The 113,399-nt window shown below is 69.0% G+C and carries 103 protein-coding genes and 1 pseudogene (2 of these 104 cut by a window edge); 40 read left to right on the forward strand and 64 right to left on the reverse strand.

Going from position 1 to position 113,399, the window contains the following annotated elements; translation table 11 throughout:
- Positions 1-105, reverse strand: the 5' end (the start) of a protein-coding gene (gene serA, locus HLA95_RS12275) for a phosphoglycerate dehydrogenase (RefSeq protein WP_222183491.1). Its footprint begins 1,473 nt before the window's first position; 105 of the gene's 1,578 nt are visible here — the first part of the coding sequence; it begins with the start codon at positions 103-105; the stop codon falls past the left edge of the window.
- Between the two features lie 62 nt (positions 106-167).
- A complete protein-coding gene (locus tag HLA95_RS12280) occupies positions 168-1,334 on the reverse strand; it encodes a phosphoserine transaminase (RefSeq protein ID WP_191062066.1) in 1,167 nt (388 codons plus the stop codon).
- A gap of 244 nt (positions 1,335-1,578) precedes the next feature.
- Between HLA95_RS12280 and HLA95_RS12285 the strand changes: the two genes are divergently transcribed.
- The 8 genes from HLA95_RS12285 (at position 1,579) to HLA95_RS12320 (ending at position 10,321) form a co-directional block, all read left to right on the forward strand.
- A complete protein-coding gene (locus HLA95_RS12285) occupies positions 1,579-2,556 on the forward strand; it encodes a Bug family tripartite tricarboxylate transporter substrate binding protein (protein WP_222183562.1) in 978 nt (325 codons plus the stop codon).
- A gap of 15 nt (positions 2,557-2,571) precedes the next feature.
- Positions 2,572-3,048, forward strand: coding sequence for a tripartite tricarboxylate transporter TctB family protein (locus HLA95_RS12290; protein ID WP_191061136.1), 477 nt, complete (start codon positions 2,572-2,574; stop codon positions 3,046-3,048).
- Positions 3,048-4,532: a tripartite tricarboxylate transporter permease gene (locus HLA95_RS12295; RefSeq protein WP_191061137.1), complete on the forward strand. Its 1,485-nt coding sequence runs from the start codon at positions 3,048-3,050 to the stop codon at positions 4,530-4,532. The genes HLA95_RS12290 and HLA95_RS12295 overlap by 1 nt, the downstream gene beginning before the upstream one ends.
- An 831-nt stretch (positions 4,533-5,363) precedes the next feature.
- A complete protein-coding gene (locus HLA95_RS12300; RefSeq protein WP_191061138.1) occupies positions 5,364-5,885 on the forward strand; it encodes a tetratricopeptide repeat protein in 522 nt (173 codons plus the stop codon).
- A gap of 101 nt (positions 5,886-5,986) precedes the next feature.
- Complete coding sequence (locus HLA95_RS12305) at positions 5,987-6,940, forward strand: oxygenase MpaB family protein (RefSeq protein WP_222183493.1); 954 nt, start codon at positions 5,987-5,989, stop codon at positions 6,938-6,940.
- A gap of 163 nt (positions 6,941-7,103) precedes the next feature.
- Positions 7,104-8,483, forward strand: coding sequence for an ABC transporter substrate-binding protein (locus HLA95_RS12310; protein WP_191061145.1), 1,380 nt, complete (start codon positions 7,104-7,106; stop codon positions 8,481-8,483).
- Positions 8,484-8,672: 189 nt separating this feature from the next.
- On the forward strand, positions 8,673-9,458 hold the full coding sequence (locus tag HLA95_RS12315; protein ID WP_322100132.1) for a carbohydrate ABC transporter permease: 786 nt from the start codon (positions 8,673-8,675) through the stop codon (positions 9,456-9,458).
- Positions 9,455-10,321 carry a carbohydrate ABC transporter permease gene (locus HLA95_RS12320; RefSeq protein ID WP_191061143.1) on the forward strand — a complete coding sequence of 289 codons (867 nt, stop codon included), beginning with the start codon at positions 9,455-9,457 and terminating at the stop codon, positions 10,319-10,321. Before HLA95_RS12315 ends, HLA95_RS12320 begins: the two co-directional genes overlap by 4 nt.
- Positions 10,322-10,396: 75 nt before the next feature.
- On the opposite strand, the gene HLA95_RS12325 is transcribed toward HLA95_RS12320, so the two are convergent.
- The gene (locus HLA95_RS12325; protein WP_222183495.1) at positions 10,397-10,492 is read right to left on the reverse strand and encodes an SHOCT domain-containing protein; all 96 of its coding nucleotides are present in this window, start codon (positions 10,490-10,492) and stop codon (positions 10,397-10,399) included.
- 355 nt (positions 10,493-10,847) lie between these two features.
- Here HLA95_RS12325 and HLA95_RS12330 point away from each other — a divergent pair, with 355 nt between their 5' ends.
- Both HLA95_RS12330 and HLA95_RS12335 read left to right on the forward strand, forming a co-directional pair.
- Positions 10,848-11,135 carry a hypothetical protein gene (locus tag HLA95_RS12330; RefSeq protein ID WP_222183497.1) on the forward strand — a complete coding sequence of 96 codons (288 nt, stop codon included), beginning with the start codon at positions 10,848-10,850 and terminating at the stop codon, positions 11,133-11,135.
- A gap of 141 nt (positions 11,136-11,276) precedes the next feature.
- A complete protein-coding gene (locus HLA95_RS12335) occupies positions 11,277-12,563 on the forward strand; it encodes a hypothetical protein (RefSeq protein WP_222183499.1) in 1,287 nt (428 codons plus the stop codon).
- Positions 12,564-12,585: 22 nt separating this feature from the next.
- Here HLA95_RS12335 and HLA95_RS12340 read toward each other — a convergent pair whose 3' ends face one another.
- Entirely contained in the window at positions 12,586-13,647 is a 1,062-nt protein-coding gene (locus HLA95_RS12340) for an AI-2E family transporter (RefSeq protein WP_191057729.1), read from the reverse strand.
- Positions 13,648-13,717: 70 nt separating this feature from the next.
- Entirely contained in the window at positions 13,718-14,929 is a 1,212-nt protein-coding gene (hmpA, locus tag HLA95_RS12345) for an NO-inducible flavohemoprotein (protein ID WP_191057730.1), read from the reverse strand.
- Between the two features lie 261 nt (positions 14,930-15,190).
- Here hmpA and HLA95_RS12350 point away from each other — a divergent pair.
- Together HLA95_RS12350 and HLA95_RS12355 are read left to right on the forward strand one after the other, a co-directional pair.
- A pseudogene (locus HLA95_RS12350) lies at positions 15,191-15,616 on the forward strand (Rrf2 family transcriptional regulator); the annotation flags it as partial.
- Positions 15,617-15,882: 266 nt separating this feature from the next.
- Complete coding sequence (locus HLA95_RS12355; protein ID WP_191057732.1) at positions 15,883-17,187, forward strand: adenylosuccinate synthase; 1,305 nt, start codon at positions 15,883-15,885, stop codon at positions 17,185-17,187.
- 9 nt (positions 17,188-17,196) lie between these two features.
- Here HLA95_RS12355 and HLA95_RS12360 read toward each other — a convergent pair whose 3' ends face one another.
- The 14 genes from HLA95_RS12360 to HLA95_RS12420 all read right to left on the reverse strand — a co-directional run bounded on the left by HLA95_RS12360 (position 17,197) and on the right by HLA95_RS12420 (position 30,581).
- A complete protein-coding gene (locus HLA95_RS12360) occupies positions 17,197-18,414 on the reverse strand; it encodes an MFS transporter (RefSeq protein ID WP_191057733.1) in 1,218 nt (405 codons plus the stop codon).
- Between the two features lie 2 nt (positions 18,415-18,416).
- Positions 18,417-19,682, reverse strand: coding sequence for a M16 family metallopeptidase (locus tag HLA95_RS12365; protein ID WP_191057734.1), 1,266 nt, complete (start codon positions 19,680-19,682; stop codon positions 18,417-18,419).
- Positions 19,679-21,067 (reverse strand): threonine synthase, encoded by a 1,389-nt coding sequence (gene thrC, locus HLA95_RS12370; RefSeq protein WP_191057735.1) that lies wholly within the window; start codon positions 21,065-21,067, stop codon positions 19,679-19,681. The genes HLA95_RS12365 and thrC overlap by 4 nt, the downstream gene beginning before the upstream one ends.
- Before the next feature lie 23 nt (positions 21,068-21,090).
- Positions 21,091-22,578: a carboxypeptidase M32 gene (locus tag HLA95_RS12375; protein ID WP_191057736.1), complete on the reverse strand. Its 1,488-nt coding sequence runs from the start codon at positions 22,576-22,578 to the stop codon at positions 21,091-21,093.
- A complete protein-coding gene (locus tag HLA95_RS12380) occupies positions 22,559-23,524 on the reverse strand; it encodes a COX15/CtaA family protein (RefSeq protein ID WP_191057737.1) in 966 nt (321 codons plus the stop codon). Before HLA95_RS12380 ends, HLA95_RS12375 begins: the two co-directional genes overlap by 20 nt.
- On the reverse strand, positions 23,521-24,225 hold the full coding sequence (locus HLA95_RS12385) for an SURF1 family protein (RefSeq protein ID WP_191057738.1): 705 nt from the start codon (positions 24,223-24,225) through the stop codon (positions 23,521-23,523). The genes HLA95_RS12380 and HLA95_RS12385 overlap by 4 nt, the downstream gene beginning before the upstream one ends.
- 13 nt (positions 24,226-24,238) lie before the next feature.
- Positions 24,239-24,601, reverse strand: coding sequence for a DUF983 domain-containing protein (locus HLA95_RS12390; protein WP_191057739.1), 363 nt, complete (start codon positions 24,599-24,601; stop codon positions 24,239-24,241).
- Positions 24,598-25,458, reverse strand: coding sequence for a cytochrome c oxidase subunit 3 (locus HLA95_RS12395; protein ID WP_191057740.1), 861 nt, complete (start codon positions 25,456-25,458; stop codon positions 24,598-24,600). Before HLA95_RS12395 ends, HLA95_RS12390 begins: the two co-directional genes overlap by 4 nt.
- Positions 25,459-25,497: 39 nt before the next feature.
- Complete coding sequence (locus HLA95_RS12400) at positions 25,498-26,091, reverse strand: cytochrome c oxidase assembly protein (protein WP_191057741.1); 594 nt, start codon at positions 26,089-26,091, stop codon at positions 25,498-25,500.
- A complete protein-coding gene (locus HLA95_RS28220) occupies positions 26,088-26,219 on the reverse strand; it encodes a cytochrome c oxidase system small membrane protein (protein ID WP_255513104.1) in 132 nt (43 codons plus the stop codon). Before HLA95_RS28220 ends, HLA95_RS12400 begins: the two co-directional genes overlap by 4 nt.
- A 14-nt stretch (positions 26,220-26,233) precedes the next feature.
- Complete coding sequence (locus HLA95_RS12405; RefSeq protein ID WP_191057742.1) at positions 26,234-27,151, reverse strand: heme o synthase; 918 nt, start codon at positions 27,149-27,151, stop codon at positions 26,234-26,236.
- Between the two features lie 26 nt (positions 27,152-27,177).
- A complete protein-coding gene (gene ctaD / locus HLA95_RS12410; RefSeq protein ID WP_191057743.1) occupies positions 27,178-28,770 on the reverse strand; it encodes a cytochrome c oxidase subunit I in 1,593 nt (530 codons plus the stop codon).
- 19 nt (positions 28,771-28,789) lie between these two features.
- Positions 28,790-29,668, reverse strand: coding sequence for a cytochrome c oxidase subunit II (gene coxB, locus HLA95_RS12415; protein ID WP_223861348.1), 879 nt, complete (start codon positions 29,666-29,668; stop codon positions 28,790-28,792).
- Positions 29,669-29,825: 157 nt separating this feature from the next.
- The gene (locus HLA95_RS12420; RefSeq protein ID WP_191057744.1) at positions 29,826-30,581 is read right to left on the reverse strand and encodes an RsmE family RNA methyltransferase; all 756 of its coding nucleotides are present in this window, start codon (positions 30,579-30,581) and stop codon (positions 29,826-29,828) included.
- 96 nt (positions 30,582-30,677) lie between these two features.
- Here HLA95_RS12420 and ubiA point away from each other — a divergent pair, with 96 nt between their 5' ends.
- From ubiA to HLA95_RS12435, 3 genes are read left to right on the forward strand one after another with little or no spacing between them, the layout of a single operon-like run.
- Entirely contained in the window at positions 30,678-31,592 is a 915-nt protein-coding gene (gene ubiA, locus HLA95_RS12425; protein ID WP_222183504.1) for a 4-hydroxybenzoate octaprenyltransferase, read from the forward strand.
- Positions 31,589-33,004 (forward strand): YcjX family protein, encoded by a 1,416-nt coding sequence (locus HLA95_RS12430; RefSeq protein WP_191062261.1) that lies wholly within the window; start codon positions 31,589-31,591, stop codon positions 33,002-33,004. Before ubiA ends, HLA95_RS12430 begins: the two co-directional genes overlap by 4 nt.
- Positions 33,001-34,068, forward strand: coding sequence for a TIGR01620 family protein (locus HLA95_RS12435; protein ID WP_191059218.1), 1,068 nt, complete (start codon positions 33,001-33,003; stop codon positions 34,066-34,068). The genes HLA95_RS12430 and HLA95_RS12435 overlap by 4 nt, the downstream gene beginning before the upstream one ends.
- On the opposite strand, the gene HLA95_RS12440 is transcribed toward HLA95_RS12435, so the two are convergent.
- Entirely contained in the window at positions 34,050-34,346 is a 297-nt protein-coding gene (locus HLA95_RS12440) for a hypothetical protein (protein ID WP_191059217.1), read from the reverse strand. The two genes, HLA95_RS12435 and HLA95_RS12440, sit on opposite strands and share 19 nt — an antisense overlap.
- Positions 34,347-34,539: 193 nt before the next feature.
- Between HLA95_RS12440 and HLA95_RS12445 the strand changes: the two genes are divergently transcribed.
- The 7 genes from HLA95_RS12445 (at position 34,540) to HLA95_RS12475 (ending at position 44,873) form a co-directional block, all read left to right on the forward strand.
- Complete coding sequence (locus tag HLA95_RS12445) at positions 34,540-35,349, forward strand: undecaprenyl-diphosphate phosphatase (protein ID WP_222183564.1); 810 nt, start codon at positions 34,540-34,542, stop codon at positions 35,347-35,349.
- Positions 35,350-35,594: 245 nt separating this feature from the next.
- On the forward strand, positions 35,595-36,920 hold the full coding sequence (locus HLA95_RS12450; protein WP_191059215.1) for an ammonium transporter: 1,326 nt from the start codon (positions 35,595-35,597) through the stop codon (positions 36,918-36,920).
- 147 nt (positions 36,921-37,067) lie between these two features.
- Positions 37,068-38,876: a class I poly(R)-hydroxyalkanoic acid synthase gene (gene phaC, locus HLA95_RS12455; protein ID WP_222183506.1), complete on the forward strand. Its 1,809-nt coding sequence runs from the start codon at positions 37,068-37,070 to the stop codon at positions 38,874-38,876.
- Positions 38,877-39,054: 178 nt separating this feature from the next.
- Complete coding sequence (locus HLA95_RS12460) at positions 39,055-40,230, forward strand: MotA/TolQ/ExbB proton channel family protein (RefSeq protein WP_191059214.1); 1,176 nt, start codon at positions 39,055-39,057, stop codon at positions 40,228-40,230.
- Between the two features lie 6 nt (positions 40,231-40,236).
- The gene (locus tag HLA95_RS12465; protein ID WP_223861469.1) at positions 40,237-41,472 is read left to right on the forward strand and encodes a peptidoglycan -binding protein; all 1,236 of its coding nucleotides are present in this window, start codon (positions 40,237-40,239) and stop codon (positions 41,470-41,472) included.
- A gap of 126 nt (positions 41,473-41,598) precedes the next feature.
- Positions 41,599-41,964, forward strand: coding sequence for a hypothetical protein (locus HLA95_RS12470; RefSeq protein ID WP_191059213.1), 366 nt, complete (start codon positions 41,599-41,601; stop codon positions 41,962-41,964).
- A 35-nt stretch (positions 41,965-41,999) separates the two neighbouring features.
- Complete coding sequence (locus HLA95_RS12475; RefSeq protein WP_222183508.1) at positions 42,000-44,873, forward strand: OmpA family protein; 2,874 nt, start codon at positions 42,000-42,002, stop codon at positions 44,871-44,873.
- Positions 44,874-45,473: 600 nt separating this feature from the next.
- Here HLA95_RS12475 and HLA95_RS12480 read toward each other — a convergent pair.
- A complete protein-coding gene (locus HLA95_RS12480; protein ID WP_222183510.1) occupies positions 45,474-47,285 on the reverse strand; it encodes an ABC transporter transmembrane domain-containing protein in 1,812 nt (603 codons plus the stop codon).
- A gap of 169 nt (positions 47,286-47,454) precedes the next feature.
- Here HLA95_RS12480 and rpmE point away from each other — a divergent pair, with 169 nt between their 5' ends.
- Together rpmE and ykgO are read left to right on the forward strand one after the other, a co-directional pair.
- Complete coding sequence (rpmE, locus tag HLA95_RS12485) at positions 47,455-47,685, forward strand: 50S ribosomal protein L31 (protein ID WP_159713979.1); 231 nt, start codon at positions 47,455-47,457, stop codon at positions 47,683-47,685.
- A gap of 21 nt (positions 47,686-47,706) precedes the next feature.
- On the forward strand, positions 47,707-47,832 hold the full coding sequence (gene ykgO / locus HLA95_RS12490; RefSeq protein ID WP_027133106.1) for a type B 50S ribosomal protein L36: 126 nt from the start codon (positions 47,707-47,709) through the stop codon (positions 47,830-47,832).
- 102 nt (positions 47,833-47,934) lie between these two features.
- Here ykgO and ade read toward each other — a convergent pair whose 3' ends face one another.
- The 7 genes from ade to HLA95_RS12525 all read right to left on the reverse strand — a co-directional run bounded on the left by ade (position 47,935) and on the right by HLA95_RS12525 (position 56,583).
- Entirely contained in the window at positions 47,935-49,650 is a 1,716-nt protein-coding gene (gene ade, locus HLA95_RS12495) for an adenine deaminase (protein ID WP_191058132.1), read from the reverse strand.
- A gap of 35 nt (positions 49,651-49,685) precedes the next feature.
- A complete protein-coding gene (locus tag HLA95_RS12500) occupies positions 49,686-50,903 on the reverse strand; it encodes an NAD(P)/FAD-dependent oxidoreductase (protein WP_369076372.1) in 1,218 nt (405 codons plus the stop codon).
- Positions 50,858-51,583 (reverse strand): methyltransferase domain-containing protein, encoded by a 726-nt coding sequence (locus HLA95_RS12505; RefSeq protein WP_191058133.1) that lies wholly within the window; start codon positions 51,581-51,583, stop codon positions 50,858-50,860. The genes HLA95_RS12500 and HLA95_RS12505 overlap by 46 nt, the downstream gene beginning before the upstream one ends.
- Positions 51,583-52,653, reverse strand: coding sequence for a type III polyketide synthase (locus tag HLA95_RS12510; protein ID WP_191058134.1), 1,071 nt, complete (start codon positions 52,651-52,653; stop codon positions 51,583-51,585). The genes HLA95_RS12505 and HLA95_RS12510 overlap by 1 nt, the downstream gene beginning before the upstream one ends.
- A gap of 80 nt (positions 52,654-52,733) precedes the next feature.
- Positions 52,734-55,034 carry a xanthine dehydrogenase family protein molybdopterin-binding subunit gene (locus HLA95_RS12515; protein WP_191058135.1) on the reverse strand — a complete coding sequence of 767 codons (2,301 nt, stop codon included), beginning with the start codon at positions 55,032-55,034 and terminating at the stop codon, positions 52,734-52,736.
- A gap of 11 nt (positions 55,035-55,045) precedes the next feature.
- Positions 55,046-56,059 carry an FAD binding domain-containing protein gene (locus HLA95_RS12520; protein WP_191058136.1) on the reverse strand — a complete coding sequence of 338 codons (1,014 nt, stop codon included), beginning with the start codon at positions 56,057-56,059 and terminating at the stop codon, positions 55,046-55,048.
- A complete protein-coding gene (locus tag HLA95_RS12525) occupies positions 56,056-56,583 on the reverse strand; it encodes a (2Fe-2S)-binding protein (RefSeq protein ID WP_191058137.1) in 528 nt (175 codons plus the stop codon). Before HLA95_RS12525 ends, HLA95_RS12520 begins: the two co-directional genes overlap by 4 nt.
- A 198-nt stretch (positions 56,584-56,781) precedes the next feature.
- On the opposite strand from HLA95_RS12525, the gene HLA95_RS12530 reads away from it, so the two are divergent.
- Genes HLA95_RS12530 through HLA95_RS12540 form a run of 3 tightly spaced genes read left to right on the forward strand, consistent with a single transcriptional unit; the run spans position 56,782 to position 59,751 of the window.
- Positions 56,782-57,759, forward strand: a complete 978-nt coding sequence (locus tag HLA95_RS12530) for a tripartite tricarboxylate transporter substrate-binding protein (protein ID WP_191058138.1) — start codon at positions 56,782-56,784, stop codon at positions 57,757-57,759.
- A gap of 11 nt (positions 57,760-57,770) precedes the next feature.
- Positions 57,771-58,238, forward strand: a complete 468-nt coding sequence (locus tag HLA95_RS12535) for a tripartite tricarboxylate transporter TctB family protein (protein WP_191058139.1) — start codon at positions 57,771-57,773, stop codon at positions 58,236-58,238.
- A gap of 7 nt (positions 58,239-58,245) precedes the next feature.
- Complete coding sequence (locus HLA95_RS12540) at positions 58,246-59,751, forward strand: tripartite tricarboxylate transporter permease (RefSeq protein WP_191058140.1); 1,506 nt, start codon at positions 58,246-58,248, stop codon at positions 59,749-59,751.
- A gap of 30 nt (positions 59,752-59,781) precedes the next feature.
- Here the strand turns inward: HLA95_RS12540 and HLA95_RS12545 are convergent, their stop codons facing one another.
- Both HLA95_RS12545 and HLA95_RS12550 read right to left on the reverse strand, forming a co-directional pair.
- A complete protein-coding gene (locus HLA95_RS12545) occupies positions 59,782-60,174 on the reverse strand; it encodes a response regulator (RefSeq protein ID WP_191058141.1) in 393 nt (130 codons plus the stop codon).
- 78 nt (positions 60,175-60,252) lie between these two features.
- Positions 60,253-60,705, reverse strand: coding sequence for a response regulator transcription factor (locus HLA95_RS12550; RefSeq protein ID WP_191058142.1), 453 nt, complete (start codon positions 60,703-60,705; stop codon positions 60,253-60,255).
- Positions 60,706-61,036: 331 nt separating this feature from the next.
- On the opposite strand from HLA95_RS12550, the gene HLA95_RS28930 reads away from it, so the two are divergent.
- Together HLA95_RS28930 and HLA95_RS12560 are read left to right on the forward strand one after the other, a co-directional pair.
- Complete coding sequence (locus HLA95_RS28930; protein WP_222183514.1) at positions 61,037-62,944, forward strand: WecB/TagA/CpsF family glycosyltransferase; 1,908 nt, start codon at positions 61,037-61,039, stop codon at positions 62,942-62,944.
- Between the two features lie 17 nt (positions 62,945-62,961).
- The gene (locus HLA95_RS12560) at positions 62,962-64,398 is read left to right on the forward strand and encodes an exopolysaccharide biosynthesis polyprenyl glycosylphosphotransferase (RefSeq protein ID WP_191061841.1); all 1,437 of its coding nucleotides are present in this window, start codon (positions 62,962-62,964) and stop codon (positions 64,396-64,398) included.
- 3 nt (positions 64,399-64,401) lie between these two features.
- On the opposite strand, the gene HLA95_RS12565 is transcribed toward HLA95_RS12560, so the two are convergent.
- The 6 genes from HLA95_RS12565 to HLA95_RS12590 all read right to left on the reverse strand — a co-directional run bounded on the left by HLA95_RS12565 (position 64,402) and on the right by HLA95_RS12590 (position 72,393).
- Positions 64,402-66,672 (reverse strand): GumC family protein, encoded by a 2,271-nt coding sequence (locus HLA95_RS12565; RefSeq protein ID WP_222183516.1) that lies wholly within the window; start codon positions 66,670-66,672, stop codon positions 64,402-64,404.
- A complete protein-coding gene (locus HLA95_RS12570) occupies positions 66,663-67,952 on the reverse strand; it encodes a lipopolysaccharide biosynthesis protein (protein WP_191061600.1) in 1,290 nt (429 codons plus the stop codon). The genes HLA95_RS12565 and HLA95_RS12570 overlap by 10 nt, the downstream gene beginning before the upstream one ends.
- Positions 67,949-69,139, reverse strand: a complete 1,191-nt coding sequence (locus HLA95_RS12575) for a glycosyltransferase (protein WP_222183518.1) — start codon at positions 69,137-69,139, stop codon at positions 67,949-67,951. The genes HLA95_RS12570 and HLA95_RS12575 overlap by 4 nt, the downstream gene beginning before the upstream one ends.
- A gap of 16 nt (positions 69,140-69,155) precedes the next feature.
- On the reverse strand, positions 69,156-70,043 hold the full coding sequence (locus HLA95_RS12580; RefSeq protein ID WP_191059654.1) for a class I SAM-dependent methyltransferase: 888 nt from the start codon (positions 70,041-70,043) through the stop codon (positions 69,156-69,158).
- Between the two features lie 165 nt (positions 70,044-70,208).
- On the reverse strand, positions 70,209-71,546 hold the full coding sequence (locus HLA95_RS12585) for an O-antigen ligase family protein (protein WP_191059653.1): 1,338 nt from the start codon (positions 71,544-71,546) through the stop codon (positions 70,209-70,211).
- A complete protein-coding gene (locus HLA95_RS12590) occupies positions 71,530-72,393 on the reverse strand; it encodes a glycosyltransferase (RefSeq protein ID WP_222183520.1) in 864 nt (287 codons plus the stop codon). The genes HLA95_RS12585 and HLA95_RS12590 overlap by 17 nt, the downstream gene beginning before the upstream one ends.
- 487 nt (positions 72,394-72,880) lie before the next feature.
- On the opposite strand from HLA95_RS12590, the gene HLA95_RS12595 reads away from it, so the two are divergent.
- Complete coding sequence (locus HLA95_RS12595) at positions 72,881-74,014, forward strand: glycoside hydrolase family 5 protein (protein WP_191059651.1); 1,134 nt, start codon at positions 72,881-72,883, stop codon at positions 74,012-74,014.
- Between the two features lie 96 nt (positions 74,015-74,110).
- Here HLA95_RS12595 and HLA95_RS12600 read toward each other — a convergent pair whose 3' ends face one another.
- The 3 genes from HLA95_RS12600 to HLA95_RS12610 all read right to left on the reverse strand — a co-directional run bounded on the left by HLA95_RS12600 (position 74,111) and on the right by HLA95_RS12610 (position 76,794).
- Positions 74,111-74,875, reverse strand: coding sequence for an SDR family NAD(P)-dependent oxidoreductase (locus HLA95_RS12600; protein WP_191059650.1), 765 nt, complete (start codon positions 74,873-74,875; stop codon positions 74,111-74,113).
- A complete protein-coding gene (locus tag HLA95_RS12605) occupies positions 74,872-75,822 on the reverse strand; it encodes a 3-hydroxyacyl-CoA dehydrogenase family protein (protein ID WP_191059649.1) in 951 nt (316 codons plus the stop codon). Before HLA95_RS12605 ends, HLA95_RS12600 begins: the two co-directional genes overlap by 4 nt.
- A gap of 336 nt (positions 75,823-76,158) precedes the next feature.
- Entirely contained in the window at positions 76,159-76,794 is a 636-nt protein-coding gene (locus HLA95_RS12610; RefSeq protein WP_222183521.1) for a hypothetical protein, read from the reverse strand.
- Between the two features lie 652 nt (positions 76,795-77,446).
- Here HLA95_RS12610 and HLA95_RS12615 point away from each other — a divergent pair.
- Positions 77,447-78,334, forward strand: coding sequence for an NAD-dependent epimerase/dehydratase family protein (locus tag HLA95_RS12615; RefSeq protein ID WP_191060456.1), 888 nt, complete (start codon positions 77,447-77,449; stop codon positions 78,332-78,334).
- Positions 78,335-78,432: 98 nt separating this feature from the next.
- Here the strand turns inward: HLA95_RS12615 and HLA95_RS12620 are convergent, their stop codons facing one another.
- From HLA95_RS12620 to HLA95_RS12630, 3 genes are all read right to left on the reverse strand, one after another.
- A complete protein-coding gene (locus tag HLA95_RS12620) occupies positions 78,433-79,098 on the reverse strand; it encodes a hypothetical protein (protein ID WP_191060455.1) in 666 nt (221 codons plus the stop codon).
- A gap of 467 nt (positions 79,099-79,565) precedes the next feature.
- Entirely contained in the window at positions 79,566-80,480 is a 915-nt protein-coding gene (locus HLA95_RS12625; RefSeq protein WP_191060454.1) for a LysR family transcriptional regulator, read from the reverse strand.
- Between the two features lie 68 nt (positions 80,481-80,548).
- Positions 80,549-80,986, reverse strand: coding sequence for a DoxX family protein (locus HLA95_RS12630; protein ID WP_191060453.1), 438 nt, complete (start codon positions 80,984-80,986; stop codon positions 80,549-80,551).
- A 181-nt stretch (positions 80,987-81,167) separates the two neighbouring features.
- Here HLA95_RS12630 and HLA95_RS12635 point away from each other — a divergent pair, with 181 nt between their 5' ends.
- Together HLA95_RS12635 and HLA95_RS12640 are read left to right on the forward strand one after the other, a co-directional pair.
- Positions 81,168-82,100 (forward strand): ring-cleaving dioxygenase, encoded by a 933-nt coding sequence (locus tag HLA95_RS12635; RefSeq protein ID WP_191060452.1) that lies wholly within the window; start codon positions 81,168-81,170, stop codon positions 82,098-82,100.
- A gap of 14 nt (positions 82,101-82,114) precedes the next feature.
- Positions 82,115-82,726, forward strand: a complete 612-nt coding sequence (locus HLA95_RS12640; protein ID WP_222183523.1) for an alpha/beta hydrolase — start codon at positions 82,115-82,117, stop codon at positions 82,724-82,726.
- 45 nt (positions 82,727-82,771) lie between these two features.
- Here the strand turns inward: HLA95_RS12640 and HLA95_RS12645 are convergent, their stop codons facing one another.
- The 10 genes from HLA95_RS12645 to HLA95_RS12690 form a co-directional block, all read right to left on the reverse strand.
- Entirely contained in the window at positions 82,772-83,389 is a 618-nt protein-coding gene (locus HLA95_RS12645) for a vWA domain-containing protein (RefSeq protein ID WP_191058422.1), read from the reverse strand.
- A gap of 192 nt (positions 83,390-83,581) precedes the next feature.
- Positions 83,582-84,655 (reverse strand): ABC transporter ATP-binding protein, encoded by a 1,074-nt coding sequence (locus HLA95_RS12650; protein ID WP_191058423.1) that lies wholly within the window; start codon positions 84,653-84,655, stop codon positions 83,582-83,584.
- A gap of 4 nt (positions 84,656-84,659) precedes the next feature.
- Positions 84,660-85,769, reverse strand: a complete 1,110-nt coding sequence (locus tag HLA95_RS12655; RefSeq protein ID WP_191058424.1) for an ABC transporter ATP-binding protein — start codon at positions 85,767-85,769, stop codon at positions 84,660-84,662.
- Positions 85,769-85,960 carry a hypothetical protein gene (locus HLA95_RS12660; RefSeq protein WP_191058425.1) on the reverse strand — a complete coding sequence of 64 codons (192 nt, stop codon included), beginning with the start codon at positions 85,958-85,960 and terminating at the stop codon, positions 85,769-85,771. The genes HLA95_RS12655 and HLA95_RS12660 overlap by 1 nt, the downstream gene beginning before the upstream one ends.
- Before the next feature lie 4 nt (positions 85,961-85,964).
- Entirely contained in the window at positions 85,965-86,777 is an 813-nt protein-coding gene (locus HLA95_RS12665) for a carbohydrate ABC transporter permease (protein ID WP_191058426.1), read from the reverse strand.
- Between the two features lies 1 nt (position 86,778).
- The gene (locus HLA95_RS12670; RefSeq protein ID WP_222183525.1) at positions 86,779-87,735 is read right to left on the reverse strand and encodes a carbohydrate ABC transporter permease; all 957 of its coding nucleotides are present in this window, start codon (positions 87,733-87,735) and stop codon (positions 86,779-86,781) included.
- Positions 87,736-87,807: 72 nt separating this feature from the next.
- Positions 87,808-89,343 (reverse strand): ABC transporter substrate-binding protein, encoded by a 1,536-nt coding sequence (locus HLA95_RS12675; protein WP_191058428.1) that lies wholly within the window; start codon positions 89,341-89,343, stop codon positions 87,808-87,810.
- A 90-nt stretch (positions 89,344-89,433) separates the two neighbouring features.
- Positions 89,434-89,844, reverse strand: coding sequence for a lactoylglutathione lyase (gene gloA, locus HLA95_RS12680; protein WP_191058429.1), 411 nt, complete (start codon positions 89,842-89,844; stop codon positions 89,434-89,436).
- Positions 89,837-90,607: an iron-sulfur cluster assembly protein gene (locus HLA95_RS12685; protein ID WP_191058430.1), complete on the reverse strand. Its 771-nt coding sequence runs from the start codon at positions 90,605-90,607 to the stop codon at positions 89,837-89,839. The genes gloA and HLA95_RS12685 overlap by 8 nt, the downstream gene beginning before the upstream one ends.
- On the reverse strand, positions 90,594-91,655 hold the full coding sequence (locus tag HLA95_RS12690) for an amidohydrolase family protein (protein ID WP_191058431.1): 1,062 nt from the start codon (positions 91,653-91,655) through the stop codon (positions 90,594-90,596). Before HLA95_RS12690 ends, HLA95_RS12685 begins: the two co-directional genes overlap by 14 nt.
- Before the next feature lie 176 nt (positions 91,656-91,831).
- Here HLA95_RS12690 and HLA95_RS12695 point away from each other — a divergent pair, with 176 nt between their 5' ends.
- Genes HLA95_RS12695 through HLA95_RS12705 form a run of 3 tightly spaced genes read left to right on the forward strand, consistent with a single transcriptional unit; the run spans position 91,832 to position 94,721 of the window.
- On the forward strand, positions 91,832-93,271 hold the full coding sequence (locus HLA95_RS12695; RefSeq protein ID WP_191058432.1) for an FAD-binding oxidoreductase: 1,440 nt from the start codon (positions 91,832-91,834) through the stop codon (positions 93,269-93,271).
- The gene (locus tag HLA95_RS12700) at positions 93,268-93,990 is read left to right on the forward strand and encodes a FadR/GntR family transcriptional regulator (RefSeq protein ID WP_191058433.1); all 723 of its coding nucleotides are present in this window, start codon (positions 93,268-93,270) and stop codon (positions 93,988-93,990) included. The genes HLA95_RS12695 and HLA95_RS12700 overlap by 4 nt, the downstream gene beginning before the upstream one ends.
- Before the next feature lie 29 nt (positions 93,991-94,019).
- Positions 94,020-94,721, forward strand: coding sequence for an SDR family NAD(P)-dependent oxidoreductase (locus HLA95_RS12705; protein WP_191058434.1), 702 nt, complete (start codon positions 94,020-94,022; stop codon positions 94,719-94,721).
- Positions 94,722-94,727: 6 nt separating this feature from the next.
- On the opposite strand, the gene hemN is transcribed toward HLA95_RS12705, so the two are convergent.
- A complete protein-coding gene (hemN, locus tag HLA95_RS12710) occupies positions 94,728-96,107 on the reverse strand; it encodes an oxygen-independent coproporphyrinogen III oxidase (RefSeq protein WP_222183527.1) in 1,380 nt (459 codons plus the stop codon).
- Positions 96,065-96,184 carry a cytochrome bd-I oxidase subunit CydX gene (cydX, locus tag HLA95_RS12715; protein ID WP_222183529.1) on the reverse strand — a complete coding sequence of 40 codons (120 nt, stop codon included), beginning with the start codon at positions 96,182-96,184 and terminating at the stop codon, positions 96,065-96,067. Before cydX ends, hemN begins: the two co-directional genes overlap by 43 nt.
- Before the next feature lie 206 nt (positions 96,185-96,390).
- Between cydX and HLA95_RS12720 the strand changes: the two genes are divergently transcribed.
- Positions 96,391-96,933, forward strand: coding sequence for a hypothetical protein (locus tag HLA95_RS12720; protein WP_222183531.1), 543 nt, complete (start codon positions 96,391-96,393; stop codon positions 96,931-96,933).
- A gap of 15 nt (positions 96,934-96,948) precedes the next feature.
- Here the strand turns inward: HLA95_RS12720 and HLA95_RS12725 are convergent, their stop codons facing one another.
- Positions 96,949-97,689 carry a helix-turn-helix domain-containing protein gene (locus HLA95_RS12725; RefSeq protein ID WP_191061572.1) on the reverse strand — a complete coding sequence of 247 codons (741 nt, stop codon included), beginning with the start codon at positions 97,687-97,689 and terminating at the stop codon, positions 96,949-96,951.
- Positions 97,690-97,898: 209 nt separating this feature from the next.
- On the opposite strand from HLA95_RS12725, the gene HLA95_RS12730 reads away from it, so the two are divergent.
- A complete protein-coding gene (locus tag HLA95_RS12730) occupies positions 97,899-98,150 on the forward strand; it encodes a helix-turn-helix domain-containing protein (protein WP_159714085.1) in 252 nt (83 codons plus the stop codon).
- Between the two features lie 93 nt (positions 98,151-98,243).
- Positions 98,244-99,980 (forward strand): SulP family inorganic anion transporter, encoded by a 1,737-nt coding sequence (locus HLA95_RS12735; RefSeq protein ID WP_222183533.1) that lies wholly within the window; start codon positions 98,244-98,246, stop codon positions 99,978-99,980.
- Positions 99,981-100,006: 26 nt separating this feature from the next.
- Here the strand turns inward: HLA95_RS12735 and HLA95_RS12740 are convergent, their stop codons facing one another.
- The 9 genes from HLA95_RS12740 to HLA95_RS12780 form a co-directional block, all read right to left on the reverse strand.
- The gene (locus tag HLA95_RS12740) at positions 100,007-101,818 is read right to left on the reverse strand and encodes a glycoside hydrolase family 15 protein (RefSeq protein WP_222183535.1); all 1,812 of its coding nucleotides are present in this window, start codon (positions 101,816-101,818) and stop codon (positions 100,007-100,009) included.
- A 97-nt stretch (positions 101,819-101,915) separates the two neighbouring features.
- The gene (locus HLA95_RS12745; RefSeq protein WP_222183537.1) at positions 101,916-104,489 is read right to left on the reverse strand and encodes a response regulator; all 2,574 of its coding nucleotides are present in this window, start codon (positions 104,487-104,489) and stop codon (positions 101,916-101,918) included.
- Positions 104,486-105,553 carry a chemotaxis-specific protein-glutamate methyltransferase CheB gene (gene cheB / locus HLA95_RS12750; RefSeq protein ID WP_255591896.1) on the reverse strand — a complete coding sequence of 356 codons (1,068 nt, stop codon included), beginning with the start codon at positions 105,551-105,553 and terminating at the stop codon, positions 104,486-104,488. Before cheB ends, HLA95_RS12745 begins: the two co-directional genes overlap by 4 nt.
- A gap of 7 nt (positions 105,554-105,560) precedes the next feature.
- Positions 105,561-107,834 (reverse strand): response regulator, encoded by a 2,274-nt coding sequence (locus HLA95_RS12755; RefSeq protein ID WP_222183539.1) that lies wholly within the window; start codon positions 107,832-107,834, stop codon positions 105,561-105,563.
- Positions 107,834-109,510: a methyl-accepting chemotaxis protein gene (locus tag HLA95_RS12760; protein WP_191061982.1), complete on the reverse strand. Its 1,677-nt coding sequence runs from the start codon at positions 109,508-109,510 to the stop codon at positions 107,834-107,836. Before HLA95_RS12760 ends, HLA95_RS12755 begins: the two co-directional genes overlap by 1 nt.
- Complete coding sequence (locus HLA95_RS12765) at positions 109,500-110,018, reverse strand: chemotaxis protein CheW (protein ID WP_222183541.1); 519 nt, start codon at positions 110,016-110,018, stop codon at positions 109,500-109,502. Before HLA95_RS12765 ends, HLA95_RS12760 begins: the two co-directional genes overlap by 11 nt.
- Positions 110,019-110,068: 50 nt before the next feature.
- Positions 110,069-111,355 carry a CheR family methyltransferase gene (locus tag HLA95_RS12770; RefSeq protein ID WP_222183543.1) on the reverse strand — a complete coding sequence of 429 codons (1,287 nt, stop codon included), beginning with the start codon at positions 111,353-111,355 and terminating at the stop codon, positions 110,069-110,071.
- Positions 111,352-111,825: a chemotaxis protein CheW gene (locus HLA95_RS12775; protein ID WP_191062588.1), complete on the reverse strand. Its 474-nt coding sequence runs from the start codon at positions 111,823-111,825 to the stop codon at positions 111,352-111,354. The genes HLA95_RS12770 and HLA95_RS12775 overlap by 4 nt, the downstream gene beginning before the upstream one ends.
- A 236-nt stretch (positions 111,826-112,061) precedes the next feature.
- Positions 112,062-112,835 (reverse strand): FCD domain-containing protein, encoded by a 774-nt coding sequence (locus HLA95_RS12780; protein ID WP_222183545.1) that lies wholly within the window; start codon positions 112,833-112,835, stop codon positions 112,062-112,064.
- A 205-nt stretch (positions 112,836-113,040) separates the two neighbouring features.
- On the opposite strand from HLA95_RS12780, the gene HLA95_RS12785 reads away from it, so the two are divergent.
- On the forward strand, positions 113,041-113,399 hold the beginning of the coding sequence (locus tag HLA95_RS12785) for an ABC transporter substrate-binding protein (protein ID WP_191061913.1). It continues 619 nt past the right edge of the window; 359 of the gene's 978 nt are visible here — the first part of the coding sequence; it begins with the start codon at positions 113,041-113,043; its stop codon lies off the right edge, out of view.

The raw sequence follows: 113,399 nt of genomic DNA on the forward strand, positions 1-113,399 counted from the left end.
CTGGTCCTTGCTGAGGCCGACCTTGATGTCGGTTTCCACGCCGCGGCGCTGGAAGATCTCGACGGCGGCGGGGCTGAGTTTGTCGGCGATCAGAACTTTGGGCATGCCGATGCCTTTCCCGGCACGAGGATGACGTCAGGGGCAGAAAGGGGCGCTGCGGGCCGCCGTCAGGAGGCCTCGGCGTCCAGGCGGGAAGCGACCTCGCCGAACGCCCAGCCGAGCCAGGGCAGCAGGGCCTTCGTGTCGGCCACGTCGACCGTGGCCCCGCCCCAGATCCGCAGGCCGGGCGGTGCGTCGCGGTAGCCGGCGATGTCGTAGGCGACCTGCTCCTTCGCGAGCAGGCCCGCCAGCTCCTTGACCACCTTCTGCTGGTCGGATTCGGCCAGCGAGGCGACCCGAGGGTCGGCGATCTTCAGGCAGATCGAGGTGCAGGAGCGGGTAGCGGGCTCCGCCGCCAGGAAGTCCACCCAGGCCGTGTCCGCCACCCAGGCGGAGATCGCGGCGAGATTGGCCTCCGAGCGGGCGATCAGGCCCTTCAGCCCGCCCACCTCTTCGGCCCAGCGCAGCCCGTCCAGCGCGTCCTCGACCGCCAGCATGGACGGCGTGTTGATCGTCTCGCCCTTGAAGATGCCCTCGATCAGCTTGCCGCCCTTGGTCAGGCGGAAGAGCTTGGGCAGCGGCCAGGCCGGCTTGTAGCTCTCGAGGCGCTCGACCGCGCGCGGCGAGAGCGCCAGCATGCCGTGCTGCGCTTCCCCACCCAGCACCTTCTGCCAGGACCAGGTGGTCACATCGAGCTTGGACCAGGGCAGGTCCATGGCGAACGCCGCCGAGGTCGCGTCGCAGAACGTCAGGCCTTCCCGATCATCCGCGATCCAGTCGCCATTCGGCACGCGCACGCCCGAGGTCGTGCCGTTCCAGGTGAACACCACGTCCCGGGCGAAATCGACCTGGCCCAGGTCCGGCAGGTCGCCATAGCCGGCGGAAAGGGTGCGCACGTCCGAAAGCTCGAGCTGCTTGGTCGCGTCCGTGACCCAGCCCTCGCCGAAGCTCTCCCAGGCCAAGAGGTCGACCCCGCGCGCGCCCAGCATCGACCACATCGCCGCCTCGAAGGCGCCGGTGTCCGAGCCGGGCAGGATCCCCAGCCGGTAGTCGGCCGGGATGCCCAGCACCTGGCGAGAGCGCTCGATCACCTCGTTGATACGCGCCTTGGCCACGGCATCGCGATGGGACCGGCCGAGCATCGCCCCTTCCAGGCCGGACAGCAACCAGCCGGGCCGCTTGGCGGTCGGGCCGGAGCCGAAGAACGGGCGGTCGGGGCGGGTGGTCGGCTTCATCAGCGAAGCGTCCTCTGTCGTCGGATGAGGTCGGCGCGGAACCTAGGCCTGCCGATCCCGCACCGCAACATTGGCGCGGTCCCTGTCCAGCCCCGCGGCGACAAGGAATTCTTCAGCCACGCCATCACCGCCGCTGAACCCGGCACCGCCTTTCAAGCCGCTTGCTCCGATCCCAGCGCGCGAACATGCTGTGTATCGAGACAATTCGACAACGGGCTCAGGGAGGCTCGCCATGACCGTGCGGATGCGGCGCCGGACCACGCTGGCAGGGATGCTGCTGGCGGCATGCGGCACGATCGCCATGCCCCTGGCCGGTGCCGGCGCCCAGGAGCCGATCGGCGCGCTGACCCTGATCGCCCCGGCCGGCCCGGGCGGCGGTTGGGACCAGACCGCGCGGGCCCTGCAGGCGGCGATGCAGCAGGAAGGCCTGGCTGGTGCGGTCACCGTCGAGAACATCCCGGGTGCCGGCGGCACGATCGGCCTTGCCCAGTTCGTCGAGCGGGAGCGCGGCCAGGGCGACGCGCTCCTGGTCGGCGGCCTCGTGATGCTGGGCGCCATCATCACCAACGGCGCCCCGGTCACGCTCGACCAGGTCACCCCGATCGCCCGGCTGACCGGCGAGTACGAGGTCGTGGTGGTGCCGGCTTCGTCCGAGCTGCAGTCCATGCAGGACCTGGTGGCGGCGCTCAGGAACGACCCGGGCTCGGTCGCCTGGGGCGGCGGCTCGGCCGGCGGCACCGACCATATCCTGGCCGGGCTGATCGCGCAGGAAGCCGGGGTCGACCCGTCCAAGGTCAACTACGTGCCGTTCTCCGGCGGCGGCGAGGCGCTGGCAGCCGTGATGGGCGGGCATGTCGCCGCCGGGATCTCGGGCTTGAGCGAATGGGTCGGGCAGATCCAGGCCGGCACGCTGCGCGCCCTCGCCATCTCCTCGCCGGAGCGGCTGGAAGGGCTGGACGCGCCGACCCTGCGCGAGACCGGCCTCGATCTCGACCTGGTCAACTGGCGCAGCGTCATGGCACCGCCGGATCTCGACGAGGCCGAGCGCGCCGCCCTGGTCGATCTGGTCGACCGGACGGCCAAGAGCGCTGCCTGGCAGGAGACGCTCAAGAGCAAGGGCTGGGACGACGCCTATCTGCCGGCGGACGAGTTCGCGAGCTTCCTCCAGGAGGAGGACGCCCGGGTGACCGGCCTGCTGCAGACGATCGGCCTGGCCAAGTAGCGGGCGGAACCTGCCATGGACGGCGAATCTGCCGCGGGCGGCCCTGCCCTCCTGGCGCTGGGGGTCGCCACCTTCCTGGGCGGCCTGGTCCTGGCCGTGGCGACCCTGAACCTCGCCACCCCGTCGAGCTATGCCGGGGTGGGCGCCCGCCTGTTCCCCGCCGTGGCCTCGGCCGGGCTGATCCTGGTCGGCCTGTGGCTGGCCTTCCAGGGCTGGCGGACGCGGCACGTGCGCGGCAGCGGCGAGCCTGTCGATGCCGGCGCCATGGCGGTGATGGTGGGTGGCCTCGTCGCCCACATGCTGCTCCTGGAGCGGGCCGGCTTCGTGATCGCCTCGACCGTCCTGTTCTTCGCCGTCACGCTCGCCTTCCGTGACCGGCGCTGGTGGCTGAACCTCGCCATCGCCCTGGTGCTGGCGCTGCTCACCCGGGTCATCCTGGGCTACGGGCTGGGCCTGTCCCTGCCGACCCTCCTGCCGGGCTGGGTGATCTGATGGGCACGCTCAGCCAGCTCATGGGCGGCTTCACCCAGGCGCTGACCTTCGCCAATATCGGCTGGTGCCTGCTCGGCACCGTGCTCGGCACGGCGGTGGGCATCCTGCCGGGCATCGGCCCTGCCCTGACCATTGCCCTGCTCCTGCCGGTCACCGCGTACCTGGACGCCACCGGCGCCTTCATCATGTTCGCCGGCCTTTATTACGGCGCCATGTACGGCTCCTCGACCACCTCGATCCTGCTGAACACGCCGGGCGAGAGCGGCTCGATCGTGACCGCGGTGGAAGGCCACAAGATGGCCAAGGCCGGGCGGGGTGCCGCGGCCCTGGCCACCGCCGCCATCGGCAGCTTCGTCGCCGGCACGATCGGCACGGCCCTGCTCACCTTCCTGGCCCCGCTGATCGCAAGCCTCGCCATCGCGTTCGGCCCCTCGGAATATTTCGCGATCGCCGTCTTCGCCTTCGCCGCGGTGTCCTCCATGCTCGGCACCTCGCCCTCGCGCGGCCTGTTCTCCCTGTTCCTCGGCATCACCGCGGGCGTGGTCGGGATCGACAGCCTGACCGGCCAGTCGCGCTTCACCATGGGCTTTCCCAGCCTGCTGGACGGCATCTCGATCGTGGTGGTGGCGGTGGGACTGTTCGCGGTGGGCGAGGCGCTCTGGGTGGCCTCGCAGCCATCCCTGCGCGTCCAGGAGATCGAGCCAGTGAAGGGCTCGCTCTGGATGACCCGCGGCGAGTGGCGGCGCTCCTGGAAGCCCTGGCTGCGTGGCACCTTCATTGGCTTCCCGTTCGGGGCGCTGCCGGCGGGCGGCACCGAGATCCCGACCTTCGTGTCCTACACGCTGGAAAGGAAGCTGAGCAGCAAGCCCGAGGAGTTCGGCCGGGGCGCCATCGAAGGCGTCGCCGGCCCGGAGGCCGCCAACAACGCCGCCGTGGCCGGCGTCCTGGTCCCGCTCCTCACCTTAGGGCTGCCGACGTCTGCCACCGCCGCGATCCTGCTGGCGGCCTTCCAGGAATACGGCCTGCAGCCCGGCCCGCTCCTGTTCCTCACCAGCGGCGACCTGGTCTGGGGCCTGATCGCCAGCCTCTATATCGGCAACCTGGCGCTGCTGGTCCTCAACCTGCCCCTGGTGGGCCTGTGGGTGCGCCTGCTCGCGATCCCCCAGCACCTGCTCTATGGCGGGATCCTCGTGTTCAGCACGCTGGGCGTCTACAGCCTGAACCGCTCGATCACCGACCTCGTCCTCCTGCTCCTGTTCGGCCTGGTCGGCTGGGTGATGCGCCGGGTCGACATCCCGGTCGCCCCCTGCATCATCGGCCTGATCCTGGGCCCGATGGCCGAGGAACAACTGCGCCGCGCCCTGTCCATCTCCCAGGGCGACCTGGTGGCGGTGCTGACCCGGCCGCTCACGCTCACCATCCTGATCCTGGCGGCGCTGGTGGTGGCCGTGCCCCCACTCCTGGCCCGGCGCAGACGGGCCTGAAATGGCCTCGAGTCCGGCGGACAGGATAGCTTAGTTCGCCCTTTGGCTAGCCTGCTACTATCGCTACTTAGCCCTATTCATGTTGCTTACCGCCAACGCGAAGCAGGCACATCCTCCTATTTACATAGGATTACAAATTTCCGACAATTGCGCCAAGAAGCATCCGCAATATTGGAAATAGATGTGGCTTCTCTAAGAGACGTAGAATCCGCTTTAAATAATTGGAAAAATTGGCAAGATGTCTTCGAACATCAAGGTCCAATACAGGATAGTCCAATATTATCGAATCCGCAACGCTTCTACAACTTTCTAACAGAGTATAGCGTAGGAAGAACTATCCGCGCCGGTACCCGAGATGACTTGCGAATAACATTGCGATCTGACGAGTTCGCCATTCAGGATCTAGCGGCGGATACGACAAACAAGCTTCTCGATATAAAACAGAACAAGCTTCGCCCTCAATTTGCTACGCACGATGGCAGGCGTCAGCTTATTTCTGCCCTGTCAAAAATTATGGCTCTTATAGCTCCTGGAACATTTAATGCTTGGGATCGATTCGCTCGTATTGGCCTTCATAAGGAACATGGTGGTTTCAGATATCATGCCAGCAATGACTATAGCACTTATATTACCGCCATCAACGAGTTGCTCTCTCAGCCTCTAGGCGCCAAGATTCGCACAGTGTGCGCTGGTCTCTACCCTTCCACATTCGCTGCCACGTCAGACCGGTTCCACCGACGGGTCTTGGATACGTACCTGATGCGGGTCGGCGGACGCAATTTTTGAACACTCTCGCGTGGCGCTTGCGACCGTGTATGCTGACGCGGCGACTTGGCCCATGCCGAGGCGGAGTTCGACAAGGCGCTTCGCCTGAGCCCCAACTCCGCCGATCTCCTTTCCATCTACGCCGCCTGGGCAAGCAGCTATGGCAAGCCGGAGAAGGGCGTAGAGGCAGCGCTTCGGGCCATACGCCTCAACCCGCAACCGCCTGCCTATGCCTTCCGCACCTACCGCTACACTTTCTTCATGGCAGGCCGGTACGACGATGCCCTGCACTTCGCGAACCGGGTGCCGCGCGAAGCCTGTAGTTCGTTCGACCACGTGCTCCGGGCTGCGGCACTGGCGGCCCTGGGCCGTGGCGAGGAGGCGCGTGCAGCGGTAGCCGAGACGATCGCGCAGTTCCCGGACATCAGTGCCGAAGGATTTGCCATCCTCGATCCCGTATGGAACGAGTCTGAACGACAGCGCCTCGTCGAGACCATGCGCAAGGCCGGCTTCCCCTTGTGCGCGAGCGCCGACGACTTCAGGAACAGCCCAGACCTCCAGCGCCTTCCAGAGTGCGTCGGGTCCTAGCCAGATGGCTGGCAGCACAGCGCCTCCCTGAAGCAGAGCTTGCCGCAGCCTGCCCCCCGCCTAACTCCATGATCAGAAGTCGGAGCGAGGAACGCCCTTACATGCCGCCGTCCTTTCTGCCGGACAGGCTCGTCCAGCCGCTCCGCACTGCGATCACCGAGGGCGTTGCCGCCTATTTCAACGACCGCTCGCAGGGCGAGAAGCCGGTCGGGCGCCATCCCGACGGGCTGTTCGGTCCGGCCTCGGTGACCTGGCGGGTCCATGGCGACCTGGCGTCGATGATGGTGGGCGGCATCGCGGCCCTCCTGCTCCAGATGCTGCATCCCGCCGTGCTCGCCGGCGTGCGCGACCATTCCAACTTCCGGGCCGACATGCATGGCCGGCTGCGGCGGACCGCGCGGTTCGTCTCGGTCACCACCTATGGCGAGCGCTCCCTGGCCCTGGCCGCGATCGAGCGGGTGCGCCGCATCCATGGCGGGGTCCGGGGCACGCTGCCGGATGGCACGCCTTATACCGCCAGCGACCCGGACCTCCTGGCCTGGGTGCATGTGGCGGAGGCGAGCTGCTTTCTCCGCTCCTGGATCCGCTATGGGGAGCCTGGGATGCTCATGGCCGACCAGGACCGCTACTTCGCCGAGATGGCCGAGGTCGGCCAAGCACTCGGGGCCGATCCGGTGCCGCGCAACCGTGCCGAGGCCAGGGCACTGATCCAGGCGATGCGGCCCCGGCTGCGCAGCGATCAATACACGGCGGAAGTGGCGCGGCTCGTCCTCGCCAGGCCGGCATCGACCTCCGCGGCCGCACCGCTGCAGGCACTCGCCATGGACGCCGCCGTCGACCTGCTGCCGGGCTGGGCGGCCCGGATGCACGGCCTGTCCGTGCCGCCGTTTCGCACCCCGCTCGTCCGCCTGGGCACGCTGGGCGTGGCCCGCACCCTGCGCTGGGCGTTCGCCGGCAGGCGGGCGCCGGCACGCCCGCTGCCGGCCCGCCCCGTGCCTGCGCGGAGCCGGGCGCGCCACCCTCCCGCCGGGGCCGATCGCGCCGAACGCTATTGACCCGGCCCCGGCCTGCTGCATTTTCACGCTCCACAAGGCCAGGAGGGCCAAAGGGCCGCCGGGTGGTTCTGCCGTTGCGCTCAGGGTGCGCCTGTGGCTTCCTGGCTGATATATCATTGCCGGTAGCGGGTCGTTCCCTCTGCCGGCGGGGGAGGCAAGGAAGATGAGACGAGACCTGCTCAAGCGCGGACTGCTGCTGGGTGCCGCCGCGATGTTCGTTGCGACCAGCGTGCCCGCCTCGGCAGAGACGCTGACGGTCTGGTGGGTGAAGGGCTTCTACCGCGCCGAGGACGAGGCGCTGTTCAGGGCGATCGAGGCGTTCGAGAAGAAGACCGGCGTCGACATCGAGCTCTCCCAGTACGCCATCCAGGACATGATCCCCAAGACGGTGGCGGCGCTCGACAGCGGTACGCCGCCGGACATCGCCTATGCCGACAGCTACGACTTCCAGGTCGGTGCGAAGTGGGCGTTCGAGAACCGGCTGGAGGACCTGACCAGCGTCCTGGAGCCGATGAAGGACCAGTTCGACGAGAACACGCTCTCGACGACCTACCTCTACAACGACACCACCAAGCAGCGCGCCTACTACTCCTTCCCGCTCAAGCGGCAGACCATGCATATCGAGTACTGGATCGATATGCTGCAGGAGGCCGGCTTCCAGGAAAGCGACGTTCCCGAGGATTGGGAGGGCTTCTGGAGTTTCTGGTGCAACGATGCCCAGAAGGGCTATCGCGGTGCCACCGGCCAGCGCGCCTACGGCATCGGCCAGCCGATGGGCGTGGATTCGACCGACAGCTTCTTCTCGTTCCTGACCTTCATGGACGCCTACAACGTCAAGCTGGTCGATGACGAGGGCAACCTGCTGGTCGACGACCCGAGCGTGAAGGAAGGCCTGATCGGCGCGCTCACCGACTATACCACGCCCTATACCGAAGGCTGCGTGCCGCCGTCGGCGACCTCGTGGAAGGACCCGGACAACAACGTCGCCTACCACAACAAGACGACGATGATGACCCACAACGCCACGATCTCGCTGGCGGGCAAGTGGTACGACGACATGACCAACCCGGCGCTCACCGACGCCGAGCGCGAGACCGCCAAGAAGAACTATTACGAGCTGATCCGCACCCGCGGCTTCCCGACCAAGCCGGACGGCTCGCCGATGGTCTACCGCTCGGCCGTCAAGACCGGCGTGATCTTCCAGCAGGCCAGGAACAAGGAGCGCGCCAAGGAGTTCCTGGCGTTCCTGATGCAGCCGGAAAACCTGCAGCCCTACGTCGAGGGTTCGCTCGGCCGCTGGTTCCCGGTGACCAAGAGCGGCATGGAAAGCCCGTTCTGGCAGGAGGATTCCCACCGCAAGTCGGTCTATGACCAGTTCAAGGCCGGCACGGTCACCTTCGAGTTCACCAAGAACTGGAAGTTCACCATCCTCAACAACGAGAACGTCTGGGCCAAGGCGATGAACCGCGTGGTCAACGAGAACGTCTCGGTCGAGGACGCCGTGGACGAGATGATCGCGCGTATCAAGGAAGTCGCGGGCTGACATCTTCCGGACGCTCCGTCATGGCACGCTTTCGGCCATGACGGTGGCGTCCTGAAGGCGTAGCTTGATGGGCCGTCGGAAGAAGATCGGAGGCGAACCATGTCGGCAGCTGCTGTCCAGGCGGACCGCGCTCCTCCCGAAAGCAAGGTCCGACGACCCTGGACGGCCGCGGAGACCTGGGGTGCGCTCATGCTCATCCCCTACGTCCTGGTCTTCCTGGCCTTCGTCCTCTACCCCGTGCTGTACGGCTTCTGGCTGGCCCGTCACCCGTCCAGCTACGTGGCGCTGTTCGGCGATCCGATCTTCCGCCGATCGGTCGTCAACACGCTGATCTTCCTGGTCGTCGCGATCAACGTGAAGATGTTGCTGGCCCTGCTCCTGTCCGGCTTCTTCCTGCACGAGCGCTGGTGGGTCCGCTGGCTTTCGGTGATCTTCATCCTGCCCTGGGCGGTCCCCGCGATCCCGACCATCCTGTCGGTCCGCTTCATGCTGAATCCCGAATGGGGCCTGATCAACCAGCTCTGGTTCCGCTGGACCTTCGAGGACGGGCCGAACTGGCTGAACGAGCCCTGGCTGGCGCTGACCATGGCCATGGCGGTCCATATCTGGAAGTCGCTGCCGTTCTGGACGCTGATGATGCTGACCGGAAGGCTCGCGATCTCCGCCGATCTGTACGAGGCGGCCTCGGTGGACGGTGCCACCAAGTGGCACAAGTTCCGCTACGTCACCTGGCCGTCCCTGCAGACCATGTACTTCACCTGCACGATCCTCTCGATGATCTGGACACTCGGCGACTTCAACAGCGTCTACCTGCTCACTGGCGGGGGCCCGGCCGACCTGACCCATGTCCTGGCCACGCTCGGTGTCCGCTACCTGCGCCTGGACCAGATCGACCTGTCGCTCGCTACCGTCGTCTGCGCGATGCCGCTGGTGCTGCCGCTGGTCTACATCATGATGAAGCGGTTCTCCAAATGAGCGCGCCCCGTCGCCCCGGCTGGTTCCTGCGCGGCGTCGCCACCGACGCCAAGCTGCTCCTGATCGGCATCCCGGTCTTCCTGTGGACCATCCTGCCGATCTACCACCTGTTCCTGTTCTCGATCTCGCCCAAGGACCAGGCAATGTCCGGCAAGCTCTGGCCGGACCACCCGACCCTCAACAACTTCATCATCGTCTTCAACGAGCGCCACCACTTCCTGGGCAATTTCTGGCTGCAGTTCTGGAACTCGTTCTTCATCGCCGCGATGGTGGGCATCCTGACCCTGGTGGTCGCCACGTTTGCCGCCTTCTCGATCAGCCGGCTGAAGACCCGCTTCGGCGGCACGGTGATGAACCTGGCCCTGTTCACCTATTTCGTCCCGGCCGCCTTCCTGGCCGTGCCGATGTATCGGACCATGGGCATCTACGGCCTGCTCAACACCCAGTGGGCGCTGATCCTGGCGATGATGACGCTGGCCGCACCCTATGCGATCTGGGTGCTCAAGCAGGCCTCGGACAAGCTGCCGCGCGAACTGGACGAGGCGGCGGTGGTGGACGGCGCCACACCCATGCAGCTCTTCCGCCTGGTCTACCTGCCGCTGATGGCGCCCTCGCTGGTCGCGGTCGGCGTCTACGCGCTGCTGCTGGCCTGGAACGAATATCTCTATGCCTTCCTCCTGCTGTCCCGGGACACCGACGTGACCCTGCCGGTGGCACTCGGCAACTTCCTGGCCGCCGACGACTCCCCCTGGGAGCTGCTCATGACCACCGGCCTGATCTACGCGATCCCGCCCGCGGTGATCTATTACGTGTTCAAGCGCTACATGACCGCCGGGCTCACCTCCGGTGCGGTGAAGAGCTAGCCGGGCCTCCAAAGCCGCCGTGCGCTCCCGGTCCCTCGCCCTCGAGGACCGGGAGCCCTTGGCGGCCTCGTCCCGTCAGCCTGCCAGGATCCGGCGCTTCTGGTCCGTGAACTCCTGATCGGTCAGGACGCCCGCGACCCTCAGGGCTGCCAGCCGCTCCAGCTTCGACACCACGTCGTCGGCCGGGGCTGGCCGAACCCTCCCTGGTAGGCTGCCTGCACCAGCCGCTCCACGCGCTCGTCTTCCCATGGAAGCCCTGGCAGCGCCTTTTTCTCCCGGCATGCCAGCCATCGGCTTGCACCATCCAGCGCAGCAACCTGCTGCCTCATCTGATCAACCGTCGCCATCCGATTCCTCGAGTTGCAGGTTGCGACTGCACGCGCCAGCCTGCGCGCTTGCCCACTTGTAGCAGCCATTTCCTAATGAAACGTGAAGTGGGGCGCCCGAAACCGTCCAGGAGCTATGCCGACCCCGCCGGCCTAGCCCTGCCGCACCGTGACGAGCCAGCGGATCGGCGCCCGCCTTCATGCTACTGTGCCCAGGCGGCTACGGGATCGTGGAGGCGGGCATGTTCGTGACGCTGCTCGGCGCACTGCTGATCTTTCTCGGGATCCTCTATTTGGCGGCCCAGGCGCTGCGGCGCGGCCGGCTGAGTGCAGGGACCCCGGAGCGCCCGGTGGCGCAGGCCGGCTCGCTGGAGCCGCCCGGCCGGGTCACCGCCTTCCGGCTCGGCGCGAACTGGCCGGGCCTCGCCCTGATCGCCCTGGGTGCCATCCTGCTGATCGCCGTGGCGGCCATTCCGGCGGCCTCCTGAGCGCCCCTGCGCCCAGGCCGGTGATTTTCGTCACTGGAGGCTTCGCTTGCCGGTGGCCAATGGCTGTGGAACTACCGGAAAGCGCGGTGCCGCAGGATCGGCTCCTTCCGGAACCAGGCCATCATCGCAAGGAGGCTACCGATGATGCAGACGGCGAGAACGCTGCGAGCCGGACATGGGCCGGCTCCACGCACCATCCACCGCTGGCTCCCGCTGCTCCTGCTCCTGACCGCCCTGGCGGTGCCGCTGGGTGCCTGGGCACAAGAGCCGACCGTGCGCCAGTTCGCCAACCTGATCTTCACGCTGCCGCCCGACTGGGAGTGGATCGGCCGGCGGGACGACGGGCGGCTCAGGATCAATTATGACGGCGATCGCGGCCGCTGCCGGAACTGCGAGATCCTGATCGACCGGGGCAACAGCACGGCCATGCCGATCCGGGCCTGGCAGCAGGCCCTGTCGCGGACCTTCTTCGAGGGCACCGTGCCGGCCAGCCCCAACCAGTGGCACTGGGAGGCCAATGGCGGCCGGCCCATCCATGTCCTGATGCGCGTGGCGCGCGATGAGCGTGGCCGAAACTGGTTCGAGGCGTTCTTCGCGGTGGGCCTGCCCACCCGGCACGAGCTCCTGGCGTTTACCGCCGAGATCAGCAGCCAGGCGGAGCTGGATGGTGCGGTCGCGGTCATCAATGCCGACATCCTGCCGATGATCGAGGCGATGCGCTACGAGAGCGAGGGTGCAGCACCGCTGGCCGGCCAGCCGGTCATCGGCACGCTGCGCGGCATCTGGTACGGCACCGCGGTCTACAACCGCTATAACGGCCTGACCGGCATGCTGGAGCTGGTCCGCGATACCGAGCTGTTCACCTTCTTCCCGGGCGGCAGGTTCTACAAGGGCGTGCCGGCCACGGGCGTCGATCCCATCAACTACAAGTCACTGGTTCGGCAGGGTGAGCTCGGGCTCGGCAACTACCAGGCGATGGGCGACCAGGTCCAGCTGCGCTATTCGGACGGCCGCACCGCCACCCTGCAGATGATGAATGGCGCCGCCATCCAATCCGGCCGGGTCGCCATGTACCCCAAGAAGGTGCCGCCCGCGGGCTACCGCTTTGCCGGCACGATCCAGTCGGTCAACTATACCAGCTTCGGCCTGGGCTCCGGCCTGACCGGCGGAGTGTCGAGCGAACGCAACCAGGTCTTCCGCATGGACGGGACGGTGGTCGATTCGAAGTTCGTCGGCGTCTCCGGCTCGGGCGAGGATGGCGGCGGGTTCAGCGGCGGCTCGACGAAGCCCGAGACGGTTGGCCGCTACGAGGTGCTGAACGGCCGGATCGTCATCACGCCGCCCACGGGCGAGCCCATGTCGAGCTGGATCCTGTTCGACGGCGGGACGAACCTCGTGATCGGGGAGGAACCGGTCAAGGGCGGCTGAGCAGATCCCGGGGCCGGCCGCGTCAGCGGCCGACCCGGCCTTCCCTGGCCCGTGCCGTCGCGAAGATGTCCCAGGCGGCCAGGAACATCGCCGCGACCAGCGGCCCGATCACGAAGCCGTGGATGCCGAAGATGGCGATGCCGCCCAGCGTGGAGATCAGCACCAGGTAGTCGGGCATCTTGGTGTCCTTGCCGACCAGGATCGGGCGCAGGACATTGTCGACCACGCTGATCACCAGCACGCCATAGGCCATCAGGACCAGGCCCTGCCAGACCGCACCCGTCACCAGGAAGTAGATGGCGGCCGGCAGCCAGACCAGCGCCGCGCCCACGGCCGGGAGCAGTGCGAGCAGGGCCATCAGCACCGCCCACAGCAAGGCGGCATGGATGCCCAGGATCCAGAAGATCAGCCCGCCCAAGGCACCCTGCACGACCGCCACGATGATGGTGCCCTTGAGCGTGGCGCGGACCACCGTGGTGAACTTCTCGGCGAGTGCCCGCTGCTGGTCCACATGCAGCGGCAGCGCGTTGCGGATGCGCCGGACCAGCGCGTCGCCATCGCGCAGCAGGAAGAACAGCAGGTAGAGCATGACGAACAGGTCGATGACGAAATCGGCGGTGTTCTGGCCGATATTGACCACCTGGGTGGCGACGAACTGGCTGCCCCACATCAGGGCGGCGGCCAGCCTTTCGCGTATCGCGTCGACATCCGTCAGCCCGAAGCGATCCAGCAGACCGGTCACCCATCCGGGCAGCGCGTCGTAGATCGTCTGGAAGAACCCGCTGAAGTTCAGGCTGCCCGACTGCATCCCCTCGTAGATGCCGGCCGCTTCCTGCACCAGCATCACGGTGATCAGCGTCACCGGCAGGATCACCATCACCAGGATGATCGCCTCGGTGACGAGGGCTGCCAGCGTGCGCCGCTGGCCCATCACCCGCACCAGGCGGCGGTAGAGGGGCGCAAACAGGATCGCGATCACGGCACCCCAGAGGACCGCCCCGTAAAAGGGCTGGACGATCCAGAAGAAGGCCAGCGAGGTCACGACGAGCAGGAACAGGAAGGCCTTGTCTTCGATGGCGGTCAAAGGCGGTCCTCGTCGGTGACAGCGCCGGCTGGGCCCGGCGATCGCGACGACGAGGATCGCCCGTTTTTCCTCAGGCCGCCAGCAGCTCGTCCGCCGGGCCGAAGAACTCGTAGTGGATGCGCGTGCCCGGCACCCCGGACCGGGACAGGGTCGAGACGAAGTTGCGCAGGAACGGGCGCGGTCCGCACAGGAAGTAATGCGCCTCGTCCAGGGGCGTATGCTCGGCCAGCCACTCGCCGGTGATCAGCCCCGCATGGTCATAGTCCCTGCCCTGGACGTCCTCCGTGCGCGGCAGCTCGTAGAAGGTCGTGGCCTCGATCCCGCGATGCCTGGCCGCCAGTTCGCGGACATGGTCGGCCATCGCATGGGTGGAGCCGTCGCGCGTGCCGTGGACATAGAGGGTGCGGGTCTCGGGCAGCCGCGCCGCGATCGTTTCCAGCATGCTCATCATCGGCGTGAGCCCGACACCGCCGCTCAAGAGCACCACCGGGCGGTCGGGATGCTCCGGCAGGAAGAACTCGCCGGCCGGCGGGGCGACCTTCAGCACCGTGCCGACCTTCGCCTGGTCGTGCAGCCAGCCCGAGGCCGCGCCTTTGGGCTCGCGCTTCACCGAGATGCGGTAGGTCTCGCCGTTCGGTGCGGACGAGATGCTGTAGTTGCGCTTGAGCGGCGGCTGGCCGGGGATCTCCAGCCAGAAGGTCAGGTACTGGCCGGGCCGGTGACGGATCACCGGCTGGCCATCGGTCGGCCGCAGCAGGAAGGAGGTGATGATGGCGCTCTCCTGCCGGCGCTCCTCGATGGCGAAGCTCCGCCAGCCCCGCCAGCCGCCCTCGGCCGAGGCCAGCTTCCCGTAGAGCATCTTCTCCCGCGCGATCAGGATGTCGGCCAAAAACCAGTAGCCCTCGCCCCAGGCCGCCAGGATCTCGTCGGTCGCGGCATCGCCCAGCACGTCCTTGATGGCGCCGAGCAGCGCATCGGCGACATAAGGATAGTGCTCGGGCAGGATCTGCAGGCCGACATGCTTTTGCGCGATCCGCTCGACCGCGGCCGCCAGTGGCACCAGGTCATCGATGTTCTTGGCATAGGCGAGGATCGCCGTCGCCAGCGCCTTCGGCTGCGAGCCGGCGTCGCCATGATGCGACTGGTTGAACAGGTCGCGGATCATCTCGTTCTGGAACATCCGCGCATACATGGCGCGGGTGATCTCCAGCCCATGGGCTTCCAGAGCCGGCACGGTAGCCTTGATGAGGGCGCGGCTGTGCTCGCTTACGGTCTTCGACATTCGTCGCTTCCGGATATCTGCATTGGAGGGTTCAGGACTGCGGCGGCTGGTCGCAGAACCCGATCCGCACGAGGATCGGCCCGGCCGGCAGCGTCGTCTCTTCGAGGAACAGGCCCGCATGGCATGGCTGAACGGCGGTCATGGCGGGCGGCCTCGTGTAATCATGTATGCGTGATGCATGTATGAGCCCCCTGAAAAACATGCAACCAGGATGCATATTTAAGCGGTTTGGTGCGACGGTTTGGCCAGGAGGGACAGGGCGTGCGGCTGACGCGCTATACGGACTATGCGTTGCGCGTGCTGCTCTATCTCGGCACGCGGCCGGAGCGGCTGTGCTCGATCCCGGAGATGGCGCGCGCCCACGGCATCTCGCAGAACCACCTGATGAAGGTCGTCCATGACCTGGGCAAGGCCGGCTTCGTCGCGAGCGTGCGTGGCCGTGCGGGCGGGATCCGCCTGGCCCGTCCGCCCGAGCAGATCATCATCGGCAGCGTGGTCCGCCACACCGAGGAAGGCTTCGACCTGGTCGACTGTGGGGCCTGCGTGATCGCGCCCGCCTGCGGCCTGCCCGCGGTGCTGGGCGAGGCACTGACCGCCTTCCTCGCCGTCCTGGACCGCTACAGCCTGGCGGATCTGCTCGGCCGGCGCGCCGACATGCTGGCGCTGTTCCGCCAGGACCCGGCCGGCCCGGAGCGGGTAGCCGCTTCATCCACGGGGCCGCTTCATGCTATGGATGGGCGCGTGCGCGCAACGGATGGGCAGGACGAGGCCGCGCAGGCGCCTGCGAAGTGGAACTGCACGAACGAACCCGAGGAGCTGGCTGAAATCAGCTAGTTAGAGGATTTTCGACACCCGGGCCGACGCCCTGTGCCGGCTGCCTTGCGCTATCAAGCTGGCACCGTCGCCTCACCTGCGCTACCAGCCTGCCGTCAAGAACGTCAGGATGCCTCGAGATGGCCAACGTCGCCGTGATCGGCGCCCAGTGGGGCGACGAGGGCAAGGGCAAGATCGTCGACTGGCTCTCCGAGCGGGCCGACGTGGTGGTCCGCTTCCAGGGCGGCCACAATGCCGGCCACACGCTGGTGGTGGACGGCCAGACCTACAAGCTCTCGCTGCTGCCCTCGGGCGTGGTCCGCCAGAAGCTGTCGATCATCGGCAACGGCGTGGTGGTCGATCCCTGGGCGCTGCTCGCCGAGATCGACCGGCTGCGCGCGCAGGGCGTGTCCGTCCGCCCGGAGACGCTGCGCCTGGCCGAGAACGCGTCGCTGATCCTGCCGCTCCATGCCGAGCTCGACCAGGCGCGCGAGCAGGCGCGTGCCGCCTCCAATATCGGCGCCGGCAAGATCGGCACGACCGGCCGCGGCATCGGCCCGGCCTACGAGGACAAGGTGGCACGCCGCGCCATCCGGGTCTGCGACCTGACCGACCAGATGCTCCTGGAGGGCAAGGTCCACGACCTGCTCCTGCACCACAACGCGCTGCGCCGCGGCTTCGGCATCCCGGAGGTCGAGCCTACCGACCTCCTGGCCTCGCTGACCAGCCTGGCGCCGAAGCTCCTGCCGTTCTCCGAGCCGATCTGGCTGCGCCTGGCCGAGCTCAAGCGCAACGGCCGGCGCATCCTGTTCGAGGGCGCCCAGGGTGCCATGCTCGACGTCGACCACGGCACCTATCCCTTCGTCACCTCGTCCAACACCATGGCCGGCATGGCCGCCACCGGCTCCGGGCTCGGCCCCGATGCGGTGGGCTACGTGCTGGGCATCTGCAAGGCCTACACCACCCGGGTCGGCTCCGGACCGTTCCCCACCGAGCTGCATGACGAGATCGGCAGGCGCCTGGGCGAGCGCGGCCACGAGTTCGGCACGGTCACCGGCCGGCCCCGGCGCTGCGGCTGGTTCGACGCGGTGATGGTCCGCCAGGCGATCAAGGTCGGCGGCATCCATGGCCTGGCGCTGACCAAGCTCGACGTGCTGGACGGGCTCGAGACCATCAAGGTCTGTACCGCCTACAGCCTGAACGGCCAGATCCTCCACCACCTGCCCTCCAATCCGGCCGCCCAGGCCGCCGTGCAGCCGATCTTCGAGGAGATGGAAGGCTGGCAGGAAAGCACCCACGGCGCGCGCAGCTTCGCCGACCTGCCGGCCGCGGCGATCAAGTACGTCAAGCGACTGGAGGAGCTGGTCGAGGCGCCGGCTGCCCTGATCTCGACCAGCCCCGACCGCAACGACACGATCCTGGTGCACGACCCGTTCGCCGACTGACCGAAAGCGTCAGCCGTCCTTCAGGATCCGGATCAGCCGCCAGGCCCAGAAGCTGCCGGCGAGCAGCACCAGGGCCGAGGCCGTCAGCGCCACGCCCACGTCGAACAGGTGGGCGAGCTCGCCCCACAGCCAGCTCCCGGCTGCCATCGAGCCGAAGGTGATGGTCTGGTAGATGGCGAGCTGGCGGGCCTCCAGCCCGGTGGCGGAGGCCCGCTGCACGGCGATGTTGAAGGTGGAGAAGGACCCGAGCCAAGCGGCCCCGGACAGCGCCAGGGCAATGGCCAGGACCAGGAGGTCGGCCGAGTAGGCGATCAGCAGCGTGCCGAGCACGAGCTGCAGGCCCAGCCAGGTGACCACGACCCCGCTGCCGAACCGGCGCCTGGCCGGGTGGACCAGGAAGGCGCCGCCCATCGCGCCGATGCCGAACGCGCCCAGCAGCAGGCCGAAGGTCACCGCGTCGCCGCCCAGCCGATCGCGGGCGATCAGCGGCAGGAGGCCCTGGATGCTCGACGCGCACAGACTGAACACCGCGCAATAAAGCAGCACTGCACGGATCTTCTCGCTTTCCCGGGCAAAGCGGAGCCCGTCGCCGAAGGCGCGGAGCATCCGCCCGCGGATCGGCGTGCGCACCGGCGGCCGGCGCCACAGGGCCAGCACCAGGAGCAGCGGCAGGTAGCAGAACGCGTTGGTGAGGAAGGCCGCCTCAGCACCGATCGAGGCGACCAGCAGGCCGCCGAGTGCCGGCCCGACCGTGCGGGCGATGTTGAAGCTGATCGCGTTGAGCGTCACTGCCGCGGCCATGGCCGGGACCGGCACGGCCTCGCGCACGATCGTCTGGAAGGGCGAATTGGCGAACGCGCTACCCGCCCCCAGCAAGAAGGTGAAGGCCAGCAGCAGACCGGGCCCGGTCACGTCCAGGAGCGTGCACAGCCCGAGCAGCAGGGCGGCCAGCACCATGATCGACTGGCCCAGCATGCAGACCCGGCGCCGGTCGCCGACATCGGCCAGCACGCCGGCCGGCAGGGCCAGCAGGAGGATCGGCAGGAGCAGGGCGGTCTGGACCAGCGCCACCCAGTCGGCCGTGCCGACCAGCTCGGTCATTAGCCAGGCGGCTGCCACCGACTGGATCAGCCAGCCGAAATTGCTGACCATGTTGCCGAGCCACAGGCGGCGGAACAGCGGCACCGCGAGCGGTGCGCCTAGCCCCTCGCCTGTGTTCTGGCTCATGCTCAGTGCCGCAGGCGGGTCGTCAGCCGGTCATGGGACGGCAGCCGCGCGCAGGGGCCCAGCGCCGTCACGGCCGGGACCGGGTCGCGGAACAGCCGCCGGGCGAGCCGGTGGATGTCGTCGATCGTGACCGCGTCGATGCGGGCCAGGATCTCCTCGCGCGGGATGCGCCGGCCGAAGGTCAGGAGCTGGCGCGCCACCTCCTCGCAGACCCCGGCACAATGCTCCAGGCTCATCAGCAGCCCCGCCTTGGCCTGGGCCTTGGCGCGGACCAGCTCGGCCTCGCCGATCCGGTCGGCCGAGCCCGCCAGCTCGTCGGTCAGCACTCTCGCCAGCTCGTCCAGGTCCCCTTCGCCGGTCCCGGCATAGACGCCGAACGTGCCGCTGTCGGGGAAGGCGTTGACGAAGCTGAACACGGAATAGGCTAGGCCGCGCTTCTCGCGCACCTCCTGGAACAGGCGCGAGGACATCCCGCCGCCCATGATCGCGGAATAGAGGTTCAGCGTGTAGATGTCCGGGTCGTGGCAGGTCAGCGCCTCCACGCCCAGCACGAGATGGACCTGCTCCAGCTCGCGCTCCTCGCGCAGGTCGCCACCCCGGTAGCTGCCCTTGACGAACGGTAGCTCCGGCCGGCGCTCGAGGTCGCCGAACCAGCGCTCGCCCAGCTCCACCAGTCGGTCATGCTCGACCTTGCCGGCCGCGACCAGGATCATCTGCTCGGGGCCATAATGGTGCATGTGCTGGGCCAGGACCGAGCGCGGCATCGATTCCACGATCTCGGGCGGACCCAGGATCGAGCGACCGAGCGGCTGGTCCGGATAGGCGGTCTCCTGCCACAGGTCGAACACCAGGTCGTCCGGCGTGTCCTCGACCTGGCCGATCTCCTCCAGCACGACCTTGCGCTCGCGCTCCAGCTCGGCCTCGTCCAGGGTCGAGTGCTTGACGATGTCCGCCAGGATCTCGGTGGCGAGCGGCAGGTCCTCGCTCAGGATCCGGGCGTGGTAGGCGGTATGCTCGCGCGAGGTGTAGGCGTTGAGCGAGCCGCCGACATCCTCGACCGATTCGGCGATCTGCTTGGCCGTGCGGGTCTCGGTCCCCTTGAACGCCATGTGCTCCAGGAGATGCGAGACTCCATTCACCTCGGCCTGCTCGTGCCGCGTGCCGACATCGACCCAGACACCCACGGCGCTGGTGAGCAGGTGCGGCATCGGCTCACTCGCGATGCGCATGCCGTTCGCGAGGCGGGTCAAACGAAAAGTCTCGGTCATGCCGTCTTTCGGATATGGTCCTGGATGATGCCGAGTTCGGCGGGCAGCACTTGGTAACGCTCCTCGCGTTCGAAAAGACCGGCCATGGCCTCGGGCAGCACCGGGCGGCGACCGATCGCCGCTTCCACCGCGTCCGGGAACTTGGCGGGATGCGCCGTGGCGAGCGTCACCCGGGCAGCCCCCTCTGGCAGGGCCGCCCGCGCTGCGGCCACGCCCACGGCGGTGTGCGGGTCGATGACGATGCCGGTGTCGCGGTATACCTGCCGGATCGTCGCCTGCACCGCCGTCTCGTCGACCGCATGGCCGGTGATCAGGCCCTGCGCCTTTTTCAGGCGCTCCGGCTCGACCTCCAGCGCCCCCTCGGCCGCGAACCGCTCCATCTGCCGGACCAGCCGGGCCGGGTCGCGGTCCTCCAGCTCGAACAGGAGCCGCTCGAAATTGCTGGCGACCTGGATGTCCATGGACGGGCTCGTGGTCGGCATCACGTTGCCCTTGGCGTAACGCCCGGTCGAGAGGAAGCGCGCCACGATGTCGTTGCTGTTGGTGGCCGCCACCAGGCCCGCCAGCGGCAGGCCCATGGCCCTGGCGATGGTCCCGGCATAGACGTCGCCGAAATTGCCGGTCGGCACGGCGAACGCCACGGGGCGCGCGAGCCCGCCCAGCCGGAGCGTGGCATGAACGTAGTAGACCGCCTGGGCGGCCAGCCGGAACCAGTTGATCGAGTTGATCGCCGCCAGCCGGTGCTCCTCGCGGAAGGCCTGGTCGTTGAACATCCGCTTCACCAGCGCCTGGCAGTCGTCGAACGTGCCCTCCACGGCGATGTTGACGACGTTGTCCGCCAGCACCGTGGTCATCTGCCGGCGCTGCACCTCGGACACGCGGCCCTTGGGATGAAGGATGACGATCCGCATGTTGGCGCGGCCGGCACAGGCGGCAAGCGCCGCCGAGCCGGTATCGCCCGAGGTGGCGCCCACGATGGTGATGGTCTCGCCGCGGCGCCGGAGGACATGCTCGAACAGCCGGCCGAGCAGTTGCAGGGCGAAGTCCTTGAAGGCGAGGGTCGGCCCGTGGAACAGCTCCAGCAGCCAGTCGTCGTCGCCGATCTGGACCAGCGGTGCGGTGGCGGCATGGCTGAAGCCGGCATAGGTCTCCGCGACCATCGCCTTGAAATCGGCTCGCTCGACCGTCCCCTCGACGAACGGCCAGAGCACCGCCTCCGCCGTCTCGGCATAAGGGCGGCCGGCGAGCTGCGCGAACTGGTCCGACGTCAGCTTCGGCATGGCGTCCGGCAGGAACAGGCCGCCATCCTCGGCAAGTCCCGCCAGGAGCACCTCCTCGAACGGGCGCACGCCGGCACCACCGCGCGTGCTGATATAGGCGACCATGCTGCGTTCCGATCCCGTGCTCGTCATCCGCCGCTGAGATAGCGTGCCCGGAGGTGGTCGAGGAAGGCTTCTGGCCCCAGCTCCTCCCCCGTCACCCGGCGCAGCAGCTCGTCATAGGTGTAGCGGCAGCCCTGCTCGTGGATGTTGCGCCGCAGCCAGGGCAGGATCTCGCGGAACGAGCCCTGGCCGAGCTGGGCATGGGCGTCCGGGATCTCCTGCAGCATCGCCCGGAACAGCTGCGCCGCCATCAGGGCGCCCAGCGTATAGCACGGGAAGTAGCCGAACGCGCCGACCGGCCAGTGGATATCCTGGAGGCAGCCCTGGCGGTCATCGGGTGGCACGATGCCCAGCAGCTCGCGCATGCCCTCGTTCCAGGCCTCCGGCAGGTCGGCCACCGCCAGCCTGCCTTCGATCATGGCCTTCTCTAGCCGCCAGCGCAGGACGATGTGGAGCGGGTAGGTGGTCTCGTCCGCGTCGACCCGGATGAAGCCCTTGGCGACATGGTTCACCAGGAGACCCAGGTTCGCCGCGGACAGCGCCGGGTCGTCGTCGCGGCCGAAGGCGGCACGCGCCCGGGCGGCGAGATAGGCCACGAAAGGCTGCGAACGGCTGGCCTGCATCTCCATGAACAGCGACTGGCTCTCATGGACGATCATGCCGCGCGCGTCGCCCACCGGCTGGTGGCGCCAAGCCTTTGGTTGGCCCGCGGTGTAGAGGGCGTGGCCGGTCTCGTGCAGCACACCCATGATCGCCTGGAGGAAGCTGTCCTCCGTGTAGCGGGTGGTGATGCGCACATCGCCGGGAATACCGCCAGAAAAGGGGTGCGCACTCTCGTCCAGCCGACCCTCGTCGAAGTCGAACCCGATCGCCGTCATCAGCTCGGTGCCGAGCGCCCTCTGCCGATCGACCGGGAACGGGCCCTTGGGCTCCAGCGGCTGGCCCTGGCGCGCCAGGGCCGCGGTCGAGATCGTCGGCAGCTCGGCACCCAGCCGATCGAAGATCGGCTCGATCGTGGCATCACGCAGACCGGCCTCATAGAGGTCGAGCAGCGCGTCATAGGGCGACAGGCCCTGGGTGGCGGCCAATGCCTGGGCCTGCTCGCGGACCAGGCGCACGACCTCCTCCAGCGACGGGCGCAGCTCGGCGAAACGGTTGTTCGCCCGCGCGTCCCGCCAGATCATCTCGCAGGCCGTCGTCGCGCGTGCCATCGCCTCGACCAGCTCAGGCGGCGTGGCGGTGGCCTGGCCGTGGCGGCGGACCATCTCGGCGAGGTTGGCCCGCTGCCAGTCGTCCAGCTCCTCGTCGGCAGCCCTGGCGAGCAGGTCCGGCAGGTCCGGCGCCGTTACCAGGTCATGGGCGAAGCGCTTGAGCACGGCGGTCTGCTCGCCCCTGCCCTCCGCACCGCCCTTGGGCATGACCACAGAGGCGTCCCAGGACAGGACCGCCAGCGCACCCTCGACATTGGCGATGCGGGCGAAGCGGTCCTGGAGTTCAGCGTAGGCCTGCGGCACGGATGCCTCCGGGCAGATGGTGGGACGGTGCCGCGGCGGTGCTGCGCGCGCGCCAGAACAGGTCGGACACCAGGGCGAAGGTGAGCACGCCGGTCGCCTGGTGCAGCACCGCTTTCCAGATCGGCACCTCCAGCACGATCACCAGGGCGCCGAAGCCCACCTGGACCAGGACCAGCACGGCGGTGACGAGGCTCTGCCGGCGCACCTCCTGCGGCACCCGCCCGTCGCGCAGGCAGCCGGCCAGCAGGGCCAGGAGCGCTATCGCGAAGGTGGCGGCCAGGTAGCGGTGGATCATGTGGATCACCTCGCCGCCGTCGCTCCAGTCCGGGACCAGCCCGCCATTGCAGGCAGGCCAAGTGTAGCAGGCGAGCGAGGCGCCCGACTTGGCGGTCATCGCGGCCGACATCATGGCGAGCAGCCCGGTCACCATCGCGATCAGCGCGGTCGGCCGGATCCAGCCGGGTGCCGCCTGTGCCCCGGGCTCCCGCCGCCGGGCCGCGTCATGGATGCCCAGCACCACCACCAGCAGGATCAGGGCGTTGCCCAGGTGGAGCGCCACCGACCAGGGGCTGTTGCGGTCGAGCACGGTCAGCCCGCCAAGGAGGCCCTGGACGACCAGGAGCAGCACCATGAGCATGACCGAGGGGGCAAGGCGCGGGTGGAGCTCGCGGTTGCGCCATCCCTGCCAGGCCACCACCAGGGTGAGCGGCCCCAGGATCACACCGCCGACCAGCCGGTGCACCCATTCCAGCATGATCTGGTAGTAGTCGTAGCCGATGTTCGGCACTTCATCGACCAGGGACGGCAGGGGCACCCAGTAGCCGTAGCAGGTCGGCCAGTCCGGGCAGGACAGGCCGCTATTGGTGGTGCGCACCACCCCTCCCAGCACGATCATCCCGAAGACGAGGACCGCGGTGAGGCCGGCGGTGCGGCGCAGCGCATTCATGGGGTTCGATCCGTCCGTTCCGACGAAAAGGCGAGGTAGACCAGCAGGAGGGCGAAGGCGAGGCCGTACCAAGTGATCACATAGCCCAGATGGTTGTTCGGCAGGTCGATCCTGGGCGGTGCCGCCTCCGGCGTGGCGCCGGGCGAGCCCGGGAGGAGCTGCAGCGCCACCGGCTCCAGCGGCCGGCCGAACCGCTCGCCCAGTGCGCCCAGGTCCAGCCAGAACCAGCGCCCGCTGGCGGGGTCGTTGGCCGGCATGAACCAGGTCTGCTGTTCCTGGCTGCGGTCGCGGACGATCGCTTCCAGCTCGACCGGGCCCGCCGGCTCCGGCGGCAGGGTCGCCGCGTCGGCGAGAAAGCCGCGGTCCACCAGCAGCGTCCGGCCATCCTCCGTGGCGAAGGCACCCAGCAGGTGGCCACCCAGCTGTCCGTTCCGGTTCTCGACCCCGTAGCGGTCGACCGGCCCCGGCGGCGTGACGAACCGGCCGGTGGCCTGCGTCCGCTGCCAGGCGACGGCCGCCGGATCGTCGAGGGGCAGGTCGAGGAGCGGGACCGGATCCGAGCCGGCGCGCGTCTCGATGGTCTGGATGAGGTCGGTCTTCCAGTGCAGGCGCTGGAGCTGCCAGGTGCCCAGGCCCAGCAGCAGGACGAGGGCGGGCAGGACGGCGAGGGTCGGCAGCAGGCGAGGCCGGAAGCGGCGCATGGGGATGGACGTCTCAGTTGCCCTGCTGGAAGTCGTCACGACGGTGACGGTATTGCAGGGCGATCAGGAGGGCCTTGGCCGGGCGCATGATCGCCAGGACCAGGAGAACGGTCAGGGGCAGCCAGACCAGCATGTGCAGCCAGACCGGCCATGCCCAGGCGAGCTCGGCGAACAGGGCGCCGAACACCACGATACAGCCGACCAGCAGGACGATGAAGGCAACCGGCCCATCGCCGCTGTCCTGGCCGGACAAATCGGCCCTGCAGGCCGGGCAGCGGGGCCGGATCGAGAGGAAGCCGTCGAACAGCCGCCCCTCGCCGCAGGCCGGGCAGCGACCGCGCAGCCCGGCGTCAAGCGGTGAAACCGGCTGGCTCACCAGGTGGTGGTCGTGGCCCACGACAGGCTGCCGCCCCACCAGTACATGGACACGAACAGGAACAGCCACACCACGTCGACGAAGTGCCAGTACCAGGCGGCAGCTTCGAGCCCGACATGCTTCTCCGGCGCGAACTGCAGGGCCGCGGCGCGGATCGCGCAGACCAGCAGGAACGTGGTGCCGATGAACACGTGGAAGCCGTGGAACCCGGTCGTCATGTAGAAGGTCGAACCGAAGACGCCGGACTTGATCGTCAGGCCCTCATGGACCGCGTGGAAATACTCGTAGACCTGGAAGGCCGTGAAGATGGCGCCCAGCAGGACCGTCAGCCAGAGCGCCTGCGCCGCGGTGCGGTTGTCGCCCTCGCGCACGCAGTGGTGCGCCCAGGTCACCGTGGTGCCGGACAGCAGCAGGATCAGCGTGTTCAGGAAGGGGATGTCGAAGGCCGGGACGGGATTGATGCCGGCCGGCGGCCAGCTCTGCGGGACCAGGTCCGGCGGATAGATCGCCCCCCAGAAGAAGGCCCAGAAGAAGGCGAAGAAGAACATCACCTCGGTGGTGATGAACAGGGCCATGCCCAGGCGCAGCCCGAAGTTGACCGTCTCGTTGTGGTCGCCGCGCCGCGACTCCTTGATGACCTCCCGCCACCAGCCGAACATGGTGTAGAGGATCGCCAGGACGCCCAGGGCCAGCACAAATGGCCAGCCGGTCCAGGAATGCATCCAGGCGACCATGCCGATGGCGAACAGCAGCCCGGAGAACGCGCCGATGAACGGCCAGGGGCTGGGATCGACCAGATGATAAGGGTGGTTTGGCTTTCCGTGGTCGTGATGCGCCACGTCCGTACTGGCCGCCATGCTCGCCTTCCTCGTTGAACCTACGACCGACTCAAGGGCTCAGCCCGCCGGCGGCGTCGGCGTTCCCGCCTCGGCCGGTTCGGCAGCCCTGGTCGAAAGCTTACGCGTCTCTTCCGCGTCCTTGAAGAACGTGTAGGACAGGGTGATCGTCCGGATGTGCTCCGCCTCCGGGTCCTCCAGCATCGCCGGATCGACGTAGAAGGAAACCGGCATGTCGACGCTCTGCCCGGGCTGCAGGACCTGCTCCTCGAAGCAGAAGCACTGGATCTTCGCGAAGTACGGGCCGGTCGCGAACGGCGTCACGTTGAACGTGGCCGTGCCGGCGATCGGCTGCGCGGTCCGGTTCTCCGCGGTGTAGAAGATCAGCTTCTCCTCGCCCAGCCGGACCTTGACCGAGCGCTGGGCCGGCTTGAACTGCCAGGGCATGTCCGCCGCGGTGTCGGCGTTGAAGTAGACGGTGACTTCGACATCGCTGGCCGCAGCCGGCGCCGTCTCGGCCCTCTGGGTCGTGCCCCCATAGCCCGTGACCTTGCAGAACAGGTCGTAGAGCGGCACCGCCGCCGCGGTGAGGCCGACCATGCCGCCGATCGTCGCGACGCAGACCAGGGCCACGCGGGTGTTCGAGGCGCTCATGTCGGCACGTTGTCGGATATGCGGACCATGGTCAGGAAGTAGAACAGGACCACGAAGGCGAGGAGCAGGGCCGCCACTACGTAGTTCTTGGTCCTGCGCCGGCGTTCCTGCTCGGGCGTCAGCTTCATCGGAATCGTCCCGGTCACGGCAGCACCGCCGGCACGATCCGGTCGACGATCATCGCCACGAACACGGCGAACAGATAGACGATCGAGAACCGGAACAGCCGCATGGCTGCCACGTCGCTGCGGGTCTTCCGCAGGTTGAAGGCACGGCGGATGAACTCGGCGGACAGGCCAGCGGCGAGCAGGCCGTAGATCCAGCCGAGCTGGCCGGTCAGCAGCGGCGCCAGCGTCACCACACCCAGGGCCACCGTGTACCAGAAGATGTGGGCACGGGTGGTCTCCGCACCGGCGACCACCGGCAGCATCGGCACGCCGACCTTGGCGTAGTCGCCGCTGCGATACAGGGCCAGCGCCCAGAAATGCGGCGGCGTCCACAGGAATACGATCAGGAACATCAGGATCGGCAGGACGTCCACCGCCCCCGTGACCGCGGCCCAGGCCACCACCGGCGGCAGGGCACCCGCGGCACCGCCGATCACGATGTTCTGCGGCGTGCGCCGCTTCAGGAACATCGTGTACACGAACACGTAGAAGCCGATGGTGAAGGCCAGGAGCCCGGCGGCCAGCCAGTTGGTGGCCAGGCCCAGCACCATCACCGACAGGATCGAGAGCACCACGCCGAAGCCCAGCGCATCCTCAGGGGCGATCCGCCCGTTCGCGGTCGGCCGGTTGCGGGTGCGCGCCATGCGCACGTCGATGTCGGCGTCGTACCAGTTGTTGATCGCGGCGGAGGCACCGGCACCGGCCAGGATCGCCAGCAGCGTGATGGCAGCCAGCAGGGGGTGCAGGCTGCCCGGTGCCATGAATAGGCCGACCGCGCCCGTGAACACCACGAGCTGCATCACGTTCGGCTTCATCAGGGTCACGTAGTCACGCGCGGAGGAGGCGTATGCCTCCTCCGTCGTCGTCCCGGTCGCCCGCAGGCTCACCGCCATTCGATTGCGCTCCTAAGGCGTTACGATCACTTGACCTGGGGCAGGTCGTGGAAGGTGTGGAACGGCGGCGGGGAGCTCACCGTCCACTCGAGGGTCGTGGCGCCCTCGCCCCACGGGTTGTCCGCCGCCTTCTCCCCGCTCGTGAACGTCTTGTAGAGGACGAACAGGAAGTACACGGCACTCGCAGCGGCGATATAGGCGCCGATCGAGGACACCAGGTTCCAGCCGGCGAACGCGTCCGGATAGTCCGGGATGCGGCGCGGCATGCCGGCCAGGCCCAGGAAGTGCATGGGGAAGAAGGTCAGGTTCACGCCGACGAAGGTCAGCCAGAAGTGGATCTTGCCCATGTGCTCCGGATACTGGCGGCCCGACATCTTGCCGACCCAGTAGTAGAAGCCGGCGAAGATCCCGAACATGGCACCCAGGCTCAGCACGTAGTGGAAGTGCGCCACCACGTAGTAGGTGTCGTGCAACTGGACGTCGATGCCGGCATTGGCCAGCACCACACCGGTGACACCGCCCACGGTGAACAGGAAGATGAAGCCGATCGCCCAGAGCATCGGCGTGGTGAAGCGGATCGAGCCGCCCCACATCGTCGCGATCCAGGAGAAGATCTTGATGCCGGTGGGCACCGCGATGATCATCGTCGCCGCCGTGAAATAGGCCTTCACGTTCACGCCGAGGCCGACGGTGAACATGTGGTGCGCCCACACGACGAAGCCGATCACGCCGATCGCGACCATCGCGTAGGCCATGCCGAGATAGCCGAAGATCGGCTTCCTCGAGAAGGTCGACACGATGTGGCTGATGATGCCGAAGGCCGGCAGGATCATGATGTAGACTTCGGGGTGGCCGAAGAACCAGAACAGATGCTGGTACAGGACCGGGTCACCGCCGCCCGCCGGGTCGAAGAACGAGGTGCCGAAGTTGCGGTCGGTCAGCAGCATGGTGATGGCGCCGGCCAGCACCGGCAGCGCCAGCAGCAGCAGGAACGCGGTGATCAGCATGCCCCAGGCGAACAGCGGCATCTTGTGCAGCGTCATGCCCGGCGCGCGCATGTTGAAGACGGTGGTGATGAAGTTCACCGCGCCCAGCAGCGACGACACACCGGCCAGGTGCAGCGAGAAGATCACGAAGTCGACCGACATGCCCGGATGGCCGACCAGCGAGGAGAGCGGCGGGTACACCGTCCAGCCCGTCCCGGCACCGCCGACGAACAGGGAAGCGGCCAGCAGGAGGAAGGCCGGGACCAGCAGCCAGAAGCTGATGTTGTTCATGCGCGGGAACGCCATGTCCGGCGCCCCGATCATGATCGGCAGCATCCAGTTGCCGAAGCCGCCGATCAGGGCCGGCATGACGAAGAAGAACACCATGACGAGACCGTGGCCGGTCATCATCATGTTGTAGAAATGGTAGTTGCCGCCCAGGATCTGGTCACCGGGCGTCATCAGCTCGGCGCGGATGACCATGGACATGAGCATGCCGACGATGCCGGCAAAGCCCGAGAACCACAGGTACATCGTGCCGATGTCCTTGTGGTTGGTGGAATAGACCCAGCGCCGCCAGCCGACGGGATGGCTGGCGGGATCCACATGGGCGTAGGTGGCTTCGTGCGCCATCGAACGTCTCTCCGGCCGGTCAGCGCTGCGGAGCCAGGGCCCGGGCGGCATCCGCCACCACCGCCCCGCCACCGGCCTGCGCGAATTGCTGCTTGGCCTCCTCGATCCAGGTCGCGAAGTCTTCCTTCGTCACCGCCCTAATCGTGATCGGCATATAGGCGTGCAGGTCACCGCACAGTTCCCTGCACTGGCCGTAATACATCCCGGGCTCCTCGATCCTGAGCCAGCGCTCGTTCAGCCGGCCCGGCACCGCGTCGGTGGTCCAGCCCAGCGAGGGAACGCCCCAGCTATGGAGCACGTCCGCCGCGGTGATCTGCACCCGGACGACCGTGTCCACCGGCAGCACCACGACATTGTCGGTCGTGAGCAGCCGCGGGTCGCCCGGCTGGAGCTCCGCCTCCTGGAGCATGTTGGCGTCGAAGCTGATGCCCTCGTGGTCCGGGTACTCGTAGGACCAGTACCACTGGTGGCCCACCACCTTCAGCGTCATCTCGCTCTCGGGCACCACGTCCACATAGTAGAGCAGGCGGAACGAGGGGATCGCGATGATCACCAGGATCAGCACCGGCACCGCTGTCCAGACGATCTCCAGGATCGTGTGGTGCGAGCGGCGCGACGGCGTCGGGTTGCTGCTCTCGCGGAAGCGCCAGCACGTGTAGACCAGCAGCGCCAGCACGAACACCGTGATCGCGGTGATCACGACCAGGAGCAGGTTGTGGAACGCGTGCATCCGGTCTTCCACGGGCGACGCGGCCGGCTGCAGGTTCATCTGCCATGGCTCGGGCTGCGCCGCATAAGCGGCGAACATCCCTCCGGCAAGCAGGATGACCACCGCCATCGCCAGCACCGGTAGCGCGCGCAATCGCATCGACACGGCTTCCTTCTTTGCCTCGCTCATCGCCCGACTTGCGGCCCCGGATCCCCGGACACCAGATCCCCGGACGAACGACATCCTTCCCGGGAGATGCGCGACCTCCCGGCTCGCAGCGACCATATGGACGAGCCCCAGCAGGCCGCGAGTGACAGATTGCCGCAAGTTTTTGGTTCTCCGAGGGTTATTCGTCCGTTTGCAGAGATTCGACGCTGTTCGGGGCCTGGTGGCGGCGCAGCATGACGCCCGCCGCCAGGGCCGCCAGCGCCGCGGTCTCCGCACGCAGCACCGTGGGCGCCAGACGGCCCCGCACGACATCGGGAAGGCCGGCTAGCACCGCATCGTCCTCCGGAGCAAGCCCGCCCTCGGGCCCGATCAGCAGATCGGCCCCATCCGGCTCCCTGCCCAGCAGGTCCAGGACGCCGGCGTCAGCCAGGGGATCCAGCACCAGGAGCGGCCGGCCCGGCCGGCGCAGCGGCCCGATCGCCACCAGCGGCGTTTCCCCGTGGATCACCGGCACGTCCAGCCGGCCGCACTGTTCGGCCGCCTCGACCGCGATCGCGTGGAGGCGCTCGAGGCGGCCCAAGGGGTGGGCGATCCGCTGGCTGCGCACCGGCACGATTGCCGCCACGTCCAGCTCCGTCGCTTTCTCAATCAGCCATTCCAGCCTCGGCCGGCGGATGACCGCCTGGAACAGCACCGGTGCCGCGCGGCGCTTCGGCAGGTCCCGGAGCTTGTCCAGTACCGCGACGGTGGCACTGCGCTTACCCAGGCCTGTGATCCTGCCGGCAAAGCCGCCGCTTCGCCCGTCGAACAGCTCGAGCGGGTCGCCCTCGGCACGCCGCATCACCCGGGCCAGATAATGCGCCCGCGCCTCGTCCAGGTCGATCTGCGCCCCGGCCCGCAACGGGCCCGGCACGAACAGCCGGATCGTGCTCAAGCCGGATCCCTCCATCTCGCTCGCTTGGCGACGCCTTCCCACCACGGCCGGCAGGGGCGGCTTCGCGCCGGCCTTGTGTGCCGCTAAAAGGCCGGCATGTCGAACCCGCCGTCCGTTTCCGTCGCCGATCGCCAGCACCACTGGACCGACCGGCTGCCGGCCTCCCTCCGCCCCTATGCGACCCTGGCCCGCTGGGACCGGCCGATCGGGACCTGGCTGCTGCTGCTGCCCTGCTGGATGGGCCTGGCCCTGGCGCCGGGCCTGCCTGACCCGGTCCTGCTGGTGGCCTTCGCCATCGGCGCCGTCGCCATGCGCGGGGCGGGCTGCACGGTCAACGACATGGCCGACCGGGAGTTCGACGCCCGGGTGGAACGCACGCGGGCGCGGCCGCTCGCCTCTGGTGCCCTGTCCATGCGCCAGGCGGCCCTGTTCACCGCGGCGCAGACCCTGGTGGGCGGCCTCGTCCTCCTGGTCCTGCCGCCCCCAGCGGCGCTGACCGCCCTCCTGGCCCTGCCGCTCGTGGTGATCTACCCGTTCATGAAGCGGATCACCTGGTGGCCGCAGGCCTTTCTCGGCATCACCTTCAACTGGGGCGTGCTGGTGGGCGGCGTGGCGGCTGGCGCGCAGGCACCGGCCATCCTGCTGCTCTATGCCGGCTCGATCGCCTGGACGATCGGCTACGACACGATCTACGCCCACCAGGACAAGGCGGACGACGCGCTGATCGGGGTCCGCTCCACCGCCCGGCTGTTCGGCGCGCAGACCCACCGCTGGCTTTTCCTCTTCTACGCCACCACCATATTGGGCTGGGCGGCAGGGGGCTGGCTGGCGGGCAAGGGCCCGTTCTTCGCGGGCACCCTCCTGCTCATCGCCATCTATCTGTTCCACGAGGCCAGAACCGTGCCGATCGACGACCCGGCGGCTTGCCTGCGCGCCTTCCGCCGCCACCGCTTTGTCGGCCTGGCCCTGTTCCTCGGCATGGTGCTGGACGGCTGGGTGGTGCTGTCTTGAGGTTCGGCGGCTCGATCTTCACCGCGATCGGCGACGAACTGGACGGGCTGCGCCGCGGCCTGACCGACCTCGCCACCGGCATGGTGCGCGACCGCACCCGGCTCGCCATCACCGGACTGCGTCGCAGCGGCAAGACCGTGCTCACGACCTGCCTGGCCCACCACCTGCTGGAGCCGTCCGGCCTGCCGTTCCTGTCGGTGGTAGCCGAGAACCGGCTGGACGCGACCAGGCTCGTGCCGCTGCGCGACCTGCCGCCCTTCCCGCTGGAGGAGGCGATCGCCGGGCTGGCGCGCGAGACCCCGGTCTGGCCGCAGCCGACCGACCGGCTGAGCGGGCTCGCCATCGAGATCCTCTACCGCACCGGCAACCGGCTCGGCCGGCTGCTCGACCCGACCCGCCGGCACTTCGTCGAGATCGTCGACTATCCGGGCGAATGGCTCCTGGACCTGCCCCTGCTGGAGCACGACTTCCGCACCTTCTCCGCGCACGCGCTGGCCCTCGCCGAGCGGCCGATCCGCCAGCCGGCGGCGGCGGCATGGCAGGAAGTCCTGAAGGGGGTGGATCCGCAGGCACCGGGCGACCCGGCGCTGGAGGCCCGGCTGGCCGACGCCTATCGCGCCTATCTCCAAGCCTGCCAGGAGGAGCTGGGCCTGTCCTTCATCCAGCCGGGCCGGTTCGTCGACCGCAGCAAGATCCCGGACGAGGAGCTGATCAGGTTCTGCCCGCTGCCGCTCTCCGCCTCGCCCCTGCCCTACGATTCGATCGGCGCCCGGTTCGAGCGCCGGTTCGAGCGCTACCGGGACGAGCTGGTCAAGCCGTTCTACCGGGACAATTTCTCCCGCTTCGACCGGCAGATCGTGCTGGTCGACCTGCTCACTGCGCTCAATCGCGGCCCGGACCATTTCGAGGACGTGCAGGAATCGCTCGCGACCGTGGTACGTTCGTTCCGCTACGGCAGCGGCAGCATCCTGACCAACTGGCTCACCCCGAGGATCGACCGGCTGGTGTTCGCCGCCACCAAGGCGGACCATATCGCCCCCTCGCAGCATGCCGCGATGAAGCAGCTCCTGGAGATCATGATCGCCCCCTCCTCCCGCCACACCCGCTTTGCCGGCGCACCCCACGAGGTGCTGGCCGTGGCGGCCCTGCGCTCCACCGACGTGGTTCGCACCGAGCTGCACGGTCAGGTCCTGTCCTGCCTGAAGGGCCGGCTGGTCGAGACCGGCCAGGAGACCGTGCTGTTCCCAGGGGAGTTGCCGCCCGACCTGCCCGAGCCCCATGACTGGACGTCCGGCCGGTTCCGCTTCCGCGACTTCGCGCCACGACGCCTTCCGCGTGGCCGCAACGGGGCGGCCAGCCACATCCGGCTCGACCAGCTCCTGGAAGCGGCGATCGGGGACCGGCTGACATGAGTTCCAAGGAACCGATCCGGCCGTTCGAGCTCAGCCCCGACGATCCGCGCATCGGCCCGGTCGAGCCGCCGCCGAGCGTGCGCCCGACCGGCGAGGGCCTGGATCCGGCACTGCCGGTCGCCGAGGACACTGCCGAGTTGATCCCGCCTGCACCGGTGGGGCGGCGCCGGCGCGGCATCGGCTTCTGGCTCAAGCTGTCGCTGGCGCTGCTGGTGGTGACGGTGCTGGTGGGCCAGTTCGTCCTGTGGGTGCGGGACCTGATGGACGCCTCGCCCTGGCTGGCCGGCCCGCTGGGCATCCTGTCGATCGTCGCCTTGGGCAGCGGCACCGTGCTCGCCTGGCGGGGGATGCAGCGCTGGCGGTCCTTGGACCAGCGTGCCGAGATCCGCTCCGAGATCGAGCGGCTGGCGGGCTCCGAGCTGCATGGCAGTGCCGCCAAGCGCCTCGACGAGATCTCGGCGCTGATCCGGCCGGTGCCGGGTGTGCCGCAGGCGCTGGCGCGCTACGAGCGGCAGGCCTCCGACGCCCTGGCGGACGGGGAGCGTATCGAGCTCTACGAGCGGACCGTGCTGAACGAGCTGGACGAGCAGGCCGTGCGCATCGTCGGCATGGGGGCCCGGGACATCGCGGTGCTCACCGCGGTCACGCCCACCGGCCTGCTCGATGCGCTGGTGGTGCTCACCCGGACGTTCGCGATGCTCCAGCGACTGGCCGGCCTCTACGGCGTGCCGCCGGGCCGGCTCACCGTGCTGCGCCTCCTGCGGCTGAGCTTCCGCAATGCTGCACTGGCCGGCGCGGCGGACGTGCTGGCCCATGCCACCACCGAGCATTTGGGCGCGTCGTTCATGAGCATCCTGTCGGCCAAGGCCGGCCAGGGTGCTGGCAATGCGCTGCTTGCCGGCAGGCTGGGCCTGCAGGCGATCCGGCTGCTGCGGCCCCTGCCGTTCGTGACCAAGCGGCCACCCCGCCTGATCGACCTGCGCGGCATGCTGGGCTTCGACCCGACCACGCCGTTCGACCTGAAGCTGCCCGGCAGCCTGGATCGTCAGGCCGAGAGGCGCTGAGTGATTCGCCGGGTCAGCCGGCCCAGCATCATGCCGATCCGCTCGGCCAGCGACGGCTTCGGCGGCGGCGGTGGCGCCTTCGGCACCACGTAGCCGGTGTCGCCGTCGATCACGGTGGCGTCATCCACACCGAAGCGGCTGCCGCCGGCCTCGCGGGCCTCCGGATCGAGTCGCCGCGCCAGCCCCTTGACCATGTCGCCCATGCGGATGAGGCGCGGCAGGAACAGGAGCGCCACCACGCCCACCACCAGCATGACCTTCCAGGCACTCAGACCCAAGACCTTCTCCCCAGCACCCGTCCGACACACCGCCCTGGCGGCCGGACCGGTCCGCATGAACCCCGTCCGGCACAGCGTAGCCGATCGTCGCTGGTGATGGACAGCCCCTTGCGCGATGGCCGTGCTCCGGTGCTTTTCCACCTGCGCCGGCGGTGACCGGGCGACTTCCGGCAATCCGCATGACAGGTTGATGATGGAAAGCGATCTCTCGCTGCTTCAGGCCGCGCTTTTGGGCCTGGTCGAAGGTCTCACCGAATTCCTGCCGGTCTCCTCGACCGGTCACCTGCTGCTTGCCGGCTGGCTGATGGGTGTGGACGAGCGGTTCGTCGACCTGTTCGTGGTACCGATCCAGTTCGGCGCGATCCTGGCGGTGCTGAGCCTCTACGTGACCCGGCTGTGGGCCATCCTGCGCGATGCGCCGCATTCTCCGGCGGCCCGGCGGTTCATCCTGGCGATCGCCCTGGGCTTTTTGCCCGCGGCCCTCATCGGCCTGGCCCTGCACGGGCCCATCAAGAGCCTGTTCGCCCATGTGATCATCGTGCCGATCAACCTGATCCTGGGCGGCATCCTGATCCTCGTGATCGAGCGCTTCCATCCGACGGCGGAGATCCACCGCGCCGAGGCCATGACGCCCCTGCGCGCCCTGCTGATCGGGTTCTGCCAGGCGCTGGCGATGATCCCGGGCGTGTCGCGCTCCGGTGCCACGATCATGGGCGCGCTGGTGATGGGGGTGGACCGGCGGGCGGCGGCCGAGTTCAGCTTCTTCCTGGCCATGCCGACCATGCTCGCCGCCGCCTCCTACGACCTGTGGAAGCAGCGCGACGTCATCACCTTCGACGATGCCGGGCTGATCCTGGTCGGCTTCGTGTGCGCCTTCATCAGCGCCGTCCTGGTGGTCAAGGCGCTGCTGGCCTTCCTGGCGCGCAACACCTTCCGGATCTTCGGCTGGTACCGGATCGCGATCGGCCTGGTGATGCTCGCGGTGATCATGACGCTGGCGTGAGCCCCGTGCCCGTTCTTTAGGCAACGGTCGGGGTACCCATCCACCGTCGCCTACTTATTGGGCAGGTGCCGGCCTCTGATCATTTCCTGTGCCGCGGCCGCCAGCTTCGGCACGCTTCTTGAAAGATCCTCTCTGGCTCGGGCGAGGATGCGACGATTTCCGCATCCCGGCCTGGAACACGAGAACGAGGATACGCCGCTCCTTCCGGTCCGACGGGCGGGCGGTGTCTCGATAGAGGATCATCGATGAGTCGCCGATCTGCCTTGCTCACCATTCTGCCGGCGATGCTCCTGGCGAGCGTGCCGGCGCTCGCGCAGGAAGCAGCACCGGCAGCCGAAGCCGTCGCGGAAGCGGTCGCGGTCTCGCCGATCGACAGCGGCGACACGGCCTGGATGCTGGTTTCCACGGCCCTCGTGCTGCTGATGGTCATCCCGGGCTTGGCCCTGTTCTATGGCGGCATGGTCCGCCAGATGAACGTGCTGGCCACGGTGATGCAGACCTTCGCCACCACCTGCCTGCTCGGCGTGATCTGGATGATCGCGGGCTATTCGATCGCGTTCGGCGAGGGCAACGCGTTCTTCGGCGACCTGTCGCGGGCCTTTTTGGCCGGGGTCGAGCTGGAGACACCGGCGGGCACCATCCCGGAATCGGTGTTCATCTCCTTCCAGATGACGTTCTTCATCATCACGCCCGCCCTGATCGCCGGCGCGTTCGCGGACCGGATGAAGTTCTCGGCGATGCTCTGGTTCTTCGGCCTGTGGTCGCTCATCGTCTATGCCCCGGTCTGCCACATGGTCTGGGCGGCCAACGGCTACATGTACGGCGACGGCGTGCTCGACTTCGCGGGCGGCACGGTCGTCCACATCAATGCCGGCATCGCGGGCCTGGTCGCGGCCATCGTGATCGGCAAGCGCATGGGCTACCCGAACACGCCGCTGCCGCCGCACAACCTGGTGCTGAGCGTCATCGGCGCCGGCCTGCTCTGGGTCGGCTGGTTCGGCTTCAACGCCGGCTCCGCGGCGGCCGCCAACGGCCGGGCCGGCATGGCCATGCTGGTGACCCTGATCGCACCGGCCGCTGCCGGCCTGTCCTGGATGTTCGTCGAGTGGGCTGCCAAGGGTAAGCCGTCGGTGCTGGGCCTGATTTCCGGCGTGGTCGGCGGCCTGGTCGCCATCACGCCCGCGGCCGGCTTCGTCGCGCCTGGCGGCGCCCTGATCATCGGCCTCGTCGCGGGTGCGGTGTGCTTCTGGGCAGCGACCAGCCTGAAGCACATGCTGGGCTATGACGACAGCCTGGACTGCTTCGGCGTCCATGGCGTGGGCGGCATCGTCGGCGCGGTCCTGACCGGCGTGTTCGCGGTCGAGGCGATCGGCGGCACGCCCGGTCTGCTGGAAGGCAACGGCGCGCAGCTCTGGATCCAGATCAAGAGCGTGCTGATCACCATCGTCTACTGCGCGGTCCTGACCTTCGTGATCCTGAAGCTGATCGACCTGGTGATCGGCCTGCGGGTGGACAAGGAGGTGGAGCGCGAGGGTCTGGACCTGGCCCTGCATGGCGAGGCGGTGCACTGAGCCGGCACTGATCGATGCCGCCCGAACAGAAGGGCCGCCGGGCAGCCGGCGGCCCTTTCCTTTGTTCCCGTCCGTTCCGGCGCGCACCGGCCTTTCCATTGCCCCAGGCGGCGCCAACATCACCAGCACGCCCCAGGGAGAACCGGCTTGGACGATTCGTCAGGACCAGTGTCGGGAGAAATCGCGGACGGCGTGCTGGAACAGCGTGCCCGGCGCGCCGCAGGCCTGGCCGAACGTGCCGCCAGGGTCGTGAAGGCCATGCTGGAGCGCCATGCCGCGGAACGGATGTCGGTGCCCGATCCGGAAGTGGTCGGCGACGCCTTCGCGGAGCTCGGCCGGGCACTGCTCCAGGATCCCGAGCGGCTGGCGCAGGCACAGATGCGGCTCTGGCTGGACCATGGCCGCCTGTGGAACGCGCAACTGCTGAAGCTCCTGGGCGGCGAGGCGCCGGTCGTGGCCGCACCGGCACCGGGCGACCGGCGCTTCAGGGACCAGGTGTGGACCGAGGCACCCGTCTATGACTGGCTGAAGCAGTCCTACCTCGTGAATGCCGGCTGGCTGCGGGACATGGTGGCCGAGGCTCCGGGCCTGGCGCCGGCCAGCCGCGCCAAGATCGAGTTCTACACCCGCCAGATCATCGACGCCTGCGCGCCCACCAACTTCGCCTTCACCAATCCGGCCGTCCTGGCGCGGGCCGCCGAGACCGGCGGCGAGAGCCTGCTGGACGGGCTGGAGCATCTGCTGGCGGACATGGAACGCACCCAGGGCGAGTTCGCCCCGGCCATGGCGCCGCGCGACGCGTTCCGGCTGGGCCAGGACATCGCCACCAGCAAGGGCAGCGTCGTCTTCCGCAACGAGCTGATCGAGCTGATCCAGTACGCGCCGACGACACCGAAGGTCGCCCGGCGCCCGCTGCTGATCGTGCCGCCCTGGATCAACAAGTTCTACATCCTGGATCTGCGGCCGGACAACAGCTTCATCCGCTGGGCGACCGGCCAGGGCCTGACCGTGTTCCTGATCTCCTGGGTGAACCCGGACGCCAGGCTCGCGGCCAAGACCTTCGAGGACTATCTGCGCGACGGCCCGCTGGCCGCGATGGAAGCGATCGAGCGGCAGACCGGCGAAAAGACGATCAACATCATCGGCTACTGCCTGGGCGGCACGCTCACGGCCTGCCTCCTGGCCCATCTGGCCGCGTCCGGGCAGGCGGAGCGGATCGCGTCCGCCACCCTGTTCACCTGCCTCACCGACTTCAGCGATCCGGGCGAGGTCAGCGTCTTCATCGACGCGCCCCAGATCACCAAGCTCGAGCAGCACATGGAGCGCACCGGCTTCCTGGAGGCCGGCTACATGGCCAAGGTGTTCGCCATGCTGCGGGCCAACGACCTGATCTGGGCGTTCGCCATCAACAACTACCTGATGGGCAAGGAGCCCGCCCCGTTCGACCTGCTGCACTGGAACGCCGACGGCACGCGCATGCCGATGAAGATGCACGCCTTCTACCTGCGCGAGATGTATCTGGAGAACCGGCTGGTGGAGCCCGGCGGCATCACCCTGCTGGGCACGCCGCTGGACCTCGGCCGGATCGAGCTGCCCGTGTTCTTCCTGAGCACGCAGGAGGACCATATCGCGCCCTGGAAGAGCACCTATGCCGGCGGCCGGCGCTTCGGCGGCCCGGTCCGGTTCGTGCTGGGCGGCTCCGGCCACATCGCCGGGGTGATCAACCCGGCCGGGTCGACCAAGTACGGCTATCGCACCGATGGCCCCGACACCGACGATCCGGAGGCATGGCTGGCCGGCAGCACCGAGCATCCGGGCTCGTGGTGGCCCCACTGGCGCGCCTGGCTGAAGGACTTCGACGGCGACGAGGTGCCGGCGCGCGATCCGGAGCGGGGCTCGCTCCCGGTGCTGGATCCCGCACCCGGCCAGAACGTGCTGGTGCGCGCCGATCGCTAGGCCGCGCGATCGCCGCCCCGATTGGCGTGCGATTGTGGGCGAAACGTGCCCGATCATCCACAACCCGCAGGCGAAGCCGCCCCGCAGCGCCCGCCCCGGCGGATTTCGGCGTGTCGCTCCAGTCGCGCTGGGCTAGGGTTTCGCCGGTTCCGAACGTCGCACGAGCCCGATCCCGCCGATGTCCACGCCGCAACGCTACCTGACCCGGACGATCCTGTTCCTGATCATCGTCGTGATCGTAGTCGGGCTGCTGCACCGTGTGGTGATCGACGCGTTCAGCCACAACCTGGCGATCAACGGCCTGATCCTGCTCGTGGTGCTGACCGGCATCGCCTACACCTTCCGCCGGATCCTGCAGCTCCGCCCGGAGATCGAATGGCTGGAGGCGTACCGGACTGCAGCGCCCGGCTTCTCGGTGCAGGACCCGCCCAGCCTGCTCTCGCCGCTCGCCACCGTGCTGGCGCAGAGCAGCAAGAAGAACCGCTCGGCGCTCTCGGCCGTGTCGATGCGCTACCTCCTGGACAGCATCGACAACCGGCTGGAGGAGAGCCGCGACATCTCGCGCTACCTGTCCGGCCTGCCGATCTTCTTGGGCCTGCTCGGCACGTTCTGGGGCCTGATCCTCACCATGGGCTCGATCGGCGAGGTGATCGGCGGCCTGTCGATCGGCACAGGGGACCTGGTCCAGATCTTCGAGAATCTGAAGGCCGGGCTCACGGCACCACTGAACGGCATGGGCACGGCGTTCTCCGCCTCGCTGTTCGGCTTGGCCGGCTCCTTGGTCCTGCGCTTCATCGACCTGCAGGCGACCCGCGCCCAGCACGTGTTCTACAACGAGCTGGAGGAATGGCTCTCCACCCAGGCGCAGCTCTTCGGCGCAGACGCGCCGGTCTCGTCGGGCTCGCGCCTGAGCGACCTCGCCGCCTCGGCACCCATCCCCGCCTATGTCCAGGCGCTGCTGCAGCAGACCGCGGAGAACCTGGAGCAGATGCAGCGGGTGCTGACCCATAGCGAGGAGGACCGCAGCAAGCTGGCGCACGGGATCAACGGGCTGGGCGAACAGCTGGGTGCCCTGAACGACCATCTGGCCGGCCAGCAGCGCATGCTGGTCAAGCTGTTCGAGGCCCAGGAAGGCCTGGTGCACACCTTTGCCCGGATGAACGACCCGAACCGCTCGCCGCTCGACGAGCAGACCCGCAGCCATGTCCGCAACCTCGACCTGCAGCTCGCCCGCCTGATCGACGAGCTGCGCCGCGGCCGCGAGGACACCACGCGCGAATTGCGCAACGAGATCAAGATGGTGAGCCGGGTGATCGCGGTGGCGGCCGGCGAGCCCGACATGGCCAGGGACTGACCGGCCGTGGCACGCTCCCGCCGCGAGCGCGGCGAACAGGACGACATCTGGCCGGGCTTCGTCGACGCCCTCTCGACCCTGCTGATGGGCATCACCTTCCTCCTGGTGGTGTTCGTGCTGGGTCAGTTCTTCATGAGCCGGCTGCTGGCTGGCCGGACCGAGCAGATGGACCGGCTGCAGACCCAGGTGCAGGACATGGCCAGCCGCCTGCAGCTTTCCGAGGACGAGGCCGCCGAGCTGCGCCGCAACCTGCGCCGCCTGGACGGCACGCTGCAGAACCTGACGGCCGAGCGCGACGAGCTGCAGGGCCGGCTGCGGACCAGCGAGGAGACCGCCGCGTCGCTCAACGACCGGCTCGCCAGCGTGCTGGCCCAGACCGCAACGCTCACCCGCAACCTGGAAGACAGCCAGGCCTCGCTGGAGCAGCAGGTCCGCACACGGGCCGAGCTGGAAGAGGCGCTGGCCGAGGCGCGCCGCCAGGTCAGCGTCGACCGCCAGACCATGGAGGCGCAGATCGGCCAGCTCGCCGATCTGCAGCAGCAGATCGCGGCACTCCAGGCCCAGCGCGACCAGCTCCAGGCCGAGAAGGGCGAGGTCTCGACTTCGCGTGACGAGGCGCTGGCCCAGGTGGCACTGCTCAACCAGCAGATCAACGAGCTCGGCACCCAGCTCGCCCAGCTCGGCGAGGCGCTGGAGGTCAAGCAGCAGGAGATCGACCGCCAGGCCAGCTCGATCGAGGATCTGGGGCGCAAGCTGAACCTGGCGCTCGCCGACAAGGTGGTCGAGCTGTCCCAGTACCGCTCCGACTTCTTCGGCCGGCTGCGCGGGATCCTGGGCGAGCGGCCGGGCGTGCAGATCGTGGGCGACCGGTTCGTGTTCCAGTCCGAGGTGCTGTTCGACAGCGGCAGCGCCACGCTCAAGCCGGCAGGCGAGGAGCGGCTCGCCGAGTTCGCCCAGACGCTGCAGGCCCTGATCGCGGAGATCCCGGACGACCTGCCCTGGATCCTCCGGGTCGACGGCCATACCGACAAGCGGCCGATCAACACGCCGGCCTTCCCGTCCAACTGGGAGCTGTCGACCGCGCGCGCGATCAACGTCGCCCGGTTCCTGGTGGAGAACGGCCTGCCGCCCGGGCGGGTGGCGGCGGCGGGCTTCGCCGAGTTCCGCCCCCTGGACCCGGCCGACACCGAGGAAGCCTACCAGCGCAACCGCCGCATCGAGCTGCAGCTCACCAATTTCTGACCCCCGCCCGGATCGGCTTGCGCCGCACGCCGGATCCGGCAGAATTAGGGGTGCTGGTCACGCCATGTCCGAAACGGCGCACGCGCCAAGGGGACACCGGCCGGCAGCGGGGGAAACGCACGAACGATGGCAGCAACTTCAGGAACGGTTCCGGCCGCGGAACGGGAGCCGGACTTCGTCGGCATGATCGAGCGCCACCGGGACTCCCAGGCATTCTGGGCGAAATGCACGGTGGTGCTGGCGCTGGTCGGGCTGGCGATCGCCGGCTGGGGCCTCACCGCGGCCGTAGGCTGGCGCTCGGGCACCTTCTGGCTGGGCCTGTTCATCGCTGCCACTGCGGTGTTTCCCCTGGCCGAGCTGCTGGACCGCCGTGACCGCTGGCAGGGGCTGGACCGGCTGCGCAGCGCATGGCGTGCCCTCGCCGCCGCACCGGACACCACGCCGGCCGACATCGACCGGCTGTCCGACCTCATCCGCAAGACCCACGGCTGATCGACCGCCCGGCGGCCCACACGAGACAAGACGAGATGACCCAGGAACGCCGCCTTGCCGACCTCGAGCGCAGCTTCGCGGGCTGGGAGCGCAAGAAGCTCCTGCGCACCTCCGCCCTGGTCGCGGTGCCCGTGCTGGTGGCGCTCGGCTACTGGGGCTATGGCCGAGTGGAGGTGGATGCCGCGCGCGAATCCGTGGTGTCCCTCACCCAGTCGCTGAATGCCGAGCAGCAGGCCAAGGCCGGGCTGGAGGCGCAGCTCGCCAAGACCGGCGTGCGGCTGGCCGAGCTCCAGCAGTCGCTGGACCAGGTCGGCACCGAGCGCGACGAGGCGCGGGCCGCCGTGGATGCCGCCAATTCCTCGGCCGCCGGCAAGCTCGGCGAGCTGGCCGGCAAGCTCGAAGCCGTGAACGCGCAGTTGCGCGATGTCACCGCGGAGCGGGACGATCTGGCGGCGCGCCTGGACCAGGCCACCCAGCAGGCCGAGGCGTCCGGTCAGCGCGTGGCCGAGCTGGACCGGCAGGTGGCCGAACTCACGAGCCAGATCGAGCAGGGGCGGGCCGAGGCCGATCGCTCGGCGGCGACCGTGGCGGAGCTCACCGCGGCCCGCGACCAGGCGACCAGGGAGCGGGACGAGGCCAGGAACGCGGCCGCCGAGGTCGACCGGCTGCGCCAGCAGCTCGCGGCTTCCGAGGAGCGGCTGGCCGCGTCCGCGACCGAGATCAAGGCGCTGGAGCAGATCCGGGCGGGGCTGCAGCAGCAGCTCGATGCGGCGCAGGACCAGGGCTTCGCCCTGGAGGATTCCGCCACCGCCGCGGCCAGTCGGCAGCAGGCGGCGCTGGACGAGGCGCAGGCGGAGATCGCCCGGCTGCGGCAGGAGGTGGAGGCTGCCGGCGGCGAGGCCCGGTCTCGCGCGGAGGAACTGGCGCAGGCCAGGGCGGAAGCGGCCGGACTCGACCAGCAGGTGGCCGAGCTGCAGGGCCGGCTGGACCAGGCGAACGCACGGCTGAGCGAGCTGGAAATGGCCGCCGTGGCGGGTGCCGGCACCGAACAGGCGCTGAACGAGGCGCGGGGTGCGGTGGGCCTGCTCGGCAGCCAGGCGGCCGATCTGCAGGCCGAGCTGGATGCCAGCAGGGCCCGGGTCGCCGAGCTGGAGCAGGCGGGTCAGGCCAGCCAGCAGGCCGAGGCGGCGCTCGCGGCCGCCCAGAGCGAGGCGGAGGAGCTGCGCCGGCGGGTCGGCGAGCTGGAGATGGCCGCCGTGGCCGCGGCCAACACCGAGAAGGCGCTGGAAGAGGCGCGTGGGGCCGTGGCCCTGCTGGGCACGCAGGCGGCCGATCTCCAGGCCCAGCTGGATGCCAGCAGGGCTAGGATCGCCGAACTGGAGCAGGCGGGCCAGGCCGGCCAGCAGGCCGAGGCGGCGCTCGCGGCGGCGCGCAGCGAGGCCGAGGAGCTGCGCCGGCGGGTCGGTGAGCTGGAGATGGCGGCCGTGGCCGCGGCCAACACCGAGAAGGCGCTGGAAGAGGCGCGCGGGGCCGTCGCCCTGCTGGGTACGCAGGCAGCCGAGCTGCAGTCCCGGCTCGATGCCGGCAATGCCCGCATCGCCGAGCTGGAAGGGGCAGCGGAGGCTGCGGCTGCCGACCGGGCAGCACTCGATCAGGCGCGCAGCCGGGTCGAGGAGCTGGAGCGGCAGCAGGCGGATCTGCAGGAGCAGGTCCGGGCGGGCACGGCGCGGGTGGAGGAGCTGGAGCAGGCGGCCGCACGGGCCGACGAGGCGGAGGCGGCGCTGGAGGGTGCTCGCCAGGAGGTCACAGCGCTGCAGGGGATCCGCAGCGACATGCAGCGCCAGCTCGACGAGGCGACCGACCGGGAAATCGCCCTGGAAGCCCGGCTGCAGGACGCGCAGGAGCAGGCCGCCGCCCAGGCGGACCGCCTGGAAGCGGCCGAGCGGGCGCAGGACGAGCTGGACGGTGCCCGGGTGCAGCTCGAAGGGCTGAAACAGACCCGCGCGGAGCTGGAGGCGCGCCTGGCGGCGGCCGATGCCCGCCTGGCCGAGCTCGGCCAGACGAGCGAGCGCGCCCGTGCGCTGGAAGCGGAGCTGGCCCAGGCCCGGGAACGGATCGAGGCGCTGGAAGGGGCGCAGGACGGGTTGCGCACGGAGCTGGAGCAGCAGCGCGCCCGCTCGGCCGAGCTGGAGCAGGACCTGCAGGCCAGCCGGACGGAAGCCCGGGAAGCGCAGGACGCGGTCCGGGCCGAGGCGGACCGGCAGGCGGCGCTGCAGGCCGAGCGCGACCGGCTGCAGGAACAGTTGGCGGAGCTGTCCGACCAGGTGCAGGCGCTGGAGCGGGATGCCCGCGGCAGCGAGGCGATGGCGCTGATCCAGACCCAGATCGCCAGCAGCCTCGCCGAAGCCGTGCCGAGTGCCGACGAGCTGGAGCAGAGCATCCGCCAGCACGAGATGGCCGACAGCGCCACCCGCGGGCTGGTGCTGTCGAGCATCTCCGGGGTGGACGATCAGGACCTGCTGCGGGACGGGCGGATCCAGTTGCCGGCGGGCGTGCTGTTCGAATCCGGCAGCGCGGAACTCAGCGAAGGCGGCAAGGACGCCCTGCGCGAGTTCGCCCAGCGGATGCGCAAGGTGATCGACGAGCTGCCGCCGATGGCGTCCTGGCTGCTGCGCATCGACGGGCACACGGACGACGTGCCGCTGCGCGCCGGCAGTGCCTGGCGCGACAATCTCCAGCTCTCGACCGCCCGGGCCGGTGCCGTGGCCGCCTACCTGATCGAGGCCGGCCTGCCGCCCGAGCGGATCGTCCCGGCCGGCTTCGGCTCATCCCGCCCGGCCGTGCCGGGCACCAGTGCGGAGGCCCGCGCCCAGAACCGCCGGATCGAGATCACCCTGTCCTCGCGCTGAGCGGGCAGCCGGATCAGGGGAACAGGCATAGCGGCCGCCACCGCCGCCTCGCGGCATCAGTGGTGGCCGCCATCGCCTATGCCATGCGCTTCCGCACGGAACGGCGGAACAAGTGGCTGTCGGCCCAGCGGGGCGAGCGCCGCAGCCCTTGAGAACAGCGATACCTGGCCGGGCCATCGCAGCGGGTCGAACGGCTTCCGCCGGAACTCGGCAGGCATGCTCGCGGCAGCTCTGCCTTCGGGCATCGCCCTGCTGTTCAGCCGCTCGGGAAGAATGCCGATCGGCTCGCCTCGCCCCTGCAGCCGGGGTGAGGCCGCAACAACTGCCCGGCAGCCCGTGCTCATCCAGGGGCCAAGCCGGTAGCCCAAGTGGCGACCGACCAGGCCGAGATCGCCCCGGCCATGGGACCGGACCGGGACCGCGCACTCCTGCTTTTGCAGGAAGCAATGTCTCCGCCCTGCCCTGTGGCGGGCTGACCTCCCGAAGCCGCGGTCCTGGCTTGGTTGAAGGCGTCTCCTGACGTCGATGCCGCGTCGGCTGCACGGCCGGTACCCGGTCTCCCGGGTGCGCCGACAGGACCGGCGCTCTCGTCCTTACAGCTCAGGCCACCCGCATCACCGCACCGGCATCGGTGAACTGGAGGGCTGCGAGGCGGCCGTACAGGCCGTCATTGGCGACCAGATCCTGGTGCCGGCCGGTCTCGACGATCCGGCCGCCATCCATCACCACGATCCGGTCGGCCGCCAGCACGGTGGCCAAGCGGTGGGCGATCACCAGGGTGGTGCGGCCCTCCATCAGCCGCTCCAGGGCCTGCTGGACCAGCCGCTCGTTCTCCGCGTCCAGGGCGGAGGTGGCCTCGTCCAGCAGCAGGATGCGGGGATCGGCCAGAAGGGCACGGGCGATCGCGATCCGCTGGCGCTGGCCGCCGGACAGCCGCACGCCCTTCTCGCCCAGATGAGTGTCGAAGCCCTGCGGCAGGGCATCGATGAAGCCCAGCGCCGCGGCCGCCTCGGCAGCGGCGCGCACCTCGGCCAGCGCAGCATCGGGCCGGCCGTAGCGGATATTGTCCAGCGCCGTCCCGGAGAAGATCATCGGCTCCTGCGGCACCCAGCCGAGCCGGCGGCGATGCGCCACCGGGTCCAGCTCGGCGAGCGGCACGCCGTCGACCAGGATCTGCCCGGCATCAGGCTCGTAGAAGCGCAGGAGGAGCTGCAGCACGCTGGTCTTGCCGGCCCCGGACGGCCCGACCAGGGCCACCCGCTCGCCCGGCGCCACGTCCAGGTCGAACTCCCGGAGCACCGGGCGGTCCGGGAAGGAGGGATAGGCAAAGCCGACTCCTTCGAAGCGCACGGCCCCGCGCGTGGTGGCGATCGGCCGCGGCGTTGCGGGCGCCGTCACGGCGGGCTGGGTGTCGAGCAGCTCGAACAACCGCTCCGTGGCCCCGGCGGCGCGCTGCAGGTCGCCCATCACGTCGGCGAGCCCGCCCACGGCACTGGCCACCAGGGCCGCGTAGAACACGAAGGCCGACAGCTCGCCCGGCGTGATCCGTCCTTCCAGGACGTCATAGCCGCCCAGCCACAGCACCACGCCGATCGCCCCGAACACCAGGGCGATCACCACCGCACCCAGGGTGGAGCGGGCGCGGGCATAGCGCACGGCAGTGGCGTAGGTCGCCTCGGCACTGTCGCCAAAGCGCTCCGCCTCGCGCCCTTCCTGGCCGAAGCCCTGGACGGTGCGCACGCCGTTCAGCGTCTCCTCCACCCGCACGCCGAGCTCGGCGACCTGGTCCTGCAGGGCGCGGGACAGGACGCGCACCCGGCGGCCGATCAGCACGATCGGCACGACCACGAGCGGGACGACCAGGAGGACGAAGCCGGTGAGCCGCGGGCTGGTGACCAGCAGGATGGCGAGGCCGCCCACCAGCAGCAGCAGGTTGCGCAGGGCCTGGGTGACCGATGCGCCGATCAGGGTCTGGATCACCGCCGTGTCGGTGGTGATCCGCGAGATCACCTCGCCGGTACGGGTCCGCTCGAAGAAGGCCGGGGAAAGCCGGACCACCCGGGCGAACACGTCCTTGCGCAGGTCGGCCACCAGCCGCTCGCCCAGCCTGGTGACGAGATAGGAGCGGAAGAAGGTGGCCAACGCCAGCACCAGGATCACCAGGCCGACCGCTTCCAGGGCGTGATCGAGGGCCTGGGGGCGGCCCTGGACGAAGCCGCCATCCACGATGTGGCGCAGGCCGGCACCGATCGAGAGCACCGCCAGCGCCGCCACGGTGAGCGCCACCAGCGTGCCGATCACGAGCGGCCGGTGCGGCCGCAGATAGGCGGCGAGGCGCCGGAGCTGCCCGAGATCGCGCGTGCCTGCGCGCCCGCTGTCGACGCGGCCGGACCTGCGCTGCCCGCCCTTCATGAACCTTCCTCGATGAATGCAACCGGCACGATGCTATGCGGCAAAGCTTGCAATATCGCTAACAATCCGTGCCGAGCTGTCGAAAGCGCGCAGGAAAGGGAGCCGTGACCCCTTGAGTCCCCGGATGCCCGCGGATATATAGCGGCCGCCCGCATCTGAGGAAAGCGTCGTGAAGAAGGACATCCACCCCGACTACCATCCCATCACCGTAGTGATGACGGATGGGTCGACCTTCGAGACCTCCTCGACCTGGGGCAAGGCTGGCGACAGCATGCAGCTCGACGTCGATCCCAAGTCGCACCCGGCCTGGACTGGCGGCAACGTTCGCGTGATCGAGCGCGGTCAGGTCGAGAAGTTCAACAAGCGTTTCCAGGGTTTCCGCCGCAAGGCCGAAGCCTGACCACTTGCAGAGATCGGTGTCATGAAGGTCATCAACTCGCTCAAGACCGCGAAGAGCCGCCACAAGGACTGCCGGATCATCCGGCGCAAGGGCCGGGTCTACGTGATCAACAAGACCAACCCGCGCTTCAAGGCCCGCCAGGGCTGAAGCGTTTCCGCCCGGCAGGTCCGGGCGGCGGGCACGACACGAGCCGCGCGAGGGCGACCTTTCGCGGCTTTCGTCGTTTGTGCTCAGCGGCCCGGGCCGGCATCAGCCGAGCAGGCGCAGCCCGTCCGGACCGGCGGTCACATAGCCGCGGTCGGTCAGCTTGAGGTGCGGGATCACCGAGAGCGGCAGGAAGGCCAGGGGCTGCAGGGGCTCCGGCATCTGGCAGCCGATCTCGTGCGCCGCCTGGCGGATGGCGCCGAACCGTTCCGCCACCTCCTCATAGGGCCGGTCCGACATCAGCCCGGCCACCGGCAAGGCGAGCTCGGCCAGCACCGCCTCGCCCCGCACCACCACGGCCCCGCCCTGGAGTGCCGTGATCCGGTTGACCGCCACCGCCATGTCGACGGGGTCGGAGCCCACCACCGTGACATTGTGGCTGTCATGGCCGATCGAGGTGGCGATGGCACCATGGAGGGCGCCGAAGCCGTGCACCAGGCCCCGGCCGATATTGCCGTTGCGGCCGTGCCGCTCCAGCACGGCCACGAGGTGGAGGGAGCGCTCCGGATCGGCCACGACCAGGCCATCCTGCGCCGGCGGGACCAGGCGCAGATGCTCGGTGATCACCGAGAGCGGCACCACCCCGATCACGTCCATCTCGCCCGCCGGTGCCGGCAGGGCGAAGGTCCGCTCGTCCACCTCCGCCAGATGCACCGAGCCGTAGCCGACCGGGGCTGGATGGCTGCGCTCCTCGAACAAGGCAGCCTCGACCACCCGGCCGGCGGCGACGACGCCGCTCACCTGCACCTCCGCCAGATCGTCCAGCAGCACCAGGTCGGCGCGCCGCCCGGGCGCGATCAGGCCGCGGTCGTGGAGCCGGAAGGCCGTGGCGGCCGCCAGGCTGGCCGAGCGATAGACCGGCAGGATGGGGGCACCCGCGGCGATCGCCGTGCGCATCGCATGGTCGATATGGCCCTCGGCCAGGATGTCCACCGGCTTGCGGTCATCGGTGCAGAACGCGATGCGCGGCCAGGTGGCCTCGGTGAGCAAGGGCGCCAGTGCCGTCACGTTGCGGGTGACCGAGCCCTCGCGCATCAGGATGACCATGCCCTTCTCGAGCTTCTCCCTGGCCTCGGCCAGGAGCGTGCATTCATGGTCGGTCGTGGGGCCGCCGCACAGATAGGCGTCCAGGCCCTCCCCCTGCAGCAGCGGCGCATGCCCGTCGATATGGGCATCGGCGAACAGGGAGAGCTTGTGCAGGAGTTGCCGGTCGGCGGCGATGACGCCCGGGAAGTTCATCATCTCCGCCAGGCCGATCGTGGCGGGATGGGCCAGCAGCGGCAGGAGATCGTCGCCCTCCAGCCGGGCACCGGCGGTCTCCAGCTCGCTCGCCGGCACGCAGGAGGGCAGGTTGACCTTCAGGCTCATCACCAAGCTGAGCGCTGCCGCCTGGAACCATTCGATCCCGGGCAGGCCGATCACGTTGGCGATCTCGTGCGGGTCGCAGATCGCGGTGGTGGTGCCGCGCGGCAGCACCAGCCGCTCGAACTCCGCCGGGGTCACCAGCGAGCTTTCCACATGCAAATGGGTGTCGATGAAGCCGGGCGCCAGGAAGCGGCCGCGCGCCTCCACCACCCGGTGCGCCAGGCGCGGCTCGCCCACCGCCACGATCGTGTCGTCGACGACTGAAACGGCTACGTCATCACGCACCATCCCGGTCGCGACATCGACCAGCCGCCCCCCCTGGATGCAGAGGTCGCAGGGTTCCAGCCCCTGCGCCGCCCGGATCCGTTTCGCCAGAACAGCGACATCGACCGCCATCTTCCTGCTCCTGCGTCGACAGACCCTTGCGCAACCTACGGTGCTGTCGCCTGCGGCGCCACCGGAACCGCCCGCCGCTGATCCGGCGTGACTGCTGGTAAAGAAAGCAGCGCGGCTGCCTGGATCCGGGTAGCAGAGGCGATCCGTCCAAGTGCTCCAGGCCACAGCCGCGCACCCACGGCCAGCGCCGCCTGCGCCTGGCGCTGCACGAGCAGATGCGACAGCAGCGTCGCCCGCCACACCTGCCCCGACAGGTCCCTGCGCAGGCGGCCCGTGAACTCCGCTGGCGTCCCGCCATGCAGGTAACAGTCCGCGGCGAGTGCTGCGCTGTGCAGGGCGATCGACATGCCTTCGCCCGCGAAGGATGGAATGACGGCCGCCTGATCGCCTAGACGCCAGCAGCCATCCTCCCGTCGCTCGACCAGACCGTAGGGGATGTTCGCGATCGCGAGCGGCCGGCCCCTAAGTGGCACGGCTCCCGCAATGCGGCGTGCGAAGTGTCCGTCGAAGGCCTGGACCAGGTCGAGCAGTACCGGCCAGTTCTGCCCGATCCGCCGGAAGGTGGCCTTGCGGATCAGCAGGCAGAGGTTGACCTTCCCTTCCTCGATCGGCTCGAGCCCCGCATAGCCTCCCGGAAACAGGAAGAGCTCGACCTTGCCGGCCAGCGCTGCGGCCTGCCCTGCTGCCAGCCTGAAGTGCAGCTTCAGCCCGATCAGGTCGTTCTGGCTGCCCGGCGGGCGTTTCCAGCCGCGCAGATCGTGCTTGCCGGTAGCCACGAAGGCATCCCGTGCCCGGATCATGTCGCCGTCGTCGAGCCGTGCGGTCCAGAAGCCGCCGCAACGCTCCAGCCCCTGCACGCTCCGGCCGCGCAGGATCCGGCTGCCGGCCCTGCGCGCCAGCTCGATCAGCGCCTCGTCCATGCGCCGGCGCGACAGGCTGTACGCGGTGAACGGCAATGGGCAGGTCACCCGTGCCCTGCCCGCCGATACGCCCAGCTCGGCAATCGGCACGGCGCCGAGCCGGTCGGGTTCCAGGCCGGACAGGCGGAGATAGTGGATCGCCTCCTGGCTCAGGAACTCGCCGCATACCTTGTCGTGCGGGTCGGCTTCGCGCTCGACCAGGACCACATCGCGCCCGGCCGCGGCCAGTGCCTGCGCCAGCGTCGCTCCGGCAGGCCCGCCGCCGATCACCACGGCATCCCGCACCGTCACGGCTTGACCCGCGCCACGCAGAGCCGGAACGGCATCCACCACTCGATGCCGGCACTCCCGGCCGGCAAGCCGGCCCGGTCGAGCAGCCGTCGCCAGTCCTCCGTCACGAAGCTGCGCGCGATCGAGATCGGCCCGTCGTTCTGGACGAAGCGGTGCAGGCGCAACGCGCGCGACGCGGCAGCGAAGAACCGACAGGGCAGCGGATGCCGGTGCAGATCGTTCACGAACCAGCCGATCGCCGCCTGTTCCTCCATCCACTGAAGGAAGCGCACCACCGAAGCGTCGTCGAGATGATGGGTGAACAGGGAGCTGATCACCAGGTCGAAGCCGCGCTCGGGCCGGTAGGCGAAGATGTCGTCGGTATGCCAGGCGATCGGCGCCTCCGCAGGCGTCGCCTCCCGGGCCGCGCGCGCCGACCAGGGATTGAGGTCGAGGCCGACCAGGTCGACCGCCACCCGGCGCCGTTCCGCCCAGGCCACGATCTGCCGCAGCATGTCTCCGTGGCCGCTGGCCACATCGAGGATCCGCAGCGGCCGCTCCCGGGGAATACGGCCGCCGGCGGCCAGCCTGTCGAGGAAGCCGAGGGTCGGCCGGTAGGCCAGCGTCAGCCGGTTCACTCGCGCCAGATCCTGCAGGCAGCCCTGGAAAGTCGCGAAGTCGCAGCGCTCCGTATCCATCAGTTCCGGCGTGGTCGCGCGCCGGGAGAAGTCGAACGACGCCATCAATGCCGCGCCGAGCTGAACCGCATGGTCTCCGCCACCAGGCCTGGTCCGAACGCCATGGCACACCCGTTCCGGCCGCCCCGGCCCTCGCGCAGCATTGCCTCCAGTACGAACAGGACGGTTGCCGACGACATGTTGCCGTAGGTGCGCAGGATGTCGCGCGAGGTGGCGAGGGCCGATGCGGGCAGGCCGAGGGCAGTCTCCACCGCGTCGAGCACCGACCGACCGCCGGGATGCACCGCCCAGAGATCGATGGCTTCCGGGCCATCCGGCAGGATGCGGCCGCTGGCGCTGCGCAGGCCATCGGCAATGCTGCCGGGGACCCGTCCGGACAGGGTCATGTCGAAGCCGCAGTCCCGGATCTGCCAGGTGATCTGCTCGGCCGTTCCCGGCACCCGGATCGCCTCGAACCCGTCCAGCGCAAAGCCCGAAGGCTCGGCGCTGATCAGGGCGGCAGCACAGCCATCCCCGAAGATCAGGAAGGTCAGCACCTGCTCCAGGTCGGTGCTCTCCTGCAGGTGCAGGGTGCAGAGCTCGATGCAGACCAGGAGAACCCGCGCCTTGGGCTCTGCGCGGACGATGTGGCGCGCGAGCTTGAGCCCGTTGATGGCGGCATAGCAGCCCATGAACCCGATCACGGTACGCTCGATCGACGGATCCAGCCCGAACCGGTCGATCACGGTGAAGTCGAGCCCGGGCGCGGAGAGGCCCGTGCAGGAGACGATGATCAGGTGGGTCGGCGGGCTCGGGTCACGGTCGAGATCGAGCCGCTCCACGGCACGCGTCACCAGATCGGGGGCCTCTGCCTCGTACCGCCGCATCCGGTCGGCGGTCGAGGGGAAGCTGCCAAACCGGTAGAAGCCGGTCGTGTCGATCGCCTCGTTCGCCCCGGACCCGGCCGGCGCCAGGAAGGACCAGCGGTGCGCGATCTGGCTGCGGTCCGCCATCCGGCGAAACAGCACGTGTTCCCGCCGGTCCCGCAGCAGTCGATCGGCGAAATTCACGAATGCTGCGTGCACATCGTGCGGTGGAACGGCAGTCGCGATGCGGTTCAGATAGGCTACCGACACTGCCGTCTCCACGGTGACGAAGTAATCTGCGGCACAGGAACGGGATCAATCCGGCAGGGTTGCCGCTACTTGCTCGGGCATCACCCGGCGCGGGCCATACCGCTGGACACACCATCATCGCCGTCGCGCAGCAGCTTGTCGGGCGTGATCGGCAGGTCGCGCACCCGCTTGCCGGTGGCATGGAAGATCGCGTTCGCGATCGCGGCCGCCGTGCCGACGATGCCGATCTCGCCCAGCCCCTTCACGCCGATCGGGCTGACCTTGTCGTCATGCTCCTCGACGAAGATCACGTCGATGTCCCGCACGTCGGCGTTCACCGGGATGTGGTACTCGGCGATGTTGTGGTTCATGAACCGGCCGAAGCGGTGGTCCAGCTCGCTCTGCTCCTCCAGCGCCATGCCGATGCCGAACACCACGCCGCCCAGGATCTGGCTGCGCGCGGTCTTGAGGTTGAGGATCCGGCCGGCCGCCACCGCGTTCACGATGCGGGTGACGCGCACGACGTTCAGTTCCTCGTCGACCCGCACCTCGGCGAAGATCGCGGCGTGCGTATAGGCCGAATAGTTCTCCTGCGCGTCCTGGTCCGGCTTCGCGGTCTCCTCCGCCGCCAGCTTCTCCAGCCCGAGGGCGGCCATCACGTCGGCGACGACGACGCTGCGGGAGGGATCGTTCGCCACCGCCATCCGCCCGCCCGCGAAGGTGATCCGCTCCAGGACCTCGTTCGCGAGCGGCGAGCCCTCCATGGCACGGGCATGGTGGAACAACTGCTCGCGCAGGCCGAAGCAGGCCTTTTCCACCGCCGAGCCGGCCGAGGCGGCCGTCCAGGACCCGCCTTCCAGGGGCGAGGCCGGCAGGGAGGAATCGCCGATCTTCACGTCCACCTGCTCGATCGGCACGCCCATGGCATCGGCGGCGATCTGCGCCAGGATGGTATAGGTGCCGGTGCCGATGTCGGCCGTGGCCGTCGCCACCTCCAGGCGGCCATCCGCCGAGAGGATCGCGCGGGCGCTGGTCTGCTGCATGGAGGCTTCCCAGAACCCGGTCGCCATGCCCCAGCCGATCAGCTCCCGTCCCTCGCGCATCGAGCGGGGCGCGGCACTGCGCCTGGACCAGCCGAACCGCTCGGCGCCCTGGCGGTAGCACTCCCGGAGCTGCTTGCTGGTGAACGGGTTGCCGGTGTTGGCGTCCTCTTCGGCGTAGTTCTTCAGGCGCAGCTCCAGCGGGTCGATGCCGGCCGCATGGGCCAGCTCGTCCATGGCGCATTCCAGCCCGTACACGCCGGTAGCCGCACCGGGTGCGCGCATGTCGGACGGCGTATAGGTGTGGAGCTTCGCCAGCTTGTAGTCGAACGCCACGTTCGGGCAGCGATAGCCCAGGCCCGACCAGTTGACGACGACCTCCTGGTAGTCCTCGAAGGTCGAGGTGGCGGCCACCGCCTCATGGCGGATGGCGGTGAGCCGCCCGTCCCGATCCGCCCCCAGCGCCAGATGCTGGATGGTGTGCGGCCGGTAGGTGAGCGTGAACATCTGGTCGCGGGTCAGCGTCACCCGTACCGAGCGCTGGAGGTCGAGCGCGGCCATGGTCGCCAGGAACAACTGGTATTGCGGCCGCAGGCCCACCCCAAACGCGCCGCCCACGAACGGCGAGATGACCTGGACGTCGTCGGCAATCAGGCCGAACACCTCGGTGAGATACTCCTTGGAGGCCACCACGCCCTGGATCTTGTCGTAGACCGTCAGCTTGCCGTCGTTCCACACCACCGTGCTGGCATGGGTCTCCATCGGGTTGTGGTGCTCGGCAGCAACGAAGTAGGAGGCCTCCACCTTCACCGGCGCCTCGGCCAAAGCCCGGTCGACATCGCCCCGGTCCGGCGGCGGCGGCTCGATCCCGGCCCGCTTCTCGGGCGGCACGTAGGCGTTCGACTGCTCGGCGGCGAGGTCGGTCCGGAAGGGCTCTTCTCGGTAGGTGATCTCGATCAGCGAGGCGGCATAGGCCGCCACTTCCAGGCTCCGCGCCACCACGAGGGCTACCGGCTGGCCGCTATAGACGATCTTCGCGTCTTTCAGCGGCCGGAACGGGATGCCGGGCGGAGCCACCTGGTCCTGGTACGTCGAATCGAACCAGGGCTGCCTCGGCCGGTTCTCGTGGGTGTACACCCGGACCACGCCTTCGGCCGCCTCGGCGGCGCTGGCGTCGATCCGCTCGATCATTCCGTTGGCGAGCGCGCCGCCGGACACGACATGGCCATACAGGAGGCCGTCGGCCGGGAACTCGGCGGCATAACGCGCCTGGCCCGTCACCTTGCTGACACCATCGATCCTGCGCTGGCCAGTCCCGACATAGGCCCTGGAAGGCAGCGGAGCGGTGGAAGTCTGCACCATGGTCCTGCCCCTCACTGGACGCGCTTGTCGGACTGGGACTGCGGGGTGCCCGCCGCCGCCTGCTCCAGCGCACGCACGACCGCGCGGCGCGCCAGCTCGATCTTGAAGTCGTTCTCGCCAAAGCCCCTGGCACCGCTCAGGATCTGCCCGGCCGCCTGCTCGAAGCTCGCCCGCTCGGCCGGCTGGCCCCGCAGCAGTTCCTCGGCCGCCTCGTCCCGCCATGGTTTGTGCGCGACGCCGCCGAGCGCCAGCCGCGCCTCGGCGATCTTCCCGTCTTCCAGACGCAAAGCTGCCGCCACCGACACCAGCGCGAAGGCATAGGAGAGCCGCTCGCGCAGCTTCAGGTAGGTGTAGTTGATCGCAAAGTGCTCGGCCGGCAGGTCGACCGAGAGGATCAGCTCGTCGGCGGCCAGATTGTTGTCACGCTGCGGCTCGTCGCCCGGCAGACGGTGAAACTCGCTGAACGGGATGGTCCGCTCCCCGTCGGGGCCTGCCACCCGCACGCTCGCACGCAGGGCCGCCAGCGCCACGCCCATGTCGGAGGGGTTGGTGGCGATGCAGTGCTCGCTCGCCCCCAGGATCGCGTGCTGCCGGTTGATCCCGCCGATCGCCGAGCAGCCCGAGCCGGGGGTGCGCTTGTTGCAGGGCGTGGCGGTGTCGTAGAAATAGACGCAGCGCGTGCGCTGCAGGAGGTTGCCGCCGGTCGTCGCCATGTTGCGCAATTGCGGTGAGGCGCCGGCCAGGATGGCGCTGGCCAGCAGCGGGTAGCGCTCCTCGATCCGCCGGTCATAGGCGAGATCACTGTTCGGCACGAGCGCGCCGATCCTCAGGCCCCCGTCCAGCTCCTGGATGTCGCGCAGCGGCAGCCGGGTGATGTCGATCAGCCGGCTGGGCGCCTCGACATCGTACTTCATCAGGTCGAGCAGGTTGGTGCCGCCGGCGATGAACCGGGCGCCGGGATCGCTCGCCCGCTCGCGCACCGCGGCTGCCACCGCATCCGGCCGCACATAGGAAAAGCGGTTCATCGCCCGGCTCCCGTGCCGTCCATGACCTGCCGGACCGCCGCCACGATGTTCACATAGGCGCCGCATCGGCACAGATTGCCGCTCATCAGCTCGCGGATCTCGTCGTCGCTCCGCGCGCGCCCCTCCTTCAGGAGGCCCACGGCCGAGCAGATCTGGCCGGGCGTGCAGTAGCCGCACTGGAACGCGTCATGCTCGACGAAGGCGTCCTGGACCGGGTGGAGCTGCCCGTCCTGCGCCAGCCCCTCCACCGTGGTGACGCTGGCACCGTCCAGCATCACCGCGAGCGTCAGGCAGGCATTCACCCGCCGGTCGTCGACCAGTACGGTACAGGCACCGCACTGGCCATGGTCGCAGCCCTTCTTCGAGCCGGTGAGGTCCAGGCGCTCGCGCAGCAGGTCCAGCAGCGTGGTCCAGGGCTCGACCTCCAGGCGCCGCTCGGTGCCGTTGATGGTCAGCACGACCGGGATCGGGCCGGGCTCGCCCGTTCCGTTGCCGGGGCGTGGGTCGGTTTCGGTGGCTTGCATGGCCGCTCTCAATCGCCTGGGGCGCGGCACGACCCCGCTGGGCCGCCGCCGTCTCCGCCACCCAACCCTCCTGATCTGGAGCGGTTCCAGACAAGGCGGTCCCTGCGGCCACGCGAGGGCGGCAAAACGCGCGCTACCCCTTGGATTCGGCCGCTGATCCGTGGTCTGCTTCCGCCAAGAAAAACGGGGAGGCCCATCATGCGTCACGGTCTCGTTGCCGCCGTCATCGCCACGGCAGTGCTGGGGGCAGGCTCGGCCGCCAGCGCCCAGGAGTTTCCGACCAAGCCGGTGACCATCGTGGTGCCGTTCGCCGCGGGCGGACCCACCGACACGGTGACCAGGCTGGTCGCCCAGTCCATGACCGGCACGCTCGGCCAGCAGGTGATCGTCGAGAATGTCGGCGGGGCCGGCGGTACGCTCGGCGCCGCCCGCGTCGCCAAGGCGGATCCCGACGGGTACACCCTGCTCCTGCACCATATCGGCCAGGCGACCTCGGCCACCCTCTACCGCAAGCTCAGCTATGATCCGGCCACGGATTTCATGCCGATCGGCATCGTGGCCGACGTGCCGATGACCGTGGTGGCGCGCAAGGACTTTCCCGCCGCCGACATGAAGGCCCTGATCGAGCAGGCCAAGGCGGAAGGGGACGTCATCACCTATGCCAATGCCGGGATCGGCTCCGCCTCGCACCTGTGCGGCATGCTGCTGATGCAGGCGCTGGACGTGCCGCTGACCACGGTCGCCTACAAGGGCACGGCACCGGCGATGAACGACCTGCTGGGCGGCCAGGTCGACCTGATGTGCGACCAGACCACCAACACGACCAGCCAGATCAAGGGCGGCACCATCAAGGTCTATGCCGTGACCACGCCCGAGCGGCTGCCCTCGCTGCCGGACGTGCCGACCACCGTCGAAAGCGGCCTGCCCGACGTGCAGGTGGGAGTCTGGCATGGGCTGTACGCGCCGGCCGGCACCGACGCGGCGGTGGTGGCGCGGCTGGAAGAGGCGCTGCAGGCGGCGGTGACCGATCCGAACGTCACCCAGCGCCTGGCCGAGCTCGGCGCCACGCCGGCCACGGCCGAGACGGCCACGCCGGCAGCGCTCGAACAATTGGTGACCTCTGAGATCGCGCGCTGGCGGCCCGTGATCGAGGCTGCCGGCCAGTACGCCGACTGAGGGGTCAGCCGGTGCTCCAAACGGGCGGGCGGGGCAGCCCCCGCGACATCGCGGCGGGTGCCCTGTTCGTCGTGATCGGCTGCGCGTTCGGCTGGTTCGCGCAGGACCATGAGCTCGGCACGCCCAATCGGATGGGGCCGGCCTTCTTTCCGACGGTCCTGGCGGTGATGATGACCGTGCTGGGCACGGTCATCCTGGTCCAGGGCCTGCGCCGGCCGGGCGAGCCGATCGGTCGCTGGCCCTGGCGCGCGATCCTCCTGGTGCTGGGGCCGGGCATCCTGTTCGGCCTCACCATCCGTCCGCTCGGCATGATCGCTGCCGTGCCGCTGCTGGTGGGCCTCTCGTCGCTCGCCAGCCGGCAGGTGACGGCGGCCGGGCTGGTCCTGTCGGCGCTGGCGCTCACCCTGTTCTCGATAGCCGTGTTCGCCTACGGCCTGGGCCTGCCAATCCCGGTGTTCAGCCGGCTGCTGGGCGGGTAACAGGGCCATGGAGATCCTGGGCGACCTCAGCCTCGGCCTGTCGGTGGTGCTCTCCCCGCTCAACCTGGCATGGTGCCTGATCGGCGTGCTGCTCGGCACGCTGATCGGCGTGCTGCCGGGCCTGGGTCCGGCGGCGACCATCGCCATGCTCCTGCCCGCGACGTTCGGCCTGCCGGCCGTGTCCTCGATGATCATGCTGGCCGGGATCTACTACGGCGCCCAGTATGGCGGCTCGACCACCGCGATCCTGATCAACCTCCCGGGCGAGACGTCCTCGGTGGTCACGGCCCTGGACGGCTACCAGATGGCGCGCAAGGGCCGGGCCGGAGCGGCGCTGGCCACCGCCGCGATCGGCTCGTTCGTGGCCGGCACGGTGGCCACCGCGGTGGTGGCGTTCCTGGCGCCGCCGCTGGCCGGCATCGCCCTGAACTTCGGGGCGGCCGAGTATTTCGCCCTGATGGTGCTGGGCCTGGTGGCCTCGGTGGCGCTGGCGCGCGGACCGGTGCTGAAGGCGGTGGCGATGGTGGTGCTGGGCCTGCTGCTCGGCACGATCGGCACCGACATCAATTCCGGCGAGCAGCGCTTCACCTTCGACATCCCGGAACTGGCGGACGGCATCAACTTCGTGGCGCTGGCGATGGGCATGTTCGGGATCGCGGAGATCCTGACCAATCTCGATCACGAGGCGACCCGCAAGCCGCTCACCCGGGTGATCGGCAGCCTCCTGCCCAACCGCGAGGAATGCCGGCGGATCATCGGCCCGATCCTGCGCGGCACCGGCCTGGGCTCGGTCCTGGGGATCCTGCCGGGCGGCGGTGCAGTGCTGGGCGCCTTTGCCGCCTACGCCATCGAGAAGAAGATCTCGAAGACGCCGCAGGCCTTCGGCCAGGGCGCCATCGAGGGCGTGGCGGCGCCGGAATCCGCGAATAATGCCGGGGCGCAGACCAGCTTCATCCCGATGCTGACCCTGGGCATCCCGTCCAATCCGGTGATGGCGCTGATGGTGGGTGCGCTGACCATCCAGGGCATCCAGCCGGGCCCGCAGGTGATGAGCGAGCAGCCCGAGCTGTTCTGGGGCGTGATCGCGTCCATGTGGATCGGCAACCTGATGCTGATCGTCCTGAACCTGCCGCTGATCGGGCTCTGGGTCCGGCTGCTCACCATCCCCTACCGGCTGCTCTACCCGGCGATCCTGGTGTTCTGCTGCGTGGGCGTGCTCAGCCTGAACAACCTCACCTCCGACGTCTACCTGATGATCCTGTTCGGCCTGGTGGGCTACGTGCTGGTGCGGCTGGACTGCGAGCCCGCACCCTTGCTCCTGGGCTTCATCCTGGGGCCGATGATGGAGGAATATCTGCGCCGGGCCATGATCCTGGCGCGCGGCGACATGACCACCTTCGTGACCCGGCCGATCAGCCTGGCCCTCCTGCTGCTGACGCTCGCCATCATCCTGGTGCTGACCCTGCCCCGCGTGCGCGCCAAGCGCGAGGAGGCGTTCGAAGAGGTCGCCTGACGGGGCGAGGAGGCCGCCTGACGGGGCGGCTCAGCCGGCCCGCCGATCCCAGGCCGTGCGGACCGTGTCGGGCAGCGCCATCGGGTCGAACGGCTTGGCGATCACGTCGATGGCCCCGCTCGCCACGAACTCGGCCACCTCTTCCGGGCGGGTGGCCGCGGTCATGAACACGGCCGGTGTGGCGGCGGTGGCCGGCAGGCCGCGCAGTGCCCGAAGCACGGCCGGCCCGTCCATGCCTGGCATCATCACGTCCAGGAGCAGGAGCTGGGGCCGGAACTCCGCGGCGCGGGCCAGCGCCTCCGTCCCGCTGGCACAGGCCGCCACCTCGAAGCCGCCCAGTGCCTCCAGCGCGAACACGGCGATCGAGCGCAGGTCGTCGTCGTCATCGACATAAAGGATCCGGCGCAGGGCGACGTCACTCATCGGCAAGAACTCCTCGGCAGGGCCGTAGCCGGGCCTGGGAAAGGCCAGTGTTTCCCGCTTGCTCCCGGTCCCACCACCTCAGTGCCCGCCCAGCAGCTTGCGGACGCTCACCATGAGCTGCTCGATCGCGATCGGCTTGGTGAGATATTCCTGCGCGCCGAAGCGGTAGCCGGAGATCATGTCGACCTGGTGCGAGCGCATGGTCAGCATGATCACCGGGATCTTCTCGGTTTCCCTGATGGTCCTGAGCTTCTTCAGTGCGTCGAGCCCGTCCATGACGGGCATGTTGCCGTCCAGGATGATCAGGTCCGGCGTGCTCTCCTGCGCCATCCGGATCGCGTCCACTCCAGTACCCCCGACCCGGACGGCATAGCCCTTCTGCTCCAGGGCGAAGCGGACCAGCTCGCGCAGATGCGGGTCGTCGTCGACCACCAGGATGCTGTGCCGGCCAACCGGCCGGCCGGCCGGATGCACCTGCTCGCCTTGCGGTTCGTTCTTCGTCCACGGGAACAGCTTGGTCAGGAAAGACACTTAATCCCCCACGCCGCCGGCAGGAACCGCTTCGGCGGAAGCTCTGCGATCTGCGGACAGCATCACGAAATGATCGGAAATCGCGAAATCTACATTACAATAAGCGGAATTCGACCAGCGACTGACAAAGTCGCTGCTGCGACACCAGACTTGGCGACGACCGGCTGTACCAATGGGCCGCATTGGAACTTACGGAAATCCCTCTAGATGTCGATGCGGTCTGATGTAGCGTACTGCGTTCATAAGCGAAATCACCTCGTACGGGGATCGGAAGAAATTTGAACAACCCTGATGTTCATAACTTCCGATTCAACCGTTTCCGGACATGTCGATGAACCGTGCCGGCGAGTTGCTTGCCTCCCCCGGCCCGGCCCGCGGGCCGGAGCGCAGCCGCCCGCTCAAGCAGAAATTCTGCGAGATGCCGTTCACCGGCGTCGGCGTGCGCGACGTGCTGCGCTACCTCGAGACCCGCACGGTCAACGACCCGTTCACCTACATCGTCACGCCCAACGTCGACCATGTCGTGCGCAACTGGCGCGACGGGGGTGAGCTGGTCGAGATCTACGAGGATGCCGAGCTGTCCTTGTGCGACAGCCGGATCGTCAGCCTGATCGGCCGGCTCAGCGGCGTGTCGCTGCCGGTGGTCACCGGGTCCGACCTCACCGCCATCATGCTCGAATACACGATCGACCCGCAGGAGCGGATCACGATCATCGGCGGCTCGGCGGAACTGGTCGCGAAGATCGAGCGGCGCTACGGCCTGCGCAACGTCTGCCACTTCAACCCGCCGATGGGCTTCATCCGCGACCCGGCAGCGGTGCTGGAAGCCGCGCAGTTCGTGGAGCGCCATCCGAGCCGCTTCGTCTTCCTGGCGGTGGGCTCGCCGCAGCAGGAGATCCTGGCCCACCGGATCAAGCAGCGGGGCCAAGCGGTCGGCATCGGCCTGTGCGTGGGCGCCTCGCTGCTGTTCCTCGCCGGCGAACTGCAGCGGGCACCCTTGTGGATGCAGCGCGCCAAGCTCGAATGGCTGCACCGCCTGGCCCAGGAGCCTAAGCGGATGTGGCGGCGCTATCTGTACGATGCGCCCAAGATCCTCCGGATCGCCGCCGACCATCGGCGCGAGCAGCGGGTCCTGGTCAGCGTGGTCGTGCTGACCCGCCATCATCAGGAATTCCTCCCGCGCCTGATCGAGCGCTGCGACGCCCAGAGCGGCTTCAATGCCGGGGCGATCGAGTTGCTCGTGGTCGACCGCTCGGCCGATGGCTTGGCCCGGGCAATCGTCGAGCGCGCCGCAGGCGGGAGCCGGACGATCCTGCGCTTCCTGCATCTGCGCGACCTGGGCGCTGCCAAGGCCCGCGCCCTGGCCGTCGACCAGGCGGCCGGCGAGTTCGTGGCCTTTCTCGACGACCACGCCCTGCCCGGCCCATCCTGGCTGGAGGCCATGCTCCGGATCATCCGGATCTATGACCCGGATGTCGTGCTGGGGCCGGTCGAGGCCGTGCCAGACGAGACGGGCCAGCGCGACGCCCAGAAGCTCGATACCGGCGTCTATCGCCGCTTCTTCAGCTATCGCAACGATGCCGCCACCGGCACGAGCCTCGAGCCGCGCCGGCCGCTCCAGTTCAAGAGCGGCGGCTCCTACGTCCCGTTCGAGATCCGCAACGCGATGATGCTGAAGGCGAACTTCCGCCAGATCCCCAGCACCGCCACCGGCGCCGACGGTGAGGACGAGCTGTTCTTCAAGCGCATGCTCCGCCAGGGCCGGCGCCTGGTCTGGTGCGCCGAGGCCAGGGTGGAGGAGCACCTGCCCAGGGCCCTGCTCACGCCCGGCCAGCTCTGCCGGCGCACCTTCCGGCGCGCCCAGCTCACCGCCGGTGTGGCGCTGGGCCCGCCGGTGGCATGGGTGGACGCATGGGCCTGGCTCGGGATCGGGCTCGGCCAGGTCCTGGTCGGCTGCGTGAAAACGCTGTTCTGGCCACTGTCACGCTCGCGGGGCGTGGCCGGGATGCGGCTGGTGGCCGCCGGTGCAGGCAAGCTCGCCATGCTGGGCGGCCGCGACCCGTACCGGGGGGACAGCGCGGTGATCGAGCCGGCAACGCCGGTCCCGCCGCCCGAGCCGCCGGCCCCCCCGCCGGATCCCGCCATCGTCCTGGAGCCGCTGCGGACGGCTACGGATGATGGCAGGGCGAGAGCCGCAGGCAGGCGGCGCTGGTGGCGCCGGCGCGCCGAGGCAGCCTGAACGGCAGGAAGCAGGAATTGGCCACCAACATCCTTCTCGAGAACACGGCCACCAAGCGCTCACGCCGGCCGGTGGCCGTGTCCGAGCGCAGCGCCGGCATCGGCCTGGTCGTGATCGACACGATCCTGCTGAGCCTCGTCCTGGCGCTGAGCCTGCTGTTCGGCGGCTGGCGCGGGCTCAATGAGGAGCTGCTGCTCCTCCTCCAGCTGGCGAGCTTCATCGGCTGCAAGGCCCTGCTGGGGCTCTATCCCGGGCATGGGCTGGCCCGCGCCCAGCGGATGCAGAAGGTCATGCTGGCCGTGGGCATGGCGCTGATCACGAGCCTGGGCCTGGCCGAGCTGGTGGGCTGGCTGGATGCGCGGGAGGATCCGCACTTTTCGTTCTGGCCGGTGCTCCTGGCCGGGATCGTGCTGGGCATGGGCGAACCAGCGGCACGCCGCATCCTGATGCGGCTCGGCCGCTGGCAGCAGCCCGTGTTCATCTTCGGCGGCGGCGAAGCGGCTTACGGCATCGTGCGCCAGCTCGCCTTCTACCCGCACATGGGCCTGCGCGCCGTCTGCATCGTCGACGAGAGCTCGATCTACATCCCCGAGGAATATCAGGGGATCCCGATCATCCGCTTCCGCGAGCTCGGCGAGCACGCCAAGCTGTTCAGCATGACCACGACCGCGATCATCGTCGAGCAGTCGGTGGAGCGGACCTTCATCCTGCGCCTCTACACCACCGGGATCTTCGAGAAGATCCTGCTGGTGCCGAGCTGCCACGACCTGATCAGCCTGAGCTCCACGGTACGGCCGGTGGGCGGCATGCTCGCGATCCAGGCCGGCAACGAGCGCCCGCCCCCGCTCTCCGCTTGGCTCAAGCGCGCCTTCGACAAGGTAGTCAGCGGCGTGGCCCTGGTCGTCCTCTGGCCCCTGTTCGCGCTGATCTCGGCCATGATCCGCGCCGACAGCCCCGGGCCCGCGATCTTCGCCCAGCCGCGCTGGGCCGGGGCCGACCAGCAGTTCACCGCCATGAAGTTCCGGACCATGTACACGGACGGTGAGCGCCGCCTGCGCCGGCACTTCCTTAGCAACCCAGAAGCCGAGCGGGAATATGCGCGGTTCCGCAAGCTCGACAACGACCCGCGCGTGACCAAGATCGGCCGGTTCCTGCGGGCCACCAGCCTCGACGAGCTGCCCCAGCTCATCAATGTCTGGCGGGGCGAGATGAGCATCGTCGGCCCCAGGCCCTACACCATGGACGAGGTGAGCAAGCTGGGCCCCGCCACCGACATGCTGAGCATCGTCCGCCCCGGCATCACCGGCTTCTGGCAGGTCTCCGGGCGCAACCAGCGCACCTTCCGCGAGCGGATCGAGATGGACTGCTACTATGTGCGCAACAACTCGATCTGGTTCGACCTGTGGATCATCTACCGCACGATGATCGGGATGATCGCCCGGGAAGGCAAATAGGCTTCAGCCCTTGCTCCCATAGGGATAGCTGCCCTCCAGCGGCACCTGCTCGCCATAGCTCTGGGCGTACGTCCCGTAGCCGGACGGATCGATCCGGTTGACCACGATGCCCAGCAGCGACGGTGCCGGCCGCTGCGCCATCCGCTCGCAGGCCTCGCGGACGGCACTCACCTCCGTCCCCAGCCAGCGGCAGACCACCAGCACGGCATCGGCGTAGCGACTGAGGAACACGGCGTCGCTGGTCGGCAGCACGGGCGGGGTATCGAGCAGCACGAAATCGTAGTGCAGCCGCAACGCCCGCAACGTCGCCGCCAGTTGCCGGCTTTCCAGGAGCGGCAGGACCTCGTCGCCGGCGGCATGGGCCGGCAGCACCAAAAACGGCCTGGCCAGCAGCCCGGCCATGTCGCGCTCCCAGCCCTCGGGGGGCAGGGCCAGCAGGTCGTTGACCGTCGGCCCCAGGTCGTCCTGGTCGAACAGCCTGGCCAGGCGCGGGCGACGCAGGTCGAGGTCGACCACCGCCACTCGCTTGCCCGAGCGGCGCAGCAGGCCGGCCAGACCCGAGGCCGTGGACGACTTGCCCTCGCCCGGTGCGGCACTGGTCAACAGCGCCACCAGCGATTCCCGGTCCGGCCGCTCCGCCTCGAGATCGCGGTAGATGTGGCGCAGCATCTCGGCATAGGCGCCGTTGGGGTTATTGGCGACATGGGCTTCCGGCCGCTGGCGGCGCAGGCGCGGCACGTTCGGCAGCCGCGCCACCACGGGTCGCCCGGTCAGCCGCTCGACCTGGCGCGCCGAGCGCACGCGCGGATCGGACCGGTCGCGGATCAGCGCCAGGAGGATCGCGAGCGCGCCCGAGCCGATGAAACCGACCACCGGGTAGAACAGGAATGGCGGCGAGCTCGATTCGATGTCGGGCGAGGCCTCCGCCACCAGCTCCACGTCCGGCTGGACCAGGGATCGCTGCTCGGCCAGGAGCTTGCGCTGGGTCAGCATCTCCTCGTACAGGCGCCGGTTGACCTCGGCGTCGCGCTTGAGGTTGGCGATCCGGACCATGGCGTGCTGGTCGCGCGCGATCTGGTCCTGCGCGGCCGCGATCTCGTTGCCGATCTCCCCCGCCTTGACCCGCAGGAGGTCCAGGTCACGCACCACCGCCGCCAGGCCGCGCTCGGCCTCCTCGCGGATCGTGCGGCGCAAGGCGGTCTCGTCGGCCCGCAGGGCCTGCACCGACGGATGCTCCGGTCCGAAGGTCAGGAGGAGCTCCGAGCGCCGCCGCGCCAGGCTGGCGGCCTCCAGGGCGAGCTGCTCGGCGGTCTGGCTGTCCAGGGCACGGGCGAGCGCCACCGGGTCGCCGCTCCCCCGCAGCTCCTCGAGGCCACGCACCCGTGCCTCGGTCACCGCGATCTGGCTGCGGGTGTCGATCAGCTCCAGGTTGAGGTCGGCGATCCGCCGCGACAGCACCTCCTCGGTCCCGTCGACCGGCAGCGCGTTCTCGGCGCGATAGGTCTCGAGCTGGCTATCGGTCCGCTCCACCTCGTCGCGCAGCTCCGCCAGCCGGACCTCCAGATAGTCTCCGGCACCGCCCGTGGTCTGCAGCTTGGCGTCGAGCTGCTGGCGGATATAGGTACGGGCCGTCTCGTTGACGACCGCGGCGGCCAGCACCGGATCGGCCGCCCGGTAGGACAGGGTCATCGCATAGCTCTGGCCGACCTGCTGGACGCCGATGTCCTCGGCCAGCCGCTCGATGATCTCGTCCCGGGTCATCTGCTCTGCGGGCTCGTCCGGCTCGCTGCGCAGCAGCCGCCGGAGCTCGTCCAGCCAGTCGGTGAACGGCGCTGCCTGTTCCTTCAGGAGGGCCATCAGCCTGCCCTTCACGCTCGGCGGATCGACGAAGTCCGGGTTGCTGGCCAGCTCCAGCCGGTCGGCCACCTCGCCCAGCACGACCGGTGAGAGGATCACGTGGAGCTGCGTCTCCAGGATCGGCATGTCGCGGATCAGCTGGCCCGGGATCGTGCCGAGATTGGGCAGCGGCGCGTCCTTGGGGTTGAGCGCCATCATCGCGGTCGCCGAGTAGCGCTCCGGCGCCAGCGCCCCGTAGAGGCTCGCCAGCAGCGTCAGCGGCAGGACGATGCCGGCGATCAGGAGCTTGTGGCGCCGGAGGACGCGCAGGATCTCGGACGGGCCCGGGAACTCGTCGAACGCGCCGCTGAACATCGCCCGCACGCCGCCCTGCGCCCCGGGCCGCGGCTGGGCGCTGCGGACGTCCATCAATGCCATGGCGTCGAGCCTTCACTGGGCAGAGTCGGTGCCGGCCGCATCCGGTCGACATGCCTGCGGATGATGAGGATCAGGGCCACCAGCGCAGCGGCTTCGCCGATCGCGATCACCAGGATCGTCGAGGTGGCCGTACCGACCAGCACGGCGATCGCCAGGCCCACGAAGATGGTGAGCATCGCGATCATGCTGGCATAGAAGGACTGGCGGAACAGCGGCACGCACTGTGCCTCCAGGCTGTAGACGGTGCGTAGGAGCCCCACCAGCGTCGCCAGGCCCCATAGCGGCAGGGCCGCACCGATGCCGCGATACTCGGCGGGCAGGACGCTGGCGGACAGATGGGGCCAGCCCAGCCAGAGCAGCACGAGATAGGCCAGGGTCGCGCCGATGAAGCCCAGCGCGCTGAGATTGGCGAAGCGCATCGCCGCCGTCGGGCGGCGCTCGGCGAAGTCCCGCGCCATCGCCGGCCGGGCGACCTTGCTCCAGGCGCTCCCCAGCAGGCCCACTGGGCGCATTAGGGTCAGGGCAGCCTGGATGACGCCCAGGTCGGCCACGCTGAAGAAGGTGCTTACCGCCAGGACATGGCCGCGGGTCTGCATCTCCGATGCGGCAGCGCCCATCAGCGCCCAGCGCGCGTGCTCGCCCCAGAGCCGCCGCAGGCGCTGCCGCACCTCGCGGTCGAACCGCAGGGCGAAGTCGCCGGGCTGGCGCATCAGCGTCGAGGCGCAGGCCAGCACGGTGGCGATGCAGAGCGTGCCGACCACCAGCATCATGCTGATCTCGATCCCGGCCCAGACAGCGCCAGCCAGGACCACGAGGACGGTCAGGGTCTGTAGCAGGTCGTTCAGCAGGACCTGCCCCGCCTCCCGCCGGGTGAAGTGGTAGGTCCGCACATGCTCGCGGCAGATCTGCAGGGCGACGAACAGGCCGCTGAGCAGGGGCGTGGCCCAGCGATGGGCGTCGCTGAAGAACTCGAACCCGATCGCGGTCGCGGTTCCCACCAGCACCGCCACCCCGACGGCGACCAGCCAGGTGGTGGCCAGCACTTCCTGCCGCTCCGCCGGGCCGGTGGCGCGGACGAGCAGCAGGGCGAGCTGCGAGCCCGCCAGGGCCTGGTGTGCAGCCAAGCCGGTGAGCGAGACGCTCAGCACGATGGCGAAGGCACCGAACTTGGCGGGCGCCCAGTGGTGGATCAGCCAGAAGGTCAGGATCAGATTGGTGGCGCTGACCAGGATCTGGTCGGCCATGGACAGCACCAGCGGGCTGCGGAGGCGGCCGATCATGCGACCAGCCCGAGCTCGCGGTTGTAGCGCTCGACATGAGGCCCGGCGGCAAAGCGCGCCGCGATCTGGTCGTGCTGCGCCAGCAGCGTGGCGCGCAGCGTACCGTGCCGATCCAGCAGTTCCTCCAGCCCGGCCAGGATCGAGTCCACCGAGTTGGGATCACAGCCGACCGCGGCGTCTATGCCCTCGACGAAGCCGTCGATGCCGGTGCCGCGCGAGTAGAGGATCGGCACGCCGCTCAGCATCGCCTCGACATAGACCATGCCGAAGGTCTCGTTGTGGCTGGGCAGGCACATGACGCCGTAGCGCGGCAGCCGGGCCAGCAGTTCCGCGTGCGGCACCGCCCCCACCAGCCGCGCCCGGCCGGTCAGGCCGTACCGGGCGATCAGCGCCTCGATCTCGGTGATCGTCCCGGGCCGGCCGCGCCCGATGATGTCCAGCGACAGGCCGGGCCGCCTGGCGGCCAGGCGCGCGAAGGCCGGCAGCAGCCGGCCCAGCCCCTTCTTCTTGTAGATGTCGAGATGGAGGATGGTCACCAGGCGGCACGGATCCGGCACCGCATCCGCCGCCAGCCGCGTCCCTGGGCAGAAGTTCGGCAGTTCCCGCCCAAGGGGCTGCGCCTCGGGGAACAGCCGCTCGATCTCCCCGCGATACCACAGCGACACGTAGTAGAGGCGCCGGCTGTGCCGCACGATCCGGCGGATCAGCGGGCGGTAGTGCGGCAGGTAGCGCAGGATCTTCGATTCTGCCTCGGCACGGATCGAGCAGACCAGCGGGACCCGCAGCCAGCGGGACAGGAGATAGCCGCTGATGCCCTCGAAGCAGAGCTTGTGGGCATGGACCAGATCGACCCGGATCCCCTCCTGCTCCATGAGCGCCCGGATGCGGCGCGCCACGATCGCCATCGAGGGGAACAGCAGCATGCCGAACGGCGGCCCCCAGTAGCGCATCGAATAGACCAATTGGTCGCCGGCACCGTCGCCGCGGATCAGGTCGACCTGCCTCGGGTCGCCGGTCCGGGTGAGTGCCACGACCACATGGTCGACCGCCGGGTTCGCCTTGACGAAGTTGCGGATGGCGAGCGTCTTCGTCCGGTCATGGGCATCCGGATAGTCGACGGCGAGGTGCAGGATCCGGCGCCGCGGCGGATACTGCACGGCCGGACCGGCGGTCGGATCAGGCGCCATGGCTGACCGTGGGCGTTTACGCGGACGATGCGGGCGCAACCCGCCGCAGGACGCAGGCGAGGTTGGGCAGGACGAAGCTGGAAGCGCCGCCAAGGCGGGCGGCCAGCCGGTAATAGAGCCCCTGCAGCCGGCCGACCCGGTCGACCCGGCCGCGGCCGATATAGGGCAGGTGGAACGGGAAGGTCGCCAGGAAGTCGTCCAGCGACCGGTAGTGAAGGAAACCCGAGACGACCTCGTACTCCGGCATCAGCCGGCGGATCGCCAGAGGCGACCAGAAGATGTTGTTGTTCTCCCGGTCATTGCGCTTGAACAGGCCGGCATAGACCTGCCGCACCGGCATCGGCAGCCAGTGGCAGAACGGTAGCTCGGTGTCGTGCGCGATGACCGGGAACCACAGGTTCGGCGTCGTCAGCACGACCAGATCGCGCGAAACCCGGGCAAGGTCGCGCACCGCGGCAGGATCGCCGCCCACATGCTCCAGCACCTCGACGCAATAGGCGATGTCACAGCAGCCGTCCGGCAGCGGCAGGGAGCCGAGCGCACCGACATGCCACTCGATCCGGTCTGCCACGCCCAGGATCTTCGCGATCTCCCGGCCGGCTTCCAGGCGCGGCCCGTCCATCTCGACCGCGATCACCCTGGCCGGCGTGAACATGGCGAACGCCATGGCGAGCCAGCCATAGCCCGCACCCAGGTCGGCGACCACCGTCTGCGCGTCGATCGTCCGGAACTTGTCGATCTGCGCCACGTAGCGCTTGCGGAAGAACTCCAGCGTCAACGTCACGTCGAGATCGGCATAGTTGCCGGAGCGCAGATGCTCCACCTCGCCGATCCTGGCCAGCGTTTCCGAATCGAGGCGCAAGGGGACAGCGTAGCGCACGCCAGGGTCAATCGCGCTTGGCATCATCGAGTTCCAGCTACGCGTCGGTCGGACCAAGCCACTCATGAGCAGGGAGACCGCGACCGGAGGCCATCTCCCGGACAGCCGCCACAGAAAAGATGACTGGAATCCTGATTATGTCAAGGTGACTTCCAAGCGCAGTCATCTGATTTTCCAGAACAGTGTAGATCAATCTGCCGAAGGTCTGGTTTCTGTGGCCGATCTACCGGCGATGGCGAAAGCGAACAGCAGGAAGATCCACACCGGTACATAACCGCGCAGCAGCGAGCTTTCCATGCCGTTGTGCATGAGGGCGAAAATGATCAGCCAGCAGCACAGGCGATACAATGCCGGCTGCTCGTGGCGCAGGGCGGGCAGTGCCGCGAAGGCTTGCAGGAAGCTGCCCATCATGAGGGCCAGCCCGGGCAGCCCGATGAACAGGATGACGTCGAGATAGCCGTTATGGGCCTGGTTGAGCAGGTGAATGAAGGGCAGGTCCGCTGCGAGGTTGGGTGAGCCGGGACCGATATTCCAGAAGGACTGGTAGCCGTAGCCCAGCAGCCAATGGCCATCGAGTTGCTCCAGGACGAACTCCCAGATGACGTCCCGGTCGGTGAAGGTCGGATCGGGCATGACCATGGCGGCGAGCCGGCCGGGGGGGATGCCCATGCCATGGGTGACGAATCCCAGGAGCGCCATCACCACGATCGCCCAGGCGGTGAGGTGCAGGCCGATGCCGAGCCTGGTGCTGCGCGCCATGGTCTGCAGGACCAGGTAGACGCAGGGTACCAGTACCAGCAGCCCGATCGACGTCTTCGAGCCGGCCAGGACCAGGGCCAGCATCCAGCCGGCTAGATAGGCGAGGTTGAGGAACCGTCCGACCCGGCCGAGTTCCGCATGGATGGTGCCACCGACCAGCACGGCTATGATGGCGATCGCACCCAGGCCGTTCTTGTCGTCGTAGATCCCGCGGAAGTCGCCGCGCCAGTCGAAGGCGGAAGGCAGCGCCAGCAGGGCCGCCAGGTTGCCCAGCAACGCGATCACGAGCCCCAGATGGAGGAGCCGGTGGCAGCGCGCGGTCGACGCAACGCCCAAGGATGCAGCCAGCACGCAGAACACGATCATGGCCTGCTGAAGCGAGCGGCGAATCGAGATGCCGGGTTCCATCGCCCAGGCGGCGCTCACCAGGGCGAGCCCGACCAGGGCGAGCAGGCAGGCATGGCGTTCGGTCGCCAGAGCCAGGCAACGGCGCCAGGACGGCAGGATCGCCAATATGCCCAGCAGGGTGGCGCCCAGCCAGAACAACTGGTTGAAGCGGTTGCTTTCCGAGGTCGCCTGCAGGTGCGCCGCCACCTCGAGATCGATGAAGTCCGGTGCGCTCAGAACCGGGGTCAGTACCCGCGTGCAGTACAGGATCAGCAGCAGAACGAGCAGGTCGGCCAGCACGCCGCTGAGCAGGAGGCGGGTGAACAGGCCGGGCTGCCCTGTCCACCCGGATGTGCCGGCCGCTTCAGCGCGCAGCGACATGGCCGCTCCGCCGGGACGCCAGCGCACGGGAATAATGCTCCAGCGTGGCCATCGAGATCGCGTCCGGGTCCAGGGCGGACAAGGGCGCCTGCCCCGGCTCCGGGCGTCGCTGGAGGGAGTCGAGGAAGGCGCGCAGCGGCGCTGGCTCGATCGGCCCATCCAGCGGCGTCACCCATTCCGGCCCGACCATCTCGGCAAGCTCGGTGAGCGAACCCTGGAGGCGCGCCAGCACCGGCCGGTCGAACGAAAGCGCCAGGAGCAGGCTGCCCGAGTTCAGCACGGTCTCGTGGTTGAGGACGAAACCATCGGCTGCGGACACCAGCGTCGTGACCTGCTGGTCGTCCAGATGCCGCGCCATGATCCGCACACGGCCGTCGTCGCCCGCGAGAGCCCGCAGCCGTTCCGCGTAGTCCGGATCTGCGCCCCCGGCGATCACCAGCATCTCTCCGTCCCGGGCACAGGACCGGAACGCCGTGATCAGCGTGTCCAGCCCCTTGGAGGGCCGCATGTAGCCGATCGAATAGATGACGGTGCCGCCGGCTGGCAGCCCCATCGCCGCCCGGGCCGCCGGCCGTGCCGTCCGCGGCGGATAGGCGGTCCGATAGTGGGGATGAGGCACGACAGCCCTGTGGCGTGCGTGCAACTGTGGGTAGGTGTCCAGCAGCACCTGCTCGGCCGCATGGGTCAGGCTGATGACAAGATCGACCCTGTCGAGGAAGGCGGAGAAGTAGTGCTGCCAGATCCTGGCACCTGCGGCATCCATTGCGGCATGAGGCGCCAGATTATGGGCGGTCCAGGCCAGGATGCCGTTGCGGCGGCGCACCCGGTCAACTTTAGCCAAAGTCATGCGGGCGCATAATTCTTTAGCCAGCGTGCCCGCATCGGCGATCCGCCCCCAGAACACGCTTTCTGGCCAATGAACATGAAGGACATCACAATCGGGCACCCGCAACGACCAGCGCCGGTATTCACGGACCTGAACGCCCTTTGCCAGCATCGGCGAATACAGCAACCACGTGTATGGGTTTACTTGTCGCTCCTGCAGCCCTGGCCAAGCCCAGATTTTCAAGATTTCACGCCTCTTTCCGGCATAATCGCAGGCTTCGCTAAGCTAGCGTCAGATCCCACGAAACAAAATAAGATAATTCTCTGGGACAATACCATTTCTAGGTGACCAGCCCTGCGCTGTTTTGGCCGTGGCAGCGCCGCAGGACAGCGGCTTATCCTGAATGACGTAAGGCAGAAGCTTTATTGGCCGGGAAATATCCAGGCCGTCACAAGAACAAAATGAGGCCTCACCCCTCGCTTTTGAGGGTCTGCCGATTGGAATGAACATGCTGCGCATCAAGCTGGTTCTTGCGGCCTTCCTGGCCGCTGTTCCTGCGTTCATGGTAGCCGCCACTGGCGCGATGGCGGTTACCACGAACGCGATCCCAGGTGGCTACTTGAAGACGAGCGGCAACAAGATCGTCGACAGCCAATCCCGTGAAGCTCACATCCTCGGCCTGAACTGGTTCGGGTTCGAGACGCAGAACATGGTCGTGCACGGCCTGTGGGAACGCAACTACGAGGCGATGATCGCGCAGATCGCGTCGCTCGGCTTCAACACGATCCGCCTGCCGTTCTCCAGCGCGATGCTGTCCGGAACTGCGAGCAACGTCAGCAGCATCAAGTACCGCCTCAACACCGACCTGGAGGGCCTCACACCTCTCCAGATCATGGACAAGATCATCGCGACGGCCGGCAGCCACGGGCTGCGGGTGATCCTGGACAATCACAGCCGCCTGCCCGATGGCAATGACGGCAAGTGGTACAGCAGCACGCGTCCGGAATCGCAGTGGATCGCCGACTGGCAGATGCTGGCGGCACGCTATGCCGGCAACACCACCGTGATCGGCGCGGACCTGCACAACGAGCCGTCCGGCACCTGGGGCACGGGTGCTGCCGATGACTGGGCACGCGCCGCCAAGGCCGCAGGCGATGCGATCCACCAGGTCAACCCCAACTGGCTGATCATCGTGGAGGGCCTGCGCGTCCACAATAACCAGTGGTACTGGTGGGGCGGCGGCCTGACCCCGGTGGCCACGCATCCGATCGTCCTGAACACCCCGAAGCGGCTGGTCTATTCTCCGCACGACTACCCGCCGTCCCTGCACGAGCAGCCCTGGTATCAGGCCAGCAACTACCCGAACAATCTGCCGGCGGTCTGGGAGTCGCACTGGGGCTTCATCGAGACGCAGAACATCGCCCCCCTCCTGCTCGGCGAGTTCGGCTCGCGGCTGGAGACCAGCCGCGACGTGCAGTGGGCCAACAAGATGGCCGACTACCTCGAAACCAAGAACATGGACTGGGTGTGGTGGTCCTGGAACGCCAACGGCGAGCCCCGCGGCCTGCTGGAACCCGACTGGACGACCATCAACCAGACCAAGCGCAACTATCTGCTGGACCTGATCGAACGGACCGATTGATCTCCTGAAGGGCGAAGCCGCCGGCCCCCTTGCCCGGATGCGGTGCTGCCACCGGCCCGGGCAAGGGAACAGGATGGGGCTCTTCGCCCGGCTCGATCAGGCCAGCAGCAGGCCCGCGTCGACCGGCACGGTGTGGCCGGTGACCATCTTCGTGCCGAATGCCAGGAACAGGATGACGTCGGCCAGGTCGGAGGGCTGGTTGCGGCGCTTGAGCAGGGACTGCTCGATCGAGCCCGTGCGCTGCTCATCGGTCCACTCGACCATCCAGGGGCTGTCGACCGCGCCCGGTGCGATCGCGTTGACCCTGGCTTCGGGCGCCAGGGCGCGGGCCAGGTCCTTGGTCAGGTTGATCAGGGCGGCCTTGCCGGCACTGTAGGCGATCGAGCTGCCGACCCTGCCGAGCCCGGCGATCGAAGCGGTATTGACCACGGAGCCGTGCCGCTTCTTGAGCGTGGCCGCAGCCGCCCTGGTGCAGCGGAACACGCTGACCAGGTTCACGTTCCAGATGGTCGACCAGATCTCCTCGCTCACCGCGTCGAGATCCTGGGGCGGGATCAGCTTGCGGGTGGCGGGCGTGCCGGCATTGTTCACCAGCAGGTCGAGGCCGCCCAGCTCGCGGACTGCGGCCTCCACCATCGCCTCCGCCTCGCCGGGCTTGCCCACGTCGCCGGGTGCCGCCACCACCTTGCCGCCGGCCTCTGCCAGACGGGCCAGTTCCTGCTCGCCGCGCGGATCGTCCGGCAGGTAGTTGACGGCGACGGTCGCGCCGAAGCGCAGCAGCATCTCGACCGTGGCGAGGCCGATGCCAGAGGCGCCCCCGGTCACCAGCGCGGTCTTGCCCTTGAGGTCGTAGCTGATCATCGCGGCACCATCGGCTTGATGTCGCGCAGGGCTTTCTTCAGCGCGAGCAGTCGGTTGTCACGGTCCTGGAACAGTTCGGCCGCCGTGCGGCCGCCCCAGTCATAGAAGCCCTTGCCCGCGCGCACGCCGGTATGGCCGGCCTCGACCGCACGCTCCAGGCTCTCGGAGCGGCCGGTCACCGCGGGCGGCTGGTAGGTGGCATTCTTCAGGTTGTCGCGGATCACCCCGAGCCCGGCGAAGTCCGCCTTGCCCATCACGCCCAGGATCGGCATGCGCAGGGCCAGGCCGTGGATCACCGACTGGTCGATCTCCTCGGCCGTTACCACGCCCTCGTCGAGCAGGCGGTAGGTCTCGAGCGCGATCGCCTCCTGGATGCGGTTGGCGACGTAGCCGGTGACGAACTTGCGGAACACGACCGGCACCTTGCCCATCGCCTCCAGCATCGCCTTGAGCTCGGCGGTCACCGCCGGATCGGTCTCGGGTGTGGGCACCACGTCGACCAGGTCCACGAGATAGGGCGGCGAGTACCAATGCGCGATCAGGGAGCGCTTCCAGCGATGCCGGGGGATCAGCGGGAACACGTCGAGATTGCTCGTGTTGCTGGCGAAGACGGCATCGGGCCCGGCCAGCGCGTCGAGCTCCCGGAACAGGGCGGTCTTGACGTCGGGCAGCTCGACCACCGCCTCGATGATCAGTTCCGCCCCCTGCACCGTGTCCGCCAGGGTCTCGTGGCGGGTGATCACCTCGGAGAGCTTGGCCGGCGTCCAGGAAGGGTCCGCCTCGCCGGCCGACACCAGGGTGGCCGCAGCCTTCTCGATCAGCGCCATCGAGCCGTCGAGCGTGGTCGGGTTGCTGTCGGTCAGCCGGACGCGATGCCCACCCAGCGCGAAGACCAGCGCCAGTGCATGGCCCATTAGCCCGGCACCGATCACTGCAACCTGCTTCATGACAATGCTCCGGCGGTTCAGGATCCAAGGAAGGGACGAACGGATCCCGAACCGGCCGTTCCTGCCGGATGGCACCGCGATGATCCGAGCTGCTGCCCGCACGGTCGCATCGGCGGAACGCCTCTATCGTTCATGGCTTGCTGGTACGGCCTCCGCTCGCGGCAGCTTGCTGCCGCACCGGCAGGCGTATTTTCGCCACCTGCCCGCGTCAAGGGCGAGAGACGGACTGCGTGCTCCACGACGACGTGCCACGGTGGACGCAAGCCCACCGTGGCGATCGCGATCGTCAGCCGATGACGGGCAGCCGGAGGCGGCTGCCCGCAACGAAACCGGCGGTCAGTGCGGCTTGGACGGCTTCGGATTGTGCGGCTTCGGATTGTCGTAGGTGTCCTGGAAGACGTCACATTCCTTATCGGCGTGCTTCAACCGGTACAGCGTGACCGGAATACCGTTCTTGTGGTCGTCCGACTTGAGCGTGCAGGCCCAGGTGCTGGGGATCGGGCTGGGCTCGGCCGACGTGCATTCCCAATCCATCGGGTTCTTCGTGCCGTTCTGCGGACCAATGCCGGTGCCGCCGCGGACGAAGTAGGAAGTGCCACCCAGATGAGCGCCCTTGGGCTGACCGTATCGATGCTTGGTCGGCGCCGATGTCACGATCGCGCCGTCGAACACCGCCATCACGTTCTTGTGGTTCTCGGTGTAGCTATGCTTGCCCGCCGCATCCCAGACTTCCTGCTTGCCTGTGAGCTTGGTGGTCGGCAGTCGCGAATGGAAGGCGACGTTCAGGACGAGCCTGGTCGGCTCATATTCCTTGGTCTTGTAGCAGACGGGGAAGTCACGCGCTGAAGCCTGCTCGAAGGGAATGGCCGCCATGGCAGCGAGGCTCAGCGCGAAAACGCTGGTCCGGACCGTAGCTGCGAACATGAACATGTCCTCCAGAGTAAGAAAACTCTCCTGCGCAAGGACGGGCATGCCACCATTCTGCGGCAGCATGAACAGAACAAAAACAAAACTTGGTTCCGCCTATTTCCGGATAGTGATTTCTTTTTTCCGGAAGAATTAACCCGTCGTCACGGATAGGGTTCTACCATGAAATTTCTCGGCACTACTTTGGGTATCACACCAGATCACGGGAACGTGATTATTTCCGGAATATCAGGCCGCGCGTAGTACTCTGATGCGTTCCTGATAGCCGCCCGCTTCCCTCGGCTGCCCGTCAGCTGGCCCAGGACGCGCCGGCGGTGGCTCGGACCCGTCCTGCTACGTGCATCACCCATAGCAGCGTTCCTTCCGCGTTCTGACGTCCGCGTAATTTTTGTTCCGGAAGCCGGCACAGCAATCGGGGAACGGGCACACACCGTGATCATGGTGCTGCCCTTGTGCCCGCAAGGACCCGATCGGCTTGGACAGGCTGTCGTCCGAATGAAAATCGGCCGCCAGTGCCTGCACAGGCAAGCGGCTGTGGCCGCCGCGGAGCCTTGACGCACGGTGCCGGCACTTGCAGTTGGCGTGCTGCGGTCGCAGGCACGCGAAAGGCGGATCAGCCAGGTCTGGCGGCGGCGCATGCCTGCCGCGGGCGGCAACCCGAGACAGCAACCCTTCTCAAGAGCGAGCAGAACCGACGATGACCGCCAAGCCCCTGACCCTCGCCATCACCGGCGCCAATGGCAATCTCGGCCGCAAGCTGATCGCGGCCTTCGCCCCGCAGGACTGGTGCGGCGCGATCCTGGCGATCGACCGGGTCCTGCCCGAGCCGGGCTTCGGCACCGACAAGGCCCGGGCCGTTACCGGCGACCTGACCGATCGTGCCGGTCCCGCCTGGCGGGAGGCGATCGAGCAGGCGGACGCGATCATCCATCTGGCTGCCCAGGTTCCCTATCCCGAGGCGACCTGGACCGATTCCGCCGCGTCGTTCGACATGACGATCAATGTCGTGGCCGCGGCCCGGGAGGGCCGGCCGCGCCGGCTGGTGTTCGCCACCTCGAACCACGTCATGGGCCGCTACAAGGACCTGCCCGAGGCGGAGCGTGCCGGCTCGCTGCGGCCGGACACGCCGCCCAAGGTCGGCACGCTCTGGGACAGCGGCAACGGGGTGCAGGATTCGACCGCCTATGCCACCGCCAAGCTGATGGGCGAGCGCCTGTGCGTGATGGAGGCCGAGCGTGGTGGTCTCACCGCGGTCGCCCTGCGCATCGGCTGGTGCCAGCCCGGCGAGAACCATCCGCGCACCATCACCGGCACGGGCACGCCCCAGCAGAGCGCCGACCCGCTGGACGAAGGCGGCCAGCGCGCGCTGCGCTGGTTCCGCAACATGTGGCTGTCCAATCGGGATCTGGTCGGCGTGGTGCAGGGTGCCGTCCTGGCCGACGCGGCCGGCTGGCCTGCACCCGGCATCGTCGTGAACGCCATGTCGGCCAATGGCGGCGCCCCGTGGGACCTGGGGCCGACCGAGGCGCTGCTGGGCTACCGGCCCAAGGATGATGTCTGGCAGGTGCTGGGCGGCACGGCCTGACCGATCCGGCAGGCCTGGATGCGCAAGCGGCCGCGGGGATGCCCGCGGCCGCAGCTCGAACGCCGATCCATCCGGACAGCACGGGTCCGCGCCAGAATTTATTCGCTGTAGTGGTTGTCGGGATAGTAGTTGTCGGTATCCTGGAAGATGTCGCACTTCTCGTCGCGATTGTGCTTGACCTTCTTCAGGTATACGCCTCGGTACTCGTAGCGGCCGGACTTGTCGCTCCCATCGAAGTACTGGTAGGAGATGGTGCATCTCCAGGTATCCGGGGCGGCATGGATCTGCCTGGACGTGCATTCCCAGTGGATCGGGCTGTAGTAGGGGCCGCCTTCCGGCCCGTAGCCACGCTCGTCCGGGTCACGGACGAAGTAGGACGTACCGCCCAGATGGGCGCCCTTGGGCTGCTTCCAGGCATAGTTCGACGTCACGATGGCGCCGTCGAACACCGCCATGACCGTGTGGTCGTCATCCTTGAAATTGTGGCCGGAGCCGCCCTCCCAGTAGGTGTGCTTGCCGTCCGCGTCATAGACGGTCTGCTTACCGCCCGACCGAGTTGTCTTCAGGTAGGAGTGGAACGCCACGTCGAGCACGAGGCGTTCCGGCGAGTAATAGCCGGGGTTGTGGGCCTTGTTGTCGTCCCGATCGATGACCTTGTAGCAGACCGGGAAGTCGGTCGACGCCGCGGCCTGGCTGAACGGCACGGCGACGAGGGTGGCGAGGCTGAGGGCGACGACGCTGGCTCTGTGGATAGCAGGTTGCATTGAAGTGTCCTCCTGAATGATCGGAAACCAATCCGACACTGCGCACCAGTAATTCTGCCAGCACACCAGCCAATCGTCCTACTGCCTCATCGAGACAGTATCGATATGACTGACACCCTTAGGGGGTCTCGGCAGAAACCTGTTGCCACACCATCCATGCTATCATGCGATTCTGGCCCTCGATTGATATTTATCACTCATGCGATCCGCATGGCGACCGCCGATCCTAGCACGTAACTGAAGAATTACCTTCAGTCGCGGACAGATTCGCGGATCATTTCTTGAAGATCTGTTGGGCTGTCGATGGAAGCGGTAAGGAGTGAGCCGTAGGCCATGGTACCCGCAGTTGCGCGCGTCCTCCTGTCCAGGAAAGCCGTGACAGAATCCCATGCCGGCGATCCGCCAGCGACTTCGGCAGCCGCGGCCCACTGCCTCCGGCAAAAGCCCGGCTACGGGAATGGGCCAGGTCAGCCTGCTGACACGCCTTCGATCAGCCGGCGCGACCGGCCGATCTCGCGCGCGAGGAAGTCGGAAAATGCCCGGACCCGGGGTGCATGGCGCAGGTCCGGGTGGGTCAGGAGCCAGAGATCGTCGGCGAGTGCCGGGTCGGACGGGGCGAGCCGGACCAGCGCCGGCATCGTGTCGCCGATGAAGCAGGGCAGGTAGCCGATGCCGATCCCGGCCTGCACCGCCTCGGCCGCACCCAGCACGGTGTTGACCTTGTAGACGATCCGCTCGGGCGCCACCTGGGCGCGGACGCGGCGGACGGCGTGGACGGTGGCGAGGTCATCGCCAAGGGAGACCCAGGCGCGGCCATGCAGGTCTGCTTCGCCTTCCAGCGGAATCGGGAAGTCGGTGGCACGGCCATAGAGTGCCCAGGCGATCTTCGCCAAGCGGCGCCCGACCAGGTTCTCCGGCGGATGCTCAGTGGCCCGGATCGCGACGTCGGCGTCGCGCTTGGACAGGTTGAGCGCCTGATTGGTCAGGACGACATCGAGGCACATGTCCGGACAGGCCTGGCGGAACCGGGCGAACAGCGGCGTCAGCAGGTGGACGAGCAGGCTGTCGCTGGTGGTGACACGCAGTTCGCCGGCCGGGCTGTTGCCGCGCCCTGCCAGCCTGCGGGTGACGGCGGTGATCTCCTCGTCCAGGCGTGCAGCCAGGGCCACGATTTCCTCGCCCGCGGCCGTCGGGACGTAGCCGGTGCGGTGACGCTCGAACAGGACGATCCCGAGCTGCTCCTCGATCTGGCGCAGGCGCCGAAACACGGTGGAGTGGTTCACGCCGAGCTTCGCGGCGGCAGCGGGCAGCCCTTGCGTCTCCGCAATGGCACGCACCACGCGGAGGTCGTCCCAGGCGAGCTTCTCGAACGCGTCGGCCATCGGCTCCTGGTCATACGGCGGGGCCGGCGACGTGGCCGCCGGCCCCGGCAGCGAAAAGGTGCCCGGCATCAGGCCATGCGGATCGCCGGCTTGCCAGTGCCCAGTGCCGGGACGGCCGTCCGCTTCATCGCGAAGGCGCCGTCACCGGCGAACGCCTGGGCAAGGGCGGTGATCGCCAGGAAGGCCGGATACTCCCAGCCGCCGTTCGGTGCATTGAACACCCAGCCGTTGGGAGCGTGGATGGCCAGGGCACCCAGCAGTACCGGCAAGAGCAGCACCGAGACGAGCCGGCTGTGGAAACCCACGAGGAGGGCGATACCGCCGGCCGCCTCGGCGAGGATGATCGGCCAGGCGAAGAGGGCAGGCAGGCCGACGGAGCCGAGGAAGTTCTCGAAGCCGGCGACGGTGAAGACACCGTACTTCAGGTAGGCGTGGGCGATGAACATGATGCCCAGCGCGGCGCGCAGAGCAAAAACACCGTAGGGAGCCAGACGCTGATCGATCATGGTGCATGATCCTCGAATCGATGGGCTATGGCTCGAATGTTCATCTTTCGAGGGCGCAACGCAAAATGCGGTTTTGCAGGAGTGGGATTGCGTCAAAGCAATGATCTGCTTCTAGCGAGCGGAGCCCGGCAGCCTATCTGCTGTGACGAGCAAAGGCGGGGTCTCCGCCAAGGAGAGCACCATGACCACCCACGGCATCCACCATGTCACGGCCATTGCCGGCCCTGCCCGGCGCAGTCGCGACTTCTATGTCGACACGCTCGGTCTGCGCATGGTCAAGCGGACCGTGAATTTCGACGATCCCACCACCTATCACTTCTATTATGGCGACGAGGCGGGCAGCCCCGGCACCATCCTCACCCACTTCCCGTGGGAACATGTGGCGGCCGGGAGGCTGGGCGTCGGCGAGACGGAGGAGACCGTGCTGCGCGTGCCGGAGGGCTCGCTGGGCTACTGGACTCAGCGCTTCCTGGAGAAGGGCGTGCCGCACGAGAACCCGGTCCGGCGCTTCGGCCAGACCGTCCTGACCTTCAAGGACCCGGACGGGATGCGCCTGGCCCTGATCGCCCTGCCCGGCATCGAGAGCGAGCCGGCCTGGGGCAAGGGCAGCGTGCCGGCCGAGCACGCGATCCGCGGCATGCACGGCGTCCGCCTCCTGCTGGAGGACGATGCCGCGACGGGGGCGGTGCTGACCGACGTGCTGGGCTTCGAGAGGGGCGAGCGCGAAGGGTCGCTGGTGCGCTTCCAGGTGCCGGGCAACCCGGTCGGCGGGATCGTCGACATCCATGTGGTGCCGGGCTTCCTGCCGGCGCGGATGGGCGGCGGCTCGGTGCATCATGTCGCCTTCCGCGCCGCCGACGATGCCGAGCAGGCGGCCATTGTCGCGAGGCTGGCGCAGCACCACGGGATCGCCGCGACCGAGCAGAAGGACCGCGACTATTTCCGCTCGGTCTATTTCCGCGCCCCCGGCGGCACGATCTTCGAGATCGCGACCGACATCCCGGGCTTTGCCATCGACGAGGCGCCAGACGCGCTCGGTAGCGGCCTGCAACTGCCGCGCTTCGTGCAGGGGCGCCGGGCGGAGCTCGAGGCCCTGCTGCCGGCCATCGACTGACAGGAGCGGATCCGATGACCGAACTGTCCTTCCTCCATCGGTTCGAGCCGGGCACCGTGCCCGGCCGGCCGCCGGTCCTGCTGCTGCACGGCACCGGCGGCGACGAGACCGACCTCCTGCCGCTCGGCCGGACCGTGGCGCCCGGCTCCGCCCTGCTCTCGCCGCGCGGCAAGGTGCTGGAGAACGGGATGCCGCGCTTCTTCCGCCGGCTGGCGGAAGGCGTGTTCGACGAGGCGGACCTGCGCCGCCGTGCCGGCGAGCTGGCCGGCTTCGTGGCCGAGGCACGCGCGGCCTACGGGCTGGCAGCGCCAATCGCCCTCGGCTTCTCGAACGGCGCCAACATCGCGGCCGCGACCCTGCTCCTGCACCCCGACACCCTGGCGGGTGCGGTGCTGATCCGGGCGATGGTGCCGCTGGCCGAGCCGCCCGAGGCGAGCCTGGATGGCAAGCCAGTCCTGCTGCTGTCCGGTGCGGCCGACGCGATCGTGCCGGAAGAGAATGCGGCGCGGCTGGCCGCCCAGTTGAGCGCTGCCGGTGCTGCCGTCGAGCACCGTGTGCTGCCGGTCGGCCACGGCCTGTCTCAGGCCGACCTGACGCTGACCGCTCGGTGGCTCGATCAGCGCTGAAGCGGGCCTGGAAGGGCCTCCAGCCCTCCCAGGCCCGGCATCGGCTCAGCGGCCGGCCGCCTGCTCCCGCTCTGCCTCGGTGAACGCTGCGATGTCGCCGCACTCGGCGTAGCGCTCCGCCCGGGCAGCCAGGACATCCAGGCTCGCCGCCAGATGCCCCGAGGCCGTGTTCAGCGTGACGCCGGCCGCCACCCCGACCGAGGCGGCCTGGCTGAAGGCATCGAAGTCGGCGCCCAGGAACACCACGTCCCAGCCGCGCTTGCGACAGCGCGCCAGCGCCATCTTGGCGCCCTTCTGGGTCAGCTCGGTGCTGGCATTCTCCTCGCCATCGGTCATGACGACGATCGAGGTGCGCTCGGCCCCGGCGAGTTCGGCCCGACGGACCAGCCGGCCGACCGCGTCGAACAGAGGCGTGTTGCCGCGCGGCTCCGCCTCCTGCCCGGTCAGCGGCAGCCAGTTCGCCGCCAGGACCCCGTCGCGCGGCACCTCGAACTGCAGCCCGTCCAGGCCGTCGAAGGTCGCCACGGTCAGCCGGACGCTGCCCCACTTGGCGAGCTTGGCTGCATAGCCGTTGACCGCACCCAGCGCCTCGACCCAGCGATGTGCCATCGAGCCCGAGCGGTCCAGCAGGATATAGGCGTTCAGTTCAGTATTCTTGTTCACCCGAATCATTCCATGGAAGAATTCACGACCGACATTCACGACGACATCATGTTGGGACGAGCTTGGCGGGCCTCCTGATCGTGGAGGAGCAAGTTCGCTCCAGGTCGACGGGATCGTCCATGGCAATCGGTGCTGGGGCGCACCGGAGGGCGCAGAAGAATGCGCCAGCCTATGTCCCTGGCGGGGATTGGCTCAGGCGAGCGCCGGTGCGGCGTCGTCCTCGCCGTCGAAGACGTGGCGGGATTCGACCGGGAAGGCGAGCCGCACCTGGTCGCCCGACGCCATGGCCCAGTGCGTGCCCGTGCGGGTCTTGAGCTCGATGCCACCGACATCGATTGTGATGACGTCGACGTCGCCCTCCATCTCCACCAGCACCACCCGGCCGGGAATTGACGCATCCTCGCCGCCGATCCGGACATGCTCGGGCCGGATGCCGAAGGTGACCCGCCTGCCCGGCTCCGGCAGGGCCTGGCGCACCTCGATGGTCGGCTGGCCCTCGACCTCGAAGCGCAGGCGATGGCGGTCCACCGTCACGGACGGGATGAAGTTCATGGCCGGCTGGCCGAGAAAGCCGGCAACGAACCGGTTCCTCGGCCGGTGCCACAGTTCCTCGACCGAGCCGATCTGCTGCAGGTCGCCGAAATTCATCACCGCGACCCGGTCGCACAGGGCCACGGCCTCTTCCTGGTCGTGGGTAACGTAGATCGAGGTGGCGCCGATCGCGTCGTGGATGTGGCGGATGCGCGCGCGTAGGCGGACGCGGGCATGGCGGTCCATGTGCGAGAGCGGCTCGTCGAGCAGCAGCACACTCGGATCGCGGACGAGGGCGCGGGCCAGCGAGACGCGCTGCTGCTGGCCGCCGGACAGCTCGTAGGGCTTGCGGTCGAGCACGTCCTCGACCTCCATGAGCTTCGCCATCTTCTGGACGCGCGGGGCCATCTCGGCCCGCGGCATGCCGCGGGCCTCCAGCGGGAAGGCGATGTTCTCGCGCACGGTCAGCGGCTGGTAGAGGGCATAGTTCTCGAAGCCCATGCCGATGCCGCGGTCCTTGGGCGAGAGCTCGTTCACCACCACCCCGTCGAAGCGCAGCTCGCCCGACGTGATGTCCTCCAGGCCTGCGATCATCCGGAGCGTCGAGCTCTTGCCGCATCCCGAGGGACCCAGGATGCCCATGAACTCGCCCTTGGCCACCTCGAAGCTGATGCCCTTGACCGCGTCTACGCCACCATAGCTCTTGCGCACGTCGTGCAGCGACACCGACTTCACGGGCTCATACCTCGCCGAGCTCGAAGGACTTGCGGAACAGGAACAGCCGGTCGGCCGCAAAGCCGATGGGCACGGGCTCGCCCGCCCGCGCGTCGATGCGGCCCGGCACCTGCGCCTGGATGATCCGGTCATGGCCCAGGCTGAAGCTGAGCAGCGACGCCTCGGCACTGTGCTCGATCGCGTAGATCGGCAGGCGGATCGCGCCGCGGTCGTCGGGTGCGATCCGGAGGTCGCCCGGCCGGCAGCCGAGCCGCACCGTGCCCTCGCCGCCGATCCGGTCGATGGCGGCGTTCTCCGGCAGGTCGATCACGATCGGCACCGGCGCGTCCTCGACCTCGAAGCGCAGCCGGTCGCCGGCACGGGCGACGCGCCCGTCGATCAGGTTCATCGGCGGGTCGCCCACCAGCGCCGCCACGAAGTCGGTGGCCGGGGCGTGGTAGATCTCCTTGGGCGTGCCGATCTGCTCGATCCGGCCCTGGCGCAGGATCAGGATGCGGTCGGAGAGCGACAGCGCCTCGCGGAAGTCATGGGTGACGTAGAGCGTGGTGGCGCCGATCTCGACGGCCAGCTGCTTCAGCCGGGTGCGGGTCTGGAACTTCAGCTTGGCGTCCAGGTGCGCCAGCGGCTCGTCCAGCAGGAACACGTTGGGCTCGCGGACCATGGCGCGGGCGAGCGAGACACGCTGGCGCTGGCCGCCGGAGAGCTGGCCCGGCAGGCGGTCGAGATAGGGCTCGATGCCGAGGATGGTGGCGACGTGGGTGACCTTGGCCCGCTCCTCCGTCGGCGACAGCCGGCGGGGGCGCGTGGGTGCCCGCAGCGGGAAGGCGATGTTCTCGTAGACCTTCATCTGCGGGTAGAGGCTGTAGTTCTCGAACGCCATGGCGACGTTGCGGTCCTGGATCGGCCGCTTCGTCACGTCGTGGCCGTCGATCAGGACCCGGCCCCGGTCGGGCTGGACGATGCCGGCGACCGACTTGAGCAGCGTCGACTTGCCCGCCCCCGACGCCCCCAGGATCGAGAAGAACTCGCCGCGCGTGCAGGCAAACGAGACGTCGTCCACGGCCAGTGTGCGGCCGTAATGCTTGGTGATGCCCTGCAGTTGCAGCTTGTCCATCACCGGCCTCCCACGGGCGCCGCGTCGAACGGGTAGAGACGCTTCAGCACGACCATGGTCACGACCAGGCCCAGGATCGCGACTGCGCAGCCGATCCACATCGATGCCACGGGCTCGAGGAAGCGCAGCCAGAGGAGGTTGATCGCGACCCAGACCATGAAGCCCCAGAACATTCGGGTACCCCAATCCATCGCCTCACCTCTTGACCGCGCCGAAGGTGAGCCCCCGGACGATGTATTTTTGCAGGTAGATCGAGAAGACCAGCATGGGCGCGATCGCGATGAGCGCTGCCGCGGACATCGGCCCCCACTGGATGCCGGTCATGGTCCAGAACTGCTCGATGCCGGCCGTGACCGTGCGCGACGCATCGGTGCGGGTCAGCACGAAGGCGAACAGGAACTCGTTCCAGCTGAACATCAGGCTGAACGAGGTCACCACCGCGATCGGCGGCTTGAGCAGCGGGAAGATGATCTTGCGGAAGATCTGCGGCCGGCTATAGCCGTCGATCATCGCCGAGTACTCGATGTTCGGGTCGATTTCCTTGAAGAAGCCGTAGAGCACGAAGGTGCAGAACGAGAAGTTGAAGAAGGCGTGGGCCAGGATCACGCCCATATGGGTGTTGAGCAGGCCGAACTGGCGAAAGATCAGGTAGTAGGGCACCACGATCGCGGCCGCCGGCATCATCCGGGTCGAGAGGATCATGAACAGGAGATGGCCGCGCGAGGTCTCGTAGCGGGCGAAGCTGTAGGCGGCCGGCACCGAGACCAGCAGCACCAGGATCGTACTGCCGACCGCCACGATCACGCTGTTCAGGAGCAGCGGGCCGAGATTGGCCGAGCGCCAGGCGGTCGGATAATGCTCGAAGGTCGGCTCGAAGAAGAACGCCGGCGGCACCGCCTGGGCCAGCTCGTTCGGCTTCAGGCTGAGGTTGAGCATCCACAGGATCGGGAACAGGCAAGCACCGACCAGCAGCACGATGCCGACCCAGAACAGGAGGTTGCGTGCCATCTCAGTTCGCCCGGATCGCTTTGATGAGCTGCTGGAACAGGAGATTGGTGAGCACCAGCACGATGAGCAGGACCAGCACCGACATGGCGGTGGCGCGGCCGAGATCGAAATACTGGAAGCCTTCGCGGAAGATCAGCCAGTTGATCGTCTCGGTCGAGGTGCCGGGCCCGCCGCGGGTGGTGCCGTAGAGGATGTCGTAGACGCGGAACGCTTCCACCATCCGCAGCATGGCGACGATCAGCAGCACCGGCTTGATCATCGGCAGGGTCAGGCGGCGGAAGGTGAACCAGGCGGACGCGCCGTCGATCTTCGCCGCCTCGAACGGCTCCTTGGGCAGGCCGCGCAGGGCGGCGAACACCACGAAGATGACGAGCGGCGTCCACTGCCAGACATCGATCGCGATCACCGAGTAAAGCGCGATCGAGCTGTCGGCCAGGAACTCGACCCGTGGCAGGCCTATGGCCTGGAGCACGTAGTTGATGACGCCGTAGTCGGAATTATAGAGGTGCCGCCATGCGAGCGAAGTCGCGAACGGCGCTGCCACCAGCGGCAGGATGCACAGGCCGCGGATCACCGTCTGGCCGCGGAACTCGCGATTGAGGAACAGGGCGATCAGCGTGCCGAGCACCAGCTCGACGCCCACCGCGATCACCACGAACTTCACGGTGGTCAGGAAGGCCGACCAGAAGGCCGCGTCGTTGACCACCCAGCGCCAGTTCTCGAGCCCGGCGAAGGTGGCGGGCCTGGGCAGGATGTATTTCTGGAACGAGGTCACCACCGCGAACACGGTAGGATAGATGACCAGCGCCACCATGAAGATCAGCGCCGGCACCAGCAGGAGCCATTTGAAGATGGCATCGTCCTCGACCATGCCGCGCCAGGACCAGCGCGAGCGTGCGGGCGCCATCGCTTCCTTGGCGTCGGTCGGAACGGTGCTGACGGACGGTCGAGCCTGCATCGGCTGCCGGTCTCCCAGGGATGCCGGGGGTAGCGTGGCGGGGAGGCGCGGACGCCTCCCCGTTCCTAAGGGTCAGCTTTCCAGGATCTTCGCGTTGCCGCTGCGGCCCTGGATGTCGACGATCTTGGCGGCGAGTTCCTGGAGCGCCGGCTCGACCTCGGCCTCCTTGTTCACGATCTTCGCGCAGGCGATCGCGAGTTCGGAGTAGATCTTGCCCATGGCCGTCGAGGTGAAGTGGCCCTTCTTCGCGACGTCGTAGGTCCAGGCCATGGTGTCCAGGTCGTTCTGGGCATAGGCGCCGTTGGTCAGGCGCCGCTCCTCCGTCTGGAAGAACGGGTCCAGCACCACGTCGCGCCGGCAGGGATTCCCGCCGCCCAGCGCATAGGCCATCTGGCCCTCATACGAGGTCAGGTACTTCACGAACCAGTAGGCGCCCTCGGGATTGTTGGCATTGTGCGCCACCCCGATGCCGTAGGCACCGGTATAGGGCCGCCCGCCCGGCACGGTCGCCACCTTGGCGCGGGTGCCCGGGAACTTGGTCTCGACCGAGGCGGTGACTGGCCAGAGATTGTTGAACATGAACGGCACCATCGCGACCTGGCCCTCGGCCATCGCATTGGCGGCCTCGGGGAAGTCCCAGGACATCGCCGCCGGCGGCGCCGACTTCAGCAGCTCCAGGTAGGTCTGGGCGGCCACGATGCTGATCCGGTCGGGGATCGTGATCTCGTAGCCTTCCAGCACGCCCTTCACGTCGTAGATCGAGCGGAACCAGTCGCCGCCCATGCCCCAGATGATGGCGCTGAACTCGTCGTTGATCTGCTCGTTGCGGCCGGCCATCAGCGCCACGCCGTAGAGGTCCTTCTCCAAGGGCTTGCCGGCCGCGTTCTCGCCGGCCTTGCGGGTGAAGAAGGCGGCGACGTCGATGAGCTGGGGGAAGGTGGTCGGCACGGTAAGCGGATAGCCGTACTTCTCGGCGAACGCCTTGCGCTCTTCCGGGTGTTCCAGCAGGTCGGCCCGGTAATGCAGGCCCTGGGTATAGTTGTTGTAGGGGATCGAGTAGGGCTGGTTCTCGTAGGTCATCATGGTCATCAAGCCGGCGTAGAACGGCTTGAGATATTCGGCCATGCCGTCGACGCCCTCGGAGTCGTACTCCGTGGCCAGCTCGTAGAGCGGCTTCACGAAGCCGTTGGCCGCCCATTCCGGCACATAGGCCGCTTCCATCGACAGCACGTCGTAGCCGCCCGTATCGCCCAGCAGCTCGACCTGCTGCTTGGCGTACATGACGTTGGTCGACATGCCGACCACCTCGACCTCGACCCCGGTCTTCTCGGTGAACTTCGGGATCATCGCGGTCTTGAGATAGTCGGACCAGAAGCCCGACTCGACCACGACCGTGATCTTGTCCTTGTTCGTGACCTCGGGGATCTTGGACAGGTTGAACTTGTCCGGATTGGCCGCGACCATCTCGGCCACGATTTTGTCCGCATCCTCGCTCTGGGCGAAGGCGGGCAGGCCGAAGCCGGCCACCGCCGACAGGCCGGTGGCATAGGCGGCGCTGGTGCGCCAGGCGTCACGACGCGTGAAGCCGCGCCGGAGGATTCCGGTCATCTCTTACCTCCCTGGTCGGAACATTCTCGACGATGTTCTCGACGGCCATGGCGAAAAGAGGCCGGACCCCTCGGGGCCCGGCCGGGCGCGTCAACCGCGCGTGTCGAGGTCGATCAGCTCGATCTTGTAGCCGTCCGGATCCTCGACGAAGGCGATGTGCGTGGTGCCATGCTTCATCGGTCCGGGCGGCCGCGGGATCTTCGCACCCGCCTTTTCCAGCTCCTTGCAGATCCCGTGAATGTCGCGGACGCCGAGCGCGATGTGGCCGTAGCCATTGCCCAGGTCGTAGGGCTCGGTCTGGTCCCAGTTATGGGTCAGCTCGACCACCGCATGGGTCTCTTCCGGGCCGTAGCCGACGAAGGCCAGCGTGAACTTGCCTTCGGGGAAGTCCATCTTGCGCAGGAGCTGCATGCCGAGCAGGCGCGTGTAGAAGTCCAGCGACTTGTCGAGGTCCTTCACCCGGACCATCGTGTGCATCATCTGAAACTTGTTGTCAGCCATGGGCGTCCCGTTTCCCTTCCAGGATCGTGCCGGTACCCGGACGGGCGCCGGCATAGCGCGCCTCCAGGTAGATGCGGCACATCTCGGCATTGGCCTCGGCAGCACCGCGCACCCGGCGGATCTCGCGCAGGTGCTGCGTGTACCGTTCCACAACCACTGCGTCACCCGCCAACGTGGTGAACGCCGGCGCATCCGGCGTGACCGGGCCGCCATCCACCAGCCGGGCGGTCAGGTAGCGCATCGCCAGGGGCCTGAGCTCGCCGGTTCCATGCGCCAGCTCGCGCAGCCCGCCCAGGGTCAGCGCCAGCGCGCCTTCGACGCCCCGCTCGGCCGCCAGCGCCCGCAGGAGGCCGGCCTGCCGGCCGAGAAAGGCCTTCTCGCGGAACAGGCGGCGGATCTCGGAAAGGTCGGTGGTGGCCTCGCCCGCGAACACCTCATCGAAGCGGGCGTTGCGGGCCACACCCTCGTTGATCTTGCGCGCGGCGAAATGGTCGACCAGGCGGATCCTGACCTCCTTCACCCAGCCGAGCTGCTCGATCGCGGCCTTCATGTCGACTGCCATGAGGAAGGCGAAGTTGGCCGAGCACCAGAAGGTCGGCAGGCGGAAGGCCACGTCGACCACCCCGCCCTCGACGGTCACGCTCTCGATGAAGCCCATCGAGGTGACGGACTGGTCGAGCTCCGGGTCCAGCACCTCGTCGAGCCGCGCCATGACCTCGACCTTCTCGGCCGTGTCGATGACCGGCAGCTCAAGCGGCGACATCGATGCCCCCGGGCGCGACCGGATGGGTCAGCTCGCCCTCGTCCTCCTTGGGCGGCGCCGGGATCTGGAAGATCGGGTCGACCTCGATGTCGTAGAGCCTGGCTGCGTTCAGCCCCAGGATCTTGCGCTTCACCTCCATGGTGAGCTGAGTGCCCGCCTCCTGCGCCAGCTCGTCGGTGAACTGGAACGCCATCAGCTTCTCGACGATCCATTTCGGGCTGGTGATGCCGTAGTCCGAGCCGAAGATCAGCCGGTCCGGGCCCAGGAAAAACAGCAGGTCGGCCATCATCTGCGCGAAATACTTGGGCCGCGCATGGATGAAGGACGGGATCAGCGCCAGGCCGCCATAGACGTTCGGCTCCTGCCCGGCGATCCAGCAGAAGTCGTCGATCCGCGGCATGCCGCAATGGTCGATGACGAAGTTCAGGTCGGGGAACGCCGTGGCCACATAGTCCACGTCGTGCACGTCGAACGCATCCTTGTTGAGCGGATGGATCGTCGGCCCCTTGTGGATGTGGATGTTCTTGATGCCGAGCTCGCGGCACTTCTCCATGTAGGGCGCCACGAAGTCGTCGCGCAGCGTGTAGCCCTTGGACACGCCGTTCCATTCGGCGGTGTAGAGCTTGACGCCCTTGAACTTCCACTGCGCGTGCTCGGCTTCCAGCCGGTCCAGGCCACGCTGGCCGTCCCGCGGGTCGCAGCGGCCGTTCAGGATCACCTTGTCCGGATAGGCCTCCTTGAAGGCCGCGCACTGCTGGATCGTGTTGAAGCCGTTGACGTAGAAGTCGTGGAGGTTCGTGGGCAGCATGATGCCGTAGTCGACATAGCCGTCCTCGAACAGGTCCTTGGCCGCGCCCTCGATGCCGTACCAGCAGAACCGGTCGAAGTCCCAGCGCTGGTCCTGCGGCGTCATGCCAACATGCGAGCCCCAGAAGCTCTCGATGAAGGTCAGGCCGTAGCGGTTCCGGCGATTTTCCGGACGCGCGTCCCAGAGATGGATGTGACCATCGATGACGAGGACCTTGTCGCCCTCCGGCGTCACGAACATCCGCCTCCCCTTTCTGCAGCTCATTGCTCGGCTGCATCGGCGTCCTATTCCTGCTTGCCGCCAAACGTAGCATAATCCTATTGTCCTACAACCCTATAAGTGCTCCGGTCCGTAAGTGTCCGGGCCGGATGGGTCAGGGAGGCCCGGCCATCGGGCCAAGAACTTTCGGAGCAGGCATGGCGCAAACGTCCGCCACGGCGTCCGACGAACTCGCGGTCGGATTGAGCGGCTTCGGCCTCGTCGAGGAGGTGGCGGAGCGCGCCCGCTACGAGCGGGACTGGTCGGGCGACCATGTCGGCCGGGCACGGGTCGTCGTGCGCCCGCGCAGCACGGCGGACGTCCAGGAAGTGGTGCGCCGCTGTGCCGCCATGCGCGTGCCGGTCATCCCGCAGGGCGGCCATACCGGGCTGGTCGGGGGTGGCACGCCCGCAGACAGCGGCCGCGAGGTCGTGGTCAGCCTGGAGCGGATGAACCGGATCCGCGGCATCGATGCCGCCGGCTTCTCGATGGTGGCGGAGGCCGGCTGCGTCCTGGCGGCGGTGCAGGAGGCGGCCAAAGCCCAGGACCTGTACTTCCCGCTCTCGCTCAGTGCCGAGGGGAGTTGCCAGATCGGCGGCAACATCGCGACCAATGCCGGCGGCATCAACGTGCTGCGCTACGGCATGACCCGCGAGCTGGTCCTGGGCCTGGAGGTCGTGCTGCCGGACGGGCGGCTGTTCGAGGGGCTGGGCGGGCTGCGCAAGGACAATACCGGCTATGACCTGAAGCAGCTCTTCATCGGTGCCGAGGGCACGCTCGGCATCGTCACTGCGGCCAGCCTGAAGCTCCACCCGTGCCCGACCCAGGTCGAGACCGCCCTGCTGGGCCTGCCGTCCCTAGCCAGTGCCGTCGCGCTGTTCGCCCAGGCCCGGCGCGACATGGGCGACCTCCTCTCGGCCTTCGAGCTGATGCCGCGGGCCTGCATCGAGCTGGCCCTGGAGGTGGCGACCGACCTGCGCGATCCGTTCGACCCGGCCCCGGTCTACATCCTCCTGGAAGCCGCGACCGGCGGGCTGATCGAGCTGCGCCCCATCCTGGAGCGCTTCCTGGAGCGGGCGGTGGAGGCGGGGCATGTCCTGGACGGGGCGGTCGCGGCCAGCACGGCGCAGGCGCAGGGCTTCTGGCGGCTGCGCGAGGGGCTGATCGAGGCGCAGGTCCGGCGCGGCCGCCATCTGCGCACCGACGTCTCGATCCCGATCTCCGCGATCCCCGCCTTCATCGAACGGACGGAGGCGGCCCTGCTGGCCAGCACACCGGACTGCCTGCCGCTCGCCTATGGTCATTTGGGCGACGGCAACATCCACCTGAACGTGGTGCCGCCGTCGGGCCTCCCGCCGGAGCGGATCGATGGCTTCCTCCAGCGCTGCGAGGCGATCGTGTTCGCCGAACTGGACCGGCTGGGCGGCTCGATCAGTGCCGAGCACGGCATCGGCACGAAGAAGCGCGCGGCCTTCCTGGCTCGCAAGCCGGCCCTGCAGCTCGACCTGATGCGGCGGATCAAGCAGGCGCTCGATCCCGACGACCTGATGAACCCCGGCCGGATCCTGGAGCCGGCCATGCCGAAAGGCAGCTCATGAAGATCGATGCGCTCGGCCGCACCCCCCAGCTCCCCTCCAGGATCGCCAGCCGCATCCTGCAGGAGATCGTCGAGGAGCGGCTCAAGCCGGGCGACCGGCTGCCGACCGAGCAGGCGCTGGCCGACAGTTTCGGGGTCAGCCGCAACGTGGTGCGCGAGGCGATCTCCCGGCTGCGCTCGGACGGGATCATCCAGTCCCGCCAGGGGGTCGGCGCCTTCGTGGCCCGTACCGCCGTCCCCACCCTGCGCTTCGACGCGGAAGCGCTGGCCGACCCGTCCGCGTTCCAGGCTTTGTTCGAGCTGCGTGCGATCCTGGAGATCCGTGCCGCGAGCCTGGCGGCGCGCCGGCGCACGCCCGAGCAGCTCGCTGCCCTGGAGCGGGCGCTGGACCGGATGCGCGGCACCGAGAAATGGGCGAGCGGCGGGGTGGATGCCGATCTGGAATTCCACAAGGCGGTCGCCGAGGGCACGGGCAACGCCTATATCCGCATGGCGGTGAGCTTCCTGTCGGAGCAGGTGCGGGTCACCATCATGGAAACCCGCGCCCGCCCGGAGGCGGAGCTCGGCGACATCGTCGAGGTCACCATCGCCGAGCACGCGGCGATCCACGACGCCATCGCGGCACAGGATCCGGCACGGGCGCAGGACGCGATGGCGAGGCACATACACCTGGCCGCCCTGCGGCTGGGCTACCGCCTGGAGCTGACCGAGCCGGTCTGACCGGGCGCACTCCCCTGGGAGGTCCGGACATGGCAGCCATCCCCTACCGTACCGCCCTGATCGTCGGTGCCGGCCCCGGCATCAGCGCCTCGGTCGCCCGGGCGTTTGCGGCTGAGGGGCTGAAGGTCGGGCTCGCCGCGCGCGACACAGGAAAGCTGGCGCCGCTGGCCGAGCAGACCGGTGCCCAGCGCTTCCAGGTGGATGCCGCCGACGCCGATGCCGTGGAGCGCCTGTTCGGCGAGGTCGATGCGCGCCTGGGTGAGCCGGACCTCGTCCTCTACAACGCCAGCGCCCGCGCACAGGGTCCGATCGCCGAGCTGGACCCGGCCGTCGTGCAGCGTGCCATTGGGGTCACCGCGTTCGGCGGCTTCCTGGTCACCCGGCAGGCCGCCCGCCGAATGCTGCCGAGAGGCCATGGCGCGATCCTCCTGACCGGCGCCACCGCGAGCGTGAAGGGCTTTGCGCACTCCGCCGCGTTCGCGATGGGCAAGTTCGCGCTGCGCGGTCTGGCGCAGAGCACTGCCCGCGAGCTCTGGCCCAAGGGCATCCATGTCGCCCATTTCGTGATCGACGGTGCGGTGCGGAGCGCCACGCGGCCCGACCCGGACGACCGGCCGGACAGCACGCTCGATCCGGACGCGATCGCCGCAGCCTATCTCGACGTGCTGCGCCAGCCGCGCAGCGCCTGGGCGCTGGAGGTCGAGCTGCGCCCCTGGGCCGAGCGGTTCTGAGGGCCGTCAGACCGCCATGCTGAAGCCCTTGCCGTCCTGCGCCCGGAAGCTGTCGAACACCGCGGCCGCGACCCGGACGACCGGCCGCCCCGCCTCGGTCATCCGGATCCGGCTGCTCCGGATCTCCAGGAGCCCGTCGGCGGCCAGCGGGCGCAGCAGCGCCAGTTCGTCCGGATAGGTCCGCGCCGGATCCAGCCGCTCCAGGTCGGCCTCGAAGCTGCACATCAGCGCCTCGATGATCCGGCCGCGGGCCAGATCCTCCTCCGTCAGCCGCCAGCCCCGGGTAGTGGCGAGTTGCTGCCCGGCGATCGCCCGGCAATAGCGTGGATTGTCGGCGATGTTCTGCACGAAGCCTTCGGGCAGGCGCGAGACGGCCGATGCGCCGAAGCCCAGCAGGATCGGCCGGTCGTCGTCGGTATAGCCCTGGAAGTTGCGGCGCAGCCGGCCATCGGCCACCGCCTTGGCCAGCGCGTCGTGCGGTGCCGCGAAATGGTCGATGCCAACCGGGACGAAACCCCTGGCCTGGAAGTGCTGGGCGATCGCCCTGGCCTGGTCGTAGCGTGCGGCGGCATCCGGCAGGACCGTCTCGTCGATCAGCCGCTGGTTGGCGCGCCGATAGGGCAGGTGGGCATAGCCGAAAAAGGCGATCCGATCCGGCTGCAGCCCGGCGACGGCGGCGCAGGTGGCGCGGATGCTGGCCACGGTCTGGTGCGGCAGGCCGTAGATCAGGTCGAAATTGATGCTGGCCACGCCGGCCTCGCGCAGCATGCGCACCGCCGCCGCGACGGTCGCCTGCGGCTGGATCCGGCCGATCGCCGCCTGCACGCCCGGGTCCAGGTCCTGCACGCCCAGGCTCACCCGGTTGACGCCGAGGCCGGCGAGTGCCCGGGCCAGTGCCGGATCGACATGGCGCGGGTCGAGCTCGATCGCGTGCTCGATCCCCGCCTCGATGTCGAACTGCCGGCGCAGCGCGGCCAGCACCGCCGCCAGCCCCTCGGCGCCCAGGATGCTGGGCGTGCCACCGCCCCAGGCGAGCCGGCCCACCCGGATCCGCCTGGGCAGCAGGCTGCCCACCAGGGCGATCTCGCCTTCCAGCGCCTGACGGTAGCCGGCGATGACATGGTCGCGCACGGCGATCTTCGTATGGCAGCCGCAGTAGTGGCAGAGTTCTCGGCAGTAGGGCACGTGCAGGTAGAGCGAGACGCTCTCGTCCGGGTCGAGCCGCCGCAGCCAGGCCGCGTGCTCGGCACTGCCCACCGCGGCGGAGAACTCGGCCGCGGCCGGATAGGAGGTGTAGCGGGGTACTGGCCGGGCAGCGTAGCGGCGCACCGCCGCCTCGACCGTCACCGCCGGCTCCGGGCGGGAACCGGCCGGCGCTCGCGGCATGGGCCATGCCGCACGGCGGTCCGCAGGGTGAAGGCGCAGGCGAGCCCGGCGCCGAGGATCCAGGAGAAGTGCCACATCGTTCCCTGCTCCGGTCACTGGCATTGGGCTTGCGGCCGATCGGAGCGCGCATCCGTGGCTCCGATGCGGCCGGACGCCGCAACGAGCCCGCTCTACGGTGGCGGCAGCGGCCTCACCTTGATCATGATCAATGCCGCGGCTCGTGCCGGTGCCTAGGAAGCTGGACCTCCCCCTGTTTCTGTGCAGCGCGATGAAGCATGTGACGGTGGCGAATCCGCTCGGTGAGCATGGTGGCCTGGCCGGCAGGCTCACCGTCGATGTCGACAGCCTGGACAGCGCCTTCCCGGCGGGGCTGGTCCCGCTCGCGGCCGCGGCGCTGGCCGGAGCGCTGGTCACCGCACTCCTGTTCCTGTTCCTGCCATCCGCGGGCCCGCTCTATGCGCTGCTCTATGCCGCCGCCCTCTTCCTGGTCCCGGCCGGGCTGGTCCTGCTCGGCCGCTCGCTCGGCCGGATGTCGGTGGACAGCTCGGCCGGGCTGATGGTGCCGGGTGCCGCCCCCGGCCAGCGGACCTGCCTCGCCACTGCCGCGCGTCGACGCCAGGCCTGGATCAGTGCTGCGGGTGCCGCCGCCATCCAGGTCCTGGCGGCCCTGGCCGTGCTGGCGGTGCTCCGGCAGGGGCTGGAGGCGCTGGGTGCCGGCACCGTGAGCAGCCCGATCCTGGCGGGCCTGCTGCTGGCTTGCCTCGGCAGCTTCGCGGCGCTGGCGGCAGCGCGACCCGCAGCGAGGTCGTCGCCCGCCCGTTCCTGAACGGCAGCCGGCCCGTCAGCGTGGCGTGATGCCGGCCACGGCGGTGAGTGCGCGGCGGTCGATGATCTCGACCTGATGGGCCTCTGGGAGCTGGATCAGGCCCTGCAGCCGCAGCTTGGTGAAGCTGCGGCTGACCGTCTCGATGGTGAGCCCCAGATAGTCGGCGATGTCGGTGCGAGTCATGGCCAGATGGACCGGGCTTTCCGGCTCGCCGCTCTCGGCCTGGCGCTCCGACAGGACCAGGAGGAAGCTCGCCAGCTTCTCCACCGGCGCCAGCCGGCCCAGGATGAGCTGGCTGTCGCGCGCCTGGCGCAGCGCGATCCGGGTCATCTGGTTCAGGCGGAGCTGCAGGCGGGGATAGCGTTCCATCAGCCGGTCCATCTCGGCCACCGGGAAGCCGCACAGGACCGAATCGACCACGGCCTCGGCCGTCTGGTCGTAGCTGCTCTCGTCGCCGAGCCCCAGATAGTCGCCCGGCAACAGGAAGGCCGTGATCTGGCGGCGCCCGTCGGGCAGCATGGTGTAGAGCCGCAGCATGCCGGAGGTCAGGGTGAAGACCCGGCGGCGCGGCTGCCCCTCCTCGACCACGGTCTGCTGTGCGCCGATGCGGGTCGAGACCATGATCGCCTGGAGCGCACCCAGCTCATGGTCCTCCAGCGCGGCACAGACCGCCTGCCGGCGCACCGCGCAGTCGAGGCAGACCCCGCACGGGTCACGGTAGCTCCGCCCGCTGGTCGCCGCCTGCTCCTGCGCCACGTCCTCTCCTTCTACCTTCCGCACGGATCCTACCTAGGCGGCCGCGGCCTGGGCGGAAAGCGGCTGCCGCATGGACCGAATGGCGCAGCGCAGCCATTCCGGCAGCCATGTGTCACCAACCCGCAGCAGTCACGGACATAGCATCATCATTGATGTACAGAACATCAGTTCTTATGTACCAGCCTCTGGACAGCGGTTGTGGAGCATCGATGATCACCGCAGCGCAGATGCGCGCCGCCCGGGCACTGCTCGGTATCGACCAGCGGCAGCTCGCCGAGCTGTCGGGGGTGTCGCTGCCGACGATCCAGCGGATGGAGGCGAGCGAGGGCACCGTGCGGGGCGTGGTCGACACGCTCACCAAGGTGATCCAGGCGCTCGACACCGCCGGCATCGAGCTCATCGGCGAGAACGCACCCAGCAACGGTCGGGGCCGGGGCGTGCGCTTGCGACATGCGCCCTGACCGGCGCCTGCCGCTCCTGACCAGTTTTCTCCAGCGTGGGCCGTCGTCGGGCCGGCACCGACGATCGCGTGCCCCTGCCGCAGGGTTAGTTACATGGCGACGTCGGCCAAACCTACCAGCCCCAGCTTCAGCGAGCTGTTCACGCCCAAGCTCGTCACCGTCCTGCGCGAGGGCTACCGCCTGCCCGACTTCCGGGCGGACCTGGTGGCCGGCCTCACTGTCGCCATCGTGGCCCTGCCCTTGTCGATGGCGATCGCGATCGCGTCGGGCGTCACGCCGGACCGCGGCCTGTACGCCGCGATCATCGGCGGGTTCATCGTCTCGCTGCTGGGCGGCAGCCGCTTCCAGATCGGCGGCCCGGCCGGCGCCTTCATCGTCCTGGTGGCCGCGACCACGCAGACCTACGGCGTCGACGGCCTGCTGCTCGCGACCTTCCTGTCCGGCATCATGCTCCTCGCCATCGGCCTGCTGCGCCTGGGCACCTTCATCAAATACATCCCCTACCCGGTCACGGTCGGCTTCACCGCCGGGATCGCGGTCATCATCTTCGCCAGCCAGATCAAGGACCTGCTGGGCCTGACCCTGGCCCACGAGCCGGGCCCGCTGCTCGAGAAGCTGCCAGCACTGGCCCAGGCCCTGCCCACGGCTAACCCGGCGGCGATCGCGGTGGCGGGCCTGGCGATCGGCACGATCGTCCTGGTGCGGCGCTTTCGGCCGAACTGGCCGGCCTACCTGATCGCGGTCGCCCTGGCCTCGGTGGTGGCGGCCGGCTTCGGCCTGCCGGTCGAGACGATCGGGACGAGGTTCGGCGGCATTCCCCAGGCCCTGCCGGCACCGCAACTGCCGGCCATCTCGCTGGACCGGATCGTCGAGGTGCTGCCGGCTGCCGTCGCGTTCACCCTGCTGGGCAGCATCGAAAGCCTCCTGTCCGCGGTGGTGGCCGACAGCATGACCGGGCGGCGGCACCGCTCCAACTGCGAGCTGGTGGCCCAGGGCATAGCCAACATCGCCTCGCCGCTGTTCGGCGGGATCTGCGTCACCGGCACGATCGCCCGTACCGCCACCAATGTGCGCGCCGGTGCCAGGGGCCCGGTCTCGGGCATGCTGCACGCACTGTTCCTGCTGCTGTTCATGCTGGTCGCGGCACCGCTGGCGAGCTGGATCCCGCTCTCGGCCCTGGCCGGGCTGCTGGCGGTGGTCGCCTGGAACATGGCGGAGAAGCACGAGTTCGCCACCCTACTACGCTCCTCGCCGGGCGATGCCGTGGTGCTGGGCGCCACCTTCCTGCTTGTGGTGTTCCGCGACCTCACCGAGGGCATCCTGGTCGGGTTCGGCTTAGGGGCGCTCCTGTTCCTGCACCGCATGGCGCAGATGGTGCAGATCGAGCACCTGCAGCCGATGATCGAGGAGGACCAAGCCGACGAGCCCAGGCCGACCGACCGCTATGACGCGGCACTGGCCGCCGATGCGGATGTCACGGTGTACCGCATCTCCGGCGCGTTCTTCTTCGGTACCGCCGCCAGCGTCGCCGCGGCACTGGACCGGATCGGCCAGCAGCCGAAGGCCCATGTGATCGACTTCTCCGCGGTGCCGATCCTGGATTCCACCGCCGCCAACACGCTGGAGGGCTTCGTGCGCAAGGCACGGCGGCAGGGCGCGGCGGTCTACCTGACCGGCACCCGCCCGGCGATCCGGCGCGTGCTGCTGACCCACGGGGTCCGCCCGCCCGAGGTGCACTTCGAGCCGACCATCGCCGAGGCGGTCACCGCCGCCCACGCCAGCCTGGCCGGACCACCGGCCGATGCCGCCGCCCAGCCCGAGCAGGCCTGAGCCGGCTCACCTGGAGCATCGGCCGGTCAGGCCGACCGGCCGGGCGGGGAGCGGTTCGTGGCCCGCCATGCACCGCCCGCCGATCCTGCCAGCACATGCGCGCTGTTGATCAGCGCCAGGTGGGAGAAGGCCTGGGGGAAGTTGCCGAGCTGCCGCCCTGCGTGCGGGTCGTATTCCTCCGCCAGCAGGTGCAGGTCGTTGGCCAGCCCCGCCAGCCGCTCGAACAGGACACGCGCCTCGTCGAGCCGGCCCATCGCGACATAGACGTCGCACAGCCAGAAGCTGCAGGCGAGGAACGCCCCCTCTTTCGGCGGCAGCCCGTCCACCGCTTCCCTGGTAAGGTAGCGCAGCACCAGCCCGTCGCGCAGCAGCTCGCGCTCGATCCGGGCGACCGTGCCCTGGATGCGCGGGTCGTCGATCGGCAGGAAGCCCACCAGCGGCATGAGCAGCAGGGCCGCATCGACGCCGTCAGCACCGTAATACTGCACGAAGCTGTTCTGCCGCGCATCATAGCCGCGGGTGCAGATGTCGTGGTGGATCTCCGCGCGGATCCGGCGCCACTCCTCGACCGGCCCGTCCAGGCCGAACTCTTCCACGCTCAGCACCATGGCATGGAAGGCCAGCCAGCACATGACCTTGGAATGGACGAAGTGGCGGGGCTCCCCGCGCATCTCCCACAGGCCGGAATCCTTTTCCCGCCAAAGGCCGGCCAGCCCGACGACGATGCTGCATTCCAGCGGCCAGACCTCGTCGGTCTCGTTCAGGCCGGCCCGCCTCGCCACGTAGAAGGCGCCGATCACCGAGCCGTAGACGTCGAGCTGTCGCTGCCGATAGGCGTCGTTGCCGATCCGCACCGGCCGGCTGCCCTCGAAACCCGGCAGCCAGTCGAGCTCGGTCTCGGTCAGGCGGCGCTCGCCATGCAGGCCGTACATGATCTGCAGCTCGTCGGGCGAGCCCGCCATGGCGCGCATCAGCCAGTGCCGCCAGTCCTCCGCCTCCTCACGATAGCCGGACGCGAGCAGCGCATAGATCGTGAGCACCGCGTCGCGGATCCAGCAGTAGCGATAGTCCCAGTTGCGCACCCCGCCCGGCCATTCCGGCAAGGAGGTGGTGGGTGCCGCCACGATCCCGCCGCTCGGGCTGTAGGTCAGGGCCTTCAGCGTCAGGAGGGAGCGCTCGACCACCTCCTGGTGATCGCCCCGATAGATGGACTTCGCCGTCCAGGCGCGCATCACCCGGGCGGCATGCTCCACCAGTGCCGGGGCGTTGCGGACCGGTGGCGGAATGGGCAGATGCGAGGGGAACCACTCCAGGACGAACGCCGCCTCCTCGCCGGCGCCCAGCTCGAACTCGGCGGTGCTGGCGAAGTCGGCGTTCTCGAACGGCACGTCCGCGGTGAGCCGGACGGCATCCGGCCCGGCCACCGCCACCACGCCACCCTCGACCTGGCGCAGCCACGGCACATAGGCGCCATAGCCAAACCGGAAGCGGATCTCGGTATGGAGGCACAACCGGCCGCGTCGGCCCTGCACCAGGCGGACCAGCCGGTGGCGGCCGCCGCGGTCCGGCAGGGTGAGCAGGTCGACCACCACCACCTCGCCCGAGGCAGATTCATGGGTCGTTTCCAGGATGAAGGTGCCCTTCCGGTAGCACCGGCTGACCCGGGCACCGGGATCGGCGGCAGCCATGGTCCAGGACCCGTGCCGCGCGTCGCCGAGCAGGCTCGCGAACATCGCCTCGGAATCGAAGCGCGGCAGGGCCAGCCAGGCGATCGTCCCGTCGCGATGGACGAGCCCCGCACCGGTGGTGGACCCGATCAGCGCATAGTCCTCGATCATGCTGCAGCACAGCCCCCGGGGCGGTGACCTACCGGGCAACGGAGTGCCTCGCTGCCTGGCCGATGTCGAGCAGCGTGACCAGCCGGCTCCGGAGCGGTCAGGATGGAGCCGAGCTGCCGTCCAGCGCCCGCAGCACGTCGCCGAGTGCGGCGCGCGTATGGATGATCGCCCGATCCAGCCGGTCCAGGAGCTCGGCCAGCACGGCCTGGTCCCGTCCCGCCCGCGCCGCCGCCTCGATCCGGGCGGCCAGCGCGGTTACCCGGGGCAGGCCCACCGTCCCGGCACTACCCTTGAGCTTGTGTGCCTCGGCGATCAGCACCGCCACCTCACCGTCGCCGGCCAGCATCCGCTGCCGGCACTCCCCGGCGGCCTCGATGCTCCGGCCCAGCATCTGCCGGAGCATCGAGGCCGGCATCTTCGCCGCCATGTTCTCGATGCGCCGCTCGTCCAGGAGCGGCTGCTCCACCGGATCGTCGCCTTGCAAACCATCGGGATCAGGTGCGGCGGGCGGGTCGCTGCGCATCGGCGTGCCGCGGGCGATCGCCGCCAGGGCGCCGAACAGCTCGCTCCAGACGATCGGCTTGATCAGGCAGCGGTTCATGCCGGCGGCGAGATAGCGCTCCCGCTCGCTCGCCATGACATTGGCGGTGAGCGCCAGGATCGGCACGCCGGCCTGCGGCGACGGCAGGCGGCGGATCCGGGCGGTCGCCTCCGCACCGTCCATCACCGGCATCTGCACGTCCATCAGGATCACGTCGTAAGGGACCCGCGCCGCCTGCTCGACCGCTTCCTGGCCGTTCTCGACCAGGTCGACCTGGTGGCCCTGGCGCGTCAGCATCGTGCTGATCAGCTCGCGGTTCACCGCCACGTCGTCGGCGACCAGGATCCGCATCGGCGGCACCGCATCGCTCTCCGCCGCCTCCTGCAGGGCAGCGTCCACGAGCTGCCCGCGCCGCATCGGCAGCTCGAACCAGAACAGGCTGCCGCGCCCCTCCTCGCTCTCGACGCCGATGGTGCCGCCCATGGCATCGACCAGCCGCTTGGAGATGGCGAGCCCCAGGCCGCTGCCGCCATAATGCCGGCTGGTCGAGGCATCACCCTGGACGAAGGCGGAGAACAGGGCGGCCTGGCGCCCGGCGGCGATGCCGATCCCGGTATCGCGCACCCAGATGCGGAGCACGACGGCCTGCTCGTCGGCATGGCGCAGATCCACGCCGATCACCACCTCGCCGCGGGCGGTGAACTTCAAGGCGTTGCCCACGAGGTTGACCAGCACCTGGCGCAGCCGGGTCGGGTCGCCATGCACCACCAGGCCGGACAGGTCGTCCACCTCCTGGCGCAGCACCAGCCCCCGCTCGGTCGCCTGCGGCTGCATCAGGGAATAGACGTGGTCCACGGCCGCGGCCGGCGCGAAGTCGATCGTCTCGAGCTGCAGCCGGCCGGCCTCGATCCGCGAGAAGTCCAGGATGTCGTTGATGATGCTGAGCAGGTGCGCGCCGGACCGGCGGATCGTGTTCACGTAGTGGAGCTGGTTGGGCGAGAGGTCTTCCGCCGCGAGGAGGTCGGCCATGCCCAGCACCCCGGTCATGGGCGTGCGGATCTCGTGGCTCATGGTGGCCAGGAACTCGGTCTTGGCCCTGGCCGCACGCTCGGCGGTCTCCTTGGCCTGCGTGAGCTCGGCCTGCACGTCACGCAGGCGCAGGTTGGCCGCGGCCAGTTCGGCATTGGACTGCTCCAGCGCCGCGATCAGCTTGGCCTTGGCCTCGGCCGTGCGCGCCAGTTCCCGCGCCTGCTCCAGCTCGCGCTGCCGCTCGGCCTCCTCCTTGGCACGGCGGATCGCCTCTTCCTGCATGGCGCGCCGGCGCAGATGCGCACCCAGCCGGGCGCTCAGGATCTGCAGCCCGCTGCCGGCGTCCACGAAGTCGTCCACCCCGGTCTCCAGCACCCCGAGCGGCGGGTGCAATCCCGGGGTGGGCTCGAGCGCCACGATCTGGAACGCCTGGCCCAGGCTGCGCCTGGCGTCGTCCAGCCGCCGGCAGCACTGCAGCGCGGTCTCGACCGAATCGGGCAGGAGCACGACCACGCAGTCATAGGGGTTCGCCCCCAGCCGGGCCACCGCCATCTCGCCGCCCGGCACCACGGTCACGTCGTGGTTCTCCTGCTGGAGATGAACCGCCAATCGGTCCGCGATCGCCGCCCGGCCGCGGTCGACCTCGGTCACGTCCACCACCACCAGGGTACGGCTGCGCCGGAACTCGGGCACGGCGGCATCCGACTCCGGCGCCGCCCCGGCGGGGCTGCGCAGGAGGTTGCGGATGCGCAGCAGGAGCACGTCGCTGGCGGCGGACTTCGGCACGAAGTCGTCCGCGCCGCTCTCGAACGCCCGCCGCTGCGATTCCAGGCTGTCCGAATCGGTCAGCATCAGGGTCGGCAGGCTGCGCGTGCGCATGTTCATGCGCACGCGGCGGGTGAACTCGTCGCCGCTGATCCCGGGCAGGTGCAGGTCGACCAGGGCCAGTGCGGGCAGCTCGCCGTTCAGCTTGGCGAGCGCGTCCTCCGCACTGGCCGAGGACATGGTGGCCCAGCCCTGCTGCTCCAGGGTGAGCTGAAGGCGCAGGGCTTGCGTCGGCGAATCCTCGACGATGAGAATCTTGGGAGCAGGCTCCGTCATGTCGGGCGGCCGTCCTTGGCAGTCTGGAGAAGGTGCGGGCCGATCGCGTCGAGCGGGAGCTGGAGCCGCGCGGCACCGGTCCGCGCGGCGACCGCCGGCATCCCGTATACCACGGCCGACGCCTCGTCCTGAGCGATGGTGTGCGCACCGCGCTGGCGCATCGCGAGCAGGCCGGCGGCACCGTCGTCGCCCATCCCGGTCAGGACCACCCCGATCGCCCGCTCGGCGAAGCTGGCCGCGATCGACTGGAGCAGCATCGTGCCCGACGGGCGCTGGCCGCCGACGGGCGGCTCATTGCTGAGCAGGAGCAGGTCCTGGCCGGCGATCAGGTGGTGCCCGCCCGGCGCCACGTAGACATGCCCGGACGCAGGGCGCTCGCCATGGCGGGCCAGGCGGACCGCCATCGGCACCTGGCTGTCCAGCCAGGCCGCGAAGCCTTCGGTGAACTCGGCACCGATATGCTGGACGACCGCCACCGGCAGCGGGAACTCCCGCGGCAGGGCGCCCAGCACCTTGGCCAGCGCCGCGGGGCCGCCGGTGGAGGCGACCATGCCCAGGATCTCGTAGCGCGCGGCACTGCGGCAGCGGCCCGTCTCGCCACTGGCCTGGACCAGTGGCCGGGCCGAGAGGTGGCGCTGCGGCACCACCCGCACCTCGCTCATGATCGCGAGCTGCTGGCACAGGCGCCGGGCCAGGCGGGGAAACTCGTCGCGGCGGCGGCCGAGCGGCTTCTCGGTGACCGACAGGGCGCCGGCCTTCAGCGCGTCCAGGGACACCGTCACCATGGGATTGCTGATGGTGGCCGAGGTGATGACGATCGGGGTCGGCCTAGTCTGCATGATCCGGCGGGTGGTCTCCACGCCGTCCATCCCGGGGAGCTGCACGTCCATCAGCACGATGTCGGGGCTCAGGCGCGGCACCAGGGCCAGCGCATCCTCGCCCGACCCGGCCACCGCCACCACCTCGAACCGGCCGTCCTCCGCCAGCACCTGCTCGAGTTGGATCGCCGCCACCCTGGAATCCTCGACGATCAGCACGCGGATCCTGCCGCGCTCCCTGGTCATGGCGGCCTCACGGCGGGTCGACGAACTGGCAGATCGTTTCGAGCAGGGTGCGCTGCTCGAAGCCCTGCTTGGTAACGTAGGCGTCGGCACCCAGTTCCAGGCCGCGCTGCACCTGGTCCCGGGCATCCCGCGAGGTCAGCATGATCACCGGGATCGTGGCCAGGCCGGCATCCGCCTTGAGCGCCTGCAACAGGTCGAACCCGTCCATGCGCGGCATTTCCACGTCGCTGATCACGAGGTCCGCCGGCTCCCGGCGCAGGCTGTCCAGGGCGTCCTGCCCGTCCACCGCCAGACGCACCCGGAAACCCTCCGCCTCCAGGATGCTCTTTTCCAGCGTGCGCGTCGTGATGGAATCGTCGACCACCAGGATGGAGGGCGGCAGCTTGCGCGCCTCGCTGGCGAAGCGGACCGGGCCCCCGTTCGTCTGGCCATCGATCAGCAAAGCCGGGCTCAGCACCAGGATCGGCCGGCCATCCCGCAGGAAGGTCCCGGCCACCACCGGGTCGGTCCCGGCCGGCGGCTCCTGGACCGCCGCCTGCCGCATCTCCAGGAGCCCGTCGACCAGCATGGCGACCCGCCGCCGCCCGGTCCGCAGGATCACCACCGGGCAGAACCCACTCTCGTCGGTGAGCGAATCCTCGCCCATGCCGAGCAGGCCGCCCAGGATCGACAGGGCGGTCACCGCGCTGCCCTGGCGCAGCACCGGCCGCCCCTCCACCGTGGCAATCTCGCTGGCCCGGATCCGCAGCACCCGATCCACTGCATGGGCGGGCAGCGCGAAGGTCTGGTCGCGGCAGGCCACCAGCAGGAGGTCGGTGCGCACCACCGACATCGGCAGGCTCATCTCCAGGCGCGTGCCATGGGGATGGTTCGGCCCGATCTCGAGGTCGCCCTGCAGCCGGGCCAGCACCTCCTGCAGCACGCCCAGGCCCATGCCCCGGCCGGACAGCCGGTCGACGGTGCGGGCGGTGGAGAAGCCGTCGCGCAGGAGGAAGCGGGCGAGCTCGGCCTCCTTGGCCATGTCGGCTTCGGCTGCGTCGAGCAGGCCCGCGGCTACCGCGGTGGCGCGGATCCGCCCGAAGTCGAGCCCCCGCCCGTCGTCGGTCACCTCGAGCCGCAGGCGCGTGCCCTGCAGGCCAAGCGTCAGCGCCAGCCGGTTGACGGGCGGCTTGCCTGCCCGCTCCCGCTCCTCCGGCAGCTCCGCGCCATGCGCCACCGCGTTGCGCAGGACGTGCATCACCGGGTCTTTCAGCGCCTGGAGGATCATCCGATCCGCCTCCAGCTCCAGGCCAGTCATCCGGAACTCGACCAGCTTGCCGGATTCCCGCGCCAGGTCGCGCACCATCCGGCCAAAGCCCGAGAACACCTCCTCCGCCGGGATGAGCCGCGCCTGGGAAACGTCGTCCTGGAGCTGGTCGATCAGGCGCCGGGTCTTCCAGGCGCTCGTCGCCTGCAGGCCGGTCAGCTCCCCGATCCGCCGCCCCAGCCCGGCGATCGCCTTGTCGATCGCCTCCAGCGGGCCGGCCGTGCCCTGAGCCGCCGGCTCGTGGCGGCGCAGCTCGGCCCGGCTGCGCTCCCAGGTCCGGCGCAGGGCGGCTGCCTCGTCATGGAGGACGCGCAGCCGCCGGCCGATCTCGGCCTGCTCGCTGGCCTGCGCCAGCAACAGGCCGCCCGTGGTCATCAGCCCGTCCAGGTGGCGCGCACGGATCCGCACGGTCTCGTGCCCGGCCGGCGCCAGCGGACGGGCGACCGGGTTGGCTCCCGGCTCTGCCGCCGGCTGCGGCGGGGCAGGTGCGGGCGGGAGTTCGGCCGCCGGATCGGCTGGCGGTTCCGGGGCGGGCGTTGGCTCCGGGGCCGGCGGCTCCGGATCGGCCGGCTCCGGATCGGATGGCGGTTCCGCCGTGGCCGCTGCCTCGGCCGCCGCGCCGCCCAGCAGCGCGTCGAGCACCTGGGCCACCGGCAGCTTCGCTACCACCACCTCCGGGTCGTCCGCGACGTCCTCGACCGCGTCGAGTGCGTCCAGGACCGCCCGCACGACCGGCGGATCCAGTGCCAGCTCGCCCTGCCGGACCCGCTCCAGCAGCGATTCCAGCCGGTGCGCCAGTTGCTCGATGGCCTGATGGTCGACCGCACGCGCGGCACCTTTCAGGCTGTGGGCGCGGCGGAAGATCTCCGCCAACTCCGCCTGCCCGGCACCTGCAGCCGTCAGGCGGCGCATCGCGGCCAGATGCTCGCGATATTCCGTCGCGAAGGCGTCCAGGAGCAGCTGGCGGATGTCCATCAGAGGTGATAGCGCCCGATCGACTGGACCAGTTCCCCCGACAGGGTGCTGAGATTGGCCGCGGCCCGGTCGAGCTGGCGGGTACCGTCGGCGGTCTGGGTGCTGGCTTGGCGGATGTTGCGCAGGGCGATCATCACCTGCTCCAGGCCGATATGCTGCTGGTTGATGGCGGCGACGATCTGCTGGAACGTGTCGCTGCTCTCCTGGATCGTGTCGGTCAGGTGGTTGATCGCCCCCTGGGCCTGGTCGGTCTGCGCCGTGCCCGAGCTGATCCGCTTGACCGCTTCCTCGGTGAGCATCACCGAGGTGTTGATCCCGCGCTGGATGTCGCCCAGCACGGCGCGGACCTGGACGGTGGCTTCCTTGGACTGGTCGGCCAGGTTCTTGATCTCAGCGGCCACCACCGCGAAGCTCCGGCCGTGCTCGCCGGCCGCGGCCGCCTCGATCGCCGCGTTCAGCGCCAGGATGTGCGAGCGCTCCGCGATGTCGTTGACCGTCGCAATGATGTCGCCGACCGCATGGGTCCGCTCGCTCAGCATCACGATGTTCTCGGCGACCGATTCGACCTGCTCGCGGATCTTGTCCATCACCCGAGCGGTGTCGCCCACCGCCTGCAGCCCGTTGCTGCTCGCCTGGACGGTCTCCTCCGTCCCCAGCGACAGTTCCTGGGCGCGCTTGGACACCTGCGCGCCCGACTGGGTGATCTCGTCCAGCGTGGCCGAGGTCTCCTGCACGGACGCCAGCTGCTCCTCCACGCTCGCCGCCTGCTGCTGGGTGGAGGTCCGGATCTCCTGGGTCGCGGCGTTCAGGCTTTCCGACACCGTCCGGCTCTGGATCGCCAGCTCCCGCAGGCCGGCGACCATGCCATTGAGATGCTGGGCGAGCTGGGAGATCTCGTCCTTGCTGCCGATGGTCACGGACGCGGTGAGATCACCGGCGCCGATCTGCTCGGCGAAGCGGGCGAAGCGGGCGAGCGGACGGGTGATCGAGCGCTGCAGGAGCCAGGCCGCCACGATACTCGCCAGCACGATCCCGGCAAACGCGGCCGCGACCGTGATCGCGGCGGTGCGGTGCATCTGCTCGATCCAGTCCTGTGCCTCGTTCACCAGCTGCACGACGCTCGTGCGAAGGCTGGTGAACCGCTCCTCGATCTGGTCGGCCAGCCGTGCCGCCTGCCCCTGCGCGTCCTCCGCCATGGCGAAGTCGCTCTTGGACAGTGCGTCGAACTGCCGGAGCACGATCGGCTCGAGTTGCCGGATCAGGTCCTCCGCTGCCGCGAGCGTGTAGATGAGCTGGCGGATCTGCTGGTCGATGCCGGCGGAACCGACATCGTCGAGCCGGCCCTGCAGGCTGGCGCGCAGCGCGCCGACGGCCTGCCGGAGCTCGGTGAACTCGTTCTGCCATTCGGCCAGCGCGTCCTGCCGGTTGGCACTGCCGTTGCCGAGCGCCGCCAGCAGGGTGACGTCGCGCAGCCGGTTCCGGGCGGCGTGCGCCTGCTGCTGTACCAGTACGATCCCGTTGACGTCGTTCAGGAACGTCAGGTCGTGCTCGACGATCTGCTCGCTCAGGTCGCGGACCGTACGCAGCACATGGAGCTGGTAGAGGCCCAGCGCCAGCATCAGCAGGACGATGATGCCGAAGGTGACGAGGATCTTCTGCCGGACGCTAAGCCACATGATTTGCCGTTCCGTCGACGCGACCGAGGATGGTCTCGGGATCCAGGAGGTCGATGCCGCTGCGGGTGATCCGCCCGAGCGTGCCGGGCAGGCCGTCCTCGGCCGGGAGCAGGTCCGCGGCCGGGGCCTCGACGATGCCGGCGGCACGGTCGACCCGCAGGCCGACCCGCCCGCCGCCCTGGCGCAGCACGACCAGATGCCCGCCGCTGCGCCGGGCGGACCCTGCCCGCCTGCCGAACAGCTCCGCCAGGTCATAGACGCGGCAGAGCACGCCCCTGGTCTCGACCAGCCCCAGCAATGCCGGCCCTGCCCGCGGCAGCCGGGCCGGCAGCGGCATCGCCGCCACCTCGGCTACGGCATCGACCCGGAGCGCACAGCTCTCGCCATCGACCTCCAGCAGCAGCAGCGCAATGGTGACTGCCTCCGCAGCCATGCTGCGGGTCGCGAGCTGCCGGGTGCGCTCCAGCAGGATCGCATGCGCGCGGCCGTCCAGACCTTCGGCCGCCATGGGCTCTTGCTCGGGATGCCGCAGGGCCATGGGGCGGTCCGCTTCCATGCTCAGGCGCGCAACTGGCGAAGCTGGCCGGCCAGCAGGCTGCGCAGCTCGGCGACGTTCAGCTCACCGGCGGGCACGGGCTGGTCCTCGCCGAACTCCGCCAGGCAGCGCAGCGCGTTGGTGAAGGACTTGAGCGCGCCCGCGAGGTCGCCCCGCCGGCGCAGGAGGTCGCCGAGCTGGAGATGGGCCATGGCGAACCCGCGGTCGAGATAGATCGCCCGCCGCAGCGCCTGCTCGGCGGCCTCGGTCTGCTCCGCCTGCCGCAGCGCCAGCGCGTCCTGGTAGAACGCGACCGGATCGGGCGGCAGCGGCGCCGGGGGCCGGATCCGGGCAGGTGCCGCACCGTTGCGGCATGGTGCCGGCCGTGACATGGCCACCGGGCGGTGTCGTGGCGGGGCAGCCGCGACCGCCGGTCGCGATGTGCCATGGTCCTGCCGGCGCCGGTAGAGGATGGCGCCGGGGGCCAGCACCGGCTCGAAGTCCGCCTGGAACGGTGCGCCGCCCTCGGCATGGCCGATCAGGAGCCAGCCATGACCGACCAGGCGCGCCGCCAGCTTCGGCGCCAGCGCGGCCAGCGTCGGCTGGTCGAAGTAGATCATCACGTTGCGGCACAGGATGATGTCGAAGTCGGCCAGCCGGTCGTCCGGTGCCGGCTCCGGCGTCAGGTCCATCAGGTTGTGGTGGCGGAACTCGACCATGCCGCGCAGTTCCGGGCGTACCCGCCAGCCGCCGGGTGCGGGCTCCACCACCGCCGCGCGGTCGGCCGGCGCCACGTCGCGCAGCGCCCATTCGCTGAACTCGCCGCGCCGCGCCTGGGCCAGGAAGGCCCGGTTGATGTCGGTGCCGAGGATCGTGACCCGCCACTCGGGCAGGCGCTCGCCCAGCGCGGCACGCACCAGTGCCGCCAGCGAATAGGCCTCGGCACCGGTGGCGCAGCCGGCGGACCACAGGCGCAGGCGGCGCGTGGCGGCGTTGCGCGCGATTGCCTCGGGCAGCAGCCGGTCGCGCAGCGCCTGGAACTGCTGGCTGTAGCGGAAGAAGAAGGTCTCGCCGATCGTCAGTTCACCGACCAGCGCGTCCCATTCGCCCGTGCGCGCCGGATCGGCCTCCAGCAGTGCCAGATAGGCGGCGCAGCCGGCCGCCCCGCAGGCGGCCAGCCGCCGCTCGAGCCGCTCGGCCAGCGCCTCGTCCTTGTCCTGGAAATAGGCCAGCCCGGTGGCCGCCAGGATGCGGCGCTTCAGCAAAGGGTAGCCGGGATCGCGCAGGAGCGGGGGGTCGGCGCGGCTCATGCGCGAGCACCTTCGCCGGCCTCTGCCGGCCGGCCGGCCACCCACGAGGCCGGCGCCGCACCGTCACCCAGATGCACCAGCCGCCCGGCATCCAGGAGATGCCAGCCACGGCCAGCCCATTCGACCTGCCCCGTCACCACGCCTTCCAGGCTGCGATGGGCCAGGAAGGGCGGGCTCACCGGCGCTGCGGCCACGTCCAGCACCTCGTCCACGATCAGCGCGCATGGCTCGTCGGCATGGCGCAGCCTGAGGAGCGGCGAGTACAGCCCGGGCGGCCGCTCCGGCAGCCCGAGCAGCCGGTCGGTCCGCAGCGCCAGGCAGACCGAGCCTTCAAGGCGGAACACGCCGCCCACGGTCGGCGCCATGCCGGGCAAAGGCTGCAGGATCGGGCAGGGCAGGATCTCGACGACGTCGGCGAGCGGCAGGGCGAGGTCCATGGAGGAAACGCGGAACAGCACGACGTGGATCATCTGCGGAAGTTCTCGTCGGGGCGTTTCAACCACAGGGGCAACCCAGCAGGCGCCTGCCATGTCGGTCGAATGGCGCAGTGCCAAGGAAGCGGGACTTACGATCCGGAAGAATTCCCACTTCTCCGGCCCAAGGCCAGCACACCTATTGCCGTTGATAATGACGACTTGTCCATATCGGAAATCACGATGATCAATTCCAGTGGCGTCGACGCCTCACCTTGAAGTTGATCACGCCCTCAGAAGCCGGCGCGGACGAACTCCCAGGCCGCCGCCAGATGGCCGCGGAGGGTGCGCTCGGCACGGTCCGCATCGCGGCGCATGATCGCTTCCAGGATCGCTTCGTGCGCGCGGCAGTTCATCCGGTCGATCTCCACGGCGTGGGGCATGCGCGCCCATGATGCCGCCAGCCAGCCGACGAAGGCCTGCTGCAGCGCCGGGAAGATCGGGTTGCCGGGCACCTGGTAGAGCACCGCGTGGAAGGCGACGTCGGTGGCATAGAAGCGCGGGCCGTCGCCCACCGCCGCGCGGTTCTCGGCCAGCGCCGCCTCGAGGGCGGCGATGTCGGCCGGGCGGGCATGCTGGGCGGCATGCCGGACCAGCGCCGCCTCGACGAAGATCCGGGCCTCGAACAGGTTCCAGGCACCGGATTCCTCCAGCACCAGATGGCGGACGAGTTCGCCCAGATTGCCGATCGCCCGGCCGATGTCCGGCTCCTGCACGATCGGCCGGTGGCCGCGGCGGATCTGCAGCACGCCGCGGCCGGCCAGGGCCGCGATCGCTTCCCGCACCGCCACGCGGCTCACGCCGAACCGGCTCACCAGGTCGCGCTCGGCCGGCAACGGCCGCCCGGGCGGAAGCTCGCCCCTGCGCACCATGGCCAGGATCGCCTCGGCCAGCGCGTCCGCCAGCCGCCCGCCCGGCGCCACGGCCAGGGTCCGGCGCCCGATGGGATCGTCGCCCTCCGGTTCTGCCGACGTGACCGGCTCCGCTCCTGTCTGCTGCAGCTTCATTTGGTTAGACCAAAACTCGTCGCTCTGGTGTCATGCCTGACGCCGTCGCACTTGGCTAGCCCGGCGGAACATGAACGATGGTCGGGCATTGACAGGCGAAACCGTCCGCAACTACCGTCCGCCGCGGTCGGACCATATGGCAGAGCCGTCCCCCGCCGGATATCCTGGGGAAGCGGCGGCACGGCAGCCGACCGAGGAGGCTAGAATGTTCCGACGCAGCGTCGTCAAGCTGGCGGCGGCCGCCGCCGTCATCGCTCTTGGAGTGGGCAGTGCGACTGCCCAGGAGCTGCCGAAGCTTGAGCCCAAGGACAGCTACAAGGTCGGCTTCGCCCAGACCGAGAGCAACAATCCCTGGCGGATCGCCCAGACCAAGAGCATGCAGGACGAGGCGCAGAAGCGCGGCTGGCAGCTCGTCTACACCGATGCCGCCGGCTCCGCGGCCAAGCAGGTCGCCGACGTCAATTCCATGATCGCCCAGGGCGTGGACGCGATCTTCCTGGCACCCCGCGAGGAGAAGCCGCTGATCCCGGCGGTGATGGCCGCCAAGCGCGCCGGCATCCCGGT

It is taken from the genome of Geminicoccus harenae (assembly GCF_019800005.1).
GTDB classification, from domain to species: domain Bacteria; phylum Pseudomonadota; class Alphaproteobacteria; order Geminicoccales; family Geminicoccaceae; genus Geminicoccus; species Geminicoccus harenae.

What these genes read in the sequence shown, in the direction of transcription:
- HLA95_RS12280 (WP_191062066.1), bottom strand. Translation starts at nt 1,334, where the DNA reads ATGAAGCCGACCACCCGCCCCGACCGCCCGTTCTTCGGCTCCGGCCCG.
- HLA95_RS12285 (WP_222183562.1), top strand. Translation starts at nt 1,579, where the DNA reads ATGCGGCGCCGGACCACGCTGGCAGGGATGCTGCTGGCGGCATGCGGC.
- HLA95_RS12290 (WP_191061136.1), top strand. Translation starts at nt 2,572, where the DNA reads ATGGACGGCGAATCTGCCGCGGGCGGCCCTGCCCTCCTGGCGCTGGGG.
- HLA95_RS12295 (WP_191061137.1), top strand. Translation starts at nt 3,048, where the DNA reads ATGGGCACGCTCAGCCAGCTCATGGGCGGCTTCACCCAGGCGCTGACC.
- HLA95_RS12305 (WP_222183493.1), top strand. Translation starts at nt 5,987, where the DNA reads ATGCCGCCGTCCTTTCTGCCGGACAGGCTCGTCCAGCCGCTCCGCACT.
- HLA95_RS12310 (WP_191061145.1), top strand. Translation starts at nt 7,104, where the DNA reads ATGAGACGAGACCTGCTCAAGCGCGGACTGCTGCTGGGTGCCGCCGCG.
- HLA95_RS12315 (WP_322100132.1), top strand. Translation starts at nt 8,673, where the DNA reads ATGCTCATCCCCTACGTCCTGGTCTTCCTGGCCTTCGTCCTCTACCCC.
- HLA95_RS12320 (WP_191061143.1), top strand. Translation starts at nt 9,455, where the DNA reads ATGAGCGCGCCCCGTCGCCCCGGCTGGTTCCTGCGCGGCGTCGCCACC.
- HLA95_RS12330 (WP_222183497.1), top strand. Translation starts at nt 10,848, where the DNA reads ATGCTACTGTGCCCAGGCGGCTACGGGATCGTGGAGGCGGGCATGTTC.
- HLA95_RS12335 (WP_222183499.1), top strand. Translation starts at nt 11,277, where the DNA reads ATGATGCAGACGGCGAGAACGCTGCGAGCCGGACATGGGCCGGCTCCA.
- hmpA (WP_191057730.1), bottom strand. Translation starts at nt 14,929, where the DNA reads ATGTCGAAGACCGTAAGCGAGCACAGCCGCGCCCTCATCAAGGCTACC.
- HLA95_RS12355 (WP_191057732.1), top strand. Translation starts at nt 15,883, where the DNA reads ATGGCCAACGTCGCCGTGATCGGCGCCCAGTGGGGCGACGAGGGCAAG.
- HLA95_RS12360 (WP_191057733.1), bottom strand. Translation starts at nt 18,414, where the DNA reads ATGAGCCAGAACACAGGCGAGGGGCTAGGCGCACCGCTCGCGGTGCCG.
- HLA95_RS12365 (WP_191057734.1), bottom strand. Translation starts at nt 19,682, where the DNA reads ATGACCGAGACTTTTCGTTTGACCCGCCTCGCGAACGGCATGCGCATC.
- thrC (WP_191057735.1), bottom strand. Translation starts at nt 21,067, where the DNA reads ATGGTCGCCTATATCAGCACGCGCGGTGGTGCCGGCGTGCGCCCGTTC.
- HLA95_RS12380 (WP_191057737.1), bottom strand. Translation starts at nt 23,524, where the DNA reads ATGAATGCGCTGCGCCGCACCGCCGGCCTCACCGCGGTCCTCGTCTTC.
- HLA95_RS12385 (WP_191057738.1), bottom strand. Translation starts at nt 24,225, where the DNA reads ATGCGCCGCTTCCGGCCTCGCCTGCTGCCGACCCTCGCCGTCCTGCCC.
- HLA95_RS12395 (WP_191057740.1), bottom strand. Translation starts at nt 25,458, where the DNA reads ATGGCGGCCAGTACGGACGTGGCGCATCACGACCACGGAAAGCCAAAC.
- HLA95_RS12400 (WP_191057741.1), bottom strand. Translation starts at nt 26,091, where the DNA reads ATGAGCGCCTCGAACACCCGCGTGGCCCTGGTCTGCGTCGCGACGATC.
- HLA95_RS28220 (WP_255513104.1), bottom strand. Translation starts at nt 26,219, where the DNA reads ATGAAGCTGACGCCCGAGCAGGAACGCCGGCGCAGGACCAAGAACTAC.
- HLA95_RS12405 (WP_191057742.1), bottom strand. Translation starts at nt 27,151, where the DNA reads ATGGCGGTGAGCCTGCGGGCGACCGGGACGACGACGGAGGAGGCATAC.
- ctaD (WP_191057743.1), bottom strand. Translation starts at nt 28,770, where the DNA reads ATGGCGCACGAAGCCACCTACGCCCATGTGGATCCCGCCAGCCATCCC.
- coxB (WP_223861348.1), bottom strand. Translation starts at nt 29,668, where the DNA reads ATGAGCGAGGCAAAGAAGGAAGCCGTGTCGATGCGATTGCGCGCGCTA.
- ubiA (WP_222183504.1), top strand. Translation starts at nt 30,678, where the DNA reads ATGTCGAACCCGCCGTCCGTTTCCGTCGCCGATCGCCAGCACCACTGG.
- HLA95_RS12435 (WP_191059218.1), top strand. Translation starts at nt 33,001, where the DNA reads ATGAGTTCCAAGGAACCGATCCGGCCGTTCGAGCTCAGCCCCGACGAT.
- HLA95_RS12445 (WP_222183564.1), top strand. Translation starts at nt 34,540, where the DNA reads ATGGAAAGCGATCTCTCGCTGCTTCAGGCCGCGCTTTTGGGCCTGGTC.
- HLA95_RS12450 (WP_191059215.1), top strand. Translation starts at nt 35,595, where the DNA reads ATGAGTCGCCGATCTGCCTTGCTCACCATTCTGCCGGCGATGCTCCTG.
- HLA95_RS12460 (WP_191059214.1), top strand. Translation starts at nt 39,055, where the DNA reads ATGTCCACGCCGCAACGCTACCTGACCCGGACGATCCTGTTCCTGATC.
- HLA95_RS12470 (WP_191059213.1), top strand. Translation starts at nt 41,599, where the DNA reads ATGGCAGCAACTTCAGGAACGGTTCCGGCCGCGGAACGGGAGCCGGAC.
- HLA95_RS12475 (WP_222183508.1), top strand. Translation starts at nt 42,000, where the DNA reads ATGACCCAGGAACGCCGCCTTGCCGACCTCGAGCGCAGCTTCGCGGGC.
- HLA95_RS12480 (WP_222183510.1), bottom strand. Translation starts at nt 47,285, where the DNA reads ATGAAGGGCGGGCAGCGCAGGTCCGGCCGCGTCGACAGCGGGCGCGCA.
- ykgO (WP_027133106.1), top strand. Translation starts at nt 47,707, where the DNA reads ATGAAGGTCATCAACTCGCTCAAGACCGCGAAGAGCCGCCACAAGGAC.
- ade (WP_191058132.1), bottom strand. Translation starts at nt 49,650, where the DNA reads ATGGCGGTCGATGTCGCTGTTCTGGCGAAACGGATCCGGGCGGCGCAG.
- HLA95_RS12505 (WP_191058133.1), bottom strand. Translation starts at nt 51,583, where the DNA reads ATGGCGTCGTTCGACTTCTCCCGGCGCGCGACCACGCCGGAACTGATG.
- HLA95_RS12515 (WP_191058135.1), bottom strand. Translation starts at nt 55,034, where the DNA reads ATGGTGCAGACTTCCACCGCTCCGCTGCCTTCCAGGGCCTATGTCGGG.
- HLA95_RS12520 (WP_191058136.1), bottom strand. Translation starts at nt 56,059, where the DNA reads ATGAACCGCTTTTCCTATGTGCGGCCGGATGCGGTGGCAGCCGCGGTG.
- HLA95_RS12525 (WP_191058137.1), bottom strand. Translation starts at nt 56,583, where the DNA reads ATGCAAGCCACCGAAACCGACCCACGCCCCGGCAACGGAACGGGCGAG.
- HLA95_RS12530 (WP_191058138.1), top strand. Translation starts at nt 56,782, where the DNA reads ATGCGTCACGGTCTCGTTGCCGCCGTCATCGCCACGGCAGTGCTGGGG.
- HLA95_RS12540 (WP_191058140.1), top strand. Translation starts at nt 58,246, where the DNA reads ATGGAGATCCTGGGCGACCTCAGCCTCGGCCTGTCGGTGGTGCTCTCC.
- HLA95_RS12545 (WP_191058141.1), bottom strand. Translation starts at nt 60,174, where the DNA reads ATGAGTGACGTCGCCCTGCGCCGGATCCTTTATGTCGATGACGACGAC.
- HLA95_RS28930 (WP_222183514.1), top strand. Translation starts at nt 61,037, where the DNA reads ATGAACCGTGCCGGCGAGTTGCTTGCCTCCCCCGGCCCGGCCCGCGGG.
- HLA95_RS12565 (WP_222183516.1), bottom strand. Translation starts at nt 66,672, where the DNA reads ATGGCATTGATGGACGTCCGCAGCGCCCAGCCGCGGCCCGGGGCGCAG.
- HLA95_RS12570 (WP_191061600.1), bottom strand. Translation starts at nt 67,952, where the DNA reads ATGATCGGCCGCCTCCGCAGCCCGCTGGTGCTGTCCATGGCCGACCAG.
- HLA95_RS12575 (WP_222183518.1), bottom strand. Translation starts at nt 69,139, where the DNA reads ATGGCGCCTGATCCGACCGCCGGTCCGGCCGTGCAGTATCCGCCGCGG.
- HLA95_RS12580 (WP_191059654.1), bottom strand. Translation starts at nt 70,043, where the DNA reads ATGCCAAGCGCGATTGACCCTGGCGTGCGCTACGCTGTCCCCTTGCGC.
- HLA95_RS12585 (WP_191059653.1), bottom strand. Translation starts at nt 71,546, where the DNA reads ATGTCGCTGCGCGCTGAAGCGGCCGGCACATCCGGGTGGACAGGGCAG.
- HLA95_RS12590 (WP_222183520.1), bottom strand. Translation starts at nt 72,393, where the DNA reads ATGACTTTGGCTAAAGTTGACCGGGTGCGCCGCCGCAACGGCATCCTG.
- HLA95_RS12595 (WP_191059651.1), top strand. Translation starts at nt 72,881, where the DNA reads ATGCTGCGCATCAAGCTGGTTCTTGCGGCCTTCCTGGCCGCTGTTCCT.
- HLA95_RS12600 (WP_191059650.1), bottom strand. Translation starts at nt 74,875, where the DNA reads ATGATCAGCTACGACCTCAAGGGCAAGACCGCGCTGGTGACCGGGGGC.
- HLA95_RS12605 (WP_191059649.1), bottom strand. Translation starts at nt 75,822, where the DNA reads ATGAAGCAGGTTGCAGTGATCGGTGCCGGGCTAATGGGCCATGCACTG.
- HLA95_RS12610 (WP_222183521.1), bottom strand. Translation starts at nt 76,794, where the DNA reads ATGCCCGTCCTTGCGCAGGAGAGTTTTCTTACTCTGGAGGACATGTTC.
- HLA95_RS12615 (WP_191060456.1), top strand. Translation starts at nt 77,447, where the DNA reads ATGACCGCCAAGCCCCTGACCCTCGCCATCACCGGCGCCAATGGCAAT.
- HLA95_RS12620 (WP_191060455.1), bottom strand. Translation starts at nt 79,098, where the DNA reads ATGCAACCTGCTATCCACAGAGCCAGCGTCGTCGCCCTCAGCCTCGCC.
- HLA95_RS12625 (WP_191060454.1), bottom strand. Translation starts at nt 80,480, where the DNA reads ATGGCCGACGCGTTCGAGAAGCTCGCCTGGGACGACCTCCGCGTGGTG.
- HLA95_RS12630 (WP_191060453.1), bottom strand. Translation starts at nt 80,986, where the DNA reads ATGATCGATCAGCGTCTGGCTCCCTACGGTGTTTTTGCTCTGCGCGCC.
- HLA95_RS12635 (WP_191060452.1), top strand. Translation starts at nt 81,168, where the DNA reads ATGACCACCCACGGCATCCACCATGTCACGGCCATTGCCGGCCCTGCC.
- HLA95_RS12640 (WP_222183523.1), top strand. Translation starts at nt 82,115, where the DNA reads ATGACCGAACTGTCCTTCCTCCATCGGTTCGAGCCGGGCACCGTGCCC.
- HLA95_RS12655 (WP_191058424.1), bottom strand. Translation starts at nt 85,769, where the DNA reads ATGGACAAGCTGCAACTGCAGGGCATCACCAAGCATTACGGCCGCACA.
- HLA95_RS12660 (WP_191058425.1), bottom strand. Translation starts at nt 85,960, where the DNA reads ATGGATTGGGGTACCCGAATGTTCTGGGGCTTCATGGTCTGGGTCGCG.
- HLA95_RS12665 (WP_191058426.1), bottom strand. Translation starts at nt 86,777, where the DNA reads ATGGCACGCAACCTCCTGTTCTGGGTCGGCATCGTGCTGCTGGTCGGT.
- HLA95_RS12670 (WP_222183525.1), bottom strand. Translation starts at nt 87,735, where the DNA reads ATGCAGGCTCGACCGTCCGTCAGCACCGTTCCGACCGACGCCAAGGAA.
- HLA95_RS12675 (WP_191058428.1), bottom strand. Translation starts at nt 89,343, where the DNA reads ATGACCGGAATCCTCCGGCGCGGCTTCACGCGTCGTGACGCCTGGCGC.
- gloA (WP_191058429.1), bottom strand. Translation starts at nt 89,844, where the DNA reads ATGGCTGACAACAAGTTTCAGATGATGCACACGATGGTCCGGGTGAAG.
- HLA95_RS12685 (WP_191058430.1), bottom strand. Translation starts at nt 90,607, where the DNA reads ATGTCGCCGCTTGAGCTGCCGGTCATCGACACGGCCGAGAAGGTCGAG.
- HLA95_RS12690 (WP_191058431.1), bottom strand. Translation starts at nt 91,655, where the DNA reads ATGTTCGTGACGCCGGAGGGCGACAAGGTCCTCGTCATCGATGGTCAC.
- HLA95_RS12695 (WP_191058432.1), top strand. Translation starts at nt 91,832, where the DNA reads ATGGCGCAAACGTCCGCCACGGCGTCCGACGAACTCGCGGTCGGATTG.
- HLA95_RS12700 (WP_191058433.1), top strand. Translation starts at nt 93,268, where the DNA reads ATGAAGATCGATGCGCTCGGCCGCACCCCCCAGCTCCCCTCCAGGATC.
- HLA95_RS12705 (WP_191058434.1), top strand. Translation starts at nt 94,020, where the DNA reads ATGGCAGCCATCCCCTACCGTACCGCCCTGATCGTCGGTGCCGGCCCC.
- hemN (WP_222183527.1), bottom strand. Translation starts at nt 96,107, where the DNA reads ATGCCGCGAGCGCCGGCCGGTTCCCGCCCGGAGCCGGCGGTGACGGTC.
- cydX (WP_222183529.1), bottom strand. Translation starts at nt 96,184, where the DNA reads ATGTGGCACTTCTCCTGGATCCTCGGCGCCGGGCTCGCCTGCGCCTTC.
- HLA95_RS12730 (WP_159714085.1), top strand. Translation starts at nt 97,899, where the DNA reads ATGATCACCGCAGCGCAGATGCGCGCCGCCCGGGCACTGCTCGGTATC.
- HLA95_RS12735 (WP_222183533.1), top strand. Translation starts at nt 98,244, where the DNA reads ATGGCGACGTCGGCCAAACCTACCAGCCCCAGCTTCAGCGAGCTGTTC.
- HLA95_RS12740 (WP_222183535.1), bottom strand. Translation starts at nt 101,818, where the DNA reads ATGATCGAGGACTATGCGCTGATCGGGTCCACCACCGGTGCGGGGCTC.
- HLA95_RS12745 (WP_222183537.1), bottom strand. Translation starts at nt 104,489, where the DNA reads ATGACGGAGCCTGCTCCCAAGATTCTCATCGTCGAGGATTCGCCGACG.
- cheB (WP_255591896.1), bottom strand. Translation starts at nt 105,553, where the DNA reads ATGACCAGGGAGCGCGGCAGGATCCGCGTGCTGATCGTCGAGGATTCC.
- HLA95_RS12755 (WP_222183539.1), bottom strand. Translation starts at nt 107,834, where the DNA reads ATGGACATCCGCCAGCTGCTCCTGGACGCCTTCGCGACGGAATATCGC.
- HLA95_RS12760 (WP_191061982.1), bottom strand. Translation starts at nt 109,510, where the DNA reads ATGTGGCTTAGCGTCCGGCAGAAGATCCTCGTCACCTTCGGCATCATC.
- HLA95_RS12765 (WP_222183541.1), bottom strand. Translation starts at nt 110,018, where the DNA reads ATGGCGGCCGAAGGTCTGGACGGCCGCGCGCATGCGATCCTGCTGGAG.
- HLA95_RS12770 (WP_222183543.1), bottom strand. Translation starts at nt 111,355, where the DNA reads ATGAGCCGCGCCGACCCCCCGCTCCTGCGCGATCCCGGCTACCCTTTG.
- HLA95_RS12775 (WP_191062588.1), bottom strand. Translation starts at nt 111,825, where the DNA reads ATGATCCACGTCGTGCTGTTCCGCGTTTCCTCCATGGACCTCGCCCTG.
- HLA95_RS12780 (WP_222183545.1), bottom strand. Translation starts at nt 112,835, where the DNA reads ATGAAGCTGCAGCAGACAGGAGCGGAGCCGGTCACGTCGGCAGAACCG.